This window comes from Paenibacillus sp. QJM3NY_38 (genome assembly GCF_056173265.1).
In genome coordinates this window covers 6,150,103-6,250,000 of sequence record NZ_CM149665.1, presented here as the reverse complement: position 1 = coordinate 6,250,000, position 99,898 = coordinate 6,150,103, and the positions used below count along the sequence as shown (strand labels likewise).

General features: G+C 50.1%; 100 protein-coding genes, 16 tRNA genes, 1 rRNA gene, 1 pseudogene, 2 riboswitches and 1 other annotated feature (2 of these 121 running past the window's edge). Of the genes and pseudogenes, 87 read left to right on the top strand and 31 right to left on the bottom strand.

The annotated features are described in order from the left end of the window. The 27 genes from AC0VZ8_RS29070 to AC0VZ8_RS28940 all read left to right on the top strand — a co-directional run. Nucleotides 1-1,806 (top strand): 23S ribosomal RNA (locus AC0VZ8_RS29070) (it extends 1,124 nt beyond the left edge of the window). Nucleotides 1,807-1,962: 156 nt separating this feature from the next. After that, nucleotides 1,963-2,038, top strand: a tRNA-Asn gene (locus tag AC0VZ8_RS29065). 5 nt (nt 2,039-2,043) lie between these two features. Next, nucleotides 2,044-2,135, top strand: a tRNA-Ser gene (locus AC0VZ8_RS29060). A gap of 16 nt (nt 2,136-2,151) precedes the next feature. Next, nucleotides 2,152-2,226 (top strand) — tRNA-Glu (locus AC0VZ8_RS29055). 176 nt (nt 2,227-2,402) lie between these two features. Continuing rightward, nucleotides 2,403-2,478, top strand: a tRNA-Val gene (locus AC0VZ8_RS29050). A gap of 20 nt (nt 2,479-2,498) precedes the next feature. Next, nucleotides 2,499-2,575 (top strand) — tRNA-Met (locus AC0VZ8_RS29045). Nucleotides 2,576-2,605: 30 nt separating this feature from the next. Beyond that, nucleotides 2,606-2,682 (top strand) — tRNA-Asp (locus tag AC0VZ8_RS29040). Nucleotides 2,683-2,750: 68 nt separating this feature from the next. After that, a tRNA-Phe gene (locus tag AC0VZ8_RS29035) sits at nt 2,751-2,826 on the top strand. Nucleotides 2,827-2,848: 22 nt separating this feature from the next. Further along, nucleotides 2,849-2,924: transfer RNA gene (locus AC0VZ8_RS29030), tRNA-Thr, on the top strand. Nucleotides 2,925-2,928: 4 nt separating this feature from the next. Beyond that, a tRNA-Tyr gene (locus tag AC0VZ8_RS29025) sits at nt 2,929-3,013 on the top strand. A gap of 6 nt (nt 3,014-3,019) precedes the next feature. Further along, a tRNA-Trp gene (locus AC0VZ8_RS29020) sits at nt 3,020-3,093 on the top strand. 24 nt (nt 3,094-3,117) lie between these two features. Continuing rightward, nucleotides 3,118-3,193 (top strand) — tRNA-His (locus tag AC0VZ8_RS29015). A gap of 16 nt (nt 3,194-3,209) precedes the next feature. Beyond that, a tRNA-Gln gene (locus AC0VZ8_RS29010) sits at nt 3,210-3,284 on the top strand. Between the two features lie 15 nt (nt 3,285-3,299). Beyond that, a tRNA-Gly gene (locus tag AC0VZ8_RS29005) sits at nt 3,300-3,374 on the top strand. A gap of 11 nt (nt 3,375-3,385) precedes the next feature. Continuing rightward, nucleotides 3,386-3,459 (top strand) — tRNA-Cys (locus AC0VZ8_RS29000). A 12-nt stretch (nt 3,460-3,471) separates the two neighbouring features. Beyond that, nucleotides 3,472-3,548 (top strand) — tRNA-Arg (locus tag AC0VZ8_RS28995). An 8-nt stretch (nt 3,549-3,556) separates the two neighbouring features. After that, nucleotides 3,557-3,636 (top strand) — tRNA-Leu (locus AC0VZ8_RS28990). Nucleotides 3,637-4,061: 425 nt separating this feature from the next. Continuing rightward, nucleotides 4,062-4,361, top strand: a complete 300-nt coding sequence (locus AC0VZ8_RS28985; RefSeq protein ID WP_475485223.1) for a hypothetical protein — start codon at nt 4,062-4,064, stop codon at nt 4,359-4,361. Nucleotides 4,362-4,429: 68 nt separating this feature from the next. Beyond that, nucleotides 4,430-5,107: a PspA/IM30 family protein gene (locus AC0VZ8_RS28980; RefSeq protein ID WP_071222349.1), complete on the top strand. Its 678-nt coding sequence runs from the start codon at nt 4,430-4,432 to the stop codon at nt 5,105-5,107. 2 nt (nt 5,108-5,109) lie between these two features. Further along, the gene (locus tag AC0VZ8_RS28975) at nt 5,110-5,589 is read left to right on the top strand and encodes a PspC domain-containing protein (RefSeq protein WP_260068023.1); all 480 of its coding nucleotides are present in this window, start codon (nt 5,110-5,112) and stop codon (nt 5,587-5,589) included. A gap of 1 nt (nt 5,590) precedes the next feature. Next, nucleotides 5,591-6,277 (top strand): PspA/IM30 family protein, encoded by a 687-nt coding sequence (locus tag AC0VZ8_RS28970; protein ID WP_071222351.1) that lies wholly within the window; start codon nt 5,591-5,593, stop codon nt 6,275-6,277. 169 nt (nt 6,278-6,446) lie between these two features. Continuing rightward, on the top strand, nt 6,447-7,091 hold the full coding sequence (gene liaF, locus AC0VZ8_RS28965; protein WP_475485222.1) for a cell wall-active antibiotics response protein LiaF: 645 nt from the start codon (nt 6,447-6,449) through the stop codon (nt 7,089-7,091). A gap of 41 nt (nt 7,092-7,132) precedes the next feature. Beyond that, nucleotides 7,133-8,206: a sensor histidine kinase gene (locus AC0VZ8_RS28960; RefSeq protein WP_071222353.1), complete on the top strand. Its 1,074-nt coding sequence runs from the start codon at nt 7,133-7,135 to the stop codon at nt 8,204-8,206. Further along, nucleotides 8,190-8,834, top strand: coding sequence for a response regulator (locus AC0VZ8_RS28955; protein WP_006212655.1), 645 nt, complete (start codon nt 8,190-8,192; stop codon nt 8,832-8,834). Before AC0VZ8_RS28960 ends, AC0VZ8_RS28955 begins: the two co-directional genes overlap by 17 nt. A 303-nt stretch (nt 8,835-9,137) precedes the next feature. Next, nucleotides 9,138-9,986, top strand: coding sequence for a YwmB family TATA-box binding protein (locus AC0VZ8_RS28950; RefSeq protein WP_475485221.1), 849 nt, complete (start codon nt 9,138-9,140; stop codon nt 9,984-9,986). Between the two features lie 137 nt (nt 9,987-10,123). Continuing rightward, a complete protein-coding gene (gene zwf / locus AC0VZ8_RS28945) occupies nt 10,124-11,671 on the top strand; it encodes a glucose-6-phosphate dehydrogenase (protein ID WP_260068019.1) in 1,548 nt (515 codons plus the stop codon). Between the two features lie 121 nt (nt 11,672-11,792). Then, complete coding sequence (locus tag AC0VZ8_RS28940; RefSeq protein ID WP_071222356.1) at nt 11,793-13,373, top strand: peptide chain release factor 3; 1,581 nt, start codon at nt 11,793-11,795, stop codon at nt 13,371-13,373. Nucleotides 13,374-13,457: 84 nt separating this feature from the next. On the opposite strand, the gene sspI is transcribed toward AC0VZ8_RS28940, so the two are convergent. Next, a complete protein-coding gene (gene sspI / locus AC0VZ8_RS28935; protein WP_071222357.1) occupies nt 13,458-13,694 on the bottom strand; it encodes a small acid-soluble spore protein SspI in 237 nt (78 codons plus the stop codon). A 140-nt stretch (nt 13,695-13,834) separates the two neighbouring features. On the opposite strand from sspI, the gene AC0VZ8_RS28930 reads away from it, so the two are divergent. From AC0VZ8_RS28930 to yunB, 6 genes are all read left to right on the top strand, one after another. After that, a complete protein-coding gene (locus tag AC0VZ8_RS28930) occupies nt 13,835-14,497 on the top strand; it encodes a potassium channel family protein (RefSeq protein ID WP_071222358.1) in 663 nt (220 codons plus the stop codon). Between the two features lie 74 nt (nt 14,498-14,571). Beyond that, a complete protein-coding gene (locus AC0VZ8_RS28925) occupies nt 14,572-15,369 on the top strand; it encodes a TrmH family RNA methyltransferase (RefSeq protein WP_071222359.1) in 798 nt (265 codons plus the stop codon). A 233-nt stretch (nt 15,370-15,602) separates the two neighbouring features. Further along, on the top strand, nt 15,603-16,028 hold the full coding sequence (locus AC0VZ8_RS28920) for a DUF1801 domain-containing protein (protein ID WP_475485220.1): 426 nt from the start codon (nt 15,603-15,605) through the stop codon (nt 16,026-16,028). Nucleotides 16,029-16,218: 190 nt separating this feature from the next. Further along, nucleotides 16,219-16,644, top strand: a complete 426-nt coding sequence (locus AC0VZ8_RS28915) for an SRPBCC family protein (protein WP_071222361.1) — start codon at nt 16,219-16,221, stop codon at nt 16,642-16,644. 3 nt (nt 16,645-16,647) lie between these two features. Next, nucleotides 16,648-16,992, top strand: a complete 345-nt coding sequence (locus tag AC0VZ8_RS28910; protein ID WP_071222362.1) for an ArsR/SmtB family transcription factor — start codon at nt 16,648-16,650, stop codon at nt 16,990-16,992. Nucleotides 16,993-17,152: 160 nt separating this feature from the next. Next, a complete protein-coding gene (yunB, locus tag AC0VZ8_RS28905; protein WP_475485219.1) occupies nt 17,153-18,115 on the top strand; it encodes a sporulation protein YunB in 963 nt (320 codons plus the stop codon). A 106-nt stretch (nt 18,116-18,221) separates the two neighbouring features. Here yunB and AC0VZ8_RS28900 read toward each other — a convergent pair whose 3' ends face one another. Next, a complete protein-coding gene (locus AC0VZ8_RS28900) occupies nt 18,222-19,268 on the bottom strand; it encodes a M23 family metallopeptidase (RefSeq protein WP_397376769.1) in 1,047 nt (348 codons plus the stop codon). Between the two features lie 258 nt (nt 19,269-19,526). Here AC0VZ8_RS28900 and lipA point away from each other — a divergent pair, with 258 nt between their 5' ends. Further along, nucleotides 19,527-20,420 (top strand): lipoyl synthase, encoded by an 894-nt coding sequence (lipA, locus tag AC0VZ8_RS28895; RefSeq protein WP_475485218.1) that lies wholly within the window; start codon nt 19,527-19,529, stop codon nt 20,418-20,420. Between the two features lie 27 nt (nt 20,421-20,447). After that, a complete protein-coding gene (locus tag AC0VZ8_RS28890; RefSeq protein WP_071222366.1) occupies nt 20,448-20,993 on the top strand; it encodes a YutD family protein in 546 nt (181 codons plus the stop codon). A 60-nt stretch (nt 20,994-21,053) separates the two neighbouring features. Here AC0VZ8_RS28890 and AC0VZ8_RS28885 read toward each other — a convergent pair whose 3' ends face one another. After that, nucleotides 21,054-21,857, bottom strand: a complete 804-nt coding sequence (locus AC0VZ8_RS28885) for an NAD kinase (RefSeq protein WP_009591431.1) — start codon at nt 21,855-21,857, stop codon at nt 21,054-21,056. A gap of 64 nt (nt 21,858-21,921) precedes the next feature. Further along, nucleotides 21,922-23,151: a sporulation integral membrane protein YlbJ gene (gene ylbJ / locus AC0VZ8_RS28880; RefSeq protein WP_475485217.1), complete on the bottom strand. Its 1,230-nt coding sequence runs from the start codon at nt 23,149-23,151 to the stop codon at nt 21,922-21,924. Nucleotides 23,152-23,560: 409 nt separating this feature from the next. Here ylbJ and AC0VZ8_RS28875 point away from each other — a divergent pair, with 409 nt between their 5' ends. Both AC0VZ8_RS28875 and AC0VZ8_RS28870 read left to right on the top strand, forming a co-directional pair. Further along, the gene (locus AC0VZ8_RS28875; protein ID WP_071222368.1) at nt 23,561-23,938 is read left to right on the top strand and encodes a globin domain-containing protein; all 378 of its coding nucleotides are present in this window, start codon (nt 23,561-23,563) and stop codon (nt 23,936-23,938) included. 57 nt (nt 23,939-23,995) lie between these two features. After that, nucleotides 23,996-24,691 carry a DUF2225 domain-containing protein gene (locus tag AC0VZ8_RS28870; protein WP_233355083.1) on the top strand — a complete coding sequence of 232 codons (696 nt, stop codon included), beginning with the start codon at nt 23,996-23,998 and terminating at the stop codon, nt 24,689-24,691. Nucleotides 24,692-24,769: 78 nt separating this feature from the next. Here AC0VZ8_RS28870 and AC0VZ8_RS28865 read toward each other — a convergent pair. Beyond that, nucleotides 24,770-25,001 (bottom strand): annotated as a pseudogene (locus AC0VZ8_RS28865) (hypothetical protein). Next, nucleotides 24,998-25,183, bottom strand: coding sequence for a YycC family protein (locus AC0VZ8_RS28860; protein WP_071222371.1), 186 nt, complete (start codon nt 25,181-25,183; stop codon nt 24,998-25,000). The pseudogene AC0VZ8_RS28865 and the gene AC0VZ8_RS28860 overlap by 4 nt, the downstream one beginning before the upstream one ends. A gap of 144 nt (nt 25,184-25,327) precedes the next feature. Here AC0VZ8_RS28860 and AC0VZ8_RS28855 point away from each other — a divergent pair, with 144 nt between their 5' ends. Both AC0VZ8_RS28855 and AC0VZ8_RS28850 read left to right on the top strand, forming a co-directional pair. Next, on the top strand, nt 25,328-27,121 hold the full coding sequence (locus AC0VZ8_RS28855; RefSeq protein WP_475485216.1) for a M3 family oligoendopeptidase: 1,794 nt from the start codon (nt 25,328-25,330) through the stop codon (nt 27,119-27,121). A 287-nt stretch (nt 27,122-27,408) separates the two neighbouring features. After that, nucleotides 27,409-27,813, top strand: a complete 405-nt coding sequence (locus tag AC0VZ8_RS28850; RefSeq protein ID WP_071222373.1) for an O-methyltransferase — start codon at nt 27,409-27,411, stop codon at nt 27,811-27,813. A 93-nt stretch (nt 27,814-27,906) separates the two neighbouring features. On the opposite strand, the gene AC0VZ8_RS28845 is transcribed toward AC0VZ8_RS28850, so the two are convergent. Both AC0VZ8_RS28845 and AC0VZ8_RS28840 read right to left on the bottom strand, forming a co-directional pair. After that, nucleotides 27,907-28,128, bottom strand: coding sequence for an alpha/beta-type small acid-soluble spore protein (locus AC0VZ8_RS28845; protein WP_007131961.1), 222 nt, complete (start codon nt 28,126-28,128; stop codon nt 27,907-27,909). Nucleotides 28,129-28,337: 209 nt separating this feature from the next. After that, complete coding sequence (locus tag AC0VZ8_RS28840) at nt 28,338-29,327, bottom strand: aldose 1-epimerase (RefSeq protein WP_071222374.1); 990 nt, start codon at nt 29,325-29,327, stop codon at nt 28,338-28,340. Between the two features lie 176 nt (nt 29,328-29,503). After that, nucleotides 29,504-29,747 (top strand) — a binding site (T-box leader). Nucleotides 29,748-29,838: 91 nt separating this feature from the next. Here AC0VZ8_RS28840 and trpS point away from each other — a divergent pair. Continuing rightward, nucleotides 29,839-30,825 (top strand): tryptophan--tRNA ligase, encoded by a 987-nt coding sequence (gene trpS, locus AC0VZ8_RS28835; protein WP_475485215.1) that lies wholly within the window; start codon nt 29,839-29,841, stop codon nt 30,823-30,825. Between the two features lie 13 nt (nt 30,826-30,838). On the opposite strand, the gene AC0VZ8_RS28830 is transcribed toward trpS, so the two are convergent. Further along, nucleotides 30,839-31,006, bottom strand: a complete 168-nt coding sequence (locus tag AC0VZ8_RS28830; protein ID WP_164817467.1) for a hypothetical protein — start codon at nt 31,004-31,006, stop codon at nt 30,839-30,841. A gap of 121 nt (nt 31,007-31,127) precedes the next feature. On the opposite strand from AC0VZ8_RS28830, the gene AC0VZ8_RS28825 reads away from it, so the two are divergent. The 3 genes from AC0VZ8_RS28825 (at nt 31,128) to AC0VZ8_RS28815 (ending at nt 33,267) form a co-directional block, all read left to right on the top strand. Beyond that, nucleotides 31,128-31,346: an alpha/beta-type small acid-soluble spore protein gene (locus AC0VZ8_RS28825; RefSeq protein ID WP_015737431.1), complete on the top strand. Its 219-nt coding sequence runs from the start codon at nt 31,128-31,130 to the stop codon at nt 31,344-31,346. Between the two features lie 285 nt (nt 31,347-31,631). Further along, nucleotides 31,632-32,570: a heme o synthase gene (gene cyoE / locus AC0VZ8_RS28820; protein ID WP_475485214.1), complete on the top strand. Its 939-nt coding sequence runs from the start codon at nt 31,632-31,634 to the stop codon at nt 32,568-32,570. A 79-nt stretch (nt 32,571-32,649) separates the two neighbouring features. After that, the gene (locus AC0VZ8_RS28815; RefSeq protein ID WP_071222377.1) at nt 32,650-33,267 is read left to right on the top strand and encodes an SCO family protein; all 618 of its coding nucleotides are present in this window, start codon (nt 32,650-32,652) and stop codon (nt 33,265-33,267) included. A gap of 75 nt (nt 33,268-33,342) precedes the next feature. Here AC0VZ8_RS28815 and AC0VZ8_RS28810 read toward each other — a convergent pair whose 3' ends face one another. Together AC0VZ8_RS28810 and AC0VZ8_RS28805 are read right to left on the bottom strand one after the other, a co-directional pair. After that, complete coding sequence (locus AC0VZ8_RS28810) at nt 33,343-33,690, bottom strand: toprim domain-containing protein (RefSeq protein ID WP_071222378.1); 348 nt, start codon at nt 33,688-33,690, stop codon at nt 33,343-33,345. A 432-nt stretch (nt 33,691-34,122) separates the two neighbouring features. Then, nucleotides 34,123-35,295: an MFS transporter gene (locus AC0VZ8_RS28805; protein ID WP_071222379.1), complete on the bottom strand. Its 1,173-nt coding sequence runs from the start codon at nt 35,293-35,295 to the stop codon at nt 34,123-34,125. Between the two features lie 180 nt (nt 35,296-35,475). On the opposite strand from AC0VZ8_RS28805, the gene AC0VZ8_RS28800 reads away from it, so the two are divergent. The 3 genes from AC0VZ8_RS28800 (at nt 35,476) to AC0VZ8_RS28790 (ending at nt 39,382) form a co-directional block, all read left to right on the top strand. Further along, on the top strand, nt 35,476-35,922 hold the full coding sequence (locus tag AC0VZ8_RS28800; RefSeq protein ID WP_216530823.1) for a hypothetical protein: 447 nt from the start codon (nt 35,476-35,478) through the stop codon (nt 35,920-35,922). A 109-nt stretch (nt 35,923-36,031) separates the two neighbouring features. Next, nucleotides 36,032-37,180, top strand: coding sequence for a transglutaminase domain-containing protein (locus tag AC0VZ8_RS28795; RefSeq protein ID WP_475485213.1), 1,149 nt, complete (start codon nt 36,032-36,034; stop codon nt 37,178-37,180). 144 nt (nt 37,181-37,324) lie between these two features. Continuing rightward, entirely contained in the window at nt 37,325-39,382 is a 2,058-nt protein-coding gene (locus AC0VZ8_RS28790) for a peptidoglycan D,D-transpeptidase FtsI family protein (protein WP_475485212.1), read from the top strand. 62 nt (nt 39,383-39,444) lie between these two features. Here AC0VZ8_RS28790 and AC0VZ8_RS28785 read toward each other — a convergent pair whose 3' ends face one another. Then, complete coding sequence (locus AC0VZ8_RS28785; RefSeq protein ID WP_475485211.1) at nt 39,445-39,906, bottom strand: SRPBCC family protein; 462 nt, start codon at nt 39,904-39,906, stop codon at nt 39,445-39,447. Nucleotides 39,907-40,165: 259 nt separating this feature from the next. On the opposite strand from AC0VZ8_RS28785, the gene AC0VZ8_RS28780 reads away from it, so the two are divergent. Genes AC0VZ8_RS28780 through AC0VZ8_RS28770 form a run of 3 tightly spaced genes read left to right on the top strand, consistent with a single transcriptional unit; the run spans nt 40,166 to nt 43,081 of the window. Continuing rightward, nucleotides 40,166-40,912, top strand: coding sequence for a Cof-type HAD-IIB family hydrolase (locus AC0VZ8_RS28780; RefSeq protein WP_475485210.1), 747 nt, complete (start codon nt 40,166-40,168; stop codon nt 40,910-40,912). A gap of 7 nt (nt 40,913-40,919) precedes the next feature. Beyond that, nucleotides 40,920-41,399: a DUF456 domain-containing protein gene (locus AC0VZ8_RS28775; RefSeq protein WP_475485209.1), complete on the top strand. Its 480-nt coding sequence runs from the start codon at nt 40,920-40,922 to the stop codon at nt 41,397-41,399. Between the two features lie 56 nt (nt 41,400-41,455). Next, nucleotides 41,456-43,081, top strand: coding sequence for a putative polysaccharide biosynthesis protein (locus tag AC0VZ8_RS28770; protein WP_260068012.1), 1,626 nt, complete (start codon nt 41,456-41,458; stop codon nt 43,079-43,081). 486 nt (nt 43,082-43,567) lie between these two features. Here the strand turns inward: AC0VZ8_RS28770 and AC0VZ8_RS28765 are convergent, their stop codons facing one another. Next, the gene (locus tag AC0VZ8_RS28765) at nt 43,568-44,962 is read right to left on the bottom strand and encodes a DUF2515 family protein (RefSeq protein ID WP_475485208.1); all 1,395 of its coding nucleotides are present in this window, start codon (nt 44,960-44,962) and stop codon (nt 43,568-43,570) included. Nucleotides 44,963-45,100: 138 nt separating this feature from the next. Here AC0VZ8_RS28765 and AC0VZ8_RS28760 point away from each other — a divergent pair, with 138 nt between their 5' ends. The 8 genes from AC0VZ8_RS28760 to AC0VZ8_RS28725 all read left to right on the top strand — a co-directional run bounded on the left by AC0VZ8_RS28760 (nt 45,101) and on the right by AC0VZ8_RS28725 (nt 51,687). After that, nucleotides 45,101-45,445 (top strand): thioredoxin family protein, encoded by a 345-nt coding sequence (locus AC0VZ8_RS28760; protein WP_260068010.1) that lies wholly within the window; start codon nt 45,101-45,103, stop codon nt 45,443-45,445. A 244-nt stretch (nt 45,446-45,689) separates the two neighbouring features. Continuing rightward, complete coding sequence (locus tag AC0VZ8_RS28755) at nt 45,690-46,664, top strand: COX15/CtaA family protein (RefSeq protein ID WP_475485207.1); 975 nt, start codon at nt 45,690-45,692, stop codon at nt 46,662-46,664. 111 nt (nt 46,665-46,775) lie between these two features. Further along, nucleotides 46,776-46,973 carry a hypothetical protein gene (locus AC0VZ8_RS28750; protein ID WP_475487807.1) on the top strand — a complete coding sequence of 66 codons (198 nt, stop codon included), beginning with the start codon at nt 46,776-46,778 and terminating at the stop codon, nt 46,971-46,973. 46 nt (nt 46,974-47,019) lie between these two features. Then, nucleotides 47,020-47,739 (top strand): Cthe_2314 family HEPN domain-containing protein, encoded by a 720-nt coding sequence (locus tag AC0VZ8_RS28745; RefSeq protein WP_260068008.1) that lies wholly within the window; start codon nt 47,020-47,022, stop codon nt 47,737-47,739. Nucleotides 47,740-47,860: 121 nt separating this feature from the next. Continuing rightward, nucleotides 47,861-48,007, top strand: a riboswitch (SAM riboswitch). Between the two features lie 107 nt (nt 48,008-48,114). Further along, the gene (locus AC0VZ8_RS28740; protein WP_475485206.1) at nt 48,115-49,131 is read left to right on the top strand and encodes a methionine ABC transporter ATP-binding protein; all 1,017 of its coding nucleotides are present in this window, start codon (nt 48,115-48,117) and stop codon (nt 49,129-49,131) included. Next, complete coding sequence (locus tag AC0VZ8_RS28735) at nt 49,131-49,799, top strand: methionine ABC transporter permease (protein WP_260068006.1); 669 nt, start codon at nt 49,131-49,133, stop codon at nt 49,797-49,799. Before AC0VZ8_RS28740 ends, AC0VZ8_RS28735 begins: the two co-directional genes overlap by 1 nt. 68 nt (nt 49,800-49,867) lie before the next feature. Beyond that, nucleotides 49,868-50,710 carry a MetQ/NlpA family ABC transporter substrate-binding protein gene (locus AC0VZ8_RS28730; RefSeq protein WP_220683913.1) on the top strand — a complete coding sequence of 281 codons (843 nt, stop codon included), beginning with the start codon at nt 49,868-49,870 and terminating at the stop codon, nt 50,708-50,710. Nucleotides 50,711-50,913: 203 nt separating this feature from the next. Further along, nucleotides 50,914-51,687, top strand: a complete 774-nt coding sequence (locus tag AC0VZ8_RS28725; RefSeq protein WP_260068004.1) for an SDR family oxidoreductase — start codon at nt 50,914-50,916, stop codon at nt 51,685-51,687. Nucleotides 51,688-51,887: 200 nt separating this feature from the next. Here AC0VZ8_RS28725 and AC0VZ8_RS28720 read toward each other — a convergent pair whose 3' ends face one another. Then, nucleotides 51,888-52,133, bottom strand: a complete 246-nt coding sequence (locus AC0VZ8_RS28720; RefSeq protein ID WP_006212609.1) for a NifU family protein — start codon at nt 52,131-52,133, stop codon at nt 51,888-51,890. A gap of 82 nt (nt 52,134-52,215) precedes the next feature. On the opposite strand from AC0VZ8_RS28720, the gene AC0VZ8_RS28715 reads away from it, so the two are divergent. After that, the gene (locus tag AC0VZ8_RS28715) at nt 52,216-52,464 is read left to right on the top strand and encodes a YuzB family protein (protein ID WP_071222396.1); all 249 of its coding nucleotides are present in this window, start codon (nt 52,216-52,218) and stop codon (nt 52,462-52,464) included. Nucleotides 52,465-52,517: 53 nt separating this feature from the next. On the opposite strand, the gene AC0VZ8_RS28710 is transcribed toward AC0VZ8_RS28715, so the two are convergent. Continuing rightward, the gene (locus tag AC0VZ8_RS28710) at nt 52,518-53,576 is read right to left on the bottom strand and encodes an NAD(P)/FAD-dependent oxidoreductase (protein ID WP_071222397.1); all 1,059 of its coding nucleotides are present in this window, start codon (nt 53,574-53,576) and stop codon (nt 52,518-52,520) included. Nucleotides 53,577-53,732: 156 nt separating this feature from the next. Beyond that, entirely contained in the window at nt 53,733-54,839 is a 1,107-nt protein-coding gene (gene mqnE / locus AC0VZ8_RS28705; protein WP_260068002.1) for an aminofutalosine synthase MqnE, read from the bottom strand. Between the two features lie 393 nt (nt 54,840-55,232). Here mqnE and AC0VZ8_RS28700 point away from each other — a divergent pair, with 393 nt between their 5' ends. After that, the gene (locus AC0VZ8_RS28700) at nt 55,233-55,592 is read left to right on the top strand and encodes a HesB/IscA family protein (RefSeq protein ID WP_071222399.1); all 360 of its coding nucleotides are present in this window, start codon (nt 55,233-55,235) and stop codon (nt 55,590-55,592) included. A gap of 242 nt (nt 55,593-55,834) precedes the next feature. After that, entirely contained in the window at nt 55,835-56,116 is a 282-nt protein-coding gene (locus tag AC0VZ8_RS28695; protein ID WP_475485205.1) for a hypothetical protein, read from the top strand. An 87-nt stretch (nt 56,117-56,203) separates the two neighbouring features. Here AC0VZ8_RS28695 and AC0VZ8_RS28690 read toward each other — a convergent pair whose 3' ends face one another. Beyond that, the gene (locus tag AC0VZ8_RS28690; RefSeq protein WP_071222401.1) at nt 56,204-56,413 is read right to left on the bottom strand and encodes a hypothetical protein; all 210 of its coding nucleotides are present in this window, start codon (nt 56,411-56,413) and stop codon (nt 56,204-56,206) included. Between the two features lie 221 nt (nt 56,414-56,634). Here AC0VZ8_RS28690 and AC0VZ8_RS28685 point away from each other — a divergent pair, with 221 nt between their 5' ends. Beyond that, complete coding sequence (locus AC0VZ8_RS28685; protein WP_194544537.1) at nt 56,635-57,297, top strand: YheC/YheD family protein; 663 nt, start codon at nt 56,635-56,637, stop codon at nt 57,295-57,297. Nucleotides 57,298-57,596: 299 nt separating this feature from the next. Continuing rightward, on the top strand, nt 57,597-57,740 hold the full coding sequence (gene sda / locus AC0VZ8_RS28680) for a sporulation histidine kinase inhibitor Sda (protein WP_006212600.1): 144 nt from the start codon (nt 57,597-57,599) through the stop codon (nt 57,738-57,740). Between the two features lie 199 nt (nt 57,741-57,939). Here sda and AC0VZ8_RS28675 read toward each other — a convergent pair whose 3' ends face one another. Beyond that, on the bottom strand, nt 57,940-58,941 hold the full coding sequence (locus tag AC0VZ8_RS28675) for an NAD(P)/FAD-dependent oxidoreductase (RefSeq protein WP_071222403.1): 1,002 nt from the start codon (nt 58,939-58,941) through the stop codon (nt 57,940-57,942). A gap of 479 nt (nt 58,942-59,420) precedes the next feature. Here AC0VZ8_RS28675 and AC0VZ8_RS28670 point away from each other — a divergent pair, with 479 nt between their 5' ends. Beyond that, nucleotides 59,421-60,614, top strand: coding sequence for an NAD(P)/FAD-dependent oxidoreductase (locus tag AC0VZ8_RS28670; RefSeq protein ID WP_071222404.1), 1,194 nt, complete (start codon nt 59,421-59,423; stop codon nt 60,612-60,614). Further along, the gene (locus tag AC0VZ8_RS28665; protein WP_071222405.1) at nt 60,614-60,877 is read left to right on the top strand and encodes a hypothetical protein; all 264 of its coding nucleotides are present in this window, start codon (nt 60,614-60,616) and stop codon (nt 60,875-60,877) included. Before AC0VZ8_RS28670 ends, AC0VZ8_RS28665 begins: the two co-directional genes overlap by 1 nt. A gap of 144 nt (nt 60,878-61,021) precedes the next feature. Here the strand turns inward: AC0VZ8_RS28665 and hemQ are convergent, their stop codons facing one another. Further along, nucleotides 61,022-61,771 (bottom strand): hydrogen peroxide-dependent heme synthase, encoded by a 750-nt coding sequence (gene hemQ / locus AC0VZ8_RS28660; RefSeq protein ID WP_071222406.1) that lies wholly within the window; start codon nt 61,769-61,771, stop codon nt 61,022-61,024. 250 nt (nt 61,772-62,021) lie between these two features. Between hemQ and AC0VZ8_RS28655 the strand changes: the two genes are divergently transcribed. From AC0VZ8_RS28655 to dnaI, 3 genes are all read left to right on the top strand, one after another. Further along, nucleotides 62,022-62,321 (top strand): YuiB family protein, encoded by a 300-nt coding sequence (locus AC0VZ8_RS28655; RefSeq protein ID WP_015737411.1) that lies wholly within the window; start codon nt 62,022-62,024, stop codon nt 62,319-62,321. 199 nt (nt 62,322-62,520) lie between these two features. Further along, nucleotides 62,521-64,026: a replication initiation and membrane attachment family protein gene (locus AC0VZ8_RS28650; protein WP_071222407.1), complete on the top strand. Its 1,506-nt coding sequence runs from the start codon at nt 62,521-62,523 to the stop codon at nt 64,024-64,026. A gap of 32 nt (nt 64,027-64,058) precedes the next feature. Beyond that, nucleotides 64,059-65,012 carry a primosomal protein DnaI gene (gene dnaI, locus AC0VZ8_RS28645; protein WP_475485204.1) on the top strand — a complete coding sequence of 318 codons (954 nt, stop codon included), beginning with the start codon at nt 64,059-64,061 and terminating at the stop codon, nt 65,010-65,012. A 117-nt stretch (nt 65,013-65,129) separates the two neighbouring features. Here the strand turns inward: dnaI and AC0VZ8_RS28640 are convergent, their stop codons facing one another. Continuing rightward, nucleotides 65,130-65,285, bottom strand: coding sequence for a hypothetical protein (locus AC0VZ8_RS28640; protein WP_006212594.1), 156 nt, complete (start codon nt 65,283-65,285; stop codon nt 65,130-65,132). Nucleotides 65,286-65,538: 253 nt separating this feature from the next. On the opposite strand from AC0VZ8_RS28640, the gene trxA reads away from it, so the two are divergent. Together trxA and uvrC are read left to right on the top strand one after the other, a co-directional pair. After that, on the top strand, nt 65,539-65,856 hold the full coding sequence (gene trxA, locus AC0VZ8_RS28635) for a thioredoxin (protein ID WP_009592891.1): 318 nt from the start codon (nt 65,539-65,541) through the stop codon (nt 65,854-65,856). 135 nt (nt 65,857-65,991) lie between these two features. Further along, nucleotides 65,992-67,995 carry an excinuclease ABC subunit UvrC gene (gene uvrC, locus AC0VZ8_RS28630; RefSeq protein WP_475485203.1) on the top strand — a complete coding sequence of 668 codons (2,004 nt, stop codon included), beginning with the start codon at nt 65,992-65,994 and terminating at the stop codon, nt 67,993-67,995. On the opposite strand, the gene AC0VZ8_RS28625 is transcribed toward uvrC, so the two are convergent. Continuing rightward, the gene (locus AC0VZ8_RS28625; RefSeq protein ID WP_475485202.1) at nt 67,967-69,655 is read right to left on the bottom strand and encodes a CPBP family intramembrane glutamic endopeptidase; all 1,689 of its coding nucleotides are present in this window, start codon (nt 69,653-69,655) and stop codon (nt 67,967-67,969) included. The two genes, uvrC and AC0VZ8_RS28625, sit on opposite strands and share 29 nt — an antisense overlap. A gap of 291 nt (nt 69,656-69,946) precedes the next feature. Then, nucleotides 69,947-70,091, top strand: a riboswitch (cyclic di-AMP (ydaO/yuaA leader). Between the two features lie 65 nt (nt 70,092-70,156). Between AC0VZ8_RS28625 and AC0VZ8_RS28620 the strand changes: the two genes are divergently transcribed. Both AC0VZ8_RS28620 and AC0VZ8_RS28615 read left to right on the top strand, forming a co-directional pair. Next, nucleotides 70,157-71,497: a TrkH family potassium uptake protein gene (locus AC0VZ8_RS28620; protein ID WP_475485201.1), complete on the top strand. Its 1,341-nt coding sequence runs from the start codon at nt 70,157-70,159 to the stop codon at nt 71,495-71,497. A 16-nt stretch (nt 71,498-71,513) separates the two neighbouring features. Then, nucleotides 71,514-72,188, top strand: coding sequence for a potassium channel family protein (locus AC0VZ8_RS28615; protein ID WP_260067996.1), 675 nt, complete (start codon nt 71,514-71,516; stop codon nt 72,186-72,188). A gap of 36 nt (nt 72,189-72,224) precedes the next feature. Here the strand turns inward: AC0VZ8_RS28615 and AC0VZ8_RS28610 are convergent, their stop codons facing one another. After that, nucleotides 72,225-73,142: a LysR family transcriptional regulator gene (locus AC0VZ8_RS28610; protein ID WP_071222412.1), complete on the bottom strand. Its 918-nt coding sequence runs from the start codon at nt 73,140-73,142 to the stop codon at nt 72,225-72,227. Nucleotides 73,143-73,490: 348 nt separating this feature from the next. On the opposite strand from AC0VZ8_RS28610, the gene AC0VZ8_RS28605 reads away from it, so the two are divergent. The 5 genes from AC0VZ8_RS28605 (at nt 73,491) to AC0VZ8_RS28585 (ending at nt 78,523) form a co-directional block, all read left to right on the top strand. Then, nucleotides 73,491-74,159 (top strand): succinate dehydrogenase cytochrome b558 subunit, encoded by a 669-nt coding sequence (locus AC0VZ8_RS28605; RefSeq protein ID WP_071222413.1) that lies wholly within the window; start codon nt 73,491-73,493, stop codon nt 74,157-74,159. Between the two features lie 16 nt (nt 74,160-74,175). Then, complete coding sequence (gene sdhA / locus AC0VZ8_RS28600; protein WP_475485200.1) at nt 74,176-75,918, top strand: succinate dehydrogenase flavoprotein subunit; 1,743 nt, start codon at nt 74,176-74,178, stop codon at nt 75,916-75,918. A 19-nt stretch (nt 75,919-75,937) separates the two neighbouring features. Beyond that, nucleotides 75,938-76,702 carry a succinate dehydrogenase iron-sulfur subunit gene (gene sdhB, locus AC0VZ8_RS28595; RefSeq protein ID WP_071222415.1) on the top strand — a complete coding sequence of 255 codons (765 nt, stop codon included), beginning with the start codon at nt 75,938-75,940 and terminating at the stop codon, nt 76,700-76,702. Between the two features lie 116 nt (nt 76,703-76,818). Further along, the gene (locus AC0VZ8_RS28590; RefSeq protein WP_475485199.1) at nt 76,819-77,619 is read left to right on the top strand and encodes an AAC(3) family N-acetyltransferase; all 801 of its coding nucleotides are present in this window, start codon (nt 76,819-76,821) and stop codon (nt 77,617-77,619) included. 217 nt (nt 77,620-77,836) lie between these two features. Beyond that, nucleotides 77,837-78,523 (top strand): potassium channel family protein, encoded by a 687-nt coding sequence (locus AC0VZ8_RS28585; RefSeq protein WP_475485198.1) that lies wholly within the window; start codon nt 77,837-77,839, stop codon nt 78,521-78,523. A gap of 71 nt (nt 78,524-78,594) precedes the next feature. Here the strand turns inward: AC0VZ8_RS28585 and AC0VZ8_RS28580 are convergent, their stop codons facing one another. Continuing rightward, entirely contained in the window at nt 78,595-79,974 is a 1,380-nt protein-coding gene (locus AC0VZ8_RS28580) for an aldehyde dehydrogenase (protein ID WP_475485197.1), read from the bottom strand. A 96-nt stretch (nt 79,975-80,070) separates the two neighbouring features. Between AC0VZ8_RS28580 and AC0VZ8_RS28575 the strand changes: the two genes are divergently transcribed. After that, entirely contained in the window at nt 80,071-80,979 is a 909-nt protein-coding gene (locus AC0VZ8_RS28575; RefSeq protein ID WP_475485196.1) for a metallophosphoesterase, read from the top strand. 233 nt (nt 80,980-81,212) lie between these two features. Here AC0VZ8_RS28575 and AC0VZ8_RS28570 read toward each other — a convergent pair whose 3' ends face one another. Together AC0VZ8_RS28570 and AC0VZ8_RS28565 are read right to left on the bottom strand one after the other, a co-directional pair. After that, the gene (locus AC0VZ8_RS28570; protein WP_475485195.1) at nt 81,213-82,022 is read right to left on the bottom strand and encodes a histidinol-phosphatase; all 810 of its coding nucleotides are present in this window, start codon (nt 82,020-82,022) and stop codon (nt 81,213-81,215) included. Between the two features lie 53 nt (nt 82,023-82,075). Then, complete coding sequence (locus tag AC0VZ8_RS28565; RefSeq protein WP_071222421.1) at nt 82,076-82,978, bottom strand: LysR family transcriptional regulator; 903 nt, start codon at nt 82,976-82,978, stop codon at nt 82,076-82,078. Between the two features lie 418 nt (nt 82,979-83,396). On the opposite strand from AC0VZ8_RS28565, the gene AC0VZ8_RS28560 reads away from it, so the two are divergent. Together AC0VZ8_RS28560 and AC0VZ8_RS28555 are read left to right on the top strand one after the other, a co-directional pair. Then, on the top strand, nt 83,397-83,855 hold the full coding sequence (locus AC0VZ8_RS28560) for a chemotaxis protein CheX (protein ID WP_071222422.1): 459 nt from the start codon (nt 83,397-83,399) through the stop codon (nt 83,853-83,855). Nucleotides 83,856-83,949: 94 nt separating this feature from the next. Next, nucleotides 83,950-84,723, top strand: coding sequence for an SDR family NAD(P)-dependent oxidoreductase (locus tag AC0VZ8_RS28555; protein WP_071222716.1), 774 nt, complete (start codon nt 83,950-83,952; stop codon nt 84,721-84,723). An 11-nt stretch (nt 84,724-84,734) separates the two neighbouring features. Here AC0VZ8_RS28555 and AC0VZ8_RS28550 read toward each other — a convergent pair whose 3' ends face one another. Continuing rightward, nucleotides 84,735-85,568, bottom strand: coding sequence for a nucleotidyltransferase domain-containing protein (locus tag AC0VZ8_RS28550; protein WP_475485194.1), 834 nt, complete (start codon nt 85,566-85,568; stop codon nt 84,735-84,737). Nucleotides 85,569-85,612: 44 nt separating this feature from the next. Continuing rightward, nucleotides 85,613-86,554, bottom strand: coding sequence for a helix-turn-helix transcriptional regulator (locus AC0VZ8_RS28545; RefSeq protein ID WP_475485193.1), 942 nt, complete (start codon nt 86,552-86,554; stop codon nt 85,613-85,615). A 147-nt stretch (nt 86,555-86,701) separates the two neighbouring features. Between AC0VZ8_RS28545 and AC0VZ8_RS28540 the strand changes: the two genes are divergently transcribed. Beyond that, a complete protein-coding gene (locus tag AC0VZ8_RS28540) occupies nt 86,702-87,454 on the top strand; it encodes an alpha/beta fold hydrolase (protein ID WP_475485192.1) in 753 nt (250 codons plus the stop codon). On the opposite strand, the gene AC0VZ8_RS28535 is transcribed toward AC0VZ8_RS28540, so the two are convergent. Next, nucleotides 87,441-88,721 (bottom strand): adenylosuccinate synthase, encoded by a 1,281-nt coding sequence (locus AC0VZ8_RS28535; RefSeq protein ID WP_475485191.1) that lies wholly within the window; start codon nt 88,719-88,721, stop codon nt 87,441-87,443. The genes AC0VZ8_RS28540 and AC0VZ8_RS28535 overlap by 14 nt on opposite strands. Before the next feature lie 208 nt (nt 88,722-88,929). On the opposite strand from AC0VZ8_RS28535, the gene AC0VZ8_RS28530 reads away from it, so the two are divergent. The 4 genes from AC0VZ8_RS28530 to AC0VZ8_RS28515 all read left to right on the top strand — a co-directional run bounded on the left by AC0VZ8_RS28530 (nt 88,930) and on the right by AC0VZ8_RS28515 (nt 93,510). Then, nucleotides 88,930-89,814 (top strand): LysR family transcriptional regulator, encoded by an 885-nt coding sequence (locus AC0VZ8_RS28530; RefSeq protein WP_475485190.1) that lies wholly within the window; start codon nt 88,930-88,932, stop codon nt 89,812-89,814. 258 nt (nt 89,815-90,072) lie between these two features. Further along, nucleotides 90,073-91,422 carry a DEAD/DEAH box helicase gene (locus AC0VZ8_RS28525; protein WP_475485189.1) on the top strand — a complete coding sequence of 450 codons (1,350 nt, stop codon included), beginning with the start codon at nt 90,073-90,075 and terminating at the stop codon, nt 91,420-91,422. A 118-nt stretch (nt 91,423-91,540) separates the two neighbouring features. Then, entirely contained in the window at nt 91,541-92,293 is a 753-nt protein-coding gene (locus AC0VZ8_RS28520; protein WP_071222429.1) for an ABC transporter ATP-binding protein, read from the top strand. Then, nucleotides 92,290-93,510, top strand: coding sequence for an ABC transporter permease (locus AC0VZ8_RS28515; protein ID WP_475485188.1), 1,221 nt, complete (start codon nt 92,290-92,292; stop codon nt 93,508-93,510). Before AC0VZ8_RS28520 ends, AC0VZ8_RS28515 begins: the two co-directional genes overlap by 4 nt. 130 nt (nt 93,511-93,640) lie before the next feature. Here the strand turns inward: AC0VZ8_RS28515 and AC0VZ8_RS28510 are convergent, their stop codons facing one another. The 3 genes from AC0VZ8_RS28510 to AC0VZ8_RS28500 all read right to left on the bottom strand — a co-directional run bounded on the left by AC0VZ8_RS28510 (nt 93,641) and on the right by AC0VZ8_RS28500 (nt 95,968). Continuing rightward, a complete protein-coding gene (locus tag AC0VZ8_RS28510) occupies nt 93,641-93,757 on the bottom strand; it encodes a sporulation protein YjcZ (protein ID WP_083397722.1) in 117 nt (38 codons plus the stop codon). Nucleotides 93,758-93,929: 172 nt separating this feature from the next. Next, the gene (locus AC0VZ8_RS28505; protein WP_475485187.1) at nt 93,930-95,228 is read right to left on the bottom strand and encodes an aminotransferase class I/II-fold pyridoxal phosphate-dependent enzyme; all 1,299 of its coding nucleotides are present in this window, start codon (nt 95,226-95,228) and stop codon (nt 93,930-93,932) included. Between the two features lie 125 nt (nt 95,229-95,353). Further along, nucleotides 95,354-95,968 (bottom strand): pyridoxamine 5'-phosphate oxidase family protein, encoded by a 615-nt coding sequence (locus AC0VZ8_RS28500; RefSeq protein ID WP_475485186.1) that lies wholly within the window; start codon nt 95,966-95,968, stop codon nt 95,354-95,356. A gap of 124 nt (nt 95,969-96,092) precedes the next feature. Between AC0VZ8_RS28500 and pdxR the strand changes: the two genes are divergently transcribed. The 3 genes from pdxR to AC0VZ8_RS28485 form a co-directional block, all read left to right on the top strand. Continuing rightward, nucleotides 96,093-97,559, top strand: a complete 1,467-nt coding sequence (gene pdxR / locus AC0VZ8_RS28495) for a MocR-like pyridoxine biosynthesis transcription factor PdxR (RefSeq protein WP_475485185.1) — start codon at nt 96,093-96,095, stop codon at nt 97,557-97,559. A gap of 59 nt (nt 97,560-97,618) precedes the next feature. After that, on the top strand, nt 97,619-98,404 hold the full coding sequence (locus AC0VZ8_RS28490) for a helix-turn-helix domain-containing protein (protein ID WP_260067980.1): 786 nt from the start codon (nt 97,619-97,621) through the stop codon (nt 98,402-98,404). Between the two features lie 732 nt (nt 98,405-99,136). Then, nucleotides 99,137-99,898: the 5' portion of an SDR family oxidoreductase gene (locus tag AC0VZ8_RS28485; protein WP_475485184.1), read on the top strand. Its footprint extends 93 nt past the window's final position; the window shows 762 of its 855 coding nt (coding positions 1-762); its start codon is at nt 99,137-99,139; the stop codon falls past the right edge of the window.

Here is a 99,898-nt window from a genome sequence, read left to right as displayed (position 1 = left end):
CCACCATTTAAAGAGTGCGTAATAGCTCACTGGTCGAGTGACTCTGCGCCGAAAATGTAACGGGGCTAAACACACCACCGAAGCTATGGCTTGATGCGTATGCATCAGGGGTAGGGGAGCGTTGTATGTAGGTTGAAGGTGTACCGTAAGGAGCGCTGGACAGCATACAAGTGAGAATGCCGGTATGAGTAACGAAAAGATCAGTGAGAATCTGATCCGCCGAAAGCCCAAGGTTTCCTGAGGAAGGCTCGTCCGCTCAGGGTAAGTCGGGACCTAAGGTGAGGCCGAAAGGCGTAATCGAAGGACAACAGGTTGAAATTCCTGTACCACCGTAAACCGTTATGAACGATGGGGTGACGCAGGAGGGTAGTGACGCGGACTGATGGATGTCCGTCCAAGCAGTGAGGCTGATGTGTAGGCAAATCCGCACATCGATAAGGCTGGGCTGTGATGGGGAGTGAAAATTATAGTAGCGAAGGTCATGATCTCACACTGCCAAGAAAAGCCTCTAGTCAGGTGAAGGTGCCCGTACCGCAAACCGACACAGGTAGGCGAGAAGAGAATTCTAAGGCGCGCGGAAGAACTCTCGTTAAGGAACTCGGCAAAATGACCCCGTAACTTCGGGAGAAGGGGTGCCTCGGTAGGGTGAATAGCCCGAGGGGGCCGCAGTGAAAAGGCCCAAGCGACTGTTTAGCAAAAACACAGGTCTGTGCGAAGCCGTAAGGCGAAGTATACGGGCTGACGCCTGCCCGGTGCTGGAAGGTTAAGGGGAGCGGTTAGGAGCAATCCGAAGCTGTGAACCGAAGCCCCAGTAAACGGCGGCCGTAACTATAACGGTCCTAAGGTAGCGAAATTCCTTGTCAGGTAAATTCTGACCCGCACGAATGGCGTAACGACTTGGGCGCTGTCTCAACGAGAGATCCGGTGAAATTTTAATACCTGTGAAGATGCAGGTTACCCGCGACAAGACGGAAAGACCCCATGGAGCTTTACTGCAGCTTGATATTGGATTTGGGTACGATCTGTACAGGATAGGTGGGAGCCTAAGAAGCATGAGCGCCAGCTTGTGTGGAGGCGACGTTGGGATACCACCCTGATCGTATCTAGGTTCTAACCTGGTACCGTAATCCGGTACGGGGACAGTGTCAGGCGGGCAGTTTGACTGGGGCGGTCGCCTCCTAAAGAGTAACGGAGGCGCCCCAAGGTTCCCTCAGAATGGTTGGAAATCATTCGAAGAGTGCAAAGGCATAAGGGAGCTTGACTGCGAGACCTACAAGTCGAGCAGGGACGAAAGTCGGGCTTAGTGATCCGGTGGTACCGCATGGAAGGGCCATCGCTCAACGGATAAAAGCTACCCTGGGGATAACAGGCTTATCTCCCCCAAGAGTCCACATCGACGGGGAGGTTTGGCACCTCGATGTCGGCTCATCGCATCCTGGGGCTGAAGTAGGTCCCAAGGGTTGGGCTGTTCGCCCATTAAAGCGGTACGCGAGCTGGGTTCAGAACGTCGTGAGACAGTTCGGTCCCTATCTGTCGTGGGCGTAGGAAATTTGAGAGGAGCTGTCCTTAGTACGAGAGGACCGGGATGGACGTACCGCTGGTGCACCAGTTGTTCCGCCAGGAGCATGGCTGGGTAGCTACGTACGGACGGGATAAGCGCTGAAAGCATCTAAGCGTGAAGCCCCCCTCAAGATGAGATTTCCCAATTAGTAAGACCCCTTGAAGACGACGAGGTAGATAGGTTGGAGGTGGAAGTGCAGCAATGCATGGAGCTGACCAATACTAATCGGTCGAGGGCTTATCCAAAATCACCCCAAAAAGTGAAGCGAAGCTTTGAAGCAACGCCGAATACTTTCCGGGGACCCCGATACCACATCGGGTGAATGCTACGAATTCTAATGTGCTGCAAAGATCGTTTCGTATCTAGTTTTCAGGTGATCAATCACTTGAATTGAATATTGTTCCCTGATAGCTCAGTTGGTAGAGCACTCGACTGTTAATCGAGTTGTCACAGGTTCGAGTCCTGTTCGGGGAGCCATTTATGGAGAGGTGTCCGAGTTGGCCGAAGGAGCACGATTGGAAATCGTGTAGGCGCCAAAAGCGTCTCGAGGGTTCGAATCCCTCTCTCTCCGCCACTATTATTTTAAGCAAGGCCCGTTGGTCAAGGGGTTAAGACACCTCCCTTTCACGGAGGTAACAGGGGTTCGAATCCCCTACGGGTCACCACTTTCTTAATTGCATCAGGGGATGAGAATCCCGTCGGTTCGTCGGAGGATAACTTCGTAAGCATTGACTTCGCAGTCTCGAACGAAGTGAGAGTATCCCCTACGGGTCACCACTTTCTTTAAAAAAACACTTGCTTCTTATATCAGATTTTGATATGATAAAAGTCGCTTTGTTACGGAGGCTTAGCTCAGCTGGGAGAGCATCTGCCTTACAAGCAGAGGGTCGGGGGTTCGATCCCCTCAGCCTCCACCATTTATACACCTTTATAATGACGCGGGGTGGAGCAGTTCGGTAGCTCGTCGGGCTCATAACCCGAAGGTCGTAGGTTCAAATCCTGCCCCCGCAACCAATTTATATCGCAATAGCGATAATGCCTCGTGGAACTGTGGTGTAGAGGCCTAACATGCCTGCCTGTCACGCAGGAGATCGCGGGTTCGAATCCCGTCAGTTCCGCCATTCTTTACAACTTTGGGATGAGATGAGTATCCGATATGGGTTCCGTCAAAGTTCGCGAAGAGCTTTAAGGCTCGGTAGCTCAGTCGGTAGAGCAGAGGACTGAAAATCCTCGTGTCGGCGGTTCGATTCCGTCCCGAGCCACCATGTACGTTTTATAACTTTATATGCCGGTGTAGCTCAATTGGTAGAGCAACTGACTTGTAATCAGTAGGTTGGGGGTTCAAGTCCTCTCGCCGGCACCATTCTGGAGGATTAGTGAAGTGGCTAAACACGGCAGACTGTAAATCTGCTCTCTTCGAGTTCGGTGGTTCGAATCCATCATCCTCCACCAGTTTTTAGGGGCATAGTTTAAAGGTAGAACAGCGGTCTCCAAAACCGTTAGTGTGGGTTCAATTCCTGCTGCCCCTGCCAATCGTATCACAGTGTTTCAATATGGCGGTCGTGGCGAAGTGGTTAACGCACCGGATTGTGGCTCCGGCACTCGGGGGTTCAATTCCCCTCGATCGCCCCATATTACAAAATCATATTGGGGATTAGCCAAGCGGTAAGGCAACGGACTTTGACTCCGTCATGCATAGGTTCGAATCCTATATCCCCAGCCATTGATTTTTATGTTTGCGGACGTGGCTCAGCGGTAGAGCATCGCCTTGCCAAGGCGAGGGTCGCGGGTTCGATTCCCGTCGTCCGCTCCATTTTTATTTCTGGCGCCATAGCCAAGTGGTAAGGCACAGCTCTGCAAAAGCTTTATCCCCAGTTCGAATCTGGGTGGCGCCTCCATTACAAACTTATGTGCCCTTAGCTCAGCTGGATAGAGCGTTTGACTACGAATCAAAAGGTCAGGAGTTCGAATCTCTTAGGGCACGCCATAATGTAAGCCGGTGTGGCGGAATTGGCAGACGCGCGCGACTCAAAATCGTGAGGGAAACCGTGGGGGTTCGAGTCCCTTCACCGGCATCATCCAAAAGGAATGTAGACGTTAAACGTCTGCATTCCTTTTTTTGTTGCATCTACATCGATGGCTTCTTCGTGATTTTAATATTAGACTCCATTCTTCTTGTTACCTCTCCAGTAATCGCGAGGGCTTTTCTATCACCTTCGGAGCTTCCTCGAGCTACACTCCTAAAAACTAAACTATCATTAGAAACCACGTTCTTTATAGGTAAAACAAAGATTATCCAGATGAACTCATCTACACAGGCTAACCCATCGAATCATCGATCCAGTGCAGGGTTGGACGTAGGTCTGTAGAAGGCCCCGCCTTAGGTCTAGGTCCAAAAACCGTCCCCAGGCCGTTTTAGCGAAACTCGAAATTACCTAGAATAGAGTCATAAGGTTGAACAAAAGAAACAACGATCAAACAACAGAAAGGCGGTGTATAAATGAGAAATTCAAAAGGAAATGGAATGAGTATCCTGTTGATTGGTGTAGGGATCTTGGTTCTCCTTGGAGTATTCGGTCCTCTGCTTGGATGGTTGTTCAGTCTTCTAATTCCAATCCTGATGGTCGCTTTGGGATACTACGGGATCCGGAGAGGTAACACCTTGATGGGATGGGTTATTCTCGGTATCGGTGTGATCTGGTTGATGGGTAAACTGTCTTGGCTGATCGGTCCGATCTTTGGAGTTATCTTGATCATTTACGGGGTGTCCCGGTTGAAGAATGGTAGACCCCGTTATTGATAATAACCACTACATTAAATAACATGCATGAACAACAGATCATGATAGATGAGGAGGGCTAAGCCAATATGAGTGTTTTCCGGCGGATAAGAGACATAACCGTAGCAACATTGAATGAAAAGCTCGAGCAGAGCCAGGATCCGGTTCGATTGATCGACCAGTTCCTACATTCAACCAGACAGGACATTGCTGAGGCTGAGAAGCTGCAGCAGCAATGCCAAGTACATTCCAGACAGCTGAAGCAGCAGGTGGATCAAGCCGAATCCATGCGATATAAACGCGAAGAGCAGGCACTGCTTGCACTGAAGGCCGGCGAAGAACATCTTGCCAAGCTGGCATTGCAGGAGAAATTGATCTACGAGGAAAAGATCGAGCAGTATCAAGGCCTGTTGTCCTCAAGCCTGGAGTCGCTAAAAGAAATCGAGGAGCAGCTCGGCGAGCTGCGGATGGAATATCAGACGGTATACAGCAAACGTCAATATTATGTTGCCCGAGTGGAAACCCTTCGTCTTCAGCAGAAAATGAATGAACGTACGGGCTCCTACGGCGGCGGTCATGACGTACCGAAGATGTTCAATCGCCTCGAAGACCGTATCAGCGACTGGGAACTGGAAGCCAGAAGTCTTCGCGATTTACGCCGCATGGGGCAGGAATACATGGAACAGGCTGGTGAATCGGTCTCCACTGTATTAGAAAAAGAACTTGCCCGCCTGAAGCAAAAGCTGAATAACAGCGGAAAGGAGTAACCATGACTAGATTGTACCGTTCCACCCGAGACAAAATGTTCACAGGGTTGATCGGCGGTATATCCGATCATTTCGGAGTCGAATCTACCCTACTTAGAATCATATTTGTAGTCAGTATCTTTTTTACAGGCGGTACAACGCTGTTGATCTATCTGATTGCATCCCTTGTAGTACCTAAGGAGCCGTATTATCACGATCCGTATGGTCCACAGGGCAGACATGGCGGCGGATACCGTTACAACGATCATCCGGGCCCTGGACCAGGCTACAACAGCTATAATGATTCTTATGGACGTCAAGGCTATCCTAATGAGCATAGTAGCTTTGGTCCCAAATATGACCGTCCCAATGGTGCAAGAAACAACGCGTCAACGGATTCCGATCTGGATGCGATGATGAAGGATATTGAAAGAAAAGCAATGCAAAAAGAAATCGAAGAATTGAAGAAAAAACTTTCGAACTATGAGAAGGGAGATAAATAACATGGGAGTATTTAAAAGAATTAAGGATATGACGAAAGCATCGGTGAATGAACTGCTGGATAAAGTAGAGGATCCGATCGTAATGTTGAACCAGTACCTGCGCGACATGGAGGCAGAAATTCATGAAGCAGAGGTAACGGTTGCGAAGCAAATGGCTAATGAGCGTCGTATGAAGCAGCGCGTCGATGAGGCTGTGAAGATGGCGGCACAACGTGAAGCTCAAGCTGAATTGGCTCTGAAGAATGGTCAAGAAGAAGTGGCTCGCAAGCTGCTTGAAGAAAAAATCTATTTCGATCAAAAAGAAACCGAGTACGTGGAATTGCACCTGCAATCCGAGACTCAAGCAAAAGAACTTGTAGCTCAGCTGCATGAAATGAAAGACGAGTTCTACAAAATGCGCAACAAGCGCAATGAGCTTGTAGCCCGCGCTCAAATGGCTAAAGCGAAGAAGCAAATGTCTCAAGTGAGCAGCCTGCACACAATCGAAAGCGGTAGTGCTTCGATGGGCTTCCATCGCATGGAGGAAAAAATCATGCAAATGGAAGCAGAAGCTGATGTGCTTCGCGCCCCATACCGTCCTAACAATGCAGTATACACAAGCCCCGTGGACGCTGAGAAGCAATTGAAGGTGGATGAGCAGCTGCAAGCTTTGAAAAACAAAATGGGGAATTCTTCGAAGTCCGAGTAATTCCTTAGCAAGTCAGCAAAATAAGATTAAACCGTATTCGAACACCATGTTCATATGATATGCTATACGAATGAGATTGTCGTATAGTACAGGCAAAGCCATACAGTGGGGAACGTCTCACTGATATGGCTTTTCCGAGCTTATATCTTGGTCATCAAGGAGGTGCGACATGGACAGAAACCGCTGGATAGCAGTTGGTTTAATCAGCTTGGGTTTTATTATGCTTTTCGGCCGGTGGTTTGGTTTCTTCACCATTGTCGCCCTGTTACTCATGTTTGCAGGTGTCCTTCAGATCAAACATGGACATGTGAAGAAGGGATACATTCTGCTCGGAGTAGGTGCCGTACTGCTGCTGCTGGAGCATCTCATGTTGATTATCGGCATCAGCTTGATATCGCTAGGTATTTTTTATGGCAAGTCCAAACGAGCTCATACCACGACGAAGTACATTCAGAAGCAGAACTTTATGTCCAACTTTGATTGGGACCGGGCTCCGTGGGTGATGCGCAGTCTGAGTGTGTGGCATGTGCTGGGAGAGGCGGATGTGGATCTGTCCCTGGCCCTTCCGGAGGAACGCCAAACGGTCCTGATGTTCCATGGAATGCTGGGGGATATTGATCTGATGATCCCGGACTATTATGGGGTGGAGATCGAAGCATCCATCCTGTTTGGCTCCATTCATATGGACGACCGGAAGGAAACCGGCATATTAAACCGCGTGCGGTATAAATCACCCAATTATGAGACCAGTGAATATAAAGTAAAATTTATTGTTTCTTATTTAGGCGGAGATTTGAATATAAGAATGACATAATAAACGTAAGTTTTGTGTAAACCATTCAGGAGGGTTGCCCCGTGGAAACGGAAAAGAAAGCAAATATGATTACCCGAAGTATGCGTGAGGGGACCCTTCTGGGATTGGTTGTCATGCTCGTTGTCCTATATTTATTATATACATATGGTTATCTTCAACCGTTTGAGACGTGGAAGAACCGGATCGAAGCCGGCATTACCATCGTATTGCTGCCGATTGGGCTGGGAGCGATCTATGGCTTCTTCCAGGGATACCGGGTAAAACGACGGGTCGATCTTGTGAGGGAAACGCTGGTGAACTGGGAAAAAGGCAGCCTTACGGACGTAATGCCGGACATCGGCGAAGACGAAGTGGGCCGGCTTGGAGAACAGCTGGTGAAGATCAGCAAACGCTGGGAGGATCAGGTGTCTTCCTTGCAGCGGTTATCTACGAACAATGCCCAGCTTGCCGAGCAGGCCAGGGTTACGGCGATTGTGGAAGAGAGGCAGCGTCTGGCGCGCGAGCTCCATGACGCGGTTTCTCAGCAGCTGTTTGCCATCTCGATGACGGCAACCGCTGTGGGCAGGACGCTGGATAAGGATTTTGACAAAGCGCAGCGCCAGGTGGCTCTGATCGAGGAAATGTCGGCTGTGGCCCAGTCCGAGATGAGGGCGCTTCTTCTTCATCTACGGCCGGTTTATCTCGAAGGAAAGGCACTTGAGCAGGGGCTGCGTGAACTGATTAAGGAACTGCGAATCAAAGTACCTATGGAAATTACGTTTGAAATGGACGATGACATACATTTGCTCAAAGGGATCGAAAATCATCTGTTCCGGATTATCCAGGAAGCCATGTCGAACACCCTCAGACACTCGAAAGCAGAGAAAATGGATATCCGTATTCACCGCAGGCAGAACACCGTTCGGGTGATGCTGCGGGACGATGGGATCGGATTTGAATTGGATGACAAGAAACAGACTTCCTACGGTCTATCGACGATGCAGGAACGGGTGACGGAGATCGGGGGCTCGGTACAATTCATAACAGCACCGGGTAAAGGGACTCGAATTGAGATCGTTGTGCCACTCATAAACGAAGAACGCAAACGGGGGGATGTAGATGGAAACGCCGATTAAGGTGCTGCTGGTGGATGATCATGAGATGGTCCGGATCGGTTTAGCGGCTGTGCTTGGTACAGAGGACGGCATCGAGGTGGTTGGTGAAGCGGGCAGCGGCGAGGAAGGGATACGCTTAGCGCAGGAATATCATCCTGATGTGGTGCTGATGGACTTGGTGATGGACGGAATGGATGGAATCGAGACGACGCGCCAATTGATGAATCAGTTTCCAAATCTTAAGGTCATTGTACTGACCAGCTATCTGGACGATGAGAAGATGTATCCGGTTATTGAAGCAGGTGCGTTCAGTTATTTATTGAAGACATCCCGTGCTTCTGAAGTAGCTGATGCTATACGTGCAGCCGCACGCGGGCAGTCGGTGCTGGAGTCGCAGGTTGCCTCCAAGATGATGAATCGATTCCGGCATCCGCAAAATGAAGCTCCGGCGCATAACGACCTTACGGACCGGGAAATGGAAGTGCTGCGACTGGTGGCGCAGGGCAAGTCGAATCAGGATATTGCTGATGATTTGATTATAGGCATCAAAACCGTGAAGTTTCATGTAACGAATATTTTAGGCAAGCTGGGGGTAGAGGATCGAACCCAGGCTGCCATCTACGCTTATAAAAATGGGCTGGCTGAGTAAGAAATGCCGGCTCTTTTTTATGCGATGGTCGTGACATAAACATATCAAGATGCTGAGTTGTTGAACATGGTACGAAAGCAGATCCATGATGCGATGCGTGAGTTATAAACATATCCATGTAAACAAAGAGAGACAGACTTAAAGACTCCCGGCGGGAGCTTTTTTTTATTTATTGACAGGGAAGAAGGAATCTCTACATACAGCCCGATGGAGGATCTTTTTAAAAAGCGAGGTATAAATCCGTGGTGCCAAGGCCATCCTTTTACTAGATTGATAGATTCGGACGGGGAGGCGTGACTGACCATGCGGAAGATGCGTATACAGATCATTGTGATGATGTTGTTGCTGTGCGGGGCAGCAGGTATGATGGCGGGTTTTGCGGGAACAGCGGACAGCAATCGAAACGAATCCGCTCCGCATGCAGGGGAAGCGTCAACTTCAGCTTCGGGCGGAACGGGAGAAGCAGGTGTCAATGGAACAACTGGAGCCGGGGGGACTGCAGGAAGCGATCTAACGCTTCTGGCAGCGCTTGGGGAAGAGCATATGGAGCCTTCGGCAATCCTCACGGTAAAAATTCAAGGTGAAATGATAAATTCCATACCCAAGGATCAAGCTAAGACAACAGCTGAGCAGCTGGCTCGTACAATGGGGCTCTCCGGGATTACGACGTCCCAGCTTCAGGGAAATGAGGTATTCCAAGCAGAAGGCGTGCTCTCCGGTGTATCGCTGCATCTGGACTGGGCTTTCACGAAGGAGGGTCATAGTTATGTCAGAGCCATGCTTGTAGGAGAAGCGGGTGGACAGTCCCGGGAAATGATGACCCTACAGCAGCAGATTCAAGAGATGATGAAGCAAGCAGGCATACCGAACTCCTGGAATGCGTCCATTCAAGGATATGCAACGGAGACGGCTAGCGTTGATGGAACGATGGCTCAGGTAGAAGAGGCTGTAGCCCAAAAACTCTCGCTTCGCCCCGTTGAGGATTATGCAGATGACACAACACAAAGCCGTTCATATGAGGTTCCTTCACTGGGTGCTTTTGTGATGAGTGGCGACACGCCGATTCATATGCAGATCGCGGTGCATGAAGATTCGATGAAGAAAAGTAGTAGAATAACGATCGGATTTCCTGTCATTACAATAGAATATTGAAAATGATTTCTGAAACTCGGATGAAAAAATGCGGAATGAGATAGCATACTTGAAATGAATATGCTAAAATGTCATCACATCGAGTTAAGTGCCGATGCATAAAAATACACTATAATTCATAGAAAGAATGAGGAGCCATGGCTGAAAATCAAAATCTAGATACAATGAAGACACCGGGAGCTGTATTTTTCATCTTTGGAGCGACTGGTGATTTGGCAAGACGTAAGTTGTTTCCGGCGATCTACAGTCTTTATCGTGAAGGAAAACTGGATGAGGATTTTGCGGTAATCGGCGTGGCGCGGCGTCCGCGCACCCAGGAAGAGTTTCGGGAGGACGTGTATCGTTCAATTCAGGAATTCTGCCGATATAGTTCGGAACAGGATAGTGAATGGAATGCATTTGCACAACATTTTGAATATAAATCTTTAGATATTAACAATATTGACGGTTTCCGTGAGCTTCGCGAACAAACGGAGCAATTGGAAACAAAATTTAATATACCGGGCAACCGCTTGTTCTATCTGGCGCTTGCACCGGAATTGTTCGGCAGCGTATCGTTTAACCTGATGAAGGGCGGTATGCTCGACGGAGAAGGCTGGAACCGTCTTGTGATCGAGAAGCCATTCGGCTACGATCTGGAGTCGGCTGCCAAGCTGAACGAAGAGATCCGTAAAGTGTTCAAGGAAGAAGAGATCTACCGGATTGACCATTATCTGGGTAAAGAAATGGTACAGAACATCGAAGTTATACGTTTTGCGAATGCTTTCTTCGAGCCATTGTGGAACAACAAGCATATCGCCAACATCCAAATCACGCTTGGTGAAACGGTTGGTGTCGAAGAACGCGGCGGGTACTATGATCATGCCGGCGCTCTAAGGGATATGGGCCAGAACCATATGCTGCAGCTGCTGACCATGATTGCGATGGAGCCGCCTAGCCGACTGCTCGCAGAGGATATCCGCGACGAGAAGGTCAAGGTGCTTCGCTCCTTGCGTCCGTATGCCACGCATGAAGAAGTGAAGAACAACGTGGTTCGCGGCCAATATACGAGCGGTTCCGCTGGCGGCAAAGATCTGCCGGCATACCGTGAAGAGGACAAAGTGAATCCGGAATCCAATACGGAAACCTATTTTGCCGCTAGAGTCTTCGTGGATAACTTCCGCTGGGCTGGCGTACCGTTCTATATCCGTACGGGCAAACGTCTCCCGGTTAAGACAACCGAGGTGGTTGTCGAGTTCAAACGGATGCCAACCAACGTATACCTGGGCCAAAAGCATTCCCTGGAGCCTAACCTGCTCGTTATTCGCGTCAATCCGATGGAAGGCATTTACGTGAAGATTAACGCGAAGAAGCCGGGATCTGAATCCGAGATCGCTCCTGTAGCGATGGACTTCTGCCAAAGCTGCATCGTGGGCATTAACTCTCCTGAAGCGTATGAGCGTCTGCTGCATGACGCTGCTCGTGGAGACTCCACCTACTTTACGCGCTGGGATGAAGTGGCTTCGGCATGGTCCTTCGTGGATCGTATCGCCAGCGCATGGAGAGAGAACCAGGGCGAGCTGGAATCGTATCCTGCTGGATCGTGGGGACCTGACAAAGCGGATGAGCTGTTGAAGGAAGACGGATTCCACTGGTGGCCGGTAAACGGTCAGCTTGAGGATAATGTGGTGTGGTTGAAAAACTAAGATCATTTTCTAAAATTTACGTGTTAAAAATCATCCTCATGCGCATGGCGCATGGGGATGATTTGCGTATAAATTGTGGTACAATGATATACATGACTTTAGTTACGAAGGGATAAGTGAAATGGCAAAGCAAATAGATGAACTGCAGCAGGAAGTGGATAAGCGCCGCACGTTTGCGATTATTTCCCACCCTGACGCCGGTAAAACAACACTGACCGAGAAGCTGCTCTTGTTTGGGGGCGCCATTCGTCTGGCTGGATCGGTTAAAGCTCGCAAAGCGAGCAAGCATGCAACGAGTGACTGGATGGAGATCGAGAAGCAGCGGGGAATCTCGGTTACCTCGTCTGTTATGCAATTTGATTATTTAGGGCATCGGATTAATATATTGGATACGCCGGGTCACCAAGACTTCAGTGAGGATACCTATCGTACGCTGACCGCCGCTGACAGCGCCGTCATGTTGATTGACGTAGCCAAAGGGGTCGAGGCCCAAACCATCAAGCTGTTTCAGGTTTGTGCGAAGCGGGGCATTCCGATCTTCACCTTTATCAACAAACTCGACCGCGAAGGGCGCAGCCCGTTTGATCTGATGGAGGAGCTTGAGCAGGTTCTCGGCATCCGCTCCGTACCGATGAATTGGCCGATCGGCTCCGGGCGTGACCTGTGCGGCGTGTACGACCGGGTTAAAAATCAGGTTGAATTGTTCCAGGGCGACGACCATTCCACGATTAAGGTACAGAAGGTCGAAGGTTATGAGGATCCGATCATTCGCGAGATGGCAGGCGATTACCTGCATGATCAGTTATGTCAAGACCTCGAGCTGCTGGATGTTGCCGGAGACCAATTTGATCTGGAAAAAGTTATGCAGGGTCAGCTAACGCCTGTATTCTTCGGCAGTGCGATCAACAATTTCGGCGTCCAGACCTTCCTGGAGAACTTTCTTCAGCTTGCGCCGAAGCCGGAGCCGCGCCGCAGTACGGAGGGTGTGGTGGAACCCACAGATGAGAAGTTCTCCGGATACGTATTTAAGATTCAAGCCAATATGAATCCGGCTCACCGGGATCGTATCGCTTTCCTGCGAATCGTATCGGGCAAGTTCGAACGCGGTATGAGCGTGAAGCATGTTCGGGTAGGCAAGGAAATCAAGCTGGCGCAGCCGCAGCAATTTTTGGCGCAGGATCGAGATATTGTGCAGGAGGCATACCCTGGCGATATTATCGGTCTGTTTGACCCGGGCATTTTCCGGATTGGGGACTCACTCAGTCAAGGTCGTGAAGTTGTATTCGACGAGCTTCCAACGTTCTCACCGGAAATTTTTGCGAAAGTAACGGTGAAGAATGCGTTGAAGCATAAGCAATATCAGAAGGGGATTGATCAGCTGACGGAAGAGGGCACCATTCAGGTATTCCGCACCGTGAGTTTTGACGAGACCATTCTCGGGGTTGTCGGACAGCTCCAGTTCGAAGTCTTCGAGTACCGGATGAAGGGAGAATACGGCGTTGATGTCCAGCTTCAACGCATGCCGTATCAGTTCGCCCGCTGGATCGTGGACGACAATATTGATCCGTCCAAGTTCCGGATAAACTCAACGCTGGTCAAAGACAAGAAGGATAACTATGTTGTCTTGTTCGAAAATGAGTATGCGATGAGAACCGCCATCGACAAGAATCCAACCGCCCAGTTTCTTGAGACCGCTCCGTAAGCGATGTTATAAATATGCAGCAAAAAGGAACAATCCCCCAGCGTTCACAGCTTAGGGGATTGTTCCTTTTTGTTGACCATGAAATTATCCTTGAAGGTTGCCGGGCGTAACGGTTTTCAGATGATCATGGAGGGAAGAGACAAGGCTGTTCTGCTGGGTAGCATCCATGTCTTTCCACATCATTTCAAACATTACACCGAGTCCCGGCAGGGCAGCTTCAGGCCCGTCAACGGAACCCTCGATCATGGAGCGCAGCTCTTCTTCGTCCTGATTGTGGACTTTATGAATGACGGCCTGCCTTAGATCTAACAATATGGACATGGACATGTTCCTCCTTGTTATGAAAGGGTCATTGTGTAATGTGCCCGTTCCGGGGCAGTTACATTCAAGTATTCGGGACAGTATGATATACTATTATCATTATGATTATGGATGACCTAGGCTCGTGGGGGGATATATAAATGGCTAAGAAGCAGTACGCAGTAATCGGTATGGGGCGTTTTGGCACGAGTGTTGCTAAGGAATTGAGCAGCATGGGATTTGATGTATTAGCCGTAGACGCGAGCGAACAGCGCATTCAGGAAATCGCGAGTATGGTCACGCATGCCGTATCGGCGGATTCGACCGATGAAGATGCGCTTCGGGCGCTGGGCATACGGAATTTTGATGTGGTTGTCGTGGCGATCGGGGAGGATATTCAATCCAGCATTTTGACTACGCTGATCTTGAAGGATCTTGGCGTACCGGCCATTATCGTGAAAGCGAAGAATGAGCTGCACGGAAAAGTGCTGAACAAAATCGGTGCGGACAAGGTGATTTTCCCTGAACGGGATATGGGGCTGCGGGTTGCCCATCATCTGGTGTCACCGAATATTTTGGATTATATCGATTTGTCGGACGACTACAGCATTATGGAGATGCTTGCTACAGGAGATCTGGTCGGTCACAATCTGATAGAGCTGGATATTCGGGCACGATTCGGCTGCAATGTCATGGCGATTCGAAGAGATGCGGATATGAACATTTCTCCAAGTCCGGATGACCGGATTGAGGAAGGCGATATTCTCATTATTGTGGGGCACAAGAATAACTTAACGAAGATGGAGCTTGCTTATCCGAAGTAAGCTGTCCGCAAGCGGGTATGCTGGGTTGAGTGGGACTCGGTTTTATATATAAGTAAAGAACGGATGGATTAACCATGGAGATACTATCGCCGCAGAATGCCAGAGTGAAGGGCTGGGCACAGCTTCAGGAGAAAAAACATCGAGACAAGCAGAACAAGTATGTGGTGGAAGGCATTCATCTCGTACAGGAAGCCCTGTCATCCAGAGTGGACATCGAGTGTGTTGCGTATGATGTGGAGAAGGGCATTCCCCAGGAACTTCGTCATATATCGGATACAGGACAAGGTGCTGAATGGATTGGCGTATCCCATGCCGTCATCTCGAAGGTCAGTGACACGCCGTCACCGCAGCAGGTGTTTGCCGTGGTCCGCAAAGAAGCACGTCAATGGCAGGACCTGATCTTGCGCGAGAACGGATTGGTCATCGTTCTGGACGGTCTTCAGGACCCGGGGAATGTAGGAACCATCATACGAAGCGCAGATGCCGTAGGGGCTGCTGGCGTGGTTCTGGGACGCGGCTGCGCGGATTTGTACAACCCCAAGACGCTGCGCTCTACCATGGGATCCCTGTTTCACCTACCGGTGCTCGAAGGCGATTTGCTAAGCATTTTGCCGGAAGCCAGGGAACGGGGGGCCCGATTGGTTACAACCCTGCTGGAAGGGAAACATTCCTGCTTCGAGTATGATTTCAAAGGGACAAGCTGGATCGTGATTGGGAGCGAAGGGCGCGGTGTCTCACCTGAGGTTGCGGAACTCGTGGACGATGCGATCCGTATTCCCATGCCCGGGAAAGCCGAATCGTTGAACGCGGCTATGGCAGCGTCGGTGCTGATGTACGAGGCTTTACGGCAAAGAGAATATGCAGGACAATAAAGACCGGAGCGGCTCCTCGACGAAGCTGGAAGTGATTAGAAATCAATGGCTAATCATCTCCGGCTTTTTTTTTATTTAAGAGATAAGTAAGCATTAGAGGTTTACCTCCTTATATCGCAAGGAAGCTTCCTCTAAATACGGTCTGTTTTCTAACAAGAACGTCGATGAGGTTTTTCTTATTTTTGATAAGGCTGGTCATAATAACAGGAGTACTCGAAAGGAGTTAAACCCCAATGTACGAGCAAAAAACAAAAGAAACGGATCACAGCGTGGTGGAGTTTATAGAGCAAGTGGATTCGCCAAAAAAACGGGAGGATGCTTATCGTTTGCTGGAGATTTTTGAGGAGACGAGCGGTTTTCCGGCCAAGATGTGGGGCCCTAGCATCATCGGTTTCGGCTCCTACCATTACCGCTACGCTACCGGGCACGAAGGCGATGCACCGTTGGTAGGTTTCTCGCCGCGCAAGGCGAAGATCAGCCTGTATTTTGCGCCGGGCGATGAGAAGCGGGAGGAGCTGTTGCCGAGTTTCGGTAAACATACGGCCGGGAAAGGCTGCGTGTATATTAATAAAGTGGCGGATATTGATGTGGAAGTCCTAAAGCAGCTGATTTGCGAATCGATTGCCTTCTTGAACAAGACCTACCCGGCTCAGTCCTAGCGAGCTCTAGGCCATGAGAAGCCGGCAAGCTGCCTGGTTTACGAGGCTTTAAGGGAGGCTGGACAATAGGGTGTGCTGATTGGGTACAGGTGAATATTGCTATTTGACGTAAAACCGTTTGGTGTCCTATAATGCAATAAGGGAAACCAAACGGTTTCATAATATTAAACATGAGTGAGGTTTATGTGATATGGACAACCCATCAAACGGCAAGCTGCCGGATATTCGTCATACGCTGGTGCTGAAAGCACCCATCGAGAAGGTGTGGAAAGCCGTGGCAACGGCTGAAGGAATTTCAGCCTGGTTTATGCCTAACAATTTTGAGCCGGTGGAAGGCTTTGAGTTTCAATTGAATGCAGGCCCTTTCGGCAATTCACCATGCAAGGTCACGCTTATTGACGAGCCTAACCGCTTATCTTTTAACTGGGGCAAGGATTGGAGTGTTACGTTCGAACTGGTACAGCAGGGAGATCATACGGAATTTACGCTCATTCACGGCGGATGGACAGCGGATCAAGTGACCGAGTTCGGGGAAGCACACGATATCGTGCGGGGCCGTATGGACAACGGCTGGGCAGGCATTGTTCAGAAGCTTGCGGGATACGTTGAGGCCTAATCCATGTCGCAAGCCGCTCCGAAGCATGATGTTTATCAAGCTATCGCAGATCCGACACGCCGTAAGCTGCTTGGCTTGTTAAGTGATAAGGAAATGCCGGTTAAAGAAATTACAGGGCACTTCTCCATGACGCGGACTGCCGTCTCCAAGCATCTCCGAATTCTGGGGGAAGCGGGCCTTGTGCAGGACCGCAAGGTTGGACGCGAAACGCGCTATCGGCTGGATGCCGAACCGCTTAAGGAATTAAAGGATTGGCTCGCTTATTTCGACCGCTTCTGGGAGAATAAACTGTCGATGCTGAAATATTATGTGGAGGATCAAGAAGACAATCCAAAGAACGACAAGTAGATCCTCTTTGCCGTCTTTCTTGAAATTGAATATCCATAAGGAAGAAGAGTGAGGATCCCATCCTTGCTCTTCTTTTTTGCCGTTTGTCCGCATACCCTCTATACAGGAGAGCTTGCCATGGTAAACATGCTCCTCGGGGCGTAAATAGGGGGGACCAAGCATGAGACGAAAGAGATGGGGAAGCAGGCGTTTGGCCTTTCCGTCGCTGTCGTGGCCTAAACCAAGGAGAGCTTATAAACCACCACGCAGAGGCTTTCGGCCCGTACCGCAGAGCCGAGGGCGTCCTCAGGCTGCCAAAAGACGAAGCACGAAAAAGTGGTGGCTGATCGGCGCTCTGCTCCTTGTGTTTGGGATCGTTGAGTTTTTTATGTATATTGAGCAGAATCTGCGGCCGCCGATCATGCATTTAGCCCAAATCAGGGTTAAACAGATTGCCACTGAAGCCATCAATAAAGCGATCACCTCTCAGGTGACGCAGGGCAAGGATTTCGATAATCTGGTCAACTGGAAAACGGACAGCTCGGGCAAAGTGACGGGATTCATGCTGAATTATGCCGAGCATTTAAAAATCACGTCCCATACAACGGAGGTTGTTCAGAGCACACTGGACGATATTCATAAGCGTAAGGAGCAAATTCCCTTGGGACAGGTGCTGAAAAGCCCGATTATCGCTTCATTCGGTCCGCAAATTCCTTTGAAGATCGAACCGCAGGGAGCGGTGAAGGTTCAACTGGATACCAGGCAGCAGGGTGCGGGCATTAATATGATTTTGGTGGAGGTATTCGTCCACATTGTAACAGAGGTAGCGGTTGTCGTTCCTTTTGACATGGAGCCGCAGATTGTGGAAACCGATATTCCCATTTCTTATCTGCTCGTGGTCGGCGATGTGCCGATGTATTATTATGACGGGCAAGGAAAGGCCGTCGGCGAGAATAAGGCAAGCGCGCCGAGCATAGCGATACCGCCGCCCGTTACCAATGAGAATAGCCATAATACGGAGCAGGAAATCTCGCCTGTAACTCCGCCGACGAATCCTCCAGATGGAACAACGACACCTCTAAAACCTTCACCTGGCGGAGCAGACTTATCCGGGCAGACGGGGGAAAACAACACTGGAGGCTAAGAGCGCTGATTCATTAATTTGGCGCCAGCATATGGAAGCCTGCTCCATGATTCACTTCGCAGTTATGGAGGTCCTTAACGGAGAAAACGCGCCCCCTGGGTTGAACTCAGGAGCGCGTTTTTTTCTTCGAGCGTTTTTCTTCCATTTCCCAGTGTTTCAGCAGCGGGTAAGGATCGAATGCCCATTCGGTCAATCCGGTATCCCGGTAGATGCCGTAATGGAGGTGTGGAGGGAACTTGCCTTGGGTTCCCGGCTTGCCATAACCGGAGCTCCCAACCCAGCCAAGGGTTTGACCCGGCTTAACGACATCCCCGAGCGAGATTCCTTTGTCAAAGCCTTGCAGATGGGCGTAATAGTGGTAATGATTGTTCAAATCACGGATGCCGATGCGCCACCCGCCATATTTATTCCAGCCCTTGATTTCGACAACGCCGTAACAGGTGCTTCGAACGGGGACTCCGTATGAGGCAAACAAATCCGTTCCTTCGTGAACCCTTCTGCCTCCCCAGTTGCGTCCCATGCCAAATGTGCTTCGGTAGGAATAGTTGCTTTTGACTGGGAGAGGGAATGCATGGTCAAACAAGTCCAGCTTTCCAAAGGTTTCGTACATTTTGGCGTATTGCATGACGCGCTGAACAGCCCGCGTATTCTGGTAGTATGACCAGAGTCCGATGCTGAAGTCATCGGCAGCATGACCGTAGGGGGCGAGCCTTGCCGCAACGGTATATAGCAGGTCGATATCATTATTCGGATCCGCCTTGCCATCTCCATCCCCATCCAGCCCGATGCCGGAAAACACGCTGATCGACGTCGGATTTACATCTTCCTGATTGGGATTTAACGCCCCGGCCCATCTTGTGGAGGGGATGAAGATTCCGAGCGTCCGGTCCGGATGTTTGCGATCCTTGGGGTGGACTCTAGTTAGTGTCCGTTCATACTGGTCAATGGCAGCCAGGCGATACCAAGGAATTTGGGTAACGGTGGAAATCTCATCATATAACGACTTCCGGTCTGCAAAAATGGCGTTAACATCCGATGTTTTCACCGTATCGTCAGCGGTGCTGACCGCAACAGAGGCGGATGCGGACACAGGCCCGCACATGCAGCAGGCAGCTGTCAAGGCAGCCACAGCTGCAGCAGTGCAGCGAATCATAATACCGCTTGCGCTCAATGGTTGGAAAATCCTCAATGTGTCCTTCTCCTTCCTTTTGGATTGTCATAATTAAGGACGGACAGTCATGCCTACACTGTAGGGTGAATCGAAACAAGGATTTTTATCCATGCCGCAACTAGATTAATCTCATATCGATGCGAAACAAGTAATATGATGGTTTTCATGATATAATATGGGACAGCAAACGATGGGGTATGTCTTGAGTTACATCAATAAATTCGAAAGAAGGTTTTTTCTTTGTCTAAAACCAAACAGCCAAAACCTGACTGGATTCGAATCAAGCTGACTACTGGCGATAATTATAAAGAAATCAAAAGCATGATGCGATCCAAGACACTGCACACGGTGTGTGAAGAGGCTCGCTGTCCGAATATTTATGAATGCTGGGCTAACCGTACGGCAACCTTCATGATCCTGGGTGATATTTGTACCCGCGCCTGCCGATTCTGCGCTGTCAACACGGGTCTTCCAACGGAACTGGATCTTCAGGAGCCGGAACGCGTAGCGGAAGCGGCGGAACAGATGAACCTGCGTCACTGCGTAGTAACAAGCGTAGCACGGGATGATCTGAAAGATGGCGGGGCCTACATATTCGCTGAAACGGTTAAAGCCATTCGCAGACGTCTGCCGTTATGCTCTGTGGAAGTGCTGATTCCGGATTTTATGGGCAGCGAAGAAGCGCTTAAGATCGTAATGGATGTGAAGCCGGACATTCTGAACCATAACATTGAGACGGTCGAGCGAATGTCGGATCGGGTACGTGCCAAGGCCAAGTACACCCGTTCCTTGCAATTGCTGAAGAATGCCAAGGCGATGCAGCCGGAGATTCCGACCAAATCCAGCATAATGCTAGGTGTCGGCGAACAATGGCATGAGATTCTGGAAGCGATGGACGACCTGCGTTCGGTGGGTTGCGATATCATGACGATCGGCCAATATTTGCAGCCTTCGCCAAAGCATCTGAATGTGGAAAAATACTATACGCCGGAGGAGTTTGCGATCTTGAAGGAAGAGGGAATGAAGCGCGGATTCAGCCACGTGGAGTCCGGTCCTCTGGTGCGCAGCTCCTATCATGCACACGAGCAAGTGAAATCTGCAGAACGCAACAAGGAAGAGACCGTGCAGTCTTAACCTTTGGAAAGGCAGGGGAAGCTTTCAATGATCGTTATCGGAAACAAAAGTTATGAAGTGTTAAAGGACCATCGAAACGGCTGGAATCTGGAAGCTTTCCGGGAGCGGTACAGCGAGGTGCTGGACCGTTATGACTACATCGTGGGAGACTGGGGTTACAATCAGCTTCGGCTTAAAGGTTTCTATCGGGATAATCATCCTAAAGCTGCCAAGGACTCTACCTTCTCCAGCATGTCCGATTACATTAACGAATACTGCAATTTTGGTTGTGCTCACTTCGTGCTTCAGAAAACCAAGGAGCAGAAGGATAACAAAGACCATGCCAATTCCAAAGAGCCTGTAGAGATTCGTGAATCATCCCCCAAGGAAACCCAGGGTGAGGGGGAAGGGGAAGCGAAGGGAAGCAAGGAAACCCAGCAGGATGGCCCCAAACCGGGCAAGGAGCACAAGGACCAACGCGAGCGGCGCGAAGCGAAGGAATCCAGACGCGAGCCACGCGATCCTAAGGAATCCAAAGAAAAGGACGCAAAGCCTTCCAAGGAGCCTAATCCTCCGGCTGAACAGGCGCAATAAAAAAGAACGGTCACCAGTAATGGTGGCCGTTCTTTTGTTAGGTAGTCGTTCTTCTTAATATTAGCCAAGAAATGCATCACGGACACGATTCCAGAACGGGAACGGCCGATAGCGTGCAAAACTGACCTGCTGTTCCGCCACTTGACAGCGCACGGATACGAGGTCGTCAATCGAGATATTCACATGATCGATAGTTAGCAGCAGACGCTGTTCTTTACGCGAGAATATATCACAATGATGATGCTTAGGCAGGAGCAGCGGTGAGCCCAGCGTACGGAAAATCCGATTGTTAATCGAGGCGATTTCCGCGATCTGCAGAGCATCGATGGAAGGATGCACCATCGCTCCGCCGACACTTTTGTTATAAGCCGTGCTGCCGGATGGGGTGGACACGCAAATCCCGTCTCCCCTGAACATCTCAAAGGTTACGTCGTTGATGTCAATCTGCGCGACAACGGTACCGTCAACGCCTTTAAGCGTGAATTCGTTTAAAGCAATGTAAGAGGACGTTCCTGATTTCTTATGAATTTCCAGTTGAACCAGGGGGTACTTGACGAGGCGCGGCTTCACGTTGCCGTGTTCGCCTTCCCCGCTCATATGATCAATTAGCTCTGTCAGTTCATCGGCCTTCCAATCAGCATAGAATCCCAAGTGGCCCGTGTGGACACCGACAAAAGCGAGGTCAGGAATACGGTCTATAAAAGTATGGAAAGCATGCAGCATCGTACCGTCTCCGCCGATCGAGACCACAATCTCCGGAGATTCTGCATCCAGCACAAACCCCCGCTGTTCCGCCAGCTTGTGAAATTGCTGGGTCAGCTCGACAGACAATGGGTCACCGCGGTCCAGAACATAATATCTCAAGTTGATAAGCTCCTTTGTAAGGTTATATAAAGATGATAATCAATCTTGGAGAAGAACACAATGTTCACCTTGGGAATTTGCGGATTTTCTGCTGCAGTCCTCGAATGATCTGAATAAACAACGCAACCGCAATCAGGAAACCGAGCAGGATGCAGAAAGCCGCCATAATATGGGTATACCCGTTTAGGGCGGAATCCGAAACAGCCGGAAGGGCCATGGTCGGTATCGAAGATCCCATGACACTTCTCCACAGCAGCAATACAGCGACCGCGGCAATCACACCATGAATCAGTCTTGCAATGACAAAAGGGAAATATCTGAGGTTGGTAGAGTTCAGGATGCTAATGATCTGGGCATGGACGGACAAGCCGCCCCATGACAATATAAAGGCCGCCGCCGCCGCTTTGTATGGCAATGGAATTGCAGCCCCCGCTTCCCCGGCATATCGGGCACCGAGTGTGACCTCAAATAATCCGCCTACGATGGCAGTGGATAAGGATTCAGGCATCCCAACCAGAGATAACAGCAAACTGATGACTTCAGTCAGCGCAGGCATAACACCGGCGCGGGTCCAGAGTTCAAGAAACACGGAGAAGAAAACCACTAGCCCGCCGACGACGATAATAAGCTGAAGCGATGATTGTATCGCTTGTTTTAACAGGGTGCCGAGGTCCCGGCCATCCTGCTCACGCGCCGCATGCATAGCATGGAGGGCGGACTTGAGTCTGCTTGTATTAGCCTGGGACAGGCGGAGTGAATCGGTTGCTGTTTTGGATTCATGCCTGCCATGAAATCTCATAATCAACCCCACAAGGAAACCTCCGCCATAATGGGACAAGGCAAGGATCAAACCGATCTTGGGGTCATGAAAGAAGCCGATGGAGACGGCACCAATTAGAAATATAGGGTCAGAAGAGGTGGTGAAAGCGACAAGCCGCTCACCTTCCTCCCGATTTACCATTTTTTGTTCCCATAGCTTGGCGGTTAATTTGGCACCGACCGGGTATCCTGAAACATATCCCATTGCTGCAACGAATCCTCCGGCCCCCGGAATACGAAATAACGGTCTCATCATAGGGTCCAGGAGCGTGCCAATCAGGTGGACTACGCCGAACCCCAGCAGCACCTCGGAAATAACAAAGAACGGGAACAGGGAAGGGAACAGCACGTCCCACCATATCGACAGGCCACGGAGTGCGGATTGAAGCGCCGCTTCGGGAAATAAAGCCATTAGGACAATTACGCTGAGCAGTGCCGTCACGAGCAAGAGCCAGCCCATTTTTTTCATGGTCATAATAAGAAATACGCCCCCTGGCATCGATGTGAATGATGGAAATATAGGTCCGTTGTTAAAAATCTATGCAAGATATAGGACAAACAGTATAAAAAACATGAGAAAGCGGTTACAATTATGCTTTATTTTCGGGGATCTTGTGCTATAATAAAAAACATCAAAGCACATCTTTCGTATTATGTTTGGATGGAGTGATGATCATGAGCATAGTCGCAGGTATCCTAGTATGCGCCTTCGTTTATGTTATACGTGCTTCTCTCGTCCAGAGTGAAGAGGACTGGCGCAGTTATTAATAAGTTCTAAAAGGTGCTAACCATTGCTTAGCGCCTTTTTTTGTTGTTTTTTTGGTATAATGGATAGGTACATCCAATCGAAAGCGTAACATAAAAAAGATGGGAGATTAGCGGATATGAATCCGAACTTAAGCATCTATGATAACCTCGGGGGTGCCGAGGGTGTACGTTCGCTCGTCGAAGCTTTTTATCCGAGAGTGCAGCAAAATGAGCTGCTTTCGCCATTGTTTCCGGAAGATATTATGCCGGTGATGGAGAAGCAATATATGTTCTTGAGCCAGTTTTTTGGAGGCCCAGCCTTGTTCTCGGAAGCATTCGGACATCCGATGATGCGGGCCAGGCACATGAAATTCCCGATTACGGATCGCCATGCCGAAGAATGGCTTGGCTGCATGGCAGGAGCCCTAATCGAAATTGGCGTGGAGGATGAATTACGTGATTTTGTGCTGCAGCGTCTGTCCGGCCCCGCCCACCATTTCGTGAATACTCCTTAGTTCCAAAGACCTATTACGAAACAGGAATTAGACACGAATGAAGGGATGGCGAATGGCGTGAAATTGGAACCCTTGTATTCCATCAAGGTGGTTTGCGCGCACTGTGAGCATGAATATGAAACATCCAGGGTAAGACCCAGCTTTAAAAAGGCATACCGTACCGATACGGATTTTTGCGCTTATTATAAATCGGAGAATCCCGATTTTTACGTGGTGCGGATCTGTCCTGAATGCGGTTTTGCCTCCACGGAAAACTCGACCCTGAAATTGAACGAACGGCAGAAGGCGCTCTTTCACGAGCAAGTCGGATGCCGCTGGGAGAAGAGGGATATGGGCGGCTCGCGTAATCTGGAGGATGCTCTGGAGTCGTACAAGCTGGCTCTCCTCTGCGCCCAAGTCATCGGGGAGCGGGATCGCATTGTGGCCAGCCTGCTGCATCATATCGCTTGGCTGTACCGGTATCAGGGCAACGAGGATCAAGAGAAGCGGTTCTTGAGTTATAGCCTGGAATCCTATGTTCGAGTGTTCGAGCTGGAAGGGGTAGGGGCGAATGATGCTAGGCTGCTGTATCTGATCGGAGAGATCCACCGCAGGCTGGGACAGTTTCAGGAGGCGGTTCAATGGTTCTCCAGAGTGGTCCAGGATGACAAGATTATGGACGCCGCGATGATACGCGCATCCAGAGAGCAATGGAAGCTGATATCCGAGCAGATACGGGAGCAGAAGAACGAGGCACTCAAGGCAGAGTCATAATGCAAATAGCCCGCTGAAGGGTGGGTCAGCAGGCTGTTGGACTAACACGAATAGCTAAACTCATGCTCTACGGCAAAATCAGCGTAATCGCTGATCCGTGAGCAAGTAGTCGAATATCGCTGTCCAGCACGGTTACTTTGTTGTGGCAGCAGGGGAAGATCAGCAGCTTCTTTTTCCCTTCCCTTACGCTTATCAGCTCTTTGGGTTTCATCGGCAGCAATACATTGTCGGTTCCGCAGAATGGGCAGCTGTGTACATATACGTCGTTTCCAACGACATCATAGGGCCAAGTATTGGAAAAAGGAATCATGAGTTCTCCGATGATGGTGACTCATCGTCTTTTTTCGTTGCTTTCGCTTCTTCATTCTTGGCAAGCTCGGCAATTTTCTGCATTAATATATGCTGAGGCATATGCATCAGCTGTTCCAGCGGAACGCCCAGCTGCTTGGACAGTGTAACCGCCGTCTCCGGTGATATTTGCAAAGGTCTCATGGCTTCTAGCTCCTCCAGCAGTAAATTGATTGTTACAGTGATAACACAAATTGAGTTATATATAGTTATACACTTTTCCCTAAGTCCACACAAATGGTATTCCGCTTGAATTCATATTTTATTTTGAAAGGTGATGAATGTTCAATGGCACTTCAACAAACTTGGGATTTGGAATCGATATTTCCCGGAGGCTCTTCCTCACCGCAGCTCGTGAGCTTTCTTGAGGCACTTGAGCAGGATGTACATAATCTTCAGCAAACCGTTAAAGCATTGACCGTTCCGGAAACCATGGAGGGCGCATCCAGCCTTGAGCGCTTCCTTGAGCAGTTTCAGAGTGCCTATGCCCGCATCCGTGAAGTCTCTGCATTCGTGGGCTGCCTGACCGCGCAGAATGTGAATGACAAGAAGGCGGTTCAATTATCCGGACGGGTAACGTCGTTGTCCGCGACCCTGCAATCGGTTAAGAACCAATTCGATAACGTTCTCCGTGGTATGAATGACGAACTCTGGACGGCTTGGACCGGTACGGATAAGGTGTCCGAGCTTGATTTCGTATTGAACGAAAGCCGTAATCTCGCCAAAGACAAGATGAGTCCCGAGTTAGAGAGCCTGGCTCTATCGCTTGGCGTAGACGGTTATCATGGATGGGGAGAGTTCTACGATACCATCGTTAAGAAAATCCAAATCCCCTATGAGGAAGACGGTAAGACGGTCATGTTGTCCGCAGGACAGGCATTTAATAAAATGCATGATCCTCGCCGGGAAGTACGTCAATCCATGTTTGAAAAGTGGGAGCAGGCATGGGGAGACTCCGCTGATTACTGTGCGGATACCCTTAACCATTTATCCGGCTACCGCCTGAAGCTGTACGAGAACCGCGGCTGGGAGGATGTCTTGAAGGAGCCGCTCGCGATTGGCCGAATGAGCCGTGAGACCCTGGATACCATGTGGGCGGTCATCCAAGACACGAAGTCGGTGCTTGTGGAATACCTGAACCGCAAAGCGAAGCTGCTTGGTCTGGAAGGTTTGTCTTGGACTGATGTAGATGCCCCGCTGCGCACATCCGCAACCAAAATCTCATATGACGATGCAGCTGTTAACATTGTGGAGCAATTCCGCAAGTTCAGCCCGAGATTGGCTGATTTCTCGCAAATGGCGTTCGACAAGAGCTGGATTGAGGTGGAGGATCGTCCCGGCAAGCGCCCTGGCGGTTTCTGTACCTCCTTCCCGGCAAGCGGCCAGACCCGAATCTTTATGACGTTTGGCGGAACGGCCTCGAACGTTTCGACCCTGGCTCATGAGCTCGGCCATGCCTATCATCAGCATCTGATGGGCGGAATTCCGGTGCTTAACCAAAAATATGCGATGAATGTTGCCGAGACGGCATCTACATTTGCCGAAATGATTGTTTTTGATGCGATGGTGAAGGGAGCCGGCAGCGAAGAAGAAAAGCTGGCCCTGCTGGAAGAGAAAATTCAGAACAGCGTAGCCTTCTTTATGAATATTCATGCACGCTTCTTGTTCGAAACTCGATTCTATGACAAGCGGAAGAGCGGTCTGCTCAGCAGCGAGGAAATATCGGAATTGATGGTGGAAGCGCAGAAGGAAGCCTATTGTGATGCTCTGACATCATACCATCCGCATTTCTGGGCATCCAAGCTTCATTTCTATATTACCGGGACGCCGTTCTATAATTTCCCGTACACCTTCGGTTATATGTTCAGTACGGGCCTCTATGTTCGGGCATTGGAAGAAGGGCCGAGCTTTGCGGACAAATATGATGCCCTTCTTCGTGACACCGGCGTGATGTCCGTGGAGGATCTGGCGAAGAAACACCTGAATGTGGATCTGACCCAGCGCGATTTCTGGCAGAGTGCAGCAGATTCCTGCGTATCCGACATTAGACAATTCCTGCAAATGACGGAGCATATGGCGTGATTTGTTGATTATCATCGGAATAACAGATAAGAATTTCCTTGGAGGACGTTTACCTCTCAATACATGCAATTTCCAACCTATGGAGGAGCCCGATTCGGGCTTCTTTTTTTGTCGTAAAAGAATGAAAGTTGACGCAAAAAAGGGGCCAAAACCTAAATTATTTGTGCAATTTTAGTAATAAATACCCAAATGTGTTGAATATTGTTGATACATTGATTCCTTTACCCTATAATGAGTCATAAGCCCTAATAATAGGGAAGATTTACTAATAAAGGAGGGGAGAAGAGATGGTAAAACTAGATCAATTATCACTGGCTAGACAATTGGACATCGTTTTTAAAGAGCTGGAAGAAGAGTTGGGAGGTCTTAGTTCAGGGACAGTATTTGTACAAATACGAAATAATGTAATTGGTAAATTTGGCATACGGCACAATCCATTGGCTGGGCGTAACGGAGTCATAGCTCCACTTGAGGAGGGGCTAAGTGAAGCTCAACAATTCTCTTTTCGTACGATGGCGCTTGAAAGTCTGAAACATAAACGCCACTGGACACACGGCGAAATCAGTTATGAATTTATGGTACGACAAGGCATTGTTGTTGTAGATGCTGTCCTTGAATCCAACTATAACATGGCAAACTTGATGATTCGGTACCCTCGTAATACATATGCCGAAGCTGCTTCGGAATCCTGAAATCATTTATCATATAGAACATATAACGAAAGAGGCGATCTTTGGGGAGAAGATCGCCTCTTTCTAATTACGGCTGGAGGGAAGAGATGCGAATTACAGGTTCGAACGACCCGATAATTGCTGCTCAGCCAATTGAACCAGACGTTTGGTGATGTAACCTCCCAAAGAACCTGTTTCACGGGAAGTATAGTTACCCATGTAACCGTCTTGTGGAAGCGTCACACCCAGTTCTTGAGCAGCTTCTACTTTCAATTGTTGAAGAGCTGCAGTTGCTTGAGGTACGACAAGATTGTTAGAAGAACGACCTTGAGCCATGTCATGTCACCTCCTTTGATGTTGTATGTGGATATTATGACTGAATCCTAGGAATCTCATTCGTGCTGGAGGCAGATCATTCGCTGGTAAAATTATCCGAATGAAATTGTCGTTATCTAGACAAACAAGAGCAGCCCTTTGAAACAAAGGGCTGCTCTTGTTGAAACATTAAGTATATGAAGATCTTATGGTTCACCGGGGATTTGCTATTACCCTTGCTCCGCCTCGGGTGTTGTTTTTTGGATGCTGATCTGGGTATTCAGGTTCACGGTCTGCCCCGGTTCCAGATGAATCAGTCCGGTTTCTTCATTCGGCAGATTCAAATTGGGCGCGTTCGGAAGCCAGGTATACGGCTCGATGCAAAGGAAGTCCTCAGCGACGCCTTTCGTATAGAGCACCCAATGCTTGAAAAAGGCGCGGTCAGCCGAATAATGAATTTGATAACCATCATCCCGTTGAAGCATGGCTTCAGCCGGTTTGCCCTCTGGAATCTTTAATATCGTATCCAGGTCGGCTTCCTTCAGGTTTAGTCCGGAATTCAGTTGTTCCAGATGGCCAAGCGGTGAAAAATCTCCGGTTGGGATCAGTTCATTATTCAAGGTATAAATACCCTCTACCGGCAGATCCAGCGTCCAGCGATGTGGCTCACCATCAAGCAGGAACCACGTATGGTAACCCATCCCGAACGGGACAGGGCTGGAACCCAGATTCGTTACACGAAGACTCTGCGATAAGCGGGCGCCCTGAAGACGGAAGGTCATTTCCAGCTTCAGCGGTACTGGGAATTGGGCGATCCATTTCGGATCATCCGATGATATGAACTCTGTCGAAACGGCGCACCCATCATCATCTTCCTCTATGTCGCTGACACACCAAGCCTGTGATCGGTGGAGACCATGGATATGATTGTCGTTCGCGGTATTTTGATCAAATTGATACGATGTTCCGCCGTACTCAAACTGGCCTTTGGAAATCCGGCCTGGCGGAATGAGCATCGGGATGCCGAAGTGATAGGGCTTCTGAAGATAGAAGGCAAGCTCACTTTCATCTGGTTTTCGAAGGATTTCGCGTGAATTTTCAAGGTCTTTAATTCCAATGACATTGTTACCTAGACGAGGAAGGAGAGTCACTTCAAGACGGCCGCTGTTTAAAATATAGGTGTCGTAACCATTCCACTGGCCTTTGGTCACTTGATTCATATCGATGCTCCTTTACTAACAGAAATCATGGTCTGGACGATTAACCACATCATAACAGATTTTTGTGGAAAGGGTATAAGAAATGCTTCAAAACATCGGACGACTTGATTCCAAAATGGAATTGACAAGGGAGAGCAAGAGTTTTATCATTGCATGTAATAGTGATCCAAAATGATTGAAACACGATGACAAGGACAAGTAAGCAGGTGCGGCCCATCCTTCAGAAAGCCGGTGGTTGATGTGAACCGGTGGATCCGCTTTGCTGAATGGACCTTTGAGTGCCAGGCTGAACAGGGATTATACTGATATTCCTTAATATGCCGGCCGGGTATTCTCCGTTACAAGAATGGAAGGCTGCAGCTTAAGTATTAGAGTTTACTGCAGCGAATTAGGGTGGCACCACGGTCTCACGTCCCTTGCGGATGTGAGGCCTTTTTGCGTTCATATATAATTCCTTGAGCGGGGCAGACTTTGGATTAAAAGAATATTGTAAATAAATGGAGGGCTAGTCATGAAAACTGTATTATCGGGAATTCAGCCGAGCGGCAATTTGACACTGGGCAACTACATCGGAGCCATTAAAAATTTTGTTAAGCTCCAAGATGAGCATGATTGTTACTTTATGGTCGTCGATCTGCATGCCATTACGATACCGCAGGAGCCAAGCTCGCTTAGAGATCGCTCCGAATCGGTTGCGGCACTGTACGTTGCAGCCGGAATCGACCCGAACCGTGCTAATATTTTTCTTCAATCCCATGTTCCTCAGCATGCTGAGCTGGGATGGATCATGACAACGATGGTCAATATGGGCGAATTGGAACGAATGACACAATTCAAGGACAAATCGGAGGGGAAAGATTCCGTAGGAGCCGGTTTGTTTGTCTACCCAGCGCTCATGGCTGCAGACATATTGCTGTATAATGCCAATCTGGTACCGGTAGGGGATGACCAGAAGCAGCATTTGGAAATCACGCGCGATTTAGCTGCACGGTTCAACCATCGGTTTGGCTCCTACTTCAATATGCCGGAACCGTTCATTCCGGAGGTAGGCGCACGAATTATGTCGCTGGACGATGCTTCTAAAAAGATGAGCAAAAGTAATCCGGTTGAGGGCAGTTATATTGCGATGCTGGATACGCCGGATCAAATCCGCAAGAAAATCAGCCGGGCTACAACCGACTCCGGGGCCGAAGTGGTCTATGATCCGTCCGCTAAACCAGAGGTTAGCAATCTGATGAGCATTTATTCCGAGTGCTCCGGAGTATCCCTGCAGGAAGTACAGGCGCGTTTTGAAGGAAAGATGTACGGGGCATTCAAGAAGGAGCTTGGCGAAGTTGTAGTAGCCGCTCTGGAACCACTTCAAAACAGATACTACGAAATTCGCCAAACCGGTGAGATCCATGACATTCTGGCCAAGGGAGCAGAGCAGGCACAGAAGACTGCGGCTCAAATACTGGATGGCGTCAAGGACAAGATGGGCTTTCTGGCTCGTAAATAAGCAGGGTGCTTCCTTAAGAAGGCCTGCGTTTGGACTTGATAATGAATCCCCAGCCTATGTTGAGGATGGAGAGCAGCGCCAGACCGACGGCCAGAAATCCGTTGTAGCTGATGGATATGGCGGAGGCGGTCAACAGGACGATGGAAGAGACCGCGAACCATAGGGATAAGCCTTTACTCATATGAAAAAAACCTCCAAAGATAAAAATTCAAAAAATACGTATAACGTTGCAAGAAGGAGCCATAATAAGTTTGCAAGCTTGCACTGGAATAACAGACATTCAGTGAAGGGAGATATTTAATATGGCACGCCGCAGCAACAATTTGGTTGTACCTCAAGCTACTGCAGCATTACAACGTTTGAAACTCGAGGCTGCTCAAGAACTAGGCGTAACGATTCCTCAGGACGGTTACTATGGTAACTATACTTCCCGTGAAACAGGATCCCTGGGTGGATACATTACAAAACGTTTGGTACAGCAAGCTGAACAGGCTCTTTCGGGGTCTGGCCGCACGCTGTAATCTCTTTCTCATAACGTGAGTATGGAAGCCCGGAGCGCTATCATTGCGCTCCGGGCTTTGTATTCATATTACGGGATCGACACTCACCTTTGCTACATAGACAAATTGTGCCTTAAACAACGGCATAACGTCAAGAATAGATCGCTTCCAAATGTCACTGAATTGTCATATAGATGGATCGAATTCCGAAGGATTGCTAAACACTTTTTACTAATGATATGATAAACTTTATAGCGGAGGCAGTACTTCCTCCATAACGACAGATACAAGGAGGAACGTTTACACGTGGATAATCACTTGAGATACCAGGCTCCTTCAGAATCCGCAGCACTTGCCTCGGCAGCGCCTGCACCTCCCGATAAGGCGGGGACTTGGAAAGATTTTATCACGGTGACGAAGCCCGGAATCATCCGGTCAAATTTGATAGCGGCTTTTGCCGGATTTTGGCTAGCATCGCGTTGGGATATCCAATTTGGATTGATGATTATGACACTTCTCGGAACCGTGCTTGTTATGGCTTCGTCCTGTGTTTTCAATAACTATTTCGACAGAGAGCTCGACATGAAGATGGAGCGCACACGGAATCGCTCACTTCCAACCGGACGGCTGACACCTAAGGTTGTTCTTTGGTATGCCATCATACTTGGGATCGTTGGACTAGCTATGTTATTCCTGTTCTCAGGGGTATTGGCAGGGATATTCGGAGCGATCGGAATGTTCGTATACGTTGTGGTATACACATTATGGTTAAAGCGTTCATCAACATGGAGCACATCGGTAGGCGCTATTTCCGGAGCGATGCCTCCGGTGATCGGCTATGTGGCCGTGACAGGAAGCGTAGATATGGCTGCAGTGCTGCTGTTCGCACTTCTGTTTCTGTGGCAGCCGCCACATTTCTGGGCGCTGGGCATTCGCCGCGTTGAAGAGTATCGCGCAGCGGGCTTCCCGTTATTGCCGGTTGTTAAAGGAATTAAACGCACGAAGTATCAGATGATTCCTTACCTGGTGCTGCTTATTCCGATCCCTATTCTGATGTACACGTATGGGTACGCCGGTATTTTCTTTCTGGTTATCGGACTCTTCCTGGCTGTTTGGTGGCTCTACGCCGCACTCCAAGGTTTCCGTGCCAAGGACGATGAAGCTTGGTCCAAAAAGGTATTTATTATCTCCATCAACTACTTGACCTTGAGCCTGATCGTTCTCATACTCAATACCACCTTTTAATAGGTGGAAGGGCTTAAACGCTACACTTAACCTGATAAGAACAGGGATTGCCTGAGACGAAGGGAGAACGGGGAAGGTCATGAATGCATTCAAACGTTACAAATGGACTTGGGTACTACTCGCTGTCTGTGTAATAGCAGCTATTTACCTGGTATACAATTCGCTGGGATTCGGAAAAGAAAAGTTTCCTATAGTTCGTGAGGTTGCCGCTTATTCCATGGAGAATGTGGATGGAAAGACGATCACATCGGATGATACCAAAGGCAAGGTGAAGCTTATGTACTTCTATTTCACCAGCTGCCCGGATGTATGCCCGATTACGACACTGGTACTTTCGCAAATACAGGAAGACTTGAAGAAAGAGGGCCTCTTCGGTAAAGAGGTTAACTTCGTGTCCATTTCCTTTGACCCGGAAACCGATACAAAAGAGAAGATTAAGGAATTCGGGGACCGTTTCTATGCTGATTATAGCGGCTGGTACTTCCTTCGTGGAGATCAGGAGGAAACACGGAAGCTGATGCAGGACTCTTTCAAAATCCCGCTGCTCGGCAATAACTCGACAAATTTCACGCATGGCAATTCCATTGCATTGGTTGACCGGGATAACAATATTCGGAAGACTTATAATGCAGCAGACCCGGCCCAAGTGAAGACCGAGGATATTGTGAAGGACATTAAGTCTTTAATTAAGGAATAACCTATAGGCAAAACCAAAAGGCGCGCTCTATCGTTAAGGATGGAGACGCCTTTTTATTATTTTAAAACAAGGTCATCAGAATTCAGCAGGAGGCGGGTAAATGATGAACTCTTCCAGCCCGGCCTTCTCTAACTGGGCAATCAGGTACTCGTCAGGCGTTCCTTCAACTCCGGCGTAACCCCGGCGCGTATAAATCTGTTCGGCATCAGGAAAGATGTCGCGCAGGGCACCGCGAATTTTCTTGCCGGAGCTGTCGTTATCCATAAAAAGATAGACCTCTTGATCCTTCACCTGTTTATGAAGGCTTTCAAGCTTGGCGGTGTTTAACGTTCCGAACGTGCACAAGATGGTTATATCTGATGTCAGCAATCGGCGTAGTCGACTCCTGTCGTTCTTGCCCTCTACGATGATGAATATCGGCATCTTTTTTCACCTCTGTCATGATACGGAGATCCTTGGCGGCATTCCCCGGGAAATGATAATCCGCCGTCGAATGATGGTTATGTCGAATGGTGTATGTATAGTGTAACTTGTTTCTTGCCGATCATGCAAAGCAGGCAAAATAAACGGCCATCCACTGGATGGCCGCAACAAGGTTAACCCATGTATTCTAGTAGAAACAGCTCAAGATAATGACGAGCAGAATATACAATACAAGAACCATCCCTACAGAATTTCCATGGCCTCCTGTATGACAATGTTTATGATGATGAACATGACTCATGATTACTTCACCCCTTGGTTAGATGTACGTGGTCATTTGCCACACTGTATCTTATGTGGATTTACCCAAATGGACTGTGTGTTGGCCCATCCGCATCTTTTTGGGCGCTGACTCAAGCAGGTACAGCTTCCTTAGACGGTTGAGATTGGGGCTTCCGGTGAGATGGCCGTTAAAGGGGCTTCACGATTGCGTTTGGGGAGCAGCAGCAGAACGGTCATCAGCATCAGAAACGCGATGAAATAAGGTGACACCACCGTTCGAAGCTGTCCAGCCGCAATCGGGCCGACAAAGGAACCAAGCGACATGGCGATGGATTGAAATGAGAATACCTTCCCGAGTCTGCCTCCGCCGCTTAGCTCGATGAACAATGAGGATAACGCCGGAAACAGCAATCCTTTAGCTAGCCCGAGTGCAAACAGGATGATCATAATCGGTACATGATGAGCTGCGGCCAGAGCGTAGAAGCAAATCGCCAGCCCCAATACGCCGATGGCTACTCTGATATGGGGCGCATAACGATTAAGAAACAGCATGCTTAATGTGACCAAAGCTCCAAGGCTAATGACGGAGAATAGAAGTCCGGTGGACATAATGCTTGCCAGCCCGCTTTCTCGCAGCGGTATTTCAAAAAACAGGATTCCTTGAGAGCATGCGATAGCAAACGGAATCAAATATAAGCGCAAGCTAAAAGGAAGCCGCGCCGGTGCCCCGTTGTTGATCGGAACAGCAGCCTGACCTTTATCCTTAGCAGTGGCTGACAGAGGTTTCGGGAGACTGAGAAACGCCATCAAACCGGTGAAAATCAAAAGCCAGCCCAGACTCTGGAATGTACCGGAAAATCCTGCTTTGGCTACAATGAAAGCGCCGGCGGCCGGGGACAAGACAGAGGCAAGAGTGTGTATTACGCCATGACCGGACATATATTTGCCTTGCGTAACAGGATCCCGGGAGAGTGACGCAAGCAGTGCCAGACAGGCCGGTGACAAAAAGGCCAGAACGAATCCGCTGATCGAGCGGAGCACGAGCAGCTGCCAGGGCAATTGGACATGAGCCTGGAGCAGCAGGATCACACCAGCGGCGGTTAAGCTAAAAATAATGTAGCGTCTGCTGCCGTGCCGATCGATGAGATTGCCTGCAAGCAGATTGCCAGGCAGATGGGTCAGAGCATAAATGCCCATCATCCAGCCGATAAACGTAGGGGCTGCGCCAAGAGAGATGGCAAAAGGCGTCAGTACAGGATACTGAGCATGCAAATCAAAAAACGCCAGAAACAAAAACATATAGAGCCATAAAGCGGTTTTCAATATGGCACCCTCCTATCCGGCAAGTTGATATTGTTACTACTACTTGTACGTTCGAAAGGGCAAGCTTATACCTTTTTGTGAAAAGACCCGGTTGGCTGACAGCTTTGCGGGGTATCATGTATAATTAATAAGACGGCCATGAACCGCCGCTTTTGAAACGATGAACGGGAGTGAATTGTATTGGATACTCAGGTCTGGATTGAATTTCTCAAACAAAACTGGCTGGTCATTGCCATCGCCTTAATTGTCTTGTTTATTGTGCTGAACGTAGTGAGAACCGTCATTAAATGGGCGCTGGCCGTACTTATCATCGTGGGATTGTTAGTGTACAGCGGGATTTCCTTAGATAAAATCGGCGAGGTTGTAACCACGGTGAAGGAAGAAACGGTAGATACGATAAAAAAAGAAGCGCTGAACATGATGATGAAAGAAGCGAAGGAAGCGAAATATACCTCGAATGAGGACGGTACCTACTCCATTAAAGCTCCCAATCTGGAGCTGAAAGGAAGCGCCGGTTCCGAAGAGGTTGAAGTGACTTTCCGCGGAGTTTCGGTAGGGAAGTGGGATATCAACGATACAATTCAGAGCTTTATCGACGATGCCAAGAGCAATACGGCCTCTAAATAAAAAAGATAGAACGCAATCGGAAGCGAATGTACGAGGGCGGCAGCGTTGTTAGTGCTGCAGCTCGATTACATCGGTTGACAAGACATCATGGGGAGAGGAGGGGATACCGTTGATGTCGGCATGGAAGGATAGTGTGCTGGGTGGGAACGGAATCACCATCTTGCTGCTGCTGATTGTGGCTTTTTCACTAATACAGGGATGGAGTCGCGGAGCCTCCCGGTCAGCCGGGAAGCTTGTTTTTTTTCTGGGGGATGCGGTGCTGCGCCTGGTCGGGCTTGCGATCTCCGTTCCTTTTACATTATGGTTATCACCTAAGGCAGGCGATTGGCTGGGTACGGTCTCCACTTTACCGAATCGAGAGCTGCGCTTCTGGGAACAGATTTATTATACAGCCGTAAAATCGCTGGCGGATTTCCCGCTGCTGCGGTTTGCGGTGCTGTTTATGTTAAGTTACGCCCTGATCGTATTTATGCTGCGTTTGCTCGTGTCCCTGATTATGGGAGGCAGGCTGGGACTCTTCGAAACGAGAAAAGATACATCGGCATCGCTGCTGAGCCGGCTAACAGGTGCGGGAATCGGCGTCATCATGGGCGCAGCGCGGAGCATTATTGTTATTGCGATCTTATTCATCTACGTCAGTCTCAATCCCGATCACGGCTTTAGCCGGTACGTTGAGGCTTCACCCGTTTATCAACAGGGGGCGAAGGCAGTAATAGAGCCTTTGTCGGGCTCTCTCGTCCGCGAGAAGCTGCCGGTCTTTACCCAATCCGTTCAGGAAGAATTGAACGGGATCATTCAGCGGAAGTATGAGGTCATCGACCACAAGATTCCCGAGGGCATTGAGCAGACGGCAGCCCATGTCGTGAAGGATTCGTCAACCGATGAAGAGAAAGCGCGAAAGCTCTATGATTGGGTTGGCAGCCGGATAACATATGATCACGACAAAGTGACCTTGTATGAAGAGCAGCGGATATGGAAAGAGCAGACACCGCAGGATACGTACGATACAAGGTTAGGGGTGTGCATTGATTATGCCCGTCTGTATGCCATGATGGCCCGGTCTCAGGATCTGAAAGTCCGGGTCGTCACCGGCAGGGGATATAATGGTCAAGGCGGTTATGGTCCGCATGCCTGGAATGAGGTCTACTTGAGTGAAGAGAAGCGATGGATACCGCTGGACCCGACCTGGGCACAGAGCGGAAACTGGTTTAACCCGCCGCGCTTTAATGAGACGCATATTAAGGAGCAGGTATTTTGATCGTGTGTGTGATATGGAGAAAGGCGGACTCTGGAACAAGGGAAGTCCGCCTTTTCCCATCAGGAGGGCCCTTCCAGATGAAGTGGGGGGGGCGTTTATGTTAATATGGGTTTATGTGATTGTGGATAAAGGGGAGAAGCATACGTGAAAGGGTTTAGGCCGGATAAGCGCAAACAAGAAGAACAAGATGCCGGCAGTCAGTTTAACTTGCGGGTTAATCTATTTTTTTTCAGCACTTTTATCATATTCTGTGTCATTATTATACGCCTTGCTATACTGCAGTTCGTTGAGGGGCCTGAGCTAAAAGAGCTCGAAACCGGCGGGCAGGTTAAAAATTTCCCGCTTCAGCCGATCCGGGGCAGCATCATTGATGCTTCCGGTACGCCGCTTGCCTACTCGACACCCTCCCAAGCACTGTATTTAACGCTGTTAAAGGATTACAGTTCATCCGAGCGAGGGAAGAAGAACCGTCCGGAGATCCAAAAGCTGGCCGAGGAAATGGTCAAGGTCTTCGAACAGTATGGTGATCCAAAAGCCGAAAAGCTGACGGTGGATGATGTGATCAAAGCGATGGACCTGGAGTTCAACAAGCAGCCGGGTTATGAGCCGAGACGCATAAAGGCAAATCTCTCGACCAAAGAAGTGGCTTACTTTATGGAGCATAAAAATGAATATCCTGGAGTCGAGGTTGTCGAAGAGAGTCAGCGTCAATACAACCCGGACAAAATCGCCGTTCAAACGATTGGTTATTTGAAAGAATTCCGCGGAAATAAGACACTGGATAAGTATAAACAGATCGATGAGCAGAATAAGAAGCAAAAAGATCCGGGACTCATCTACACGGAGCAGGAGAAGGTCGGTGTAGACGGACTCGAAATGATGTTCCAGGATGAGCTGCGCGGCAAGAACGGATATATCGGCATTCCGATTAATCCGCAGAACATGGCGGACGGGGTGCCGACCATGATCGCCCCGGAGAAGGGCTACAATATCCATACGACGATCCACAAGGATATCCAGAAGGTGACGCAGCAGGCGATCATTGATCAGCTGAAATGGCTTCACGCCAATCCGGTTTCCGGTAAAACGCATCCGAATGCGCAAACGGGGTATGCCGTAGCGATGGAAGTGGACACCGGAAACATTGTTGCCATGGCCAGCATGCCGGATTATGACCCGAATGTGTGGGAGAATGGGACCGATGATGCTAATTGGGAAACCGTCATGAAGTATTACGGCAACGGGACGATCTCTCCATACAGTTCCGGTCGATCCGGCAACAATCTGGAATCGGTTGTGCTGCTCGGTTCCACTATGAAGCCCTTGACGGTATTGATAGGACTTAATGAGAAACTATTCGGACCGAACGATTATTATTATGATGGCGGGGCAGCATTTTTCGGTAAGGATAATACGAGAGTCCGGAACTCAGGCGGTAAAGCCTATGGATCTCTGAATGCGAGAAAAGCGATTGAACATTCCTCCAACGCCTTTATGGTTGACTGGATCGGAGAACGACTGTATAACAAATACGGCTCCAAATCCGTTGAAATATGGGATGAATACATGAGGGAATTCGGGCTTGGGGTATCTACCGAATCCGGTCTGCCAAAGGAGCATAAAGGAATCATCGAGTATACCAATATCGAGCAGGCGGGAAGTTATCTGGCTGCCATGGCATACGCTTCATTCGGACAGTCCGGTAAATATACGACGCTCCAATTGGCGCAGTATGCCAGCACGCTTGCCAATCGGGGAGAACGCATTCGGCCGCAGCTTGCGAGCAAGATTGTGGATCAGGACGGCAATTTGATCAAGGAATTCAAACGCGAGGTATTAAATAAAGCGGAATTCCCAGAGCAGTACTGGAATGAAGTCATTGCAGGAATGAATACGCAAGGACTTCGAGCATTTGAAGATTTTAAATATGATTTTGCACGGAAGACAGGAACATCCGAGCAGGATATTTATAAAAACGGTACTCGGATCCGGGTGGAAAACGGGGTGTTCATCGCCTTTGCTCCACGGCAAAATCCAAAGCTGGCCGTCGCCGTGGTCATACCTGAAGCCGGCTTCGGTTCCCAGAGTGCCGCGCCGGTTGCCCGTAAAATTTTCGACGCGTATGACGAGATTTACGGCCTGGACGGTACGCCTCACCCTAAAAAAACCGAGGGTGAGAATGGGGATGGCAGTAACGAATAAGAGGATATTTACAAAACGGCAGCCAAGAGCCCTAAATGGGTTGGCTGCCTTTTCTTTATCCGTTACACATGGGCGTCCGGGGCTTTGTCCGCCACCAGGTTCAAGACGATGTTAAACTCCAGCAGCGCTTTGAGGCCGCAGAGTACCATAGTGTATCCTCCCATGGAATCAATAGCTCCCTGTACTATTTCATCCGCACTGCCTGTAAATCCGGAGTGGGTAATGGCAACGAAGGTCTCATGATCGCCCCGTGGCGTGAATGTCCACTCGGTTTTGGTCTGGTCTGAAGACTCGATCGCGATGCGGCGATTGACTTCGATATGTTGAACGTACACGTCATCATGTACCCCATACATCTCCCAATCCCAGCGAATATGGCTGCCTTCCTCCAGCTTGCCGCTGCTTTTGGTAAACCAGAACTTGGTTGTAATCTCAGGGTCGATGAAAGCCTCGAATACTTCTGAAACGGGTCTTCGAATCAACATCTCTGCCGTCACGACAGGGGTCTCATTGAGTTTGGTCATATGAATTTTATGACTCCTTTCGGGGTTGTCTTTAGTAATATCGTAGCATAAAGGAAATCAATTTCTTTCTTTTACATTGCTCATTTATTTCAAGGGTCGTGCGCTTTGTTCGAGAGCTTTGGAAATACTACTTGAGGCTAGCGTTACCTCAGTTTTGGCATGTCCGGGGGCGGCTATTCATAGGGGAATGTTTTGACGCCATGCCTTTTGTGGTAAAATGTCGTTATGTTTGCTTGTGATTCGTAAGGGGGTTAATACCATGAAACATAAATATCGATTGTTGGCACTGGATATGGACGGTACGCTGCTGCGGGACGATCATGAAGTGTCTGAGGAAACGGTGAAGTGGATCAAGGAAGCGGTACGGCACGGCATTCATGTCTGTCTCTCGACAGGCCGGCCGTTTCAGGATGCGTATCCGTATGCCAAACAGCTTGAACTGACGACACCGATGGTAACGGTGAACGGAGGCGAGGTATGGCGTGCGCCATATGAATTACATCGCCGCGCATTGCTTGACAGTGAGCTCGTGGAGCAAATGCACGCACTGGCCATTGAAACCGGATCATGGTTCTGGGCGTATTCAGTAGAAAGATTGTATAACTCTGAGAACTGGACCGACGATATCGCGAATCAGGAATGGCTGAAATTCGGTTACACCACGAATGATCATGAGGTGCGTCACAACATTCTGATGCGCCTGCTGGATATGGGCGGACTGGAGATCACGAACTCCTCGCCGGATAACCTGGAAATCAATCCGCAAGGCGTTAACAAAGCGACCGGAATCGGACAGGTGTGCGAGCTGCTCGGCATTAGCATGTCCGAAGTCGTAGCCGTAGGGGACAGCTTGAACGACCTGGCTGTGATTCAGCAGGCCGGCCTCGGCGTGGCGATGGGCAATGCCCAGCAGACGGTTAAGGATGAAGCGGACCTTGTGGTTTCCAGCAACAATGAGGACGGCATCGTTGAGGTCATCAGGGATCATATTTTGATCGAAAGGTGAGATGTTGATGGACATATTGGGCTGGATTATCGTTATCGCTCTGTTTATCATTGGGATGGCCGGGGCGATTTACCCTATTCTGCCGGGGGTTGTCGCCATTTACCTGGCGCTGTTTGTTTACGGCTGGTTCTTTACATTCGAGCATTACAATTCATGGTTCTGGATTATTCAGACCATCATTCTGGTGGTGCTCTTCATTGCCGATTATGCGGTTAACGCCTGGGGGGTTAAGAAGCTCGGCGGTTCTAAAGCCTCGATATGGGGCAGCACCATCGGTTTGATTATCGGGCCGTTCGTTATTCCCGCTTTTGGATTGATTATCGGACCGTTCCTGGGAGCATTTTTGGGTGAAATGCTGTCAGGTTCGGGACCGAGCAAATCCATGAAGGTTGGATTCGGATCGGTCATTGGATTGTTCAGCAGCATTGTGGTGAAGGTTATTTTACAGCTCGCGATGATTGTTATTTTCTTCATTTGGATTTTCTAATAGACGCTTAGGAATCGCTGTAAGAGGCGCTTTGGAGGAGAAAGAAGGGTACGGTTTTGTCAAAGAAAGAGTCATTTATTAAAGGCACGATCATCTTGGCCGCTGCTGCGCTGGTCGCCCGCGTGCTGGGTCTTGTCCAGCGGGTGCCGCTGGAGCATATGTTGAACGATATAGGGGATGCCTCATTTACGATCGCCAATAACGTATATTTAATGCTGTTAACGGTAGCAACGGCCGGCATTCCCAGCACGCTCAGCAAAATGGTATCCGAGCGTCATGCTTTGAACAAGCCAGCGGAGGCACGGCGTGTCTATCATGCTGCGCTTATTTTTGCCGGAGCAGCAGGCGTTGTCATGACGCTGCTGCTTTATTTCGGAGCCCCATATTATGCTACCCATATTGCTAAGCAGCCGGAGGCCGCCGCGGCCATCCAGGCACTTGCCCCAGCGCTGCTGCTGTTTCCGGCCATTGCCATGATGCGGGGATACTTCCAGGGACGCAATAATATGACGGCTGGCGGCATATCGCAGATTATCGAGCAGATTGCACGGGTTCTGACAGCGATCGGTTTGGCCTATGTGCTGCTGCGGATGGGTTACGATGATACCTGGATTGCAGCCGGCGCCTCCTTCGGGGGCGTACTCGGCAGTATCGGAGCATTTGCCGTCATGCTGTACTTTACGGTAAAGCTTCGCCGAAATGATCGTGAGCTCAAGATGCCGGCAGCGGACCGCTCCATCCCGCTTGGCGGGATATACCGGGATATATTCACGTTGTCTATACCGATTGTACTGTCTTCCCTGGCGGTTCCGGCTGTTAACTTCATTGACAGCTCCATTGTGAAGCCGCTGTTGATTGGGCAGGTTGGCTTAGGACAAGCGACCGCAGCTCTCGCGGTGTTAGGAAACCGGGCACAGAGCGTGGCGGGGATTCCGCCGATTCTAGCCATTGCCCTGAGCACCTCGCTCATTCCGATCATCTCTGCAGCGTTTGCGAAGAAAGATCAGGAGCATCTGGAACAGCAAGTATCGCTGGCTATGCGTATTGCCATTTTAACAGGCATGCCGATGGTGATTGCGCTATGCGTGGCATCCTATTCCATTAATGGTTTGCTGTTTAGTTCCTTGGGCGGCAGTGGGATAATTGGATTTCTGACATTCGGTACGATTTTCCAAATCACGATGATGACCACAAATTCCATTCTTCTCGGAATTGGCAAGGCCAAGCTCTCGATGATTCACGTTATGGTTGGGGTTGTGGTCAAGCTTGCAGCCAGCTTCCTGCTAGCTCCCTTCTTTGGGATCTACGGGATCATAGGGAGCACGGCGCTCTGTTTCCTTGTCATTACGATACTGAATATAAGATCGATTAAAGGGATTGTATCCTTCTCCATCCTGGGCAAACGCTGGACGGGCTTCGTACTGACGGTGATTGCTGCCGGGGGAATCGGATATGGCCTGAATCTGGCCGGTATTCAAATGGTCGATGTCATGCCGGCACGGTTGGCATTCCTGCTGACTTGCCTGGTTGTAGGCGTGGCCGTAGTCATTATATATCTTGTCCTGCTGGTGGTGTTTGGCGTATTGCGGCAATCGGAGCTGAGCAGTTACCCGCGCCTACTGCAGAAGGTGTTCCGTCCGCTTATGAGACTGCAGCCTGCACGTATGCGGGAGCGGGGATAAAGACATAGACTTAGTTTCACTTATAGAGGTTGTTCAAAAAGTCCGCTTTTGATAAGAAAACCTCTATCGAGGCCGCTTCAAGGATGAGCGACTGCGATGCATAGGTTCTTGCGATATAGAATTTCATCAGTTCCACTGATAACTCATAATTTCTATATCTAACACGAAGCAAATCAGGAAGCAGCTCGGCATCGAATCTTGAATTCAGCCGGGCCTAAGTAAAAGCTTCCGAAGCATGTTTCCTGCGGAAACATTTCAGGTGCTCACGTACCCAAAACAGCGGCTGCTTTCGAAGTCGTTTTCTGCGAAAACGTGTAGCTCCACTCCTCACTCCCTAGCTTCATCCAACTGAAGCGTTTTGAAAAAACGCACATCGGAAGCATAAGCTTCGGTGCTGAAAATCGACCTTTTTGAACACGCACTTATCGTGGTAAATAGAACCGAAAAGAGACCTTCCTTGCAGTATCGGGACGGTCTCTTTTCATTTTAATGCGGATGGAACTGATCAGACACATCATGCACGATGGAGGTTTTCTCCAGAGCGGCCCGATGGGCGTGGGTAATATCCGGCAGCAGCGGCCGTAACGGTTTGCGGATATGCCTAAACATCGCCCGGCCCTGAAACCAGTCGTACCGGGGAATCGGCTCGGGGGGTTCATCCTCCCAGATCTCCTCAAGATAAGGGCTGTATAGACGCTGGCCACCCGGGAGCCATTCGGAAGTGATGAGGTCAGATCCCGCGTGGCCATGATTCATGGCTTGATCAAGGGTCGGCGTAAATAAGGCCGGCCAGTATTCAGCGCGCGATCCTTGGTGCTTGGTGGATCGCGCGAAGGCCAGCACAGCGCGGTAAATCTCCTCATACCCAAACAATAAAGCATACAGCGAACGGCCAGCCTTGATCCGAATGGACAGGTCGTCAAACTTGGGGATGGTAAGTCCGGCCAGCGGCCTGGTTGGGGATAGGGGCTTTGGCCCAGCGCTTTCCCCCGACTCTGTTCGTCGGACTAGACCCAGCGGAAACACGATTTGATTCAACCGGGTCAGCTCATGCATCCGAAAGAAGGGATTCTCCAGAATATGTTGTTGGTAAAAAGGATGTCTCGCCACACGCCCCTCTATATAGTTCTGCTCATTAATGATGAGTGCCACCGTAAGCAGCGAACTGCTCTGATCCTGCCAGAACTGTTCCCAGAACGGTGTCATAAACGACGAAACATGAAAGTGGGGGAGTAAATGAAATAGGGGCTTGCCTTTATTTCGACTGTGTATATAGAGAAGCAGCTGGGGGTAGGCGTCCTGGAAGATCAGCGCATTGCAGCGCTCCAGGAAACGGTACAGATTGCTCTTGAATGTCGAATCCATGAGATCAGACATCAATCCGCCTTTCAAATCGCTCATATTCCACCCGGCATTGCGCGATACCATGTGGGCCAGAAAGGCCCAATGCAGCTCAGGATGTGATACATAGCAGTCCCAATAGGCTTGCGTACGGGTCACGTTACTCCGGTTGGCTGCAGCTGTGGCCTCTTGAATATGATGAATCAACTGCTGCTCTTCTTGTGATAGCTGAACATCTGCACCTGGTTCATGAATCCGAATCTCGCTATACCCTTGCATGGAAGGCAACGGAAACGGGGAAACGCTCTGCTGCAGATAGGGATGGGAGGAGAGGATTTCCTTGAGCTTTACGCGAATTCCCCTTACCGCTGCAGGGTCCCATTGCAATTCGTGTCTGCTTGTCCGGAGCTTTAAGGAGAATCGCCATGACGCGATCATCCCCGACCATGATTCTGTCAGGGCCTGCGGAATGGCTGCCGCCCATGACCATACATCATCTTTGCCCTGGCTTTTTTTATTTTTGACTCCGTTCGAGTGCATTCGGGGGTCACCTGCACTTTCTGATGGTTAATCCCTGCCTGTGAACATCATAATGTCAGTATGCTCTAAAATTTGACTTCCACTCAACATTTTGATTCACTAAGGGTGAAGGAACTCGACGTAAAGGGGAGATAATCAATGGAAAAAATCACTTCGGAAGCAGAATTTCAGGTTGCAATCCAGTCTCCGCGACTGACTGTTGCCGTATTTAAAGCAGACTGGTGCGGCGATTGCAAGTTTATCGATCCATTCATGCCGGAGGTTGAGACGAAGTTCTCAAACCAATTGACTCTGGTAGAGGTTGACGTCGATGCTGTCGGTGACGTGAGTCAGCAGCAAAATATTTTGGGTATCCCCAGCTTTGTTGCATACTCCGATGGACGCGAGCTGGTTCGCTATGTTAACAAACTCCGCAAATCGCGCCAGGAAATTGAAGATTTCCTGCAGCGTGCCGTGGACGTATACAGTACGATTCATAAGTAAGAGTGACCATAGCACCGCCGCCTTGATTGATAACTGGCGGCGGTGTTGTTTTACATATCGGATAGAAGTAGGGCGATGAAGTCAAGTACCTGGATCATGAAGGTTTTTCTCAAATTTGAACATTTTGTCACAATCGCTCAAGTGACCGTAGCGGCAGAATCAGGTATAATGAAATGTGGACTGTGTACGATGCGATCCTGTAAAGGTTTAAATAGTGAATGATTAGGAGCAGCAGGTGAGATAATTGAATGATAAACAACTAAAATGGCTGAGTTACATAACATGCTTAGTTATGTTCTGCGCGACGTTCGGTGGCATGGTTGTGACAAAGACGGGCTCGGGACTCGGTTGCGGTCAGGAGTGGCCGCTGTGCAACGGTAAATTTGTTCCCGCTTACACGGTATCCTCCATGATTGAGTATTCCCACCGGGCGGTCAGCGGAATGGCGGGTTTGGCGGCGCTCGCTTCGCTGATTGCGTTCTGGAAGTACAAGCGGGATCGCCGGGATTTGATGGCTTATGTTATCGGGACCTCGGTATTCGTTATTGTACAGGCGATCATGGGTGCTCTTGCGGTGGTTAAGCCTCAATCGGCTGCGATTATGGCGCTGCATTTTGGCTTCTCGCTGATTGCCTTTGCTAGCTCTGTCATGCTGGCTTTGGGTATGCGGCGGGTAGAACAGGCGAAGGGGCCCCTAGACTTGGAGCGTCTGCCTCGAGTAAGCAAGGGCTTCCGCAATTTAGTATGGGGCACAGCCTTGTACAGTTACATCGTGGTTTATATCGGTGCATTCGTCAGCCATACCGATTCCCGGGAAGGGTGCTCCGGCTGGCCGCTGTGCAACGGGGAAGTGATACCGGAACTGAGCGGAGGGGTAGGCATTGCCTTTATGCACCGCGTGGCGGCGCTTCTGCTGCTGATCGTTGTGGCGGTGATGGGGCATTTTTCATATTGGCGCAACCGCGACAACCGGGAGATCCAGATGCTGGGCATCTCGGCAACCGTGCTCTGCCTGCTGCAGGTGTTCAGCGGCGCCCTCATTATGGCAACGATGCATAACGAGGAGGTTTACGTATTCTCCGCACTGGGGCATACCTTGCTGATCTCCGCCTTATTCGGCGTACTGTGTTATTTAAGTGTCAGGGTTTGGCAACTCAGCAGACCGGTTAAAGCCGAAATGCGGCCGGATCATAGCATGCCTCGCGAAAAGATCGTATAAGAAAAAAAGCAAAAACCATGAAACAAAAAAGATCGAATTTCAGACAACATCGTTTATGCAAAGTCCCCGAGCTTGCCTCGAGGGCTTTGTTGTATAGTAAGGGGGGAGCCGATGATAACCAAGCCATCCGCTCGACCTGTCCGATCTCAAGGAGATGGGGGTTGTCTGGTCATTTCGGGGGCATCCTATAAGAACAATCCCCTGGTTATGGATGAACGAATGAAACCGGGATACCCGGATGAGTTATTCCTGCGTGAGGATATCGTGAAAACGATTGATACGCGGTGGAATCCCTATTTTGGCAAATAGCGATCCAAGAACCAAGGTTAATCTGATGACGCGAGGGGGTACTGCCATGCTTCGTATGTTACTTGGGGAACAGCCCCGGCAGAATAACGGCCTGCTTGAGGAAGCCATCGAATCGATGGTCCAAACAACCCGGCTGCTGCAGAAGGAAATGGAGAAAAATCAGGATCCGACGCATGATTTTCGCAAGCTTGAGATTTGGACCCGGGGGTTGATCGTTTCCCTGGATGAGCTGGAACAGAGCTGGAATGCGGCCAGGCATTTCAGTCAATCGATCCAATCGGGTTACATCGATGACATGTCGATTCAGGAGCAAGGAGAATATCAACGGTATGTGTATTTTTACAAAAACGGCTTCATCCGCGTATTCTCGATCCTTGACAAGCTGGGGACGGTGTTGAACGATTTGTATGATCTTCAAACCTCCAAGGTGAAAGCGCATTTCTCTTATTTTACGGTCCTGCGGCAGTTTAAATTCCTGAAGGCCCACGGAGAGCTGGCCAAAGAGCTGGAGGAGATCAAGGATCGTTACAAAACACCGCTGAACACCCTCCGGAAACGGCGCAATGCCGAAATCCATTACATGAATTCCGAGATGCAGGATGATTTGTGGCAGCGTCATCAAGGACTGTCGGACAAGATCGAGCTGGAGGATATCGGCCAGCACCTGGACGATCTCAAACAGGGTGTTGATATGGTATGCCGGAGTCTGGCGGCCTCTTATAAATATACGAACAAGCTTTGGGCGAAAAATGGAGTCAGGACTTAGGCACAAAATCGCCATGAAATTCCTTTTGACAAAAACCTGAAAAGATTCTATACTAACTATTGCATTCATTAAATGTTATCAAATCAGATCAAATTAATCGGAAAAATTTCATATCGATGTTTTCTTATCGAGAGAGGCGGAGGGACAGGCCCGATGAAGCCCGGCAACCGACTCTAAGCGTGTAATTGCTTAACGCGATGACGCTTGGAGTGACATGGTGCTAATTCCTTCAAAGCTATAGGATATCCTTGGCTTTGACAGATGAGAAAAGGCGTTGACTTTTACGTAAAGAGGGCCCTTTTTGATTCTACAAAAAGAGGCTCTTTTCTTTTGGGTAAATAGATATGAAGCTACGGAAAAAGGAGGATTATCGGATTGATTGAGCTCAAGCAATTGACGAAGCAGTACGGAAAAGCCGGAACTTTAACAACTGCGTTGTCCGAATTGGATTTGTCGATTGAAAAAGGAGAAATTTTCGGAGTGATCGGACACTCCGGTGCAGGTAAAAGTACATTGATCCGTTGTATCAATTTGTTGGAGCGTCCCACCTCGGGCGAGGTGTGGGTGAACGGTAAGAACTTAACGTCGCTTGGCAAGAAACAGCTTCAGGCGGAACGCCGCAAAATCGGCATGATTTTTCAGCACTTTAACCTGTTGTCATCGGCGACGGTGTACGATAACATTGCGTTTCCGCTGCGTCTGATCAAGACGCCGAAGGCCGAACTGGAACGCAAAGTATCCGAGTTATTGGCTTTGGTTGGCTTGGAGGCGCATCGGGACAAATACCCGTCCCAGCTATCAGGGGGCCAGAAGCAGCGGGTGGGCATCGCCAGAGCGCTCGCGAGCGACCCGGAAGTGCTGCTGTGCGACGAAGCGACCTCTGCGCTTGACCCGCAGACTACGGATTCGATCCTGCGCCTGCTGCTGGACATTAACAAAAAGTTTCATCTGACGATCGTGCTGATTACCCATGAGATGCACGTGATTCAGAGCATATGCGATCGGGTCGCCGTCATTCATCAGGGCGGCATCGTGGAGCAAGGGCCGGTAACGGAAGTGTTTCTGAAGCCAGAGCATGAGGTAACCCAGGAATTTATCCGTCAGGAGATGGACAGCGGCGAAGCGCTCCGGCTGGCCATTCAGGGACAGGCAAACGGACCTTCAAGGGCGGTGCAGATTACGTTCCTTGGATCGAAAACGTACGAATCAATTCTGTCCCATACTGTGCATGAGACGGGCGTGAATTTTGCAATTCTGCAGGGCACGATCTCTACGATCAAAGAAACGCCGTATGGCCAGCTCATTGTCCGTTTTGAAGGGGAAGAGCGTGCCATCGAAGATACGATCCGGAAGCTGCTGGAACAAGGATTAGACGTGGAGGTGATTCATTAATGTTCGGACTCGATTTTACCCAGATCGACTGGAAAGAAATATGGACGGCAACCTTGGATACCCTGCGGATGCTAGGGGCATCGGCATTGTTCAGCTTCATTATCGGACTGCCGATTGGCGTGCTGCTCTACATGGCCGCTAGATCCACATCCGGTGTGGTACGCTTCGGTTACTCGATCCTGTCGTTCATTGTGAACATCCTGCGTTCGGTTCCGTTCATTATCCTGATCGTTGCGATGATCCCGATTACCAAATCGCTTGTGGGTGTTTCGTATGGCGTGCTGGGAACCATTCCACCGCTCGTGATCGGCGCTGCGCCCTTCTTCGCCAGACTCGTAGAAACCGCCTTGAATGAGGTGGATAAAGGGGTCATTGAAGCGGCTCATGCCATGGGCTCCTCGACAAGCCAAATCATATGGAGGGTTCTCCTTCCGGAGGCTCGTCCGGGCTTGCTGGCTGGGATGACGATCACGATTGTAACCCTGGTATCGTATACCGCGATGTCCGGTCAAGTCGGGGGCGGCGGTTTGGGCGATTTGGCCATCAAGTATGGATATTACCGTTATGAGACCGAGATTATGATCCTGGCCGTCGTGTTGATGATCGTGCTGGTACAGCTGCTGCAAATGGCAGGGGATCGTCTGGTGCGGCATTTTACAAGAAAATAACGGGATTGATGAGGCTTCAAGGAAGACAATATATAAATAATATATTTTTCGGAGGGAGAGTTTTAGAAATGAAAAAATGGACATTGGCATTGATCAGCTTGACCTTGGTTACGGTGTTGGCAGCATGCGGCAGCAAGCCTGCGGATAACGCGGCTGAGCCAGGGGGAACAACAGGAGGCGGCGCTCAAGAGACCGTAACCTTGAAAGTAGGCGCTTCGCCTTCACCGCACGCCAAAATTTTGGAGCATATCAAACCGGCACTTGAAAAAGAAGGCGTAAACCTGGAAATCGTGGAATTCACGGATTATGTTCTGCCTAATACGCAAGTGGACTCCAAAGAAATCGACGCGAATTTCTTCCAGCACAAGCCTTACCTGGATAATGAAATCAAAGAGCGCAAACTGGACCTGGAGTCCGTGATCGCCGTGCATGTGGAGCCGCTGGGAGCTTACTCCAAATCCATTAAATCAGCGGATGAGCTGAAGGATGGAGCTGTTGTAGCAATCCCGAACGATCCTTCGAATGCGGGCCGTGCATTGACCCTGCTGTCCAAGAATGGCGTCATTAAGCTGGAGGATGAAACCAAGCTTGAAGCTACCGCTAAGGATATCGTGGAAAATCCGAAGAACCTGGAGTTCAAAGAAGTTGAAGCCGCGATGCTGCCGCGTATGCTCGATGAGCTGGATCTGGCTGTCATCAACACGAACTACGCGCTTGAAGCGGGACTGGATCCAACAAAGGATGCGCTCTTTATCGAAGACAAAGAGAACCCTTATGCCAATCTGCTGGTAGCTCGTCCGGACAACAAAGACTCCGATGCCATTCAAAAATTGGCGAAGGCGCTGACTTCCGAGGACGTGAAGACCTTTATTGAAGAAGAGTACAAAGGTGCTGTCATTCCGGCATTTTAATTCGAGCACCAAGGCTCAATGATGCTGAACATAAGTTTCATCGTATCCGAGAAGAGAGGGATTATCCAAAAGACCGTGTGTCTTTATGGATGAGTCCTTTCTTTTTTTTGTTTAATGGGCCCTCTCCGCCGGGTTTGCAAGTTGTTAGGCCTTATCAAATCTTTTATACTGAAGGAAGGATATCCATCTGAGGAGGGAAAGCCTTGAAGGGAAAAGTGGCGCTGATTACAGGCAGTGCGACAGGATTGGGGAAAATGACGGCGCTGTCGTTAGCCCGGCAGGGATGTCATTTGGCTATAAATTATGTAAACAGCAAGGATGAAGCGGAGGCGCTCTCCCGCGAAATCGAGGGGTTTGGTGTCAAAACCATTGCGATTAAAGCCGATATCGCCAGCGAGCGTGAGCTGTATTCATTGGTGGATCAGACGGAGGAGCAGCTGGGAAGCATCGATATCCTGGTGAACAACGCAGGTCCGTTCATTCGGGAACGTCGTCTATTCTCGGAGTACAGCCGCGACGAAATCGTACATATGGTGAATGGCAATTTAACCGGCGTCATGCTGCTGGACCACCGTGTTCTGCCTGCCATGCGGGAGAAAAAGTGGGGACGCATCATCCACTTTGGATTCGGACATGCGGGAGAAGCCCGCGCGTGGCCTCAGCGTTCAGCCTACGCTGCCGCTAAAGTGGGCCTGGTATCCTTTACGAAGACGCTTGCGGTGGAAGAAGCCCCGTATGGGATCACCGTGAACATGATCTGTCCGGGGGATATTCGCGGAGCCAACAAGGAGAAGACCATCGATGAGGTATCGGGCATCCAAGACGGGCTGACCCCGCGCGGACGATCGGGAAGCGGGGAGGACGTCGCCAGGGTGATCGAATATTTATGCCTGGATAAGTCGGATTTCATTACCGGTAATATCATGGATATATCCGGCGGGCTGGATCCGATCCGTCCGTTGATTAAACCGGAATAACCTAAAATCACCCCACAAAGTGGAGTCCATGCTTCGATGGTTATTCCAACTTCTTTTGTACTTTGCGGGGCTCCCTAAAACATATCATTGCAATTAAAGAATTGCTTATGCTCCGCTGAAAACTTATATATTTTTTAATCTCAAAAAAAAGAGTCTTGGTTCCACGAGGGAAACCAAGACTCTTTATAGTTAAAGAAGATTTAGAATACTTGAACTACTTCTTGAATGCCTTCTACTTCTTCAACCAGGGCGCGTTCGATCCCTGCTTTCAGAGTAATGGTGGAGCTAGGGCAGCTACCGCATGCACCCATCAATTTCAGCTTAACGATGCCGTCTTCAACGTCAACCAGTTCCACGTCACCGCCGTCGCGCTGCAGGAACGGACGAAGTTTATCAAGCACTTCAGCCACTTCATCATATACAGTGGTTTGCGTGTTTTCACTCATCTTGTTCAACTCCTTTCCTCCCTATATTATAGTACATAAACCGGCAAAATAAAATGCCAATCTTAAGGCAGGTCTAATAACAATGTCCATTATCATTGAGTTTTGCACAAGCAATTCCTATTTCGGCACGGATAAAGTTCTGCAGACGCTGGAAGCCAAGTACGATTGTCAAGTCATCGAATACGGCTGCCTGACCAGCTGCGGCCAGTGCTACTTGATGCCCTTCGCTTATGTGGATGGCGAATGGGTCGAGGCCCCCACGGCTGAAGAGCTGCTTGACGTTGTCATAGCCAAGCTGGAGAGCTTTCAGGACAGCGAAGAGGAGAACTGACTTAACTTGACATTTCCGTGAGGAAGAACATAGCGTCTGCAGCCTGTTCGTTACTAGTAATGACGCTTGGATTTCCAGAGAACGCCGCTCTTCAATATTCTTGGTACCCGTCCCAGCACCGACGTGCTGCCCATGAGTCCAAAGCCCGCATGTTTGCCGAGGGAGCCGAGGGTTCCCTTGAGCTTCAGCGGAGATACCTTTGGCGTATCATCACGCCATAAAGCTTTCATGACATGTCCCACTTGCTCGGCTTGAGCCCCGGCTGCCTGCGCGCTTGGGACGAACGGAAGGCTGGCGCAGTCGCCGATCACGTACACTTCCGGATGGGACGGAACCTGATACCACTCGTTCAGCAGTATGCGTCCGCTGCGGTCTTTTGGCAGATCGAGATCCTGTACGACTTTTACGGGCTGAATGCCCGCCGTCCATACGGCTAGGTCGGTTGCGATAGGCACATCCAGATTGTACACGGCATCCTTCTCAACTCGGGATACGGAAACCCCGCTGTGGATATCCACATGGTGTTCCTCAAACCAGCGATGAATATAAGCAGACAAACGGTTAGGAAAAGAAGAAAGTACCCGTTGTCCCCGGTCCAAAATGGCGATATTAAGGTCAGGCCGGCTTTCACGAAGATCGGCAGCGAGTTCGATGCCGCTTAAGCCTCCGCCAATGATATGAACTTGACCATAAGGTCTGAGGTTGTTCAGGTGCAAATAGGTTTCCCGGGATGCAGAGAAAGATTGCAGGCTAAACGTGAATTCTTCAGCGCCCGGAACGCCATGATATCGGTCCGTACATCCCAAAGCAATGGCGAGTTGGTCGTATTCCACGGGATCGTTGTTCGTCAGGTTAACAAGCCTCTTCTCCAGATCGATGGATGTGACTTCACCATATACAATTTGGAGGCGGTCATACACCGGGAATTTAACACGAACGGCGGTATCGGCCACGGTGCCTGCTGCCAGCGCGTAGTATTCGGTTTTGAGTCCTTGGTATGGCATGCGGTCGATGAGCACGACCTCCACGTCTGGAGGAAGATAGCTGCTGAATAATTCTTGAATTAAGGCAAGACCACCATAGCCTCCGCCGAGAATGACGAGCTTTTTCATAAATTTCTTCCTTTCTCAAGAGATAAGAAGGTGAGCGCCGATTCGCAAGAAAAACGCCGCTGGAAGCGGCTTAGGTTACCCACGCTATATTATCTCTTTAACCTGTTTTCCGTTTTTTGGAACGTCTCTCGTTTGCTTAAATCCTGCTGGTAAGACTTATTCGTAAACCTTGATCTCGTTGTAGAAGGTATCGCGTTCAACCGGAATCCGGCCAGCGCCTTGGATGAGCCAGACGAGCTCTTTGCGTGTTAGCCCCTCCGGAGTCAAGGCTCCTGCAGCATGGCTGATGCGTTCTTTGAGGATCGTACCATGGACATCGGAAGCGCCGAAGCTGAGAGCAACTTGAGTCAATTGCGGTCCGATATTAATGAAGTACGCTTTGATGTGGTCGATATTATCGAGCATCAGACGGCTGATGGCAATGGTCTTCAAATCCTCATAGGCCGAATTGCGGCGCATGATGCCTGCATTCTTATTCTTCGGCTGCATGGACAGCGGAATGAATACCATGAATCCACCGGTTTCATCTTGAAGATCCCGAATTTGCAGCATATGGCGGATACGGTCCTCATGGCTCTCGATCGATCCGTACAGCATGGTCGTGTGCGTCTTCATGCCAAGCTTATGTGCGGTACGGTGAACGTCGAGGTATTGATCTACGTTGGCTTTATCCACCTTCATCTTCTGACGGTATTGGTCAGACAGAATTTCGGCGCCGCCGCCCGTTAAAGACTGAAGACCCGCTTTTTGCAGTTCTTGAAGTACTTCCTTCGTGCTAAGTCCGCTAATGCGAGTGAAGAATTCAATCTCCGCCGCGGTATAGGCTTTCAGGGTTACTTCCGGGAAACGCGCGCTCAATGCCTTCAGGGAATCTACATAGTACTGGAACGGCACATGGTTATTATGTCCGCCAACGATGTGAAATTCACGAATCCCGGGATGAATATGCTGCTCGACATACTCGATCATCTCAGCGCCGGAGAGGGTGTAGGAGCCTTCCTCGCCTTGATCTTTCCGGAAATTGCAAAAAGCGCAGTGGGATTCGCATACATTCGTAAAATAGAGACTCATGTTCTCAATGAAGTAAACTTTTTTCCCGTTCTTGCGCAAATTTGCTTCATTAGCCAGCTGCCCGAGGGTCAGCAGGTCATCGGTTTGGTACAAATACACACCGTCTTCAAGATTCAGGCGTTCGCCGTTTTGGACTTTCGCAACGATCTCCGCCATTCTCTGATCGGTAAATGGTGTCACAATTGTGGACATGTTCAATCCTCCTGTTCACACTTGAACTGCATAGAAGATCCAGCAGAAAAAGCGATCATAAAGTGAATCACTCCCCTAAGGGAACGGTCCGTTTATAGTGGTATAACAACAAACATCAATAATGGGCTGAATAAATAAGTAAGTTTGTGAAAAAATATACAACTGTGGACCAGCCATAACCTTTGCCGCTTTTTTAGCTGAGGGATGTGACAAATATCCAACAGTTGCCGCCCATGTTCCTTCCCTATTATAAACCTGACCCCTCGGGGTAGCAACACAAATAGAGGAATTGAAAATAGGTTATTCATTACATATCAAACGCCATCATAACAACCTTGAGCGAATTCGCGAAGAGGAGTATACTGAAAGAGTGAACGAAAAGGAGGGTGACCTATGATTACAATCAGCGACTCAGCTGCAGAACGTTTGAAAGAAATGCTTGCTGAACAGGAAACGCCCAATATGTTCCTTCGACTGGGTGTCACTGCCGGCGGCTGCAGTGGTTTTTCATATGCAATGGGCTTTGACGATCAAGAAACGGAAGCTGACGTGTACATGGACCTGCAGGACATGAAAGTCGTTGTCGAGAAGGACGATCTGAAGTACCTGAACGGTCTTGAAATCGACTTTGAGGAATCCGGCATGACCGGCGGCTTCACCATCCACAACCCGAACGCCACCGTCACTTGCGGCTGTGGTTCGTCATTCCGTACGGCAACGGATGCGGGCAAACCGAACGAGGAGCCTTGCTAATCAGCGGGTTTTTAGCGTTAACGGTTTCGGATGTGACGATCGGAAGACTTGCGGAAGCTAGGCGCCATGATTGCGGTATGCACCGATAAATACGCAGACCTCAATCGCGATATGGAATAAAACACAACCCTAAAATTAGCGTTTTGGGATTGTGGATCACGGCCTTTATGACGGTGTATAACCGTTATGGAGGTCGTTTTTTATAATAAAGTTATATAACTAAATGAAGGGGAATCCTGCTCATGAGAAATAAGGTTATCGCACGGTTACTCCTATTTTTGGTTTTAGTAGGATGCGCGGGGGAGAAGAATCTCTTCCATATTGAAGGGACCGTTGAAGAGATAAATCTAAAGGAAGCATGTATTTATGTAGACGGCTTTTGGTTACCGGTAAAAAATGCGGAAACTTATCATGTTGGTGATGTGGTCTTCGCAGAAGTTGAGAGTAAAGCAGAAGGAGACCAATATGACCCCGAGAAAATCACGGTCAATAAAATAGAAATTAGAGAACCATTCAATAAATAAACTCGATGGTTGGGCTTCCTTTCCAAGAACATAAAAAAGCAGCCAACTCCGCGATAAGGAGAGGCTGCTTTTTGGGGTTCTTCCTATTCAGACCGGGAAGAAGAAGGTATCGTTCAGCATCAGCACGATCATGCCGGCGGCCACAAGCGAAAATACGATGCAGCCCGCTCCGAGCCCTCTGCGCTTATCCTTGATGAACTTGAAGCCCATGACAAAGATAAGAACGGTGATGGCTGCCAGGGCAACCGACATGCCGACAATGGCAATCCAGTACAATATTTCAAACAACGCTGCCAAGGTGACAAAGCCTCCTTTATAGGTATCCATGGTGATGGATTTAATACGGACAAAGCTCTGTTCTTACTATACGATAGATCACAGCATTTGCAAAGGGAGGCTGCCGCGAGGCAGCAAGAACCTCGATTATTAGGCATACCATCACGGACAATCATCCAAGACAAAGCGCGGATAGGGGAATAGGATAACGTATGTCATGAATAAAAGGAGGCGAAAGCAGCATGGCGGGAAGACAACTGGCCAGCAAGTGGCTGAAGACGGAAGCGCTGCTGACCGATCCGCAGGTTGCTCCCTACATTCCGGCTACCCAGTCGTATGGAGGGGATACCCTGGTCTCAATGCTGGCCGAACACGAAATGGTCGTGATTAAGCCGATTATAGGAACCGGTGGTAACGGAGTCATCCGAATACAAAAAGACGGAACGGGATACTTGGTAACCCATAAGAGGCGTACTGTTCATGTAGATACATTGAATTCCCTGTTATACGTACTGAGCAGGATGAGGCTGAGACGGCGCTACATGATACAGCAGGGCATTCATTTGGCTAGAATTCAGGGACGTCCGCTGGATTACCGTGTAAAGGTAGTCAAGGATCGAGGGAGATGGGAATTCCGGGCCATGCTTGGGCGGCTCGCGAGCCCAGGGCTTTTTGTGACGAATATTTGTAAAGGGGGGACGCTGCTTCGTTGTGGTCCTGCACTCCGGCTGTCACTGCCCCACATTAATGCGAGGGAAAAGCGCAATGAAATGCGCCAATTAACCAGGCAGTGCATAACGATACTGGAATCCCGCTTTCCAGGAATCGGGGAGCTGGGGTTTGATTACGGACTAGACAACGAGGGTAAGATTTGGATTTTGGAGGTAAATACAAGACCAAGCTGAATTTTTTGTTTAATTTTCCCAATTTGAGACGTTTATATGATTTTTTAATAGGGTAATAAAAAAATAACCACAATCTACCGATATTATAATTGATCAATTTTTTTTATAGTAGAAGTTCCCTATATCCTGTGTATAACATTTATCCCCATAATCCACTTTGATATGACCCTGTTTTTTACACTTACCAACAAATTATACACAGGATTTCCACAAGAGGTTGTGGATAAGCGAACAGTTGTTCCGTTTTAGCATGTCTGATATGATAGATTCAGGAAATTTGAGGAAGGGGTGTGAGAGGGATGGCTATGTTGACGGATGAGATGCTTCTCGATTCCTATCATATGGCTGTTGAGTTGAAGTTGGAACGAGAGTTCATCACTCTACTGCTAGCCGAAATTCATAAACGGAACTTGGACACCGATTCCGGCAGCATCCTGCATTAATCAGATTTTTCGTATATAGAATAGATAACTTACGACATGATACGTATATAATGTGGGAGCTTTCAACCAAGTTCTACATATGGTTTGAAGAATAGAAAAGGTATCTTCGGTTCCAGGGCGGGTGTAACCCCTTTCGGAACGAAGATACCTTTTTTTCTATGAATATGGATGTAGATGAAGTTAAAAATTCTAGCTGCCTTTACAATTTCATGTTACTGCTGTGGCCCGGTGCCAATCTGGCCTCAGGATCGAAGTAAACCTTGGCATTGTTCACGGCGGTAGGTGCTTCACCAAATCCAACAGCGATCAGTTTGACCTTGCCCGGATAGGTGGTAATATCGCCGGCTGCAAAAATGCCCGGGATACTTGTTTCCATACGGGAATCCACCACAATGGAGTTGCTTTCAATGGCGATTCCCCATTCGGAGATCGGACCGAGAGAGGACACAAATCCGAAATTGACAATGACATCGTCGACTTCAATCTCCTGCGTCTCTTTGGTCTTAATATGTGAAAGCGTAACCTTCGTAATCGTATCTTCACCATGCAATTCGGTGATCTCGGTTGGTGTAATGATGTTCACCTTCGATGCCATGAGCTGCTCCACACTATGTTCATGGGCACGGAATTTGTCACGGCGGTGAACCAGTGTAACCTGCTCGGCGATGGGCTCGATCATGAGCGCCCAGTCTACCGCGGAGTCGCCGCCGCCGCTGATGAGAACCTTCTTGCCTTTGAAGCGGCTGAGGTCGTTGACGAAATAATGAAGGTTGGTCTTTTCGTATGCTTCTGCCCCTTCAATCTCCAGTCGACGGGGTTGGAACGCTCCTACACCGGCTGTAATGATAACAGCTTTGGCGTGGTGTTCACCCAAATTCGTTTTTACGACAAAATGACGTTCTTCGAGTTTTTCCACAGCTTGTACTTTCTCTTCAAGACGAATGTCCGTTTTAAAAAGCTCCATTTGGGCGGACAGATTGTTCACAAGCTCTTGAGCGGTTACTTTCGGAAAGCCTGCTACGTCATAAATATATTTCTCAGGATACAGCGCAGCCAATTGGCCTCCAAGCTGAGGCATGCTCTCGATAAGTTTTACCGAAGCTTGGCGCATTCCGCCGTAAAAAGCAGCAAACATACCTGCAGGTCCGCCACCGATAATCAAAAGATCCGTCATATTGCTGTCTTGTGGCATCGTTGTCATGCGGTAAGCACCTCCATAAAATGAGTTTATATTCGAATCAGACAGACGTTCTTGTCCGGATAAAGCTGATTCACGAATTCCTTACCTATTATAATCGTCCCGAAGCGGCATGAAAAGACGAGAAATGAGTTAAAATACCTAACATTGGAATGGATACGCTTACTTAGTAAGTAAGGGGATAAATGGCGGAATGATTTGCACATTATATGGCAAAAAATTTCTTGATATTTGCATAGTTTATGCATATGATTAACGTGATAACTTGTGTTCATTACAGGGTAGTCCTATATATTGTCAACTGTAGCCGAAGTAAGGAAACCTTAGTGTTACAGCTGTTTTTGAACCTTAATGAACCATCAGGTCAAATGTTGAAACGGGCTCTGATTAGGGCTCTTCTCTTTTTTTGGATGCAATTTCACAGAATGTTAACATGTGCACCATACTGTATATATAAAGAGTAAGCTGGAAGGAGCAATAGAATGAGCAGCATACCGAAGATCGTAATCCTTGGCGCGGGTTACGGAGGCATATTGACAGCGCAGCGGCTGCAAAAAGAGCTGAATTATAATGAGGCCGATGTTACATTGGTGAATCGCCATGATTATCATTATATTACAACGCATTTGCATATGCCGGCAGCAGGAACAGACAGCATTGAGAATACCCGGGTATCCATTTCCAAGTTGATCGACGAATTCAAAATCGACCTGGTCAAATCCTCGGTTCAGGAAATCCGCCTTCACGATAAGAAGGTTATTCTTGAAGATGGAACATTATCCTATGACTATCTTGTCATTGGACTCGGCGGAGAGCCGGAAACCTTCGGGATTCCAGGACTCGCAGAGCATGCGATGACGATCCGAAGCATCAACTCGGTACGATTGATACGTGAGCATATTGAGTATCAGTTTGCTTTATATAAAAATGAGCGCAGACCGCAGGAGCGCATTAACTTTGTGGTTGGCGGAGCCGGATTCAGCGGCATCGAGTTTGTAGCCGAGCTGGCGGACCGCATTCCGAGACTGTGCAAGGAATACGACGTCGATCCGACGCTGGTGAACATCTATAATGTCGAAGCCGCTCCTGCCGCGTTACCGGGGTTTGCACCGGAACTGGTGGAGTACGCCATGAGCGTTCTTGAGAAGAAAGGCGTTACCTTCAAGATGGGCATTGCGATCAAGGAATGCCTGCCAGGCGGAGTCGTTCTGAACAATGGCGAAGAGATCCGGGCGGCAACGGTGGTATGGACCGGCGGCATCCGCGGGAACCGTCTGGTGGAAGCAGCCGGTTTCGAAACGATGCGAGGCCGCGTCAAGGTTGATGAATACTTGCGTGCTCCCGGATACGAGAACATTTATATTATCGGCGATAACTCCCTGATTTTTAATGAGGAAGGCAGACCTTATCCGCCAACCGCCCAAATGGCGATGCAGCAAGGCGTGTGCTGTGCCCAAAATATCGTTGCGGCAATTCGGGACAAGTCGATGCGCAAATTCGAGTTCCATAACAAAGGCACGGTAGCTTCTCTTGGACGGGGCGAAGGCATTGCGGTTGTCGGGGATAAGAAATATCAGGGATGGAAAGCGGCCCAGCTGAAAAAGTTGGTGGATCTGCGCTACCTCTTCATTATTGGAGGGATTCCGCTCGTCCTGAAAAAAGGCAGGTTTCTATAATGAGACACTGCAGCGTTCAAGTACGGGGGCTGCTCACCAGAGATGAGCTGGATCGTTATAACGCTCTCATGGAGGTAGGCTCCTATCTGGAGTCGCAGGAGCGGTACGATCTGGCTTACACCATTCAGCAGGAGGTCGACATTCTCATACTTCCTGCTATTGAGCGGCTCAAGGATAAGGGGCGTGCCCGGGACCGGGCGACGGCTGAATATCTTGAAACCTTGCGCAAGCAAGAGCAAGATGAAGACGACGGTGAGGAATAGAAGAAGGGATGCTCTCGTGTTGAGAGTATCCCTTTTTTGACATTATAAGTTTTTTGGGGTCCCCGCAAAGTATTTGGAATAAACATCGTAGCATAGGCTCCACTTTGTGGGGATATTTTGTACATGCTGTTTATGCAGAAGGAATTATACCTTCATTAAATCTGTAAATGAAGCCTGATCGAGCAGGTTGCCGACATAGAACGGACCGAACTCGCCGAAACGCGCACTTACTTCGTCAAATCTCATTTCGTACACGAGCTTCTTGAACTGAAGCGCGTCGTCGCTGAACAAGGTTACGCCCCATTCCCAATCGTCGAATCCAACGGAACCGGTGATGATCTGTTTGACCTTGCCGGCATAACCGCGGCCAATCATCCCGTGGCTCTTCATCATGGATTTGCGCTCGTCCATGCTGAGCATGTACCAGTTGTCCGACAAATCCCGCTTTTTGTTCATCGGATAGAAGCAGATATGCTTCGATTTTGGCAGGGCCGGCTTCAGACGGGCAATGACATGCGGATTCTGCATCGGATCCTCATCGGAGGAGCCGGCCAGGTAGTTGCTCAGCTCGACAATGCTTACATAAGAATAAGCCTTGGTGGTGAACTGGGCGAACGTTGTTTTGTTAAAGGCGTTCTCGATCGCGTTCAGCTCTTCCAGCGTCTCGCGCAAAAGCATAAATACAAAATCGGCTTTCTGACCGACGATGGTATATACAGCGGTACTGCCTTTTTGGGCAGCTTCGACGGCATCCCATTCCTCGCGGAATGCATTCAGCTCGTCCAGCGCAAAAGCACGTACTTCTTCATCTGCAGCTTTCCAGGCCGGCCAATTGATGGTGCGGAAATCGTGCAGCGCATACCAGCCCTCAAGCGTCATTGCAGCTTCGTTCATGTGATCACTCCTAAACGTTATGTTCGTTATAATTGAAGCGGATGGCCGCTTGCATTAACTTCCTATATTGTACTGTAAGCGCAGTCGGAAGGGCAAACGCCGACACAATGTATTCACGATTGTTCGTTGATCTGTGACATTATTTTTAGTAAACTAGCTATTAGCTAAAGCTTGGTGTGCTGTTTCTTGCTGCAATAGAGTAGAATAGCTGCTACGCGTAGGTGATAAAGAAGAGGTGAAAACAGCGATCATGCTTCAATTTATTCCTGTGCTCGTGCTGATGATTTTGTTTTTTGTCATGATGTTCGGTATCGGTTTTATCCTAAATATGTTGATGAAGACGACCTGGTTTCCTTGCTTTCTGTTCGTGATTGTCATTTTGCCGGTCGTTGTATACAGCTTGTGGGATCGGGGCCAAATGTCGTTCTGGACTCACGTGGGATCCTTCCAACTGGTGGATTACTTAACGGGAGTTGCAGGTCTGATTGGTGCCTACATGAGCGGATGGACCATTAAGACATTGCGTATTAAAGGCTTTAGAATGTTTTAACGCGCTTGGCGCAAATTGAATGTAGTGTTGATGGCGGCTCTGCAATACCTGGGGGCCGTCATTTATTATTTTGTGGAAGCATGCAAATGGCGGGTGCAAGAATTCCAGAATTTTTGATGCGAAAGAACCGACTTCGAGACGACGGATTTATGATAGAATAGAGGAAGTCTATTTTTGGGCGACAGGGGGAGCATAAACGATGCGCATGACTAATTTTTTACATTTTACCGAGAACCACCGTTACTGCGTATACCGTGACTTCTGTTTAAGCGGCCTGGATGACAAAATGCTTGGTTCGATTTATCAACCGATGGTTGGCGCGTTTGCTGTCAGTCTGTACCGTCTTCTCGTATCGCATGTGCCGGTGGAGAAGGTGGGTTACTCGGCTATTGAACAGCAGCGAAGATTATTCTTGACATTAGGGCTTGAGCCTAGTGAAAAAGGACGCCGATTTCTCATTGAGCAAACCTCGAAGCTGGAAGCGGTAGGTTTACTCCAGACAAGCCGGATGTTTGTCCCGGAAACGGATGACCATATCTATGAATATGAGCTGCAAGCACCGCTCAGTCCAGCGGAGTTCTTTAACACTCAGCATCTGACACTGCTGCTTCGCGACAAGGTGGGGAAATTCGCCGTGCTGTCGTTAAGAGAAGAGCTTTGGAGCAAGGAACCCCTTGAATGGTCCGGTATTTCCTTCAACAAGGAGAACATTTCGGTTCCCTTTTATGATATTTTTGAGCTGAACACGCATGTCATTGATTATGAACTGGAGCAAGCGCTGGAAGAGGTCGCGGTGTCACGGAAGTCCACGGCGCCGCCAAATCCGCAAGGAGAAGGTCTGAACTATGCGGACATTATTCTCCGTTTCCCGCGTGAGTCCCGTAATCGGGTCTTTGTGGAGCGTCTTCGCTACGACCACGAGCAGATGGGCATCGTGAATTACGTGGTGCGGAAATACGATCTCAGCACGCAGGATTTGTGCCGCCTGTTGGACGAGGACGGCATATTTACCGAGCATGGCGAGGTCGTGCTGGATGATCTTCAGCACAAGGCCAGTCTTCACTTTAGGCAGGGAATGAAGATGCAGGAGAAGCGGCAGATTACGGCAGGCAAGGTCGTTGCCTTGCGGCAGGAGATGACGGCCGATCCGGAAGAGCCGGCACAGGAGCATGCGGTAGAGATGGAATACTATGTAGAGGTTCCCACTCAGTTCCAATCGAAGTGCGATATCCACCAATATAATATGATGCTTCGCAACGAGCCTTATACCCGGCTCCTGCAGACCTTCTTCCCGGGCTCGGTTCCAGCGCAGTTCCTGGACATTTTCGAAAAGATTGATCTGAGTTACAAGCTGCCGGGTGAAGTCATCAACGTACTCATTCATTATTTAATGTCACTCATGGCCGCAGGCGGCGAGCAGCGCATCAACCGCAATTTCGTGGAGGCCATTGCTTCCAATATGCTGCTGAAGCAGGTGAACAGCTATGAGAAAGCTGTTCAGTATATACGCGATCAAGCCAAGATGAAAGGCAAGCAGAAGGCGACCACACAACGTACGCGTACATACGCTAAAGGCGGAAAGGTGAAGCCGGAAATTCCAGTGGCTCTGGAATCCGATCAGGCGGAAGCCGTATCGGATGAGGAATTCGAAGAAATGATGCGATTTGCGGCAGAAATGCAGGCTGGCAGCAAGAAGGGCGGATAAAGAATCCTGCTTAAGAGAGGAGGGAACTAGTGATGGAGTCCCTTGGTGAACTGCTGGAAAGCATGAAAAGTCCTGCGCTCCGGCGCAGAACCGAGCAGATTATGGAAGATTTGCTCAGGAATCCTCTGATTCAAGCATTGCGGAGCGAATACCCGGAGATCGATGACCGGGTCATTCGTTTGAATTTAAGCAAACTGTACCAATATGCGGGAGATCAGGCCCACTGCAAGGCATGCCCGGGTCTGGACCGGTGTCCGAATGATTTCCAGGGACATTTCAGCAAGCTGGATATCCAGCGGACGAACGGAACCGTGGAGATCTATGAGCGGAAGGCGCCGTGTCCCCTGCAGATTGCGAAGACCAATGAGGATCAGATCAAAAAACGGATCCGTAGCTTTTATGTCGATGAGCATGCCTTGAACGAAGGTTATGACAACATGGAGATTATGGCGAAGGACCGCTTGCGGGCACCTGCGGTGCACCAGGTGTTTAAGTACATCCGGGATACGAAGGAGAATGGATTGTCTCCGCGCGGCCTGTATCTCACCGGTTCGTTTGGTACGGGCAAGACCTACCTGATGGGCTACCTAATGCATGAGCTCGCGAAAGCAGGCCATTCGGGCGTTATCGTGTATATGCCTGATTTCGTGGAAGATCTGAAGACCATGATGCAGGACGGACAGAAGCTGAAGGACATGGTGGAGACGATGAAGCATTGCGATCTGCTGATCTTTGACGATATCGGAGCGGAGAATTTGAATCCGTGGGTTCGGGATCATGTCCTCGGCTCCATCCTGAATTTCCGGATGAATCGGCTGCCGACCTTCTATACGTCGAACTATCCGCTCGACGGGCTTGAACAGCATCTGAGCTTCACGAGCAAGGATGGCGAGGAGCTTCACAAAGGTCAGCGCTTGATGAACCGGATTGCGCCTTTTGTGGATGTCGTTCATCTATTCGGGGAGAACCAGCGAGGTAAATTCTAGTATTGCAAGCAAGCTTCCTTTGGACCCCCCCATGAATTGTAAAAAGTCTGATCCCGTTAGCGTATGGAACGCGGCAGGGATCAGACTTTTTATTTACGCACAAGGAGTCATCAAGTATTAGCCGACCAAGAACTTGATAATGACGAATCCGAAAAAGATGATGGTCATGAAACCAAACATCCCCACGAAGCCCATCATCAAATCGCCAAAGTCATTGCGTGGTTCTTCATTGATGTGCTCCCGTGGATCGTTAACGCGTACGTTTACATCCATGGTGCTTGCCTCCTCAAAAGGTGAACATGCCGTGCCAACTCGAAAAACTTGACAGTCACCCGACTTGTTACTAGTAGTATACCCAATGCGCAAATCATTTGTAAAGATTGCATAAAAATCCCGTGAAATCCTCTTTCTTTAGGTGAGTATATTTCACTTTTTCCGGCCGATTGTGGTATACTAAATTCGTCGACCCATTCGACAATTATGATTCGCACTATACCTGATCTTATCCTGTGAGGAGGAGAATACAATGGCTATCGTCAATGTTACCGACCAAACCTTCGTGAATGAAGTTGAAGGTCAAGGAACGGTTGTAGTTGATTTCTGGGCGCCATGGTGCGGCCCTTGTAAAATGCTTGCTCCGATTCTGGACGAATTGTCTTCAGAACTCGGCGATGATGTAAAAATTGCTAAGGTGAACGTGGATGAGAATCCGGAATCCGCAGCACGTTTCGGCGTGATGAGCATTCCGACCATGATTTTCTTTAAAGACGGCCAGCCTGTCGATAAAGTGGTAGGTCTGAACTCCAAAGAAGCCTTGAAAGGCATCATTGCAAAACATCAATAAGCAGGCTTGGTCCTAGACCGCCATCTGCTTTCATACAGCGCCTTCGGTGAAACCCGGAGGCGCTTTGTGTGGTTATTCATAGTGTTTTATATTTATGGTTAATACTATATAATCTCCTTGGAGAGGAGGGACAGCATGGACGATTTTGCCAAACAGCTTCAGGAGCAGGAGAAGGCGCTGGAGAATATTCGCCACAAGCTGGCATTGCTGCCGGACCAGCCCGGCTGTTACTTGATGAAGAATCATGAAGGCACGATTATTTATGTGGGCAAGGCCAAAGTCCTGAAGAACCGGGTACGATCTTATTTTACCGGAAGCCATAACGGGAAGACCCAGATGCTGGTTTCGGAAATCCGCGATTTCGAATACATTGTAACCGGCAGCAACATGGAAGCATTGATTCTGGAGTGCAACCTGATCAAAACCCATCAGCCGAGATTCAACGTGCTGCTGAAGGATGATAAAACCTATCCATATCTTAAAATAACGAATGAAGAGCATCCCCGTCTGGAAGTGACCAGAAGGGTGCTTAAAGATAAAGCCAAATATTTTGGCCCCTACCCCAATGCTTATGCGGCACAGCAGACCAAGAAGCTCCTGGACCGGATGTACCCTTTGCGCAAATGCGGCGTCATGCCGAAAGAAGTGTGCTTGTACTATCATATGGGGCAATGCTTGGCTCCATGTGTGAAGGAGATTCCAAAGTCTGCATATGAGCAGATCACCGGGGAGATTACTTCATTTCTGAGCGGTGGGCATGAGGAGATCAAGAAGGAGCTGCAGCGCAAGATGCAGGAGGCCGCGGAGGATTTGTATTTCGAGCGAGCCAAAGAGCTGAGGGATCAGATCATCCATATTGATACGCTGATGGAGAAGCAGAAGATTACGACGACGGATACGCGGGACCGCGACGTATTCGGTTATGCTGTGGATAAAGGCTGGATGTGCGTGCAGATTCTGTACATGCGCCAAGGGAAAATGGTGCAGCGCAACAAATCCGTTTTTCCGTTCTACGGCGATGCGCACAGCGACTTTATGTCTTTTATTGCCCAGTATTACAGTGATAATCCTGCATTGCCGCAGGAAATTCTGCTGCCTGAGCCTCTGTTGATAGAGCAGGCTGATTCGGAGCCGGTTACGGGAACGGCTGCGGATGCAGGTGTGCGAAGCCCAGAGGAAGCCGTGGATTCGGCGAATCCGCTTTCCGCAGGGACATTGGATGCGCAGCAGGCTGCCCTTGCCCAGGCACAGGAGGAGCAGGCGGAAGCTGCGGGCATCGTGGATGCAGCCGGAGGGGCTGCCGCCCTGCAGGAATGGCTCGGCGTGAAGGTGCATGTGCCGCAGCGAGGCTTGAAGAAGCAGATGGTGGGCATGGCATCGGATAATGCGAAGGTGTCCTTGGACGAGAAATTCCGCTTGATTGAACGCGATGAAGAACGCACCTCGGTTGCCGCGGCAAATCTGGGCGAAGTGATCGGCCTCCAGTCGCTGAACCGGATCGAGGCATTTGATAACTCGAACATTCAGGGGACCAATCCGGTATCGGCCATGGTTGTATTTACCAATGGGAAACCGGACAAGAAGGAATACCGGAAGTACAAGATCCGTACCGTGCTGGGACCGGACGATTATGATACGATGCGTGAAGTCATCCGGCGGCGGTACGAGCGCGTCTTGAAGGAGAACTTGCCGCTTCCCGATCTGATTGTGGTCGATGGAGGGAAGGGACAGATTTCCGCCGCCATCGATGTGCTTGAGAATGAGCTGGGGCTGTTTATCCCGGTCTGCGGGCTTGTGAAGGATGCCAAGCATAAAACAGCGCAGCTCATGGTCGGAGACCCGCCGGAGCCGGTTACGCTTCCCCGGGACAGCCAGGAGTTCTATTTGCTGCAGCGCATTCAGGATGAGGTTCACCGGTTTGCGATTTCCTTCCACCGCGAACAGCGCGGCAAATCGATGGTATCCTCCAAGCTGGATTCCATCCCGGGCATTGGAGAGAAGCGCCGCAAGCTGCTGTTAAAGCATTTTGGCTCAGTCAAAAAAATAAAAGAGGCTTCAGTCGAAGACTTCAAGCCTCTTTCAATTGGTGAGAAATTAGCAACGGAAATTCTTAATGCACTTCGTGAGGAGGAGTCGTGACATACGGCTTCTCTTTTTTTGTTGGATTGAAACGGTAAATCGCATAGGCGACCATCGCCGGAAGCACCATGTAGAAAGCACCCATCAGCAAGTTGCTGGTATCCTTGAGCAGGATCAGGCTAATGCCCATCAAGATGCTATTAAAGATGACATGGGAGAACATGGCCGCCAAATACCCGTATTTCAAAAAGATGTAGCTGAACAGCAAGCCGATGATAACCAGTTCAATGGGCCGGGAAATTACAGGGTATATCGGATAGAGTGTATGCCCGAGGGCCCAAATGATCGAGGTGATCAAACTGGCCACGAACGTATTGCGGACGATCTTTTTCAGCATTTTGATGCCGAACAGCCGATAGACGGCCTCCTCGGATATGCCGGCCAGCCAGGCCATCAGCGGAAAGAGCCAAGGATAGAGCATGTTGTAAGGCGACTGTGTGGCATCCGTAGTGGACCATGTATTCAAGGTCAGGCCCAGAACGACAAAGATAATGGATTGGACCCCAAGCAGGATGAAAGCCCACATATACCCCAGCTTCATGCTGTCCAGCACATAATGACCGTATCCGGGTTCTTTGGCGCGCGGCCATGGATTGAGCCCGTCTTCTTTGAGCCATAGCCCGCTGCCCCCGACAAGGGAGAAATAGAGCAGAGCTGAGAAGATGAGCGAATAGACCGCATAGAAAATCATCATCCCGAGTATGCCGGTTTGCGACATCCCCTCGGATTTGAAAACGGGAATCAGATTGTACGTATTCAGCATCTGAATGACAAACAGCAGCGCCGATAGGAACAGGCCGCGCTTAAACGACGTGTAGGCTCTGGTCTTCACGCTGTACACAATCGCAAGTATGCCAAGGATGAGGGTGAACAGGCCATACCCTGCGAGCGTCAGCAGCGTGGCATCTTGGGTCTGCTTGTTGACATAGGCGGAATGGGCGGCCGGGACCGAAAAAGATGGCTCATAGGAGCGTAATTTCCCCTGCTCGAAGGTGAAACGGTGCTCCAATCTGGAATCGCCGATCTTGGATTCCGGATCCACATACCGGAGCCGGGGTTCCCCTTCCCGGGTAACCAGCTCCAGTTGCGAAGGATCATAGCCCGCTCGCTGGAGCCAAGGCTCCGCAAGAGCCTGCTTCTCGGCTAATGACATGCCGTCCTCAACAACAAGCAGCATCCGCCTTTGTACATCGCCCTTGTTCAGCTCAATCCGGTCATAGCTGGAGCGGGTGTAATCGTATGAGAAGCCGACGATGCCTGAATTTTGCATGTGCACGTCCACGTTGAGGGCATCGCCGCCCGGCTCGCTGAAGCGAACGCGGTATACGTCATAGGGATATTTGGCTTCATAGGTTTTGTTGTATTCCGAAAGTCTTTTTTCCTTCGCCAGATATCCGTAAAGTTCCGATTTGGATTGATATGTAACCAGCGTGTCATCCGTTTTTGCAGCCGTAAACTGCAAAAACTCCTGAGCAAAGCTTGAAGCCGCTTGCCGAGCCTGCTCCTTGGATATGATATTCGGAGATGCCATCTCGGTAGAATCCGAATTCGTCGACGGAAACACCTGAAATAATAGGAACAGAATCAGGCCGACTGCGGCAGGCGCGATGAGCTGCTTCAGATTGGGCTTCAGCTTCAAGGGCTCTCTTGCACGATTCATGAAATTCCTCCTCTAAGAAAGTTGATACTCCCACTGGTATTCGATATGCCTGATTAAGAACGCATAGAGTCAATATAACATAGTTATGAAAGTCATAAGCAGCTTATCCCAATATCCGGAATAATGAAACAAATCGATGAAAATGAATGAAAGGTTTCGAAAACGTTAGAGAACCCTATGCTTGTATTCTTGAATATGCCCAATTCGCGCTCTTTTAAAGATATTTTGGGTGAAAAACGGCATTGGGTTACGTACCGGATTGCGTTATAATCACATCATGCTTCAAGGAACCGAATATTCCAGCCGAATTTCGTACTGAAAATGGGGGAACCATGTAATTGGGGTGAATTTCATTATTCCCAGAATAATGAATAGGGCGACCTGTGAAAATGCCCGAATCCGTCAGCTAACCTCGTAGGCTGCAGCACAGGAACCAGACCGTAAAGGGCACTGCGTTTTCCAGTGTCTTTTTTTCTTGATTTTTTTTAAGAAGGTGACCGATTGAACTCTAAATTGAACTGGCTCAGGTTGTCTCCGCCGCAGATTCTCGTGCTTGGTTTCGCGGCTATTATTTTCATCGGGACGGCGCTGTTAATGCTGCCGATATCCACAAGTACAGGTGAACCGCTGGAATTTATCGATGCCTTGTTCACTTCGACATCGGCAACTTGCGTAACGGGTCTGGTTGTAGTGGATACAGGAACGACATTCAGCTCCTTCGGAGAGATCGTGATTATGCTGCTGATCCAGATCGGCGGGCTCGGATTCATGACGATGGCCACTTTGTTTGCCTTGGCTCTCAAAAGGCGCATATCGCTCAAGGATCGCCTCATTCTGCAGGAAGCGATGAATCAGTCCTCGATGGAAGGAATCGTAAGGCTGATTCGCAGAGTGCTCCTGTACTCCCTGATCATCGAGGCCTGCGGTGCCTTGATTCTATCGATCCGCTGGGCGTTTGATATGCCGATCGGCCGAGCAATTTATTATGGCGTTTTTCATGCGGTCACGATGTTTAACAACGCCGGTTTCGATTTGTTTGGCGATTTTCGGAGTTTGACCGGGTATGTCTATGATCCTGTAGTCAACGTTGTCGTGATGTTTTTGATCGTCTCGGGCGGCATCGGTTTTATCGTATTATCCGATCTGATTGATTTCCGGAAACAGCGGAGACTTTCCTTGCACTCCAAAGTGGTGCTCACCATGACGGCTACCTTGCTGCTGGTTGGATTTATCGTCATTCTTATTTTTGAATTCACCAATCCGAGGACGCTCGGCTCCCTGAATTGGGGCGGAAAATTCTTCGGCGCATTATTCCAATCCGTAACGCCGCGTACAGCTGGCGCGAATACTATAGATATTACGGGGCTTAGACAGGCCACGCAATTTTTTATCGTTATTCTGATGTTTATCGGAGCATCCCCAGGGTCAACCGGGGGTGGTATCAAAACAACAACCTTCACCATTATGGTGGGGGCGGTCATCGCCATGATGCGCGGGCGTGAAGACATCGTCATGTTCCGTTATCGCCTGGCCCAGGAGCGGGTGCTGAAGGCACTAACCATTGCATTACTGGCACTGCTGCTCGTTCTGACCGTATCGATGATTCTGTCGACGACAGAGGAAGGGGACTTCCTGGAGATTCTATTCGAAACGACGTCCGCCTTCGGTACGGTGGGTCTCTCCATGGGCTTAACGCCCGATCTGACGGTGTTCGGGAAGGTTTTGATCAGCATTACGATGTTTGCAGGACGATTGGGGCCTTTGACGCTTGCTTATGCACTGGGGCCAAAAAAGGGTAAAGAATTATATCGTCATCCGGAAGGCAAAATGATTATTGGATAAGGAGTACAGGAGAGACATGAAACCAAAGCAATTTGCAATCATCGGTTTGGGACGATTTGGCGCCAGCCTGGCGCTTGAGCTGATGGAACAGGGATATGAGGTCCTCGGCATCGACCGCAATGAAGAGGTTGTCGAGGATATGAGCGAGCTGCTGACACACACGGTGGTAGCGGATGCTACCGATGAAGAGGTGCTTAAATCGCTCGGTATCCGTAACTTCGATTGCGGCATTGTTGCGATCGGAAACGATATTCAGATGAGCATCTTATCCGCCATCTTGTTGAAAGAGCTTGGTGTCACCATGGTCGTTGCCAAGGCGATTTCGGTGCTGCACGGCCGGGCGCTGGAGAAACTGGGCGTGGACCGGGTGATCTTTCCGGAACGGGATATGGGGATCCGGGTAGCTCACCAGCTGGTCACGCCCAATCTGCTTGACTATATCGAATTATCCAAGGACTATCTGATTGTGGAGATGACGGTCACGGACTGCATGGACGGAAAAACGCTTAGCGAGCTCAATACGAGGGTTCGTTACGGTGTCAGCGTGGTGGCCCTGAATAAACAATCCGGCATCATCGTAGCGCCGACAGCCATGGACGTGGTGAACTCCGGCGACATTATGGTCGTTATCGGTTCGAATGATAATGTGGATCGCTTTGAGTCTGAGGTCGTGAATATGCTCGAAAAATAAATATAGAAGAAAAAAACCTGACGGTCATGCATATCGTCAGGTTTTCTTGGTTTTATCCTCCTCCAGCTTACGGAACAGAATTTCCGTTTCGTCAATCCAGCGGCTGGCTGCCTTGCTTAAATCCGAGGCTTGGCCGTAGATCAGCGAAGTCGTCCGCCGGGTTTCAATGAGGGCCGGAATATGAATGTCGACAAGCCCGTTGTCGGATAGCAGCTGCGGCCTGAGATAGGATTTGGGCAGAAGTGCGGCCGCCTTGCAGGTCGGGATGAGCCTGACGATCGCTTCGAAGGAGTCGATCTCCATGCGGATATCCGGCATAATGCCCCAGCGGTGGAACAGGTCATCCGTCAGCTTGCGATACCAGGTTCCAGTCGAGAAAATGATCATCGGCAAGCCTTGGAGCTGCTCGATTCCAACATCGTCGAGCTCCGCCAGCGGATGTGAAGATGGGATGACAAGCTCCAGATGGTCATCAAACAACGGGATGCAGTTTAATCCGGGCTGGTTGATGGAGGAGGCGACAATGCCGACATCGACGCGTTTATCTCTTACATAAGAAACGATTTCATGGGTCTTACCGGTAATCAGCTTGATTTCGGCCGCGGGATGTCGCTCCATGAATGCGTTAACGAGCGGGGGCAAGGTCGTCTGAAGGGTGGTCAGGCTGGCTCCCAAGTTGATCGAGATCTGATCCCCCTCCCGGTAATGGGCCAACGTCTGCATGAATTTGATCTGCTGCTGCCGCTGCTCCAGGGCAAAGGTGTAGACGATCTGTCCGATGGAGGTAAGCTCCAGCCGTTTGCCCCGGCGGTTGAACAGCTGCAGCCCGAGCTGGTCCTCCAGCTTGGCTATTTTCCGGGACAGGGCCGGCTGGGACAAGTTAAGCAGCTTGGAGGCCTGGTTTATGCTGGATTGCTCTACAACGACGGCGAACATGTCCAGTTCTTCGAACATGGAATTCCTCCTATATAAAATAGACATGCGTGCAAAACATTGCTTATGCGTATAGATTATAACGATTAATAATTATATTGCAATTCCATTATAAGAAAAAAAGGAGTAACATGAAACATGACACAAGTTGTTCACACGATTGCCGAAATCGGCAGCTTTTTGTCGTTGCAACGGTTTAATGCTAGTTCATAAAGGTCGGTTTAGATGCCGAGTGGCTTCCTGATTCACTTCGTAATCCAAAGCGGGCCTTGTGAACAACCTCTTTAGGACAGGGTAAGTGTAATTGTTCTGAAAATAGGAAAGATTGAAAATGAAAACGCTGCACATTGGAAAGGGGAACGTCAACTGATGAAAGGGTATTATTCCAGAAAGCTGCATTCTTTACTCGGTGTCATACCGCTTGGAGCATTTTTGCTCAGCCATATGATTTCCAACTTTAAGGCTTTCGAGGGTGGAAAGGAAGGCTTCGCAAGCGCGGTCCATTTTTTGAACAGCATGCCGCTGGTATTTTTCCTCGAGCTGTTCCTGATCTGGCTGCCACTGCTATATCACGGCGTCTACGGGTTATACATTGCTTACCAGGCGAATAACAACGTGGGCAATTACAACTATGAACGGAACATCCGCTTTACCATCCAACGGATCACCGGCGTTATTACGTTCGTTTTTGTTATCTGGCATATGTACGATACGCGTTTCCAAATCATGATCGGCAAAATCACGCATGACGATTTGGGCGCCACGATGCACGGCATCATGAACAATCCGGTTCTGTTTGCTCTGTACGTCATCGGCGTTGTTTCCGCAACCTTCCATTTCGCTAACGGCCTGTGGGCGTTCCTCGTCAGCTGGGGCATTACCGTCGGTCCGCGCGCGCAGAAGGTATCCACTTACATCTGCATGGGCTTGTTCGTATTGATGAGCGTGCTGTTTGTTCTTGCCATGACAGCATTCCGCGGCTCCGAATTCCAGGCGGCGACGGCAGCGATCGATGTAGTTAAGACAGTCTTAAGTTAAGGGGAGTGAACGAAAAATGGCATCTAATATTATTGTAGTGGGCGGCGGCCTCGCCGGGCTGATGGCAACCATCAAAGCGGCAGAAGCAGGAGCTCACGTTCATCTATTCTCACTTGTACCTGTTAAACGCTCTCACTCCGTGTGTGCGCAAGGCGGCATCAATGGCGCCGTGAATACGAAAGGTGAGGGTGACTCTCCTTGGGAGCATTTTGACGATACGGTGTACGGCGGCGACTTCCTTGCGAATCAGCCTCCGGTCAAAGCGATGTGTGAAGCGGCTCCGGGCATTATTCACTTGATGGACCGCATGGGCGTTATGTTTAACCGTACGCCGGAAGGCCTGCTCGATTTCCGCCGTTTCGGCGGAACGAAGCGTCACCGGACTGCGTTTGCCGGCGCAACGACCGGACAACAGCTGCTCTATGCGCTTGATGAGCAGGTTCGCCGCTGGGAAACCGCGGGTCTTGTGACCAAGTACGAGAACTGGGAGTTCCTGAATGCGATCATCGACGACGAAGGTGTATGCCGCGGTATCGCTGCTCAGGATCTGCGCTCGATGGAGATCAAGTCGTTCAAAGCTGAAGCAGTCATTCTCGCAAGCGGTGGTCCTGGTATTATTTTCGGAAAAACGACCAATTCGGTGATCAACACGGGAACAGCGGCCAGTGCCGTTTATCAGCAAGGCGTTCATTATGCCAACGGCGAGTTCATCCAGATTCACCCGACAGCCATTCCAGGCGATGACAAGCTCCGCTTGATGTCGGAATCGGCACGCGGCGAAGGCGGACGGATCTGGACCTATAAAGACGGGAAGCCATGGTACTTCCTCGAAGAGAAATACCCAGCTTACGGAAACTTGGTGCCGCGCGACATCGCTACGCGTGAAATCTTCTCCGTCTGCGTCGATATGGGACTTGGCATCAATGGCGAGAACATGGTCTACCTCGACCTCTCCCATAAAGATCCGAAAGAACTGGACGTGAAGCTTGGTGGCATCATTGAAATCTATGAGAAATTCATGGGCGATGATCCGCGTAAAATCCCGATGAAGATCTTCCCGGCAGTCCATTATTCCATGGGCGGCATGTGGGTCGATTACAACCAAATGACGAACATTCCGGGGCTGTTCGCAGCCGGAGAATGCGAGTATCAATACCACGGTGCGAACCGTTTGGGAGCGAACTCCCTGGTCTCCGCCATTTACGGCGGTATGGTGGCCGGACCGAAGGCGATTGAATATGTCAAAGGCCTGAAGAAGTCCGCTGAGGATGTTTCCTCCACAGTATTTGATCGCGCTGCGAAAGAGCAAACGACCAAATACGAAGGCCTGCTCAAGATGGAAGGAACCGAGAATGCTTATGTGATCCATAAAGAGCTCGGCGAATGGATGACCAACAACATGACGGTGGTTCGCTACAATGACAAGCTTGAAGCTACCATCGGCAAAATCAAGGAATTGAAGCAGCGTTACCGCAATATCAATATGACGGATACCTCCAACTGGAACAACCAGGGCGTGGCTTTCACGCGCCAGCTGTGGAACATGCTGGAGCTGTCCGAGGCCATGACGCTGGGTGCGCTTCTCCGGAACGAAAGCCGTGGGGCTCACTATAAGCCGGAATTCCCTGATCGTAACGATGAAGAATTCCTCAAGACAACCAAAGCGACCTGGACGCCTGATGGACCGCAAATTTCATACGAAGAAGTGGATGTTTCCTTAATCCCGCCGCGTATTCGCGACTATTCGAAAGACAAGTAAGAAGGAAGGGGGATTTACGATGTCTCAAACGACAGCCGCCTCAAAGAGCGTTAAGTTTATCATTACACGTCAGGACAATCCGGAGACGAAATCCTATACTGAGGAATTCGAAATTCCGTACCGTCCCGGCATGAACGTTATAAGTGCGCTGATGGAAATTCAGCGCAATCCCAAAAATGCGCAGGGCCAAACGACCGCACCTGTATGCTGGGACTCCAACTGCCTTGAAGAAGTGTGTGGAGCTTGCTCCATGGTCATTAACGGCAAGCCGCGCCAAGCGTGTGCGGCTCTGATCGATAAGCTGGAACAGCCGATCCGAATTCAGCCGATGAAGACTTTCCCGGTTGTGAGAGACTTGGTAATCGACCGCAGCCGCATGTTCACGGCGCTTAAGCGCGTGAAGGCGTGGATTCCGATCGATGGCACCTACGACCTTGGCCCCGGACCCAAAATGGCGGAGAAGAAGCGCCAGTGGGCTTACGAGCTGTCCAAATGCATGACATGCGGTGTATGTCTTGAGGCTTGTCCGAACGTCAACGAAAAAACGGATTTTATCGGACCAGCCGCCATTTCCCAAGTTCGTTTGTTCAATGCTCACCCGACAGGCGAGATGAACAAGGAAGAGCGTCTGGAAGCGCTAATGCAGGACGGAGGCATCGAGGGCTGCGGCAACTCGCAGAACTGCGTGCGTTCTTGTCCGAAGGGCATTCCGCTGACCACGTCGATTGCGGAAATGAACAAGGATACAACCAAACACCTGTTTAAGCGCTGGCTTAGCGTTTAATCGGTTAATTTTAACACCAAGGCGTCTGACCGGGGCATGGCTTCGGTACAGGCGCTTTTTTGTTGTATGATAGAAATCATGTGTTTTTTTAGGATATTGAAATCGAGGTGAGTTACTTGATCATTGAAAGACCGATTACGATAAAAGATATTAGCGATGACCTGGTTGCTCTGGGCGTAAGGAAGGGAATGACCCTGCTGGTTCATTCCTCGCTTAAGAGCCTTGGCGGATGGATCGTCGGCGGTCCGGAGGCGGTTATACTGGCACTGGAGGGCGTACTGGGCGATGAAGGGACACTGGTGATGCCGACGCAGTCTGCGAACTTAACCGATCCGAAGACATGGGGGAATCCTCCGGCCGACCCGAAATGGTGGGATCTGATCCGCGAAGGCATGCCTCCCTATGATCCGGCTCTGACCGTCACATCAGGGATGGGGATCATACCGGAAGTGTTCCGCAAGCAAGAAGGGGTCATCCGAAGCCTACACCCGCATGTTTCGTTTGCTGCACGCGGCAGGGATGCGAAGGCGCTTATGCAACCCCATTCGCTGAATTACGGCTTGGGAGAAGTCTCGCCGCTGGCGCGTTTATATGAAGCTGGGGCCTACGTGCTTATGCTGGGCAGCGGCTATGCCAATAATACATCCTTCCACCTTAGCGAATATCGCGCGGACTGGGCAGGCAAGAAGGTGGTGACCGCGCACGCGCCAGTACGCAGGGTACAGGGAATTACAGAGTGGGAGGCATTCCAGGATATCAACTATCATTCCGACGATTTTGAAGCGATTGGAGCCTCGTTTGAAGCGCAGTGCCCCGGTGCATATAAGCATGGCCGTGTAGGAAAGGCAGACTGCGTATTGGCTGAACAGCGGACCATGGTGGACCATGCCGCGCAGTGGTTGGAGAAGAACCGTTAGATGCTAAAGCAGGCAGTTGCACGGCTCTCGTTCGTCTCGCATGCGTGTTTTGGCGCTATTTTTTAATGAGGGCTGGGCCGGACATGAACGTTGTATAAAGTGAGCAGGGGCGAAACTACCAGCGACCTCCAGGTGCATAAATACCGTTACAAGGGTAATAAAGGTGTAATGGTACGGTCTGCAGCTTCAGACCTCAAGCCAAAGGAGGGACTTGAAAATGTCATGGTGGATGTGGCTGCTCAATTTGACGGGCTTCCTGCTGTTGATTTATTTGTTCTACAGTATGGACAAGAAGTGGTCCAGCAGGCCTTTGCTGCTTGCTCCACTGCTCATTTATGTCCTGGTATCTGTTGAAGATTTGCTTGGGTGGATCGATCTGATGAACGTGGTGCCCGGAGATGGCGGCATGCGCGCTCTGATCCTGTTGTTTGCATTATGCTCCGTTATTTTCTATGTGCTGTACATATTCGACAAGATTGCAGACTCCGTCCATCAGCATGTTGATATGAAAACAACCTTGGTTCGGATCAGCATGGCGGCGGGGATGTGCATTTTGTTTTTCACGATGGTGTATATGTCGATCTATAAGCTGTTCGGAGGCACTTCCTTCGAAGGCGAGAATATCGGCCAGGATTTGCTGAGCCAGTTCATTACCTTTCTGTATTTCAGCATGGCGACGTTTGTGACGGTCGGGTATGGCGATGTAGCCCCAATCGATAATACGTCCCGGCTTGTCGTAGTGCTGGAGATTGCCTTCAGCTTCATTACCGTTGCGTATGCGCTGTCCATGCTGGGAACGCTGCGCCGGATTTTCACGCCGGGCGATGACGGCTTGGATGTGGCTGGCAGTGAAGAGAAAGCGAAGGCCAATAAGCCGCATCGAAGAAAGCATTCATCCATGTAAAAAAGCGCATCTTTGACGATGCGCCTTTTTTATTTGTGCTATTGGTCAAGTGAGCAAGACCTTAGTTAAAGCTACGGCTTCATCAGCTTTTTTAGAATGCCGAGTCCGTTCTTGGAAGGATAGCGGAATTTGAAATCGAACCGGTTGGTCTGCTTGAGCACGCTTTTCTTGTGAGAGAAGGTATGGAAGCTGTGTTCCCCGTGGTAGGCGCCCATCCCGCTCTCGCCGACACCCCCGAATGGAAGGAAGGGAGTGGCCAGATGCATCAGCGTATCGTTGACACATCCCCCGCCAAAAGAAACCGAGGAGAGCACGTAATCCTGAACGTCCTCATTCTCCGTGAACAAGTAAAGAGCGAGCGGCTTGGGACGGTGATGAATCGCCTGGACAGCTTCGTGTACATCCTCATAAGTCAGGATCGGACACAGGGGGCCGAAAATCTCTTCTTCCATAACCGGCATATCCCAAGTGATATCGTCCAGAACGGTGGGCTCGATGCGCAAGTTTTCCTTAGAGCGGTTCCCGCCATGGCGAAGGGTTCCATTGTTCAGAAAACCGGACAGCCGGTCAAAATGCTTCTCCGAAACCATGCGCCCATAGTCGGGATTCGTTAGAGGGTTCTCGCTGTAAAACGAAGTGATGGCGTCTTTCAGGTGCGCGATGAACTTCTCCTTGATCTTGCTGTGTACGAGCACATAATCCGGCGCGACGCAGGTTTGGCCGGCATTCGTATATTTGCCAAATGCGATACGTGCTGCCGCCAGGGCCAGAGGGGCATCCTCGTGGACGATACAGGGGCTTTTGCCTCCAAGCTCCAGCGTCACCGGGATCAACTGCTTGGCGGCGGCTTGCATGACGATTTTGCCGACATGGGTGCTGCCGGTAAAGAAGATATAATCCATCGGCTGCTCCAGCAAGCTTGTGCTTACCTCGGGTCCTCCCTCCACCGAAGCCACGTATTGCGGCTCAAACGTCTCCGTGATGATGGACGTAATGAGTCCGGATACGTTAGGCGTCAGCTCGGAGGGCTTTATAATCGCGGTGTTCCCGGCGGCCAAAGCTCCGATCAGCGGAGAGATGGCCAATTGCCATGGATAATTCCAGGGAGCAATAATCAGTACAGTTCCGTAGGGCTCAGGGTAAACCATTCCCTTGCTGCCTACATGCGTCAGTGCGGTTTTGACTCGCTGCGGCTTGGCCCAGCGCTTCAGATTCTTTATGATAAAGGAAAGCTCCTTATAGACAATGCCGATCTCCGTCGTGAAGGCCTCCTGTTCACTTTTGTTCAGGTCTTTGCGAAGGGCCTTCATGATATCGTTTTCCCTGGCAATCAGAACTTGACGCAGCTTGGTTAGCTGCTGCAGACGGAAATCCACTTCCTTGGTAATGTCTTTATGAAAAAAACGCCGCTGAGCTGAAACTAATGCTGCGATCGAATCGTTAACAGTCATATGTAAACCCCTTTCTGTTGCTATTCTATGTATATGAATAACCATAAGGACGATAAAGTCTGTACTCTTTATTATTATATAGGAGGATGTCCATCTATGAGAAATCCATCCTCGGCAGCCTCCCATGGCACAGCCCATGAAGGGGGAAAGCGAGAAGTCATGCAGACGAAGATGTCGCGCCGCCAATTTCTGAAGATGGGTGTTTCCGCCGTGGTCGGCGTTGGCGTTGCAGGCGGGGCTTACGCATCGTTATGGGAGCCTCATCAATTGGACATTACAAGACTGACTTTGGCGCTTCCTTCACTGCCCAAGGCTTTTGACGGGATGAAGGTCGTTCAGTTTAGCGATTTGCATCTGGGCTTTCACACCGGGGCAAAAGATGTGGCACGCTTGGTACAAGCCATTCAACAAGAGAAACCGGACATGATCTGTTTCACGGGGGATATGGTGGACGGCAATACAGAGGCTATGAGGGCTGCCATTCAACCGTTCACCGAGCTGAAAGCTCCTCTCGGTCTTTTTTCCATATTGGGTAACCATGATTACGAAGACGTGGAGATTCTAATCTCTTTGGAGGAAGAGGCCGGATTTCACGTGCTGCGGAACACGGCCGTGAAGCTGAGGCGGGAGGGTGCTGTCATCGCCGTGGCAGGTTTGGACGATGTATTCTGGGGGCAGCCGGATCCGGCTGCGGCCATTCAAGATTTACCCGACGGGATGTTCAAGCTGCTCTTAATGCACGAGCCGGATTATGCAGACACGACTGCGGCCTATTCATTCCATCTCCAACTGTCGGGGCACAGCCATGGGGGCCAGATCCGTTTGCCCTGGATTGGCGAGGTGATCACACCGCCCGGGGCAAAGCGTTATGTGCAAGGACTATATACTACAGGTTCGCAAGGAATGCTGCTCTATGTAAACAGGGGAATCGGCACGACGCAGCTTCCTTTTCGTTTCTTGTGCAAACCTGAGCTTACGGTGCTTACCTTGCGTTCCATGGCATAATGGGACTGAAATATGTGATCTGAACATTTCAAGATGAAAGGATCACTTGGAATTTGTTACACAAATGAAATATACCTGTTATCAAACTCTAACAGCCGCGGGTTAAACTTATCACATGACCCCCTTTTGAGAATATATATTATGTTTTGGACCCGGTAACGGGTCCACTTTTTTTTGCCTATTTTACTGTGCTTCCTATAAAAATACAAAAAAACAGAAGGAGGTGTACCCCATTAAAGAGGTACGGTCACCTTCTGCTTTTGTTCGAAATATACCAATTCCGTGTATCCGATTTCTTTGAGCACTTTAGCGACTTCGTCAAATTCATCTCCGACCCTTGACGGCTTGTGAGCGTCGGAGCCGAAGGTGACGTCAACGCCGTGATGGTGCGCGACCTCCAAGATGGCATTGGATGGATACCAGCCGCCGCACAGCTTGGTTTTGCCGGACGTGTTGATCTCGATGGCAAGGCCCGATTCCGCGATGACTTTCAACGTTTCCTCGATTGCTTCGTCGGCCTTGATTTCGGAGAACAGCGGATAATTCCCCTTCATGGCATCCATATGGGCGATGATCTGGAACATGCCGCTTCGCGCGAATTGGCGGATCAGATTAAAGTATTCCTCTTTATCCGCAACCTGCTGCTGCGGGGTCAGTTTCTTCCAGCGGTTTTTATTGAAGATGCTAACATCCCTGACGTGATGGATGGAGCCGATGATATAGTCAAAAGGGTAGGCCGTTAATGCCTGCTGATAAACCTGGGCATGATTCGGAAAATAATCGGATTCAATGCCCAGCAGGACCTTGATTTTACCTTCATATTCCCGTTTTAAGTCCAGAACTTCTTGTACGTACCCCGCAAAGTCCGCTTTTGCCATGGAGATGGCCGGAAAAGGCTGCTCTTCCGGGCTCCCGAAGTATGGAGTGTGGTCCGAGATTCCGATTACCTGTAAATCTGCCGCAATCGCTGCCTCGATATAATCTCGAATGTTGCCGTCTGCGTGACCGCAGCGGAAATGATGGGTGTGCAGATCAAATTTCATGTTGACCTCCTTTATAACGCTTGATTGATTATTATTCTAGGTTTGATGCGGCGTTATTCGCTGCTGATGAACTGTGTTTCGGGCATGCCTTTCAGGTCACTGAGGAATTGACGCATAGCGGAGCTGACGTATCGTCCGCTCTTATAGATTACGCCGACAGGGTGGCTGACTTCAAGCTCGCTCAGGGGAACAATCTGCAGGGTGCCGTTACGCAGCTCCGTCGCGACGGACTGCTTCGATATAATCGCTGCGCCCAAATTGATCTCGACCATCCGTTTAATTTCTTCGCTGCTAGACAGTTCCATAACAACCTGAGGCTCAATGCCGTGCTTCTTCATTACGTCGTCTGCGAAGCGGCGGCCAACGGTATCACGCGTTAGCAGAATCAGGGGGGTTCCGCCGAGCACATCCATGCTTGCCGTGGAGAGTTTGGCTAGCGGATGCTGAGGGGATACGACAAGCTCAAAGGTATCGTAGTACAGAATGGATGTGCTTAAGTTGGGATTGCGCTCGATCAGATAACCGATCCCGATGTCGATGAGCCCGTTCTCCACGCTGTGGTAGATTTGCGAAGAGGCCATGGATTGAATGGTTGTTTTAATATGAGGGAATTGATCCTGAAAGTAGGAAAGTACCCGTGGCAGGATCTGAATCGCTATGGAAGTGGTTGTACCCAGCTGAATATGACCCTGGGGAGTTTGATCAAGGTCGGATAGCCGCTGCTTCAGCTCATCGACGATCCCAAGGATTTGTTCGGCATGGTCCACGAAGACCTGTCCCCGGTCGGTTAACGTTACGGGCTGACTCCGGTCCACCAGCACTGTTTTAAATTCTTCCTCCAGGCTCTTGATCTGGGCGGATACCGCCGGTTGTGTCAGATTAAGAAGCTCTCCCGCTTTGCGAAAGCTCATCGTTTTGGAGATGGTAATAAGCGTTTCCAATTGGCTGATGTTCATAGCCTTCCTCCTTACTTGATATATTCTTCCGCTCATCTATCGCGTGCAATCTGTATTATTTAAATTATAGGTTATTCTTCCCGGTGGAGCAACGAAGGGAGCAAACCTGGTTGTTTTCGGCCGAAAAAATGAAAAACATTTTAATTTCCATTTAATTATTATTAAAAGATGGGGAAACCTTCCGATAATAGTAAAGTAGACATAGAAAAAAGGTGAGACCAAAGGCCCGTTTAAGCGAAAGGAATATCTTCGTACTAAAGCGTTTCAAGCGATAGCTGACATGGAAATACAGTTGTTGGAATGAGGGCTGTCGCTATTTTGTGATGATTTATTACAAGGTATCCATTATAATGTTTAAATATATAGGTGGGACTTTGGGACCCTGACCAACAACCCAGTGAAAGGGGCGTAATGAGGAATGAAAGCGGAAGTCATCAATCCTTTTTTAGAGTCCGCACGACACGTGATCGAACAAGTCATACAGGTTTCACCTTCCACGGGGAATCTTGGGGTCAAAGAGATCGGATATTTGGAGAATCATATCTGGATCCAAATTGGCATGACAGGCCAAATGAACGGTGACATTGTATTTGGAATTCAGGAGCAGGTAGCTCTGCAGATGGTATCGGTGATGATGGGCGGTTATGTCATTACCGAGATGGATGAGATGGGGCAAAGTGCGATTTCAGAGCTCGGAAACATGATAAGCGGCAATGCCAGCACCATTTTATCGAACCAGGGCGTCAGCGTGGATATTACGCCTCCCAAGGTAATGAAATCGGATAGCACGTCAAGTCTTATTCAGAAGAAAGCCCTTTGTATTCCGCTGAGAATGGAAGGAATCGGGGAGCTGGATATTCAAGTCATGATTTCATAAAATAGGAGTAATGAACCCAATAGCCGTGCATGCAAGTCTCTGTCAATAATGAGGAATCATGAGGTGTGCCGGCGAAGAAAGGGATAATGAAATCATGTTAAAAAATAAAGTTGTCGTCGTAACGGGAGCATCCAGCGGAATCGGCGCTTTGATCGCGGAGAAGCTTTCTGCAGAAGGAGCATATGTGGTGCTGTGTGCACGTTCGGTAGAACGTCTGCAGGAGGTGGGTGCGCGAATGCCGGGCCCCCATGAGCTTGCAACTATGGATGTTCAGAGCCCCGAGCAGGTGCAATCTGTCATGGAAGGCCTTCTTCGTCGCCATGGCAGAATCGACGTGCTGATTAACAATGCCGGCTACGGCAAGTTCGAAGCTGTCATGGACATGCGCCAAGAAGAGTTTCAGGACATGATGGACGTCAATTATATGGGCATCGTGCGCTGTACGCAAGCCGTGCTGCCGGGGATGCTGGAGCGGGGTGACGGCCATATCGTAAACATTGCATCCATGGCCGGAAAAATCGGAACGGCTAAATCCACCGCCTATTCGGCCACGAAGCATGCCGTGCTTGGGTTCAGCAATTCACTCCGGCAGGAGCTGAGGAACACAGGCATAACCGTGTCTACTGTAAACCCCGGCCCCATCGATACCCCGTTTTTTTCCTTGGCCGATCCGACAGGCGGTTATGTCCAAAATGTGAGCTGGTTTATGATGAAGGCCGAATATGTTGCGGATCAGGTCGTGAAGCTGGTGAGAAAGCGCAAGGAAGAACTCAATCTTCCGAGGCTGGCCTCACTGGGCATAAGGCTGTACCAGCTGTTTCCGAGGTTTGCAGACCGCGTGTCTTACAAATGGATGAATAAGAAATAACGGCTGCGGCGCTACAACGCTTCCGTTTCGGCAACAAGCTCCTGAAGCAGCGCAGTGGCTTGTTTTGTTTTTTCTGCATCTGATGAGAGCAGTGTGATTACTCGGTCCACGCGCTGCTTATAATTGGCTGGCTTGATGGGAAAGGTTTCGATCATGGCCACCGCACGCTTCTCATTGATGCAGTACAACTCATTTTTGGCAAACAGCACTTGATTCAAGCTCGAAATGCAGCGGAAGCAGTGGCCGGTTACATAGCTAAGATCATCGCTGGCAGCTGTTTTATCCGCAAACATCAAGGAGAAGGATGCTTCGAAGGTAAAGAAGCCAACGATTGCATCCTTTAATGCTTTTGGATAAGGAGCCGTTTTGGCTTTCAGCGACTGTATTCGGTTATCCGAATCCCACAGTATGCGGCAAATCGCGATTTCCCCCATATACATCACATTCAGATAAGCATGCGGATGTCCGGTTTGGTAATGCACGGATACTGAGCCTGCGGAACAGTCGTCGATGATGCCGGATACGCGGTGTACATCACGGAATAAGAAATCCACATGATAGCCCTCGATCATTAACCAACCGCCCCCGTTAACCCAGGCACCCCATTCACCCAATGAAGTAATAATCCCCTCCCGATGCTCGTCATCTAATTTCTTCGCCACCTTAGCGATGTTCTCTACCTTGAATCCTTGTGATTCATCGTAATAAATGCCGATATCGATATCGGAATCCGGTTTGGCGGTTCCTTTGGCTCTGGACCCCCCGAGTACGATCCCTATAACGCCGGGCACCTCCCGAAGTTCTTCCGTTATCCGCTGGATCAAAGAATCAACTTCTGCACTCATGCATGTTCTCCTCCTTAAATGTTGTATACGGAATTGATCTACCCTTATGTATACCTTTGCCTCATGGATTCAATTTTTTCGCGGGTCCATTGAACGGCTTCAGCTGGGGAGATGATGGTAGCATCCTCTCCGAGACGCCACACATAGTCCGAATAGAAGAAGATGTCGGCTGCTGGTAATTCAAGCTGAATAATTCCGCTGCCATCCTTGTTCTTATGGATATGGGGGCCAAGGCGAGTATCCGTTTCAAGCAGCCAAACCCCTTTGGAAGTTAATTGTACCTCAAACGGCTTCATTTCCCCATCCCCGGTTTCCGGTATGTCACGCAGCGTTTGGCTGGCGATATCTTGACGGATCGTTATGGACTCATTGAAGCTGGCAGCAATGATCCGGTCGACTCTGAACTGTCTGATATCCTCTTGAGTAAAACAGTAGGCCGGACAATACCAGTAGCCCGAGCTTGCATACAAGCCGATAGGCTGAATATGCCGCTGACTGCTTCCTGCGGATGAACGATAGGAGATGGTGACCACTTGCCGAACCATGATGGCTTCCATTAGCGTTTGTAAAATCTCGCTGGACATCGCACGGAATGGACTGTGGATCATAACGCGATCCTTAAGACGGTCAATCTGCTCCTTGGTATCTGCCGGCAAATAATGATAGAACTTGTGGAGGGCCGTGGCGGCTCCGTCACCGAACGGGAGCGTGCTGAAATAGCTTAAGGATTGGCACGCAAAAAAGATGGCGGTCGCCTCGCTTTCCGTGAAACTGATCGGCGGCAGCATCCGCTCCTGCAGCAATCTGTATCCGCCCCCTCGGCCTTGCACGGAGTAGATGGGAACGCCGAGCCCGCTCAGCTCATCCAAATCTCTTGACAGGGTCCTTACGGAGAGCCCGAATTCATCGGCCAGCTCTTTTACCGTAAACGATTTTTTTGCATTGATCATCATCATTAATTGAATCAGGCGCTGGGATTTCTGCATAGGAATACCTCCGTCTCATATCATTTATTTTATCTTATTCTTTAAATAAGACAATATTTGTCTTATTTAAAAGATATGATGTTCTCAAGAAGCAAGGGTTCACGCTGAATCCTTGGAGCAGGGTCCATTAAGGGAGGAGAATATAGAATGAAACAAGACATGACTAAAGAAGAGCTGGGATTTGTTTTTATACACGGAGCAGGATTGAACGGAGGAGTATGGGATTACGTTGTGGAAGGGCTGGGTCATCCGTGTTTGAAAGTGGAATACCCATTGCGGGATCGGAACGTGGTTTCGGGACATCATTTGGGGCTGGAGGATTACGTAAACCATATGGCGGAGCAGGTGAGAACGTGGGAGACGAACAAGTTTGTCATTGTGGCGCATTCCCTGGGCGGGGTATTGGCTATGGAGCTGGCCTCCCGTTTCACAGGCCGTGTTGCCGGTTTTGTAGCCATCGGTGCCGCGATTCCTAAGCGCGGAGGTTCATTTGTTTCGGTGCTTCCGTTTCCTCTGAGGGCCATCATGCCGATCATCCTGAAAACGGCTGGCACGAAGCCGCCTGAATCCGCAATCCGTAATGGGCTGTGCAGTGATCTGCCGGAGGAGTTGGCTTCCCGAATCGCAGCGGAGTTTGTTCCGGAATCCCGCAGAGTCTATACGGATCGCGTTCAAGCGTCTGTTCCCGATGTGCCAAAGCTTTATGTGAAGCTCACCCAAGACAAAGAGTTCGGATTATCCACGCAGGAAAGCATGATAGCCAATCTGTCTGCAGATGGGGTGGAAAGCCTCAGCACCGGCCATTTGCCAATGCTGAGCGATCCCCGTGGAGTCCAGCGGATACTGGATGGCTTCGCAAATCAAGTGAACGAAGGCCGTCACCCGGTTATCTCATCATAATCTGATCCCGTCTCGGGCCGACGGATATCGTCTTGATAGGAACGCCAATGGACGATTCAATGAACTGCACATATTGCTGTGCGGCTTCCGGGAGCTCGTCAAAGGATCGGATATGCGACAGGTCGCATTTCCAGCCCTTCAGTGTTCTCAGAACAGGCTTTGCAGACTGGAGATCGGCCGTTACCGGAAAATGGTCAATGATGCTTCCGTCCTCTAATTCGTAGCCAACGCATACGGGGATGTCATCCAGGTACCCCAGGACGTCAAGGTTAGTGAGAACGGCTTCGGTAGCTCCCTGCACCATGCAGCCGTAACGGGTGGCTACCGTATCAAACCATCCCATTCGTCTTGGCCGGCCAGTCGTTGCCCCGTATTCGCCTGCATCGCCGCCACGGCGGCGGAGCTCATCCGCTTCATCCCCATGCAGCTCGGTCACGAACGGGCCGGCGCCGACACAGCTTGAATAAGCCTTAACCACAGCAATGACTTGGCTGATGGCGTACGGCGGCAGTCCAGCTCCGACCGGTGCATAACCTGCCAGCGTGGAGGAGGAGGTGGAGAACGGGTAAATCCCGTGATCCGGATCCCGCAGTGCCCCTAATTGGCCTTCCACGAGAATAGGGTCGCCTTTCATATAGGCTTGCTGCAGCATCGTGGTGGTATCCTTGATATATGAAGACAGGAACTGGAAGGACTCCAGCAGTTGCTTGGTCATCTCCTCAACGCTTAGCGGATCTCTCCCGTACAGATGCTGCAGCTGCACGTTCTTGATGGCAAGCATCTGCTCGAGCCGTTCACGAAGCCTCTGGGGATGGAACAGATCAGCTACCTGAATGCCCAGCTTTGCATATTTATCAGCATAGAATGGCGCGATCCCGCGTTTCGTAGAACCGAATCCCCGGGCACCGAGCCGTTCTTCTTCCAGTTCATCCAGCAGCCGATGAATAGGAAGCACGACTTGGGCGCGCTCCGATATAAACAGTTTGGGGGCGGGGACGTTCCTTGCTTCCAGCTCCTGCAGCTCCTTGATCAATACCTCCATATCCAAAGCGGTTCCCGGACCGATGATATTTGTTACGTTTGGATAGAATACACCTGACGGCAGCATGTGCAGCGAAAACTTCCCAAAATCGTTAATAATGGTATGTCCTGCATTGCTCCCTCCCTGAAATCGGACGACATACGACGATTGCGCCGCAAGAACATCCGTCATTTTTCCTTTGCCTTCATCTCCCCAATTGGCTCCTACTATGGCTGTAACTGTCAAAGCATATTCGCCTCCTACGGTCTTTTTCTTTACAGGGCTCATTATATGAGCTGAATTATCATAAATAAAATTGATATTAGTAATAGTAGACATTAGTTTCATTTATGTTATACGATTCTGTAGAGAAGAATACGGATAACAGGTGAATTCTAAGCTGATCTTTCGTTAAGAATTCCCGTTATCATAGGATAAAATCGAGGTAATCATAATGGAAATCAATATGGAGTGGTATCGTGTCTTTTATTGGACCGCCCGGCTTGGCAGTTTATCGCGGGCAGCGGAGCATCTCCATATCACCCAGCCGGCCGTCAGCCATACCATTAAGCATTTGGAGGGAACGATCGGAGGGCCGCTGTTCTTTCGGACAACCAAGGGGGTTAAACTCACGTCGGAGGGTGATGTGCTGTTTCGCTATATCGAGCAGGCCTTCAGCTTTATCGAGATCGGCGAAAAGGCGATTGCGGACATGCATAACTTGCAAAGCGGCGAAATTAATATTGGAGCAAGCGATACGTTGTGCAAGTATTATTTGCTGCCGCATTTGGAGTATTTCCACGCCACTTATCCGGATATACGCATCCGCATCTCCAACCGCACAACCCCGGAAACGCTGTCCCTTCTCAAGGAAGGGAAGATTGATTTTGGCATCGTTCATTTACCGGCCACCGATAAACAAATCGATTTTCGCGCGAGTTCGCCGATCCATGATTGTTTAGTTGCCGGCAAGTCATTTGTGGAGCGGGCACAGTTACAGCACCCCTTGTCCCTTCGCGATATCGGGAACTACCCGCTGCTTATGCTGGAGAGGGGCGGGAGCACAAGAAACTATGTCGATCAATATGCCGAGCGGCAGGGAGTGACGCTGAAACCCGAGTTCGAGCTTGGCAGCATTGAGCTGCTGGTTCAGTTTGCCCGGAGCGGCTTTGGACTGGCTTTTGTCATTCGCGACTATGCTAACGAGGAACTGCAAGGAGGACAGCTGATCGAGGTGCCGCTCCATCCTCCGATTCCCGAGCGCAGCATAGGAATTGCAACGCTTCGAGGCATTCCGTTATCTGCTGCCGCCAAGTCATTTCTTTCTCTTTTGCCTTAGCCAGGTCGGTAATCGAGCCATTCGAATTGGCCATGTTTGAAAGTGCTGTTCACTGCCGTTTAGGATGTTTGATTTGGTGAGGACTCCTGTTTTGGCATATAATGAAAAAGAGTGATCAAAACTTGGTAGGAAACACGCCTGCTACCACCGTATGAAGTAAACAAACCACATGTATCGGAAGATTTTTTCTAGCGATATCAGGCAGACGCGCTTTGGAATTATAGACTTCTGATATCTAAAAAAAGGATGGACTAACATATGACTGCTACTACATTTCATACATTAGGAATAGCCGAGGATTTGTCCTCCAGATTAACGGAGTTTGGCATTGTCACGCCTTCTCCCGTTCAGGCTGAGGCTATACCGCCCATACTCGAAGGCAAGGACGTGCTTGCGACTTCCCAGACAGGCACAGGCAAGACGCTTGCTTATTTGCTGCCTGTGCTTCAGGGCATCGATCCGGAGATCAAGGGAACACAGAAATTGATTCTTGCTCCGACACAAGAGCTTGCCGTACAGATTGTGAGAGAGAGCGAGCGTTACGGGGAAGCCCGCGGAATCGGTGTGCTCGGTCTCATCGGGGGCGCCGCGGCCAAGCGTCAGATTGAGAAGCTGAAGCTGCATCCGCAGCTGATCGTAGGGACGCCGGGACGCGTGCGGGAGTTGATCGAAATCCGGAAATTGAAGATGCACCAAGTAAGCACGATCGTAGTGGACGAGGTGGATCAGGTATTTAATCTGGGCGGCGCCGGCGATGTGGATCGCATTCTGCGCAGTGCATTACGTGATCGTCAATTGGTATTCTTATCCGCCACGGTGAGTCCGGAGACGGCAGAGCTCGTTAAGAAGGAGATGGATCAGCCGGTCGAAATCGGGATTGATCCCGAGCAGCGGACACCGTCCGCGCTGGAGCATTATTATTTTGTGACCGAAGAGCGTGACAAGTTGGACATGCTGCGCCGCATAGTCCGGCATTACAATCCCGACCGTGCGATTGTCTTCGTCAATGCCACGGAGAATTTGGCAGAGGTTGAAGCGAAGCTGAACTACCTCGGCTTAAATGCGGCTGCCATCTATGGTGATGCCGACAAGATGACCAGAAGCCGGGTTTTGAATGCGTTTAGAGAAGGGCGTACCAAGCTCTTGGTGGCTAGCGATGTCGCTGCCCGCGGACTTGATATTGAAGGACTCGGCATGGTCATCAATTACGATCCGCCTATTGACGCCGAGCATTATACACACCGCGCAGGACGTACTGGACGCATGGGTCGGAGCGGCATGGCGATAACGCTCGTAACGGACCGTCAGACGTTCATCATGCGCAAGTTCAATCGCGAGCTGGGTATATCAATTGAAGAACGCGCTCTGTATGGCGGGAAGGTTAGATCTCCTCGTGCTACACCAGCAGCCGATCGAGGACATGGTCCACGTGGGTCAGCCGGAGGTACTGCCCGAAAAGAGAAACCGGCCCGAAAGCCTGCTTCCACCAGCGCCAATGGTAAGGCGGGAAGCGGTAAGGCATCGGGTGAGCGTCAGAGTGAAAGGGAGCGGGACCGCAAGAACAAGGGCGCTCCAAAATGGCTGAAGAATAAGCCTCCACGGAGCTAATGGCTGCAAGCTCCATCCATGCGGAGCTTGCAACCGGTATGTTGTTTTCGGGTCCGATTCAACGGATGTGGTCGACATCCACAGGGACCGGACTTTTCAGAATAAGAGGTGATCGATAATGAGTGAACAGCCGGTATTGTCTGTTCAAGGATTAAGCGGCGGGTATAGCATGAACCGACCGGTTCTGCACGATGTAACCTTTCAGGTTGAACCGGGTGAGATGGTAGGATTGATCGGCCTGAACGGGGCGGGCAAGAGCACCACGATGAAGCATATTCTCGGACTGATGAACCCGCAAAAAGGGAGCATTCAGGTGCAAGGGAAGAGCCGGGCAGAGCATTCCGAAGCTTATCACGGCGCTTTGGCGTTTGTTCCAGAATCCCCGCTGCTGTATGAGGAGATGACGGTACGCGAGCATCTGGAATTTACGGCGCGCTCCTATGGCGTATCCCGTGAAGATTATGAGTCGCGTTCGGAGCAGCTGTCCAAGATGTTCCGCATGGAAGAGAAGATGGACAGCCTGTCCACGCATTTATCCAAGGGTATGCGCCAAAAAGTGATGATCATGTGCGCGTTTGTCGCCAGACCGTCGCTGTACATCATTGACGAGCCCTTCCTTGGGCTTGATCCGCTCGGGATACGTTCGCTGCTTGACTTCATGCTGGAGCTGAAGGCGTCCGGCGCTTCGGTATTGCTCAGCTCCCATATTCTCTCCACGATTGAGAATTATTGCGACCGGTTCATCGTGCTGCACCGCGGCAGCATCATTGCTCAGGGAACGCTGAAGGAAATTCAGGACCAAGCCGGAAGGCCGGGGATGTCGCTGGAGGAGCTGTTTAATGTGTTGATTCAGGACGGTAAAGGCGAATGAACCTGCGTGAGCTGTATGTCAAACGACGCGGGCAGTTTTGGGGTGAAGTTCTCCCCTATCTGGGTTATGTCATACAGAGCGGGGTAGCCGTCGTATTTCTGTTTCTGCTGATTGCATTCGCTGCCTGGTATACTGCACTACTGCAGCAGATTCCGCCAGATCTGCCGATTCGCTGGATCATGATGATTTTCCTTGTGCCCCTTATGATCAACAGCAGCATCCGTACCTATCTGCGTCCGGCGGATACGGTGTTTCTCATTCCGCAGGAATCCCGGATGAAGAAATACTTCAGTACAGCATGGTTCAGCGGCGTCATTTATAAAATCATCGGTTTGGGACTGGTGATGTTAATCCTATGGCCTCTATACATACGCAGCGATGTTTCACCAAAACCGCTGCTGGCTACGTTTGTTGTTTTGACGCTGTTTAAACTGCTCTCCAGCTTCGGCAGCTGGAAGGAGCAGCTTATGGTGTCAAGGAACGCGGCAGCAGCCTACCGGGCACTCCGCTGGATCATTCCGGCGCTGAGCTTAGCCGCCTGGTTATGGCATCCAACGGGCCGCGCCCTCTTGTTCATGGCGCTGCTCGGCCTCACGTATATTGCCGCCTTGTCGGTACCCGGCAAGTACCTGGTCGCTTGGGAACGATTAATCGCCGTTGAGGAGCGACAGGCGAGCCGGGTGATGATGGTGTTGAGCTGGTTCGTGAATGTGCCTCAGCGCGGGCAGCGTGTCCATGCGCGGAAATGGCTGTCCGGATGGGGCAAGGGCTTGGCGTGGAAGAAGGAAAGCGCCTATCGCTTTCTTCTGATTAAGAGCCTGACGCGCAGTGATATTCTGGGCATACTGATTCGGGTCGGACTGTTGGGAGCCTTTCTGGTGTGGGCAACCCGGGAGAGTCTGGTATCGGCGATTGTGTATCTGGTCAGCCTAATGATTATCGGACTCCAACTGTCTGCACTGCGAAAGCTTCACCCGGAATCGTTCTGGCTGCATGTCTACCCGCTTCCGGAAGGTACGCGCCGCGACAATGAAGGGAAACTGATCTTCCAGGTGCAGCTGTTCTGGGCTGTCCTCCTGTGGCTCCCACTCATTCCGGACATCCTGAGTGCCCCCGGACGTATATTGGGTACGCTGGCTGCAGGGATCGTGCTTGTATTTCTGTTCCGAAGCGCTGCTGCCCGGAAGAGCCGACGTGAAGATGATGACGACGAATAAACGGGAAGAGGCCGGGACGTTAACGTCCCGGCCTTCTATTGTAATTATAGTATGGGTTATTCCGGTTGCAGAAATCGCAGTGCGTGGTGTGGCGACCTGCGATTTCTGTTAGGCTGTTATCTAGTTGTCGTTACACCCAGAAAGAACGAGTGATGATAACGAGCAGGATAAAGAGAACCAGGATTGCTCCAACTCCGTATCCACCGCCGTATCCGCCGCCGTATCTTACTTCTTCAACTGCACCCATGTTCATTCCCCTTTCAGTTCGTTGATTTGTAGTACACGGTATTGTATGTAGCTAATGGTCTATGTGTATGGGCGAGCGTTTATTTGTGGCAGAAGAAAAAACAAAGACCGGGGATGATTCTCCCCGGTCTTTGTTATGCTTGAACGGTTATGTTGTTGGATGCAGCTGATCACTAAGCCTTCTGCAGATCTTGAATCCCTTTGTAGACCAGGTCGAACAGATCCTCCAAATACTCCTCGTCAATACAAGAGAAGGCGATCCGGAGATCATGCTCGCCAAGGGCGATGGTTCCTACGCCATACTCATGGATGAGATGGGAACGGAGCTCCTCGGCATTTACCGTGTTCAGCTTCAGGCACATGAAGTAGCCGGAGTTGAACGGATAGTATTCCCACACATCGCCGTATTTGCCGCTGTCGAGAATGGATTTCACTTTGTTGGCGCGGCCTTTCATGATGGCGAATTTCTCTTCCTTCTGTTCATGGAATTCCGGCGCCTTCAGCGCTTCCAGCACAAAGGTTTGCGAAGGGTGGGAGGCGCTGGATATCGTAGCGCGAATAATGCCGAGCGTCTTCTGCTCCAGAGCGTCCAGCACGTCTTTATCTTCTGCCGCATACGTGATAAAGCCAACACGGAATCCCCATACGAATTCTTCCTTGGTCGCTCCGTCAACCTTCACAGGAAGCACGCGAGGGTGAAGGCCTGCCAGACGTCCAAAGAGCGATTCCTTCAGCGAATCTTCAAAGAACAATCCGAAATACGCATCATCCGTAACAACCACAATATTCATACCAGCTTCGGCCGCTTCCTGGATCGCGGACACGATGGCGGCCCCTTCCTGAGCGCCAGGCGTATAACCCGTCGGATTGTTCGGGAAGTTCAGGAGAACGATCGCTTTGCCTTTATCCTTCTGGCTCAGCAGAGCCTGACGAAGTCCTTCGGCGTTAAATTTCATATCATCTGTGAAGAGAGGATAGGTTACATGAATGCCATGGCGGCGAATGCCGAATGTCAGCTCGTAATTCTCCCAATTCTTATCGGGATAAATAACGGCGTCCCCTTCATCCACGAACAAATCGGCTACGATGCTAAGACCATGCGTCAGCGCATTCGTAACGATCGGATTGCTGAAGCTCTTGCCTTCAAGCGAAGGGTTCTCCTGAATCATCTTGTTTCGCCATACGGAGCGCAGCTCCGGCTTGCCTGCCGGTGGGGCATACGGGTACAGATCCTTCGGCTGGTAAGCCGAAAGTTTGTCCTGGATGACGCCCAGATGCATCGGGACTCCGCCTTCGGTTGCAATACCGATCGTAGCGTTATATTTTTTCGCATGGCTCGTCGCTTCCGCAGATTGGCTCAGTATGCCTTCTTTCGGGAAATAGATTTCTTTGCCGAGTGTGGAGAGCATGTCGTACACATGCGGATTGCCGGCTTGCATTTTTCCATTCAATTGACCAACCAATGGGTTCATGAACTGATTCCTTCCTTCCGAATACTTTTGGTTAAGGTAAGTGCAGGTGACAAGATGCCTTTACGTTTTCATTGCCTAACATTATACCACCTACCCCAGGAACCGTCACGGATAATTGTAATGCTTTAACGCGGTCCAGGGTGATACTTGCATATCAGTCCGGCGGTTTCTCCATCCCGCTCCTTGCCGCGGCATTCAAGCCCTTCGACTACGGCCTGGAGCCGATCCGGCTTCAGGTTCTGGCCGAACTTGAATTTGGCGCTCATTCGCTGCGGAGCGAGCTTGATGACGGCTACCCCTTTCAGTCTGGGGATATAAGCCCGGTCATTCGCGTCGATGGCGCGGTATCCGCCTTCAGGCTGCAGTTTAGTCATTAGGGCCTCCATCGCAAGGGCTTTTTCCTCCAGATCATCCACGATTACCACTTCGCCGACAGCCGTTACGCTTTTAAAGTAGGCCGTGGCCGGGCAGGCCATCTCCGGATCGGAGAAATAGGAAGGGATCAGGGCATACTCATCGGCGATGGTAAAGCACACGGCGGGCGTCCGGCGCAGATGGTCCATTTTTTCCCCCATCCGGCTGCCATGAAAATAAAACGCGCCGTTAACATACGCGTAGTTCAATGGCGTTACACGCGGAATTCCCTCTTCATCGGCTGTTCCAAGGAAACCAAAGCTCATGCCGCTAAGGAAGTCCTCGATTTCTTGTTGATCCTCCATCGTAAATTCGTCTCTTCTCATGGTTAAACGCTCCCCCTATCATTTTGATTAACAGCATACGATGAACATTGACAAGTAAAAAGCGCCAATTTAGAGTAATTTATATAGTCCAATTTTAAAGTATAACAATAGAGGAGCCGTCATTATGGAGCTGGGATTGCCTTTCGAGAGCTATGTGGAACAATATCGATATAAATATTTGGCTCTATACCACGCAATTCGCGCGGCCATTCATAGTGGCAAGCTGCCGGAAGGAACCCGACTTCCCGCTACGCGGGAGCTTGCAAAGCTGTACGGCGTGTCCAGGGGATCGGCCGCGCAGTGTTATGACATGCTGATGGCCGAGGGTTACGTCGTATCCCGGCAGGGCAGCGGAACTTACGTGGCCGAAGGGATTGCTGCCATGGCAGACCAGCAGCCATTGGCCGAGCGAGCGCCGGTGCTCTCCGCTTGGGGACAACGCCTGATGAGTCAGAGCGGGGAATATGTCTCGGCACAGCAGCTGCTGGAGGAGCCTCCCCCGGGTACGATCTCATTCGCGAATGCGAGGATGCCCATGGAGGATTTCCCCTATTCGGAGTGGCGTAGCGCGTTATCCTACGCAGGCGGAAGTGGGGGAGCCGAACTGCGGAACGGCGCGCCGCCGGAAGGGGATATCGAACTGCGTCAGGCGATAGCCGGACACCTGCGCTTTACGCGGGGCATACAGGCCGATCCCGAGCATATCGTGATCTTCAGCGGTTCCATGCAGGGGCTTGTCCTGATGTTTCAGCTGCTGGTTGATCCCGGCGATCACGTGGTGATGGAGGATCCGGGGTATCAGGGAATTCACCGGGGCATAAGCCTGAGCGGCGGGATTCCGCTGCCGTCCCCCGTCGACGATGCGGGATTGATACCGCGTGACTGGGACGCCGGCCTGCTTGTCGTAAGCCCCAGCCGTCAATACCCGACGGGCGCGGTCCTGCCGCTGGAGCGAAGAAGGGCGCTGCTGAATTGGGCACGAAGCCGACAGGCCTTTATTATCGAGGATGATTACGACAGCGAGTTCCGGTGGGGCGGCAAGCCGATTGAGCCCCTGCGGATGCTGGATAACGAGGGACGTGTCATCTTCGTCGGTTCGTTCTCCAAAACGATGTTCACCGGGCTCCGCATCGGGTATGCCGTGCTGCCCCCAAGCCTGGTTGAGGCGGTCGTGCAGGCCAAGGCTCTGTATGAGCCGATCTCACCATCCGTATTGGAGCAGCGCGCGCTGGCGCGCTTTATTATACGGGGAGGATACGGTCGGCATCTTAGAAGAATGACCCGGCTGTACGGCGCACGATATGGGGCGCTTCGCCAGGCGATGGATACCCATGCCTCCGAACTGTTTCGTCTTCATCCCGGCGATGCCGGCCTGCATGTTTACGCGAATTGGCTGCGCTCCGCGGAAGATTATGCCCTGTTCCAGGAAGCTGCCCGCAAGCGCGGCGTCATGTTTCGGGATGCAGCGGCCTATCATCGTACGCCCGGACCGCCTGCCGCCTGCTTCGGCTTCTCGCATCTCGGCATATCCAGCATCGAAGAAGGGGTTGCCCGGATGGCGCAGGCATGGCGGGACATGCAAAAAACATAAAAAACGGGTATGATGGAAAAGAGGTCAATTTTTGAATGAGATGAGGGGGTTATGACGAGATGCTGAATGCATCGCCGTCTTCGTTTATAATCATGCCTGCGCTTGCCAAAATCGTGTGCGAGCCGGGCTGGAAATGGCAAAAACGCGAAAGGCCCATGCAGAACTACGATTTGTTCTATGTATGGAGCGGCGAAGGCACGGTCGAGCTTAATGACGAGCCCTTTGCCGTGGGAAAAGGAAGCTGCTTCCTGTTCCGTCCAGGAGATCATACGAGCGCGACGCACAATCCGCAGAAGCCGCTCGTATTGACATATATCCATTTTGACGTGACCGACCCGGTCCAAGAGATTCCGGCATCTTATCGCAAGCTGACGGAAACGATGGATTTCGAATATTTGCTTGCACGCTATGTGCGTTTGTATCTGGACAAGCCCTATGGATCATTGGAGGAGGGGCAGCTAATTCTGAAACAGCTGATGATTCATCTGCTGCGTGCAGATCTCGCGGAGCCGGTGGTCAAAAAAGCAAGCAATCAGCTGTCCGAGGCGATCCATGAAATCGCGAATTACGTACGCCAGCACCCGGGTGTTCCCCATCGGGTCGAGGATTTGGCGGCCAGAGCGGGATTGTCCCCCCGTTACTTCTCGATCAAGTTCAAGGAGCTGATCGGCACGCCGGTACAATCCTACATTATTCAGATGCGGATCGAGCGGGCGCAGCATCTGCTGCTGCATCAGGGGATGAACGTAACGGAGGTAGCCGACGCGCTGGGGTACCGGGACATATTCTTTTTCAGCCGGCAATTTAAGCAGTATACGGGCAAGAGCCCATCCGAGATTCGGTGATTTCCCGCCCTTCCATAACTTACCTGGTGGGTCGAAGGGCAAATGGGTTTCATAGCAAGCGATTTAGGGTAAAAACGACATACAGCTTCATTCTAAGATATCAGAAAGTATAAATTCGAAGCATGAGCCTTCCTGATATCGCAAGAAAAACTTCCGCTAAATGCGGTCTGTCTTCTATGCGAGTACGTCGATAGACGTTTTTCTTATGAAGGGGGGGAGAGAGGAATGAGCCCAAGAAGACGGGTGCGTGGACGTTTCTTCAGTCGCGGTGGCTGCGGTATTTTCAGAAATCGCTTGCGCCGCATGAAGACAATGACTCAGGATCATCAGAATGTGTGGTTTTAACGAGACTTAGGCCTACATACGGGGACGTGGAATCCCGTTATCATATACGCTTTTTTCTGGATGAACGCGAAAGGGAGCTAAATGGCTCCCTTTTTTTGATATGTATTGGGGTCCCCGCAAAGTATTTGGAATAAGCATCGAAGCATAGGCTCCACTTTGTGGTTCTATTTAATGGATGCACATGGGAATAGGGAGTATGTCTGATTACGTTGTAAAAGGATGCATATACGGATAGGGACTCTGTTGGCATTGCGAAAATTTGTTATATTAGGAATATGTATAAAGCGCTAAACGCAGGGTTTTAATGGACCGGACAGGCAGTTCGGATAACGGAAGGGTGACGGGTGTGACGGAGAGAGCGGCATTGGCGGAGCAAGCGGTGATCCGGTGGTAACGGCGGGAGCAGGAAAGGTTGCGCTGATCACGGGCGCGTCGAGCGGGTTCGGACTGCTCATCAGCTTGGAACTGGCAAAAGCGGGCTATGACGTGGCAGCGGGTCTGCGCAGACCGGAGGCGGCTGCAGAGCTGATGACCCGAGCCGAACAAGCAGATGTTGTCGAACGCATTCACGTATTCCAGCTGGATATATGCTTGGAGGAGCAAGTCAAGGCAGCTGCTTGGGAGTTAGAGCAGAAATTCGGCCGCTTGGACGTGCTGGTAAACAACGCTGGCGAAGCGGTAGGCGGCATGGTGGAGGAAGTACCGCTCAGCGGCTGGCGCAAGCAGTTGGAGACGAATTTTTTCGGGACCGTATCGGTAACGCAGCATATGCTCCCGCTGCTGCGCAAGACCGGACGATCCAAAATCATTCTCATGAGCAGCATTAGCGGCGTGGTCGGCTTTCCGGGTTATGGTCCCTATGCGGCATCCAAATTTGCGCTGGAGGGGTTCGGCGAGAGCCTGTCCATGGAGTTGATGCCCTTTGGCATCGATGTCGTACTGATTCAGCCCGGTGCCTATGGCACGCCGATCTGGAATAAAAGTTTTGGGGAGCTTACGGTAAAGGAAGGATCACCCTACAGCGGTCTGCTGAAGGGCGTGCTGGACTATTCCGAGCGGACAGCCAGGGGAAGCGGAGATCCGCAGGAGGTAGCCAGGTTTGTGGCAAACATTGCGTCCATGTCCAAACCGAGGTTCCGCTATACGCTG

Coding starts and splice junctions, on each gene's coding strand:
- AC0VZ8_RS28665 (WP_071222405.1), top strand. CDS start 60,614: ATGAGACACTGCAGCGTTCAAGTACGGGGGCTGCTCACCAGAGATGAG.
- AC0VZ8_RS28585 (WP_475485198.1), top strand. CDS start 77,837: ATGTCATGGTGGATGTGGCTGCTCAATTTGACGGGCTTCCTGCTGTTG.
- AC0VZ8_RS28575 (WP_475485196.1), top strand. CDS start 80,071: ATGAGAAATCCATCCTCGGCAGCCTCCCATGGCACAGCCCATGAAGGG.
- AC0VZ8_RS28810 (WP_071222378.1), bottom strand. CDS start 33,690: ATGCCGATATTCATCATCGTAGAGGGCAAGAACGACAGGAGTCGACTA.
- yunB (WP_475485219.1), top strand. CDS start 17,153: ATGAGACGAAAGAGATGGGGAAGCAGGCGTTTGGCCTTTCCGTCGCTG.
- AC0VZ8_RS28720 (WP_006212609.1), bottom strand. CDS start 52,133: ATGAGTGAAAACACGCAAACCACTGTATATGATGAAGTGGCTGAAGTG.
- AC0VZ8_RS28915 (WP_071222361.1), top strand. CDS start 16,219: ATGGACAACCCATCAAACGGCAAGCTGCCGGATATTCGTCATACGCTG.
- sdhB (WP_071222415.1), top strand. CDS start 75,938: ATGTCTCAAACGACAGCCGCCTCAAAGAGCGTTAAGTTTATCATTACA.
- AC0VZ8_RS28545 (WP_475485193.1), bottom strand. CDS start 86,554: ATGCAGAAATCCCAGCGCCTGATTCAATTAATGATGATGATCAATGCA.
- AC0VZ8_RS28555 (WP_071222716.1), top strand. CDS start 83,950: ATGTTAAAAAATAAAGTTGTCGTCGTAACGGGAGCATCCAGCGGAATC.
- AC0VZ8_RS28700 (WP_071222399.1), top strand. CDS start 55,233: ATGATTACAATCAGCGACTCAGCTGCAGAACGTTTGAAAGAAATGCTT.
- AC0VZ8_RS28565 (WP_071222421.1), bottom strand. CDS start 82,978: ATGAACATCAGCCAATTGGAAACGCTTATTACCATCTCCAAAACGATG.
- AC0VZ8_RS28920 (WP_475485220.1), top strand. CDS start 15,603: ATGTACGAGCAAAAAACAAAAGAAACGGATCACAGCGTGGTGGAGTTT.
- AC0VZ8_RS28500 (WP_475485186.1), bottom strand. CDS start 95,968: ATGAGAAGAGACGAATTTACGATGGAGGATCAACAAGAAATCGAGGAC.
- AC0VZ8_RS28745 (WP_260068008.1), top strand. CDS start 47,020: ATGCTTCGTATGTTACTTGGGGAACAGCCCCGGCAGAATAACGGCCTG.
- sdhA (WP_475485200.1), top strand. CDS start 74,176: ATGGCATCTAATATTATTGTAGTGGGCGGCGGCCTCGCCGGGCTGATG.
- AC0VZ8_RS28785 (WP_475485211.1), bottom strand. CDS start 39,906: ATGACCAAACTCAATGAGACCCCTGTCGTGACGGCAGAGATGTTGATT.
- AC0VZ8_RS28640 (WP_006212594.1), bottom strand. CDS start 65,285: ATGGATGTAAACGTACGCGTTAACGATCCACGGGAGCACATCAATGAA.
- AC0VZ8_RS28930 (WP_071222358.1), top strand. CDS start 13,835: ATGGCTAAGAAGCAGTACGCAGTAATCGGTATGGGGCGTTTTGGCACG.
- AC0VZ8_RS28840 (WP_071222374.1), bottom strand. CDS start 29,327: ATGAATCAAGTGACCAAAGGCCAGTGGAATGGTTACGACACCTATATT.
- AC0VZ8_RS28510 (WP_083397722.1), bottom strand. CDS start 93,757: ATGGGTGCAGTTGAAGAAGTAAGATACGGCGGCGGATACGGCGGTGGA.
- AC0VZ8_RS28815 (WP_071222377.1), top strand. CDS start 32,650: ATGAATGCATTCAAACGTTACAAATGGACTTGGGTACTACTCGCTGTC.
- AC0VZ8_RS28765 (WP_475485208.1), bottom strand. CDS start 44,962: ATGCACTCGAACGGAGTCAAAAATAAAAAAAGCCAGGGCAAAGATGAT.
- AC0VZ8_RS28540 (WP_475485192.1), top strand. CDS start 86,702: ATGAAACAAGACATGACTAAAGAAGAGCTGGGATTTGTTTTTATACAC.
- AC0VZ8_RS28710 (WP_071222397.1), bottom strand. CDS start 53,576: ATGAAAAAGCTCGTCATTCTCGGCGGAGGCTATGGTGGTCTTGCCTTA.
- AC0VZ8_RS28975 (WP_260068023.1), top strand. CDS start 5,110: ATGACTAGATTGTACCGTTCCACCCGAGACAAAATGTTCACAGGGTTG.
- AC0VZ8_RS28780 (WP_475485210.1), top strand. CDS start 40,166: ATGAAACATAAATATCGATTGTTGGCACTGGATATGGACGGTACGCTG.
- AC0VZ8_RS28760 (WP_260068010.1), top strand. CDS start 45,101: ATGGAAAAAATCACTTCGGAAGCAGAATTTCAGGTTGCAATCCAGTCT.
- AC0VZ8_RS28570 (WP_475485195.1), bottom strand. CDS start 82,022: ATGAAATTTGATCTGCACACCCATCATTTCCGCTGCGGTCACGCAGAC.
- AC0VZ8_RS28890 (WP_071222366.1), top strand. CDS start 20,448: ATGATCGTTATCGGAAACAAAAGTTATGAAGTGTTAAAGGACCATCGA.
- AC0VZ8_RS28850 (WP_071222373.1), top strand. CDS start 27,409: ATGGTAAAACTAGATCAATTATCACTGGCTAGACAATTGGACATCGTT.
- AC0VZ8_RS28685 (WP_194544537.1), top strand. CDS start 56,635: ATGGCGGGAAGACAACTGGCCAGCAAGTGGCTGAAGACGGAAGCGCTG.
- sda (WP_006212600.1), top strand. CDS start 57,597: ATGGCTATGTTGACGGATGAGATGCTTCTCGATTCCTATCATATGGCT.
- AC0VZ8_RS28525 (WP_475485189.1), top strand. CDS start 90,073: ATGACTGCTACTACATTTCATACATTAGGAATAGCCGAGGATTTGTCC.
- AC0VZ8_RS28675 (WP_071222403.1), bottom strand. CDS start 58,941: ATGACAACGATGCCACAAGACAGCAATATGACGGATCTTTTGATTATC.
- AC0VZ8_RS28605 (WP_071222413.1), top strand. CDS start 73,491: ATGAAAGGGTATTATTCCAGAAAGCTGCATTCTTTACTCGGTGTCATA.
- AC0VZ8_RS28670 (WP_071222404.1), top strand. CDS start 59,421: ATGAGCAGCATACCGAAGATCGTAATCCTTGGCGCGGGTTACGGAGGC.
- AC0VZ8_RS28580 (WP_475485197.1), bottom strand. CDS start 79,974: ATGACTGTTAACGATTCGATCGCAGCATTAGTTTCAGCTCAGCGGCGT.
- mqnE (WP_260068002.1), bottom strand. CDS start 54,839: ATGTCCACAATTGTGACACCATTTACCGATCAGAGAATGGCGGAGATC.
- AC0VZ8_RS28550 (WP_475485194.1), bottom strand. CDS start 85,568: ATGAGTGCAGAAGTTGATTCTTTGATCCAGCGGATAACGGAAGAACTT.
- AC0VZ8_RS28650 (WP_071222407.1), top strand. CDS start 62,521: ATGCGCATGACTAATTTTTTACATTTTACCGAGAACCACCGTTACTGC.
- AC0VZ8_RS28610 (WP_071222412.1), bottom strand. CDS start 73,142: ATGTTCGAAGAACTGGACATGTTCGCCGTCGTTGTAGAGCAATCCAGC.
- AC0VZ8_RS28655 (WP_015737411.1), top strand. CDS start 62,022: ATGCTTCAATTTATTCCTGTGCTCGTGCTGATGATTTTGTTTTTTGTC.
- AC0VZ8_RS28750 (WP_475487807.1), top strand. CDS start 46,776: ATGATAACCAAGCCATCCGCTCGACCTGTCCGATCTCAAGGAGATGGG.
- AC0VZ8_RS28940 (WP_071222356.1), top strand. CDS start 11,793: ATGGCAAAGCAAATAGATGAACTGCAGCAGGAAGTGGATAAGCGCCGC.
- AC0VZ8_RS28830 (WP_164817467.1), bottom strand. CDS start 31,006: ATGAGTAAAGGCTTATCCCTATGGTTCGCGGTCTCTTCCATCGTCCTG.
- AC0VZ8_RS28875 (WP_071222368.1), top strand. CDS start 23,561: ATGAATCCGAACTTAAGCATCTATGATAACCTCGGGGGTGCCGAGGGT.
- AC0VZ8_RS28925 (WP_071222359.1), top strand. CDS start 14,572: ATGGAGATACTATCGCCGCAGAATGCCAGAGTGAAGGGCTGGGCACAG.
- AC0VZ8_RS28560 (WP_071222422.1), top strand. CDS start 83,397: ATGAAAGCGGAAGTCATCAATCCTTTTTTAGAGTCCGCACGACACGTG.
- AC0VZ8_RS28615 (WP_260067996.1), top strand. CDS start 71,514: ATGAAACCAAAGCAATTTGCAATCATCGGTTTGGGACGATTTGGCGCC.
- trxA (WP_009592891.1), top strand. CDS start 65,539: ATGGCTATCGTCAATGTTACCGACCAAACCTTCGTGAATGAAGTTGAA.
- AC0VZ8_RS28515 (WP_475485188.1), top strand. CDS start 92,290: ATGAACCTGCGTGAGCTGTATGTCAAACGACGCGGGCAGTTTTGGGGT.
- AC0VZ8_RS28845 (WP_007131961.1), bottom strand. CDS start 28,128: ATGGCTCAAGGTCGTTCTTCTAACAATCTTGTCGTACCTCAAGCAACT.
- AC0VZ8_RS28860 (WP_071222371.1), bottom strand. CDS start 25,183: ATGAGACCTTTGCAAATATCACCGGAGACGGCGGTTACACTGTCCAAG.
- AC0VZ8_RS28735 (WP_260068006.1), top strand. CDS start 49,131: ATGTTCGGACTCGATTTTACCCAGATCGACTGGAAAGAAATATGGACG.
- ylbJ (WP_475485217.1), bottom strand. CDS start 23,151: ATGACCATGAAAAAAATGGGCTGGCTCTTGCTCGTGACGGCACTGCTC.
- AC0VZ8_RS28955 (WP_006212655.1), top strand. CDS start 8,190: ATGGAAACGCCGATTAAGGTGCTGCTGGTGGATGATCATGAGATGGTC.
- pdxR (WP_475485185.1), top strand. CDS start 96,093: ATGGAGCTGGGATTGCCTTTCGAGAGCTATGTGGAACAATATCGATAT.
- AC0VZ8_RS28910 (WP_071222362.1), top strand. CDS start 16,648: ATGTCGCAAGCCGCTCCGAAGCATGATGTTTATCAAGCTATCGCAGAT.
- AC0VZ8_RS28950 (WP_475485221.1), top strand. CDS start 9,138: ATGCGGAAGATGCGTATACAGATCATTGTGATGATGTTGTTGCTGTGC.
- zwf (WP_260068019.1), top strand. CDS start 10,124: ATGGCTGAAAATCAAAATCTAGATACAATGAAGACACCGGGAGCTGTA.
- dnaI (WP_475485204.1), top strand. CDS start 64,059: ATGGAGTCCCTTGGTGAACTGCTGGAAAGCATGAAAAGTCCTGCGCTC.
- AC0VZ8_RS28985 (WP_475485223.1), top strand. CDS start 4,062: ATGAGAAATTCAAAAGGAAATGGAATGAGTATCCTGTTGATTGGTGTA.
- AC0VZ8_RS28490 (WP_260067980.1), top strand. CDS start 97,619: ATGCTGAATGCATCGCCGTCTTCGTTTATAATCATGCCTGCGCTTGCC.
- AC0VZ8_RS28855 (WP_475485216.1), top strand. CDS start 25,328: ATGGCACTTCAACAAACTTGGGATTTGGAATCGATATTTCCCGGAGGC.
- uvrC (WP_475485203.1), top strand. CDS start 65,992: ATGGACGATTTTGCCAAACAGCTTCAGGAGCAGGAGAAGGCGCTGGAG.
- AC0VZ8_RS28970 (WP_071222351.1), top strand. CDS start 5,591: ATGGGAGTATTTAAAAGAATTAAGGATATGACGAAAGCATCGGTGAAT.
- AC0VZ8_RS28505 (WP_475485187.1), bottom strand. CDS start 95,228: ATGAACCCATTGGTTGGTCAATTGAATGGAAAAATGCAAGCCGGCAAT.
- AC0VZ8_RS28775 (WP_475485209.1), top strand. CDS start 40,920: ATGGACATATTGGGCTGGATTATCGTTATCGCTCTGTTTATCATTGGG.
- AC0VZ8_RS28625 (WP_475485202.1), bottom strand. CDS start 69,655: ATGAATCGTGCAAGAGAGCCCTTGAAGCTGAAGCCCAATCTGAAGCAG.
- AC0VZ8_RS28980 (WP_071222349.1), top strand. CDS start 4,430: ATGAGTGTTTTCCGGCGGATAAGAGACATAACCGTAGCAACATTGAAT.
- AC0VZ8_RS28520 (WP_071222429.1), top strand. CDS start 91,541: ATGAGTGAACAGCCGGTATTGTCTGTTCAAGGATTAAGCGGCGGGTAT.
- hemQ (WP_071222406.1), bottom strand. CDS start 61,771: ATGAACGAAGCTGCAATGACGCTTGAGGGCTGGTATGCGCTGCACGAT.
- trpS (WP_475485215.1), top strand. CDS start 29,839: ATGAAAACTGTATTATCGGGAATTCAGCCGAGCGGCAATTTGACACTG.
- AC0VZ8_RS28530 (WP_475485190.1), top strand. CDS start 88,930: ATGGAAATCAATATGGAGTGGTATCGTGTCTTTTATTGGACCGCCCGG.
- AC0VZ8_RS28715 (WP_071222396.1), top strand. CDS start 52,216: ATGTCCATTATCATTGAGTTTTGCACAAGCAATTCCTATTTCGGCACG.
- AC0VZ8_RS28900 (WP_397376769.1), bottom strand. CDS start 19,268: ATGATTCGCTGCACTGCTGCAGCTGTGGCTGCCTTGACAGCTGCCTGC.
- liaF (WP_475485222.1), top strand. CDS start 6,447: ATGGACAGAAACCGCTGGATAGCAGTTGGTTTAATCAGCTTGGGTTTT.
- AC0VZ8_RS28825 (WP_015737431.1), top strand. CDS start 31,128: ATGGCACGCCGCAGCAACAATTTGGTTGTACCTCAAGCTACTGCAGCA.
- sspI (WP_071222357.1), bottom strand. CDS start 13,694: ATGTCCATATTGTTAGATCTAAGGCAGGCCGTCATTCATAAAGTCCAC.
- AC0VZ8_RS28730 (WP_220683913.1), top strand. CDS start 49,868: ATGAAAAAATGGACATTGGCATTGATCAGCTTGACCTTGGTTACGGTG.
- AC0VZ8_RS28695 (WP_475485205.1), top strand. CDS start 55,835: ATGAGAAATAAGGTTATCGCACGGTTACTCCTATTTTTGGTTTTAGTA.